General features: G+C 44.4%; 104 protein-coding genes (1 of these 104 running past the window's edge). 57 read left to right on the top strand and 47 right to left on the bottom strand.

Annotation, left to right across the window (positions count from 1 at the left end):
* Positions 1-301 precede the first annotated feature (301 nt).
* On the top strand, positions 302-2,314 hold the full coding sequence (locus OCU46_RS15380; RefSeq protein ID WP_141271896.1) for a hypothetical protein: 2,013 nt from the start codon (positions 302-304) through the stop codon (positions 2,312-2,314).
* Between the two features lie 206 nt (positions 2,315-2,520).
* Here OCU46_RS15380 and OCU46_RS15375 read toward each other — a convergent pair whose 3' ends face one another.
* The 3 genes from OCU46_RS15375 to OCU46_RS15365 form a co-directional block, all read right to left on the bottom strand.
* A complete protein-coding gene (locus OCU46_RS15375; protein WP_141271897.1) occupies positions 2,521-5,358 on the bottom strand; it encodes an FAD-binding and (Fe-S)-binding domain-containing protein in 2,838 nt (945 codons plus the stop codon).
* Positions 5,359-5,391: 33 nt separating this feature from the next.
* On the bottom strand, positions 5,392-6,531 hold the full coding sequence (gene lldD, locus OCU46_RS15370; RefSeq protein WP_141271898.1) for an FMN-dependent L-lactate dehydrogenase LldD: 1,140 nt from the start codon (positions 6,529-6,531) through the stop codon (positions 5,392-5,394).
* A gap of 140 nt (positions 6,532-6,671) precedes the next feature.
* Positions 6,672-8,366 (bottom strand): L-lactate permease, encoded by a 1,695-nt coding sequence (locus tag OCU46_RS15365; protein WP_141271899.1) that lies wholly within the window; start codon positions 8,364-8,366, stop codon positions 6,672-6,674.
* Positions 8,367-8,529: 163 nt separating this feature from the next.
* Here OCU46_RS15365 and OCU46_RS15360 point away from each other — a divergent pair, with 163 nt between their 5' ends.
* The 4 genes from OCU46_RS15360 (at position 8,530) to OCU46_RS15345 (ending at position 13,138) form a co-directional block, all read left to right on the top strand.
* Positions 8,530-9,429: a LysR family transcriptional regulator gene (locus OCU46_RS15360; RefSeq protein WP_141271900.1), complete on the top strand. Its 900-nt coding sequence runs from the start codon at positions 8,530-8,532 to the stop codon at positions 9,427-9,429.
* Between the two features lie 173 nt (positions 9,430-9,602).
* A complete protein-coding gene (locus OCU46_RS15355; protein WP_141271901.1) occupies positions 9,603-11,078 on the top strand; it encodes an FAD-dependent oxidoreductase in 1,476 nt (491 codons plus the stop codon).
* 128 nt (positions 11,079-11,206) lie between these two features.
* Positions 11,207-12,097 carry a PA4780 family RIO1-like protein kinase gene (locus tag OCU46_RS15350; RefSeq protein ID WP_141271902.1) on the top strand — a complete coding sequence of 297 codons (891 nt, stop codon included), beginning with the start codon at positions 11,207-11,209 and terminating at the stop codon, positions 12,095-12,097.
* Positions 12,098-12,190: 93 nt separating this feature from the next.
* Positions 12,191-13,138: a LysR family transcriptional regulator gene (locus tag OCU46_RS15345; RefSeq protein WP_141271903.1), complete on the top strand. Its 948-nt coding sequence runs from the start codon at positions 12,191-12,193 to the stop codon at positions 13,136-13,138.
* A 58-nt stretch (positions 13,139-13,196) separates the two neighbouring features.
* Here OCU46_RS15345 and OCU46_RS15340 read toward each other — a convergent pair whose 3' ends face one another.
* From OCU46_RS15340 to OCU46_RS15330, 3 genes are all read right to left on the bottom strand, one after another.
* A complete protein-coding gene (locus OCU46_RS15340; protein ID WP_141271904.1) occupies positions 13,197-13,430 on the bottom strand; it encodes a hypothetical protein in 234 nt (77 codons plus the stop codon).
* A 514-nt stretch (positions 13,431-13,944) separates the two neighbouring features.
* Positions 13,945-14,535 (bottom strand): pentapeptide repeat-containing protein, encoded by a 591-nt coding sequence (locus OCU46_RS15335; RefSeq protein WP_141271905.1) that lies wholly within the window; start codon positions 14,533-14,535, stop codon positions 13,945-13,947.
* A 32-nt stretch (positions 14,536-14,567) separates the two neighbouring features.
* On the bottom strand, positions 14,568-15,764 hold the full coding sequence (locus OCU46_RS15330) for an MFS transporter (RefSeq protein ID WP_141271906.1): 1,197 nt from the start codon (positions 15,762-15,764) through the stop codon (positions 14,568-14,570).
* 160 nt (positions 15,765-15,924) lie between these two features.
* Here OCU46_RS15330 and OCU46_RS15325 point away from each other — a divergent pair, with 160 nt between their 5' ends.
* From OCU46_RS15325 to OCU46_RS15305, 5 genes are all read left to right on the top strand, one after another.
* Entirely contained in the window at positions 15,925-16,866 is a 942-nt protein-coding gene (locus OCU46_RS15325; RefSeq protein WP_141271907.1) for a LysR family transcriptional regulator, read from the top strand.
* 137 nt (positions 16,867-17,003) lie between these two features.
* Entirely contained in the window at positions 17,004-17,513 is a 510-nt protein-coding gene (locus OCU46_RS15320; protein ID WP_141271908.1) for a hypothetical protein, read from the top strand.
* Between the two features lie 279 nt (positions 17,514-17,792).
* The gene (locus OCU46_RS15315; RefSeq protein ID WP_141271909.1) at positions 17,793-18,788 is read left to right on the top strand and encodes a TRAP transporter substrate-binding protein; all 996 of its coding nucleotides are present in this window, start codon (positions 17,793-17,795) and stop codon (positions 18,786-18,788) included.
* 137 nt (positions 18,789-18,925) lie between these two features.
* Positions 18,926-19,579 carry a TRAP transporter small permease gene (locus OCU46_RS15310; RefSeq protein ID WP_141271910.1) on the top strand — a complete coding sequence of 218 codons (654 nt, stop codon included), beginning with the start codon at positions 18,926-18,928 and terminating at the stop codon, positions 19,577-19,579.
* A gap of 3 nt (positions 19,580-19,582) precedes the next feature.
* On the top strand, positions 19,583-20,944 hold the full coding sequence (locus OCU46_RS15305; protein ID WP_141271911.1) for a TRAP transporter large permease: 1,362 nt from the start codon (positions 19,583-19,585) through the stop codon (positions 20,942-20,944).
* Here OCU46_RS15305 and OCU46_RS15300 read toward each other — a convergent pair.
* The 3 genes from OCU46_RS15300 to OCU46_RS15290 form a co-directional block, all read right to left on the bottom strand.
* Positions 20,941-22,278 carry a sigma-54-dependent transcriptional regulator gene (locus tag OCU46_RS15300; protein WP_141271912.1) on the bottom strand — a complete coding sequence of 446 codons (1,338 nt, stop codon included), beginning with the start codon at positions 22,276-22,278 and terminating at the stop codon, positions 20,941-20,943. The genes OCU46_RS15305 and OCU46_RS15300 overlap by 4 nt on opposite strands.
* A gap of 2 nt (positions 22,279-22,280) precedes the next feature.
* A complete protein-coding gene (locus OCU46_RS15295; RefSeq protein ID WP_141271913.1) occupies positions 22,281-24,050 on the bottom strand; it encodes a sensor histidine kinase in 1,770 nt (589 codons plus the stop codon).
* Positions 24,051-24,211: 161 nt separating this feature from the next.
* A complete protein-coding gene (locus tag OCU46_RS15290; protein ID WP_141271914.1) occupies positions 24,212-24,526 on the bottom strand; it encodes a DUF496 family protein in 315 nt (104 codons plus the stop codon).
* Positions 24,527-24,734: 208 nt separating this feature from the next.
* Between OCU46_RS15290 and OCU46_RS15285 the strand changes: the two genes are divergently transcribed.
* Genes OCU46_RS15285 through OCU46_RS15265 form a run of 5 tightly spaced genes read left to right on the top strand, consistent with a single transcriptional unit; the run spans position 24,735 to position 30,241 of the window.
* Complete coding sequence (locus OCU46_RS15285; RefSeq protein ID WP_141271915.1) at positions 24,735-25,388, top strand: YceH family protein; 654 nt, start codon at positions 24,735-24,737, stop codon at positions 25,386-25,388.
* Between the two features lie 11 nt (positions 25,389-25,399).
* The gene (locus tag OCU46_RS15280) at positions 25,400-25,675 is read left to right on the top strand and encodes a GIY-YIG nuclease family protein (RefSeq protein ID WP_141271916.1); all 276 of its coding nucleotides are present in this window, start codon (positions 25,400-25,402) and stop codon (positions 25,673-25,675) included.
* The gene (locus OCU46_RS15275; RefSeq protein WP_141271917.1) at positions 25,672-26,763 is read left to right on the top strand and encodes a substrate-binding domain-containing protein; all 1,092 of its coding nucleotides are present in this window, start codon (positions 25,672-25,674) and stop codon (positions 26,761-26,763) included. The genes OCU46_RS15280 and OCU46_RS15275 overlap by 4 nt, the downstream gene beginning before the upstream one ends.
* A 5-nt stretch (positions 26,764-26,768) precedes the next feature.
* Positions 26,769-29,282: a LuxQ periplasmic sensor domain-containing protein gene (locus tag OCU46_RS15270; protein WP_371858844.1), complete on the top strand. Its 2,514-nt coding sequence runs from the start codon at positions 26,769-26,771 to the stop codon at positions 29,280-29,282.
* Positions 29,282-30,241 (top strand): hypothetical protein, encoded by a 960-nt coding sequence (locus OCU46_RS15265; RefSeq protein ID WP_141271919.1) that lies wholly within the window; start codon positions 29,282-29,284, stop codon positions 30,239-30,241. Before OCU46_RS15270 ends, OCU46_RS15265 begins: the two co-directional genes overlap by 1 nt.
* 34 nt (positions 30,242-30,275) lie before the next feature.
* Here OCU46_RS15265 and OCU46_RS15260 read toward each other — a convergent pair whose 3' ends face one another.
* The 5 genes from OCU46_RS15260 to OCU46_RS15240 all read right to left on the bottom strand — a co-directional run bounded on the left by OCU46_RS15260 (position 30,276) and on the right by OCU46_RS15240 (position 36,511).
* The gene (locus OCU46_RS15260; protein WP_141271920.1) at positions 30,276-31,103 is read right to left on the bottom strand and encodes an SDR family oxidoreductase; all 828 of its coding nucleotides are present in this window, start codon (positions 31,101-31,103) and stop codon (positions 30,276-30,278) included.
* Between the two features lie 266 nt (positions 31,104-31,369).
* Positions 31,370-32,899, bottom strand: coding sequence for a DHA2 family efflux MFS transporter permease subunit (locus OCU46_RS15255; RefSeq protein WP_208733554.1), 1,530 nt, complete (start codon positions 32,897-32,899; stop codon positions 31,370-31,372).
* A complete protein-coding gene (locus OCU46_RS15250) occupies positions 32,899-33,894 on the bottom strand; it encodes an HlyD family secretion protein (RefSeq protein WP_141271921.1) in 996 nt (331 codons plus the stop codon). Before OCU46_RS15250 ends, OCU46_RS15255 begins: the two co-directional genes overlap by 1 nt.
* 288 nt (positions 33,895-34,182) lie before the next feature.
* Positions 34,183-35,514 carry a serine hydrolase gene (locus OCU46_RS15245; RefSeq protein ID WP_244311426.1) on the bottom strand — a complete coding sequence of 444 codons (1,332 nt, stop codon included), beginning with the start codon at positions 35,512-35,514 and terminating at the stop codon, positions 34,183-34,185.
* Between the two features lie 118 nt (positions 35,515-35,632).
* On the bottom strand, positions 35,633-36,511 hold the full coding sequence (locus OCU46_RS15240) for a LysR family transcriptional regulator (RefSeq protein ID WP_167495403.1): 879 nt from the start codon (positions 36,509-36,511) through the stop codon (positions 35,633-35,635).
* Between the two features lie 129 nt (positions 36,512-36,640).
* On the opposite strand from OCU46_RS15240, the gene OCU46_RS15235 reads away from it, so the two are divergent.
* Positions 36,641-38,173, top strand: a complete 1,533-nt coding sequence (locus OCU46_RS15235; protein WP_141271923.1) for an amidase — start codon at positions 36,641-36,643, stop codon at positions 38,171-38,173.
* 96 nt (positions 38,174-38,269) lie between these two features.
* Here OCU46_RS15235 and glpD read toward each other — a convergent pair whose 3' ends face one another.
* The 3 genes from glpD to yccS form a co-directional block, all read right to left on the bottom strand.
* The gene (gene glpD, locus OCU46_RS15230) at positions 38,270-39,865 is read right to left on the bottom strand and encodes a glycerol-3-phosphate dehydrogenase (RefSeq protein WP_141271924.1); all 1,596 of its coding nucleotides are present in this window, start codon (positions 39,863-39,865) and stop codon (positions 38,270-38,272) included.
* Positions 39,866-40,069: 204 nt separating this feature from the next.
* The gene (locus tag OCU46_RS15225; protein WP_141271925.1) at positions 40,070-40,780 is read right to left on the bottom strand and encodes a DUF2057 family protein; all 711 of its coding nucleotides are present in this window, start codon (positions 40,778-40,780) and stop codon (positions 40,070-40,072) included.
* Between the two features lie 29 nt (positions 40,781-40,809).
* Complete coding sequence (yccS, locus tag OCU46_RS15220; RefSeq protein ID WP_141271926.1) at positions 40,810-42,951, bottom strand: YccS family putative transporter; 2,142 nt, start codon at positions 42,949-42,951, stop codon at positions 40,810-40,812.
* Between the two features lie 240 nt (positions 42,952-43,191).
* Between yccS and helD the strand changes: the two genes are divergently transcribed.
* On the top strand, positions 43,192-45,267 hold the full coding sequence (gene helD, locus OCU46_RS15215; RefSeq protein ID WP_141271927.1) for a DNA helicase IV: 2,076 nt from the start codon (positions 43,192-43,194) through the stop codon (positions 45,265-45,267).
* Between the two features lies 1 nt (position 45,268).
* Here helD and OCU46_RS15210 read toward each other — a convergent pair whose 3' ends face one another.
* Complete coding sequence (locus OCU46_RS15210) at positions 45,269-45,505, bottom strand: hypothetical protein (protein ID WP_141271928.1); 237 nt, start codon at positions 45,503-45,505, stop codon at positions 45,269-45,271.
* A 297-nt stretch (positions 45,506-45,802) separates the two neighbouring features.
* Between OCU46_RS15210 and OCU46_RS15205 the strand changes: the two genes are divergently transcribed.
* Together OCU46_RS15205 and OCU46_RS15200 are read left to right on the top strand one after the other, a co-directional pair.
* Positions 45,803-46,135, top strand: a complete 333-nt coding sequence (locus OCU46_RS15205; RefSeq protein WP_244311427.1) for a hypothetical protein — start codon at positions 45,803-45,805, stop codon at positions 46,133-46,135.
* A 117-nt stretch (positions 46,136-46,252) separates the two neighbouring features.
* A complete protein-coding gene (locus tag OCU46_RS15200) occupies positions 46,253-46,483 on the top strand; it encodes a hypothetical protein (protein WP_119008841.1) in 231 nt (76 codons plus the stop codon).
* Between the two features lie 134 nt (positions 46,484-46,617).
* Here OCU46_RS15200 and OCU46_RS15195 read toward each other — a convergent pair whose 3' ends face one another.
* Entirely contained in the window at positions 46,618-47,073 is a 456-nt protein-coding gene (locus OCU46_RS15195; protein ID WP_141271929.1) for a methylglyoxal synthase, read from the bottom strand.
* 146 nt (positions 47,074-47,219) lie between these two features.
* Here OCU46_RS15195 and queC point away from each other — a divergent pair, with 146 nt between their 5' ends.
* Positions 47,220-47,906 carry a 7-cyano-7-deazaguanine synthase QueC gene (gene queC, locus OCU46_RS15190; RefSeq protein ID WP_244311428.1) on the top strand — a complete coding sequence of 229 codons (687 nt, stop codon included), beginning with the start codon at positions 47,220-47,222 and terminating at the stop codon, positions 47,904-47,906.
* A gap of 63 nt (positions 47,907-47,969) precedes the next feature.
* Here queC and OCU46_RS15185 read toward each other — a convergent pair whose 3' ends face one another.
* Positions 47,970-48,152: a hypothetical protein gene (locus tag OCU46_RS15185; protein ID WP_026012716.1), complete on the bottom strand. Its 183-nt coding sequence runs from the start codon at positions 48,150-48,152 to the stop codon at positions 47,970-47,972.
* 233 nt (positions 48,153-48,385) lie between these two features.
* Here OCU46_RS15185 and OCU46_RS15180 point away from each other — a divergent pair, with 233 nt between their 5' ends.
* The 3 genes from OCU46_RS15180 to OCU46_RS15170 all read left to right on the top strand — a co-directional run bounded on the left by OCU46_RS15180 (position 48,386) and on the right by OCU46_RS15170 (position 50,438).
* The gene (locus OCU46_RS15180; protein ID WP_141271931.1) at positions 48,386-48,787 is read left to right on the top strand and encodes a VOC family protein; all 402 of its coding nucleotides are present in this window, start codon (positions 48,386-48,388) and stop codon (positions 48,785-48,787) included.
* 162 nt (positions 48,788-48,949) lie between these two features.
* Positions 48,950-49,297, top strand: a complete 348-nt coding sequence (locus OCU46_RS15175; RefSeq protein ID WP_102359543.1) for a helix-turn-helix domain-containing protein — start codon at positions 48,950-48,952, stop codon at positions 49,295-49,297.
* Positions 49,298-49,502: 205 nt separating this feature from the next.
* Entirely contained in the window at positions 49,503-50,438 is a 936-nt protein-coding gene (locus tag OCU46_RS15170) for a bile acid:sodium symporter family protein (RefSeq protein WP_420918554.1), read from the top strand.
* Positions 50,439-50,470: 32 nt separating this feature from the next.
* On the opposite strand, the gene OCU46_RS15165 is transcribed toward OCU46_RS15170, so the two are convergent.
* From OCU46_RS15165 to OCU46_RS15140, 6 genes are read right to left on the bottom strand one after another with little or no spacing between them, the layout of a single operon-like run.
* Positions 50,471-51,250, bottom strand: coding sequence for a heme ABC transporter ATP-binding protein (locus OCU46_RS15165; RefSeq protein ID WP_141271933.1), 780 nt, complete (start codon positions 51,248-51,250; stop codon positions 50,471-50,473).
* A complete protein-coding gene (locus tag OCU46_RS15160; RefSeq protein WP_141271934.1) occupies positions 51,250-52,314 on the bottom strand; it encodes a FecCD family ABC transporter permease in 1,065 nt (354 codons plus the stop codon). The genes OCU46_RS15165 and OCU46_RS15160 overlap by 1 nt, the downstream gene beginning before the upstream one ends.
* 2 nt (positions 52,315-52,316) lie before the next feature.
* The gene (locus tag OCU46_RS15155; RefSeq protein ID WP_141271935.1) at positions 52,317-53,162 is read right to left on the bottom strand and encodes a heme/hemin ABC transporter substrate-binding protein; all 846 of its coding nucleotides are present in this window, start codon (positions 53,160-53,162) and stop codon (positions 52,317-52,319) included.
* Positions 53,162-53,581 carry an ExbD/TolR family protein gene (locus OCU46_RS15150; protein ID WP_141271936.1) on the bottom strand — a complete coding sequence of 140 codons (420 nt, stop codon included), beginning with the start codon at positions 53,579-53,581 and terminating at the stop codon, positions 53,162-53,164. Before OCU46_RS15150 ends, OCU46_RS15155 begins: the two co-directional genes overlap by 1 nt.
* Positions 53,578-54,249, bottom strand: a complete 672-nt coding sequence (locus OCU46_RS15145) for a MotA/TolQ/ExbB proton channel family protein (protein WP_141271937.1) — start codon at positions 54,247-54,249, stop codon at positions 53,578-53,580. The genes OCU46_RS15150 and OCU46_RS15145 overlap by 4 nt, the downstream gene beginning before the upstream one ends.
* A gap of 22 nt (positions 54,250-54,271) precedes the next feature.
* On the bottom strand, positions 54,272-55,051 hold the full coding sequence (locus OCU46_RS15140; RefSeq protein WP_141271938.1) for an energy transducer TonB: 780 nt from the start codon (positions 55,049-55,051) through the stop codon (positions 54,272-54,274).
* Between the two features lie 202 nt (positions 55,052-55,253).
* Between OCU46_RS15140 and hutW the strand changes: the two genes are divergently transcribed.
* From hutW to OCU46_RS15115, 5 genes are all read left to right on the top strand, one after another.
* Positions 55,254-56,651, top strand: a complete 1,398-nt coding sequence (hutW, locus tag OCU46_RS15135; protein ID WP_141271939.1) for a heme anaerobic degradation radical SAM methyltransferase ChuW/HutW — start codon at positions 55,254-55,256, stop codon at positions 56,649-56,651.
* Positions 56,652-56,665: 14 nt separating this feature from the next.
* The gene (gene hutX, locus OCU46_RS15130; protein ID WP_141271940.1) at positions 56,666-57,184 is read left to right on the top strand and encodes a heme utilization cystosolic carrier protein HutX; all 519 of its coding nucleotides are present in this window, start codon (positions 56,666-56,668) and stop codon (positions 57,182-57,184) included.
* Positions 57,184-57,765 carry a heme utilization protein HutZ gene (gene hutZ, locus OCU46_RS15125; protein WP_141271941.1) on the top strand — a complete coding sequence of 194 codons (582 nt, stop codon included), beginning with the start codon at positions 57,184-57,186 and terminating at the stop codon, positions 57,763-57,765. Before hutX ends, hutZ begins: the two co-directional genes overlap by 1 nt.
* A 96-nt stretch (positions 57,766-57,861) precedes the next feature.
* The gene (locus tag OCU46_RS15120; RefSeq protein ID WP_141271942.1) at positions 57,862-60,018 is read left to right on the top strand and encodes a TonB-dependent hemoglobin/transferrin/lactoferrin family receptor; all 2,157 of its coding nucleotides are present in this window, start codon (positions 57,862-57,864) and stop codon (positions 60,016-60,018) included.
* Positions 60,019-60,189: 171 nt separating this feature from the next.
* Positions 60,190-61,971, top strand: a complete 1,782-nt coding sequence (locus OCU46_RS15115; protein ID WP_167495407.1) for an ABC transporter ATP-binding protein — start codon at positions 60,190-60,192, stop codon at positions 61,969-61,971.
* A gap of 53 nt (positions 61,972-62,024) precedes the next feature.
* Here OCU46_RS15115 and OCU46_RS15110 read toward each other — a convergent pair whose 3' ends face one another.
* On the bottom strand, positions 62,025-62,582 hold the full coding sequence (locus OCU46_RS15110; RefSeq protein ID WP_141271944.1) for a DUF4136 domain-containing protein: 558 nt from the start codon (positions 62,580-62,582) through the stop codon (positions 62,025-62,027).
* A gap of 155 nt (positions 62,583-62,737) precedes the next feature.
* Between OCU46_RS15110 and OCU46_RS15105 the strand changes: the two genes are divergently transcribed.
* On the top strand, positions 62,738-63,910 hold the full coding sequence (locus OCU46_RS15105) for a BamA/TamA family outer membrane protein (RefSeq protein ID WP_141271945.1): 1,173 nt from the start codon (positions 62,738-62,740) through the stop codon (positions 63,908-63,910).
* Between the two features lie 507 nt (positions 63,911-64,417).
* Here the strand turns inward: OCU46_RS15105 and OCU46_RS15100 are convergent.
* The 6 genes from OCU46_RS15100 to napF all read right to left on the bottom strand — a co-directional run bounded on the left by OCU46_RS15100 (position 64,418) and on the right by napF (position 69,116).
* Positions 64,418-64,558, bottom strand: coding sequence for a TIGR02808 family protein (locus tag OCU46_RS15100; protein ID WP_119008872.1), 141 nt, complete (start codon positions 64,556-64,558; stop codon positions 64,418-64,420).
* A gap of 9 nt (positions 64,559-64,567) precedes the next feature.
* Entirely contained in the window at positions 64,568-65,140 is a 573-nt protein-coding gene (locus tag OCU46_RS15095) for a NapC/NirT family cytochrome c (protein ID WP_141271946.1), read from the bottom strand.
* 32 nt (positions 65,141-65,172) lie between these two features.
* Complete coding sequence (locus OCU46_RS15090) at positions 65,173-65,727, bottom strand: nitrate reductase cytochrome c-type subunit (protein WP_371858845.1); 555 nt, start codon at positions 65,725-65,727, stop codon at positions 65,173-65,175.
* A gap of 68 nt (positions 65,728-65,795) precedes the next feature.
* The gene (napA, locus tag OCU46_RS15085) at positions 65,796-68,285 is read right to left on the bottom strand and encodes a periplasmic nitrate reductase subunit alpha (protein WP_141271947.1); all 2,490 of its coding nucleotides are present in this window, start codon (positions 68,283-68,285) and stop codon (positions 65,796-65,798) included.
* Entirely contained in the window at positions 68,282-68,611 is a 330-nt protein-coding gene (locus tag OCU46_RS15080; protein WP_141271948.1) for a chaperone NapD, read from the bottom strand. Before OCU46_RS15080 ends, napA begins: the two co-directional genes overlap by 4 nt.
* A complete protein-coding gene (napF, locus tag OCU46_RS15075; protein ID WP_141271949.1) occupies positions 68,598-69,116 on the bottom strand; it encodes a ferredoxin-type protein NapF in 519 nt (172 codons plus the stop codon). The genes OCU46_RS15080 and napF overlap by 14 nt, the downstream gene beginning before the upstream one ends.
* Before the next feature lie 177 nt (positions 69,117-69,293).
* Between napF and narQ the strand changes: the two genes are divergently transcribed.
* The 4 genes from narQ to OCU46_RS15055 all read left to right on the top strand — a co-directional run bounded on the left by narQ (position 69,294) and on the right by OCU46_RS15055 (position 75,827).
* Positions 69,294-71,012, top strand: coding sequence for a nitrate/nitrite two-component system sensor histidine kinase NarQ (gene narQ / locus OCU46_RS15070; protein WP_141271950.1), 1,719 nt, complete (start codon positions 69,294-69,296; stop codon positions 71,010-71,012).
* A 13-nt stretch (positions 71,013-71,025) separates the two neighbouring features.
* Positions 71,026-71,631 carry a response regulator gene (locus OCU46_RS15065; protein ID WP_141271984.1) on the top strand — a complete coding sequence of 202 codons (606 nt, stop codon included), beginning with the start codon at positions 71,026-71,028 and terminating at the stop codon, positions 71,629-71,631.
* Between the two features lie 393 nt (positions 71,632-72,024).
* A complete protein-coding gene (locus OCU46_RS15060; RefSeq protein ID WP_141271951.1) occupies positions 72,025-73,788 on the top strand; it encodes a hypothetical protein in 1,764 nt (587 codons plus the stop codon).
* A 353-nt stretch (positions 73,789-74,141) separates the two neighbouring features.
* A complete protein-coding gene (locus OCU46_RS15055; protein ID WP_141271952.1) occupies positions 74,142-75,827 on the top strand; it encodes a hypothetical protein in 1,686 nt (561 codons plus the stop codon).
* A gap of 69 nt (positions 75,828-75,896) precedes the next feature.
* Here OCU46_RS15055 and OCU46_RS15050 read toward each other — a convergent pair whose 3' ends face one another.
* The 4 genes from OCU46_RS15050 to moeA all read right to left on the bottom strand — a co-directional run bounded on the left by OCU46_RS15050 (position 75,897) and on the right by moeA (position 79,357).
* Positions 75,897-76,103 (bottom strand): dodecin, encoded by a 207-nt coding sequence (locus OCU46_RS15050; protein WP_141271953.1) that lies wholly within the window; start codon positions 76,101-76,103, stop codon positions 75,897-75,899.
* Positions 76,104-76,264: 161 nt separating this feature from the next.
* Positions 76,265-77,221: a transaldolase gene (gene tal, locus OCU46_RS15045; protein ID WP_141271954.1), complete on the bottom strand. Its 957-nt coding sequence runs from the start codon at positions 77,219-77,221 to the stop codon at positions 76,265-76,267.
* Positions 77,222-77,357: 136 nt separating this feature from the next.
* Positions 77,358-78,110, bottom strand: a complete 753-nt coding sequence (gene moeB, locus OCU46_RS15040; protein ID WP_141271955.1) for a molybdopterin-synthase adenylyltransferase MoeB — start codon at positions 78,108-78,110, stop codon at positions 77,358-77,360.
* Positions 78,111-78,118: 8 nt separating this feature from the next.
* Complete coding sequence (moeA, locus tag OCU46_RS15035) at positions 78,119-79,357, bottom strand: molybdopterin molybdotransferase MoeA (protein WP_141271985.1); 1,239 nt, start codon at positions 79,355-79,357, stop codon at positions 78,119-78,121.
* Positions 79,358-79,528: 171 nt separating this feature from the next.
* On the opposite strand from moeA, the gene folE reads away from it, so the two are divergent.
* Positions 79,529-80,182 (top strand): GTP cyclohydrolase I FolE, encoded by a 654-nt coding sequence (gene folE, locus OCU46_RS15030; protein ID WP_141271956.1) that lies wholly within the window; start codon positions 79,529-79,531, stop codon positions 80,180-80,182.
* Positions 80,183-80,198: 16 nt separating this feature from the next.
* Here folE and OCU46_RS15025 read toward each other — a convergent pair whose 3' ends face one another.
* Entirely contained in the window at positions 80,199-81,170 is a 972-nt protein-coding gene (locus OCU46_RS15025) for a TDT family transporter (RefSeq protein ID WP_141271957.1), read from the bottom strand.
* Positions 81,171-82,104: 934 nt separating this feature from the next.
* On the opposite strand from OCU46_RS15025, the gene OCU46_RS15020 reads away from it, so the two are divergent.
* Positions 82,105-83,085, top strand: a complete 981-nt coding sequence (locus OCU46_RS15020; protein ID WP_141271958.1) for a CobW family GTP-binding protein — start codon at positions 82,105-82,107, stop codon at positions 83,083-83,085.
* 348 nt (positions 83,086-83,433) lie between these two features.
* On the opposite strand, the gene ylqF is transcribed toward OCU46_RS15020, so the two are convergent.
* Positions 83,434-84,378, bottom strand: coding sequence for a ribosome biogenesis GTPase YlqF (gene ylqF, locus OCU46_RS15015; protein WP_141271959.1), 945 nt, complete (start codon positions 84,376-84,378; stop codon positions 83,434-83,436).
* A gap of 339 nt (positions 84,379-84,717) precedes the next feature.
* On the opposite strand from ylqF, the gene OCU46_RS15010 reads away from it, so the two are divergent.
* The 13 genes from OCU46_RS15010 (at position 84,718) to OCU46_RS14950 (ending at position 96,682) form a co-directional block, all read left to right on the top strand.
* On the top strand, positions 84,718-85,488 hold the full coding sequence (locus OCU46_RS15010) for a glutathione S-transferase family protein (RefSeq protein WP_141271960.1): 771 nt from the start codon (positions 84,718-84,720) through the stop codon (positions 85,486-85,488).
* Between the two features lie 221 nt (positions 85,489-85,709).
* On the top strand, positions 85,710-86,066 hold the full coding sequence (locus OCU46_RS15005; protein WP_141271961.1) for a helix-turn-helix domain-containing protein: 357 nt from the start codon (positions 85,710-85,712) through the stop codon (positions 86,064-86,066).
* Between the two features lie 329 nt (positions 86,067-86,395).
* Entirely contained in the window at positions 86,396-86,710 is a 315-nt protein-coding gene (locus OCU46_RS15000; RefSeq protein WP_141271962.1) for a VOC family protein, read from the top strand.
* Between the two features lie 54 nt (positions 86,711-86,764).
* The gene (locus tag OCU46_RS14995; protein WP_141271963.1) at positions 86,765-87,760 is read left to right on the top strand and encodes a dihydroxyacetone kinase subunit DhaK; all 996 of its coding nucleotides are present in this window, start codon (positions 86,765-86,767) and stop codon (positions 87,758-87,760) included.
* A 120-nt stretch (positions 87,761-87,880) separates the two neighbouring features.
* Entirely contained in the window at positions 87,881-88,516 is a 636-nt protein-coding gene (locus OCU46_RS14990; RefSeq protein ID WP_141271964.1) for a dihydroxyacetone kinase subunit L, read from the top strand.
* A 9-nt stretch (positions 88,517-88,525) separates the two neighbouring features.
* Positions 88,526-89,410, top strand: coding sequence for a 3-hydroxy-5-phosphonooxypentane-2,4-dione thiolase (gene lsrF / locus OCU46_RS14985; protein WP_141271965.1), 885 nt, complete (start codon positions 88,526-88,528; stop codon positions 89,408-89,410).
* Between the two features lie 12 nt (positions 89,411-89,422).
* A complete protein-coding gene (locus tag OCU46_RS14980) occupies positions 89,423-89,968 on the top strand; it encodes a DUF1097 domain-containing protein (protein WP_141271966.1) in 546 nt (181 codons plus the stop codon).
* A gap of 144 nt (positions 89,969-90,112) precedes the next feature.
* Positions 90,113-90,844 (top strand): SDR family NAD(P)-dependent oxidoreductase, encoded by a 732-nt coding sequence (locus OCU46_RS14975; RefSeq protein ID WP_141271967.1) that lies wholly within the window; start codon positions 90,113-90,115, stop codon positions 90,842-90,844.
* 154 nt (positions 90,845-90,998) lie between these two features.
* Complete coding sequence (locus OCU46_RS14970; RefSeq protein WP_141271968.1) at positions 90,999-92,102, top strand: helix-turn-helix domain-containing protein; 1,104 nt, start codon at positions 90,999-91,001, stop codon at positions 92,100-92,102.
* Between the two features lie 147 nt (positions 92,103-92,249).
* Complete coding sequence (locus OCU46_RS14965; RefSeq protein ID WP_141271969.1) at positions 92,250-94,616, top strand: glycoside hydrolase family 3 N-terminal domain-containing protein; 2,367 nt, start codon at positions 92,250-92,252, stop codon at positions 94,614-94,616.
* Positions 94,617-94,749: 133 nt separating this feature from the next.
* Positions 94,750-95,943 (top strand): DEAD/DEAH box helicase, encoded by a 1,194-nt coding sequence (locus OCU46_RS14960; protein WP_141271970.1) that lies wholly within the window; start codon positions 94,750-94,752, stop codon positions 95,941-95,943.
* A gap of 31 nt (positions 95,944-95,974) precedes the next feature.
* Positions 95,975-96,193: a hypothetical protein gene (locus OCU46_RS14955; protein ID WP_141271971.1), complete on the top strand. Its 219-nt coding sequence runs from the start codon at positions 95,975-95,977 to the stop codon at positions 96,191-96,193.
* Between the two features lie 84 nt (positions 96,194-96,277).
* The gene (locus tag OCU46_RS14950; RefSeq protein ID WP_141271972.1) at positions 96,278-96,682 is read left to right on the top strand and encodes a DUF4174 domain-containing protein; all 405 of its coding nucleotides are present in this window, start codon (positions 96,278-96,280) and stop codon (positions 96,680-96,682) included.
* A 56-nt stretch (positions 96,683-96,738) separates the two neighbouring features.
* On the opposite strand, the gene OCU46_RS14945 is transcribed toward OCU46_RS14950, so the two are convergent.
* Positions 96,739-97,290, bottom strand: a complete 552-nt coding sequence (locus tag OCU46_RS14945; protein ID WP_141271973.1) for a hypothetical protein — start codon at positions 97,288-97,290, stop codon at positions 96,739-96,741.
* A 231-nt stretch (positions 97,291-97,521) separates the two neighbouring features.
* Positions 97,522-98,118, bottom strand: a complete 597-nt coding sequence (locus OCU46_RS14940; protein ID WP_141271974.1) for an acetate uptake transporter — start codon at positions 98,116-98,118, stop codon at positions 97,522-97,524.
* A gap of 299 nt (positions 98,119-98,417) precedes the next feature.
* Here OCU46_RS14940 and OCU46_RS14935 point away from each other — a divergent pair, with 299 nt between their 5' ends.
* Positions 98,418-99,767 carry a hypothetical protein gene (locus tag OCU46_RS14935; RefSeq protein ID WP_141271975.1) on the top strand — a complete coding sequence of 450 codons (1,350 nt, stop codon included), beginning with the start codon at positions 98,418-98,420 and terminating at the stop codon, positions 99,765-99,767.
* A gap of 83 nt (positions 99,768-99,850) precedes the next feature.
* Here the strand turns inward: OCU46_RS14935 and OCU46_RS14930 are convergent, their stop codons facing one another.
* The 4 genes from OCU46_RS14930 to nrfA all read right to left on the bottom strand — a co-directional run bounded on the left by OCU46_RS14930 (position 99,851) and on the right by nrfA (position 105,923).
* On the bottom strand, positions 99,851-101,728 hold the full coding sequence (locus tag OCU46_RS14930; RefSeq protein ID WP_337972466.1) for a coiled-coil domain-containing protein: 1,878 nt from the start codon (positions 101,726-101,728) through the stop codon (positions 99,851-99,853).
* Positions 101,729-102,266: 538 nt separating this feature from the next.
* Positions 102,267-103,625 (bottom strand): APC family permease, encoded by a 1,359-nt coding sequence (locus tag OCU46_RS14925; RefSeq protein ID WP_141272816.1) that lies wholly within the window; start codon positions 103,623-103,625, stop codon positions 102,267-102,269.
* 199 nt (positions 103,626-103,824) lie between these two features.
* The gene (locus tag OCU46_RS14920) at positions 103,825-104,460 is read right to left on the bottom strand and encodes a TPR domain-containing protein (protein WP_141272819.1); all 636 of its coding nucleotides are present in this window, start codon (positions 104,458-104,460) and stop codon (positions 103,825-103,827) included.
* A gap of 83 nt (positions 104,461-104,543) precedes the next feature.
* A complete protein-coding gene (gene nrfA / locus OCU46_RS14915) occupies positions 104,544-105,923 on the bottom strand; it encodes an ammonia-forming nitrite reductase cytochrome c552 subunit (RefSeq protein ID WP_371858855.1) in 1,380 nt (459 codons plus the stop codon).
* A gap of 510 nt (positions 105,924-106,433) precedes the next feature.
* Here nrfA and nrfB point away from each other — a divergent pair.
* The 6 genes from nrfB to OCU46_RS14885 all read left to right on the top strand — a co-directional run bounded on the left by nrfB (position 106,434) and on the right by OCU46_RS14885 (position 111,507).
* Positions 106,434-107,018: a cytochrome c nitrite reductase pentaheme subunit gene (gene nrfB, locus OCU46_RS14910; RefSeq protein WP_141272823.1), complete on the top strand. Its 585-nt coding sequence runs from the start codon at positions 106,434-106,436 to the stop codon at positions 107,016-107,018.
* Positions 107,019-107,026: 8 nt separating this feature from the next.
* Complete coding sequence (gene nrfC, locus OCU46_RS14905) at positions 107,027-107,713, top strand: cytochrome c nitrite reductase Fe-S protein (RefSeq protein WP_141272825.1); 687 nt, start codon at positions 107,027-107,029, stop codon at positions 107,711-107,713.
* 1 nt (position 107,714) lies between these two features.
* Entirely contained in the window at positions 107,715-108,662 is a 948-nt protein-coding gene (gene nrfD, locus OCU46_RS14900) for a cytochrome c nitrite reductase subunit NrfD (RefSeq protein ID WP_141272827.1), read from the top strand.
* Positions 108,663-108,734: 72 nt separating this feature from the next.
* The gene (locus OCU46_RS14895) at positions 108,735-110,699 is read left to right on the top strand and encodes a heme lyase CcmF/NrfE family subunit (protein WP_141272829.1); all 1,965 of its coding nucleotides are present in this window, start codon (positions 108,735-108,737) and stop codon (positions 110,697-110,699) included.
* Positions 110,696-111,130: a cytochrome c-type biogenesis protein gene (locus OCU46_RS14890; RefSeq protein WP_141272831.1), complete on the top strand. Its 435-nt coding sequence runs from the start codon at positions 110,696-110,698 to the stop codon at positions 111,128-111,130. The genes OCU46_RS14895 and OCU46_RS14890 overlap by 4 nt, the downstream gene beginning before the upstream one ends.
* 83 nt (positions 111,131-111,213) lie before the next feature.
* Positions 111,214-111,507 carry a hypothetical protein gene (locus OCU46_RS14885; protein WP_244311451.1) on the top strand — a complete coding sequence of 98 codons (294 nt, stop codon included), beginning with the start codon at positions 111,214-111,216 and terminating at the stop codon, positions 111,505-111,507.
* Here the strand turns inward: OCU46_RS14885 and gloA2 are convergent.
* Positions 111,504-111,887 (bottom strand): SMU1112c/YaeR family gloxylase I-like metalloprotein, encoded by a 384-nt coding sequence (gene gloA2 / locus OCU46_RS14880; RefSeq protein ID WP_141272835.1) that lies wholly within the window; start codon positions 111,885-111,887, stop codon positions 111,504-111,506. The two genes, OCU46_RS14885 and gloA2, sit on opposite strands and share 4 nt — an antisense overlap.
* A gap of 108 nt (positions 111,888-111,995) precedes the next feature.
* Positions 111,996-113,567: an arylsulfatase gene (locus OCU46_RS14875; protein WP_141272837.1), complete on the bottom strand. Its 1,572-nt coding sequence runs from the start codon at positions 113,565-113,567 to the stop codon at positions 111,996-111,998.
* 419 nt (positions 113,568-113,986) lie between these two features.
* Between OCU46_RS14875 and OCU46_RS14870 the strand changes: the two genes are divergently transcribed.
* Entirely contained in the window at positions 113,987-115,048 is a 1,062-nt protein-coding gene (locus OCU46_RS14870) for an efflux RND transporter periplasmic adaptor subunit (RefSeq protein WP_141272839.1), read from the top strand.
* Between the two features lie 2 nt (positions 115,049-115,050).
* Positions 115,051-115,343: the 5' end (the start) of an efflux RND transporter permease subunit gene (locus tag OCU46_RS14865; RefSeq protein ID WP_141272841.1), read on the top strand. The gene runs 2,800 nt beyond the window's last position; only the first 293 of its 3,093 coding nucleotides appear in the window; its start codon is at positions 115,051-115,053; its stop codon lies beyond the right edge, outside the window.

The following is a 115,343-nucleotide window of genomic DNA, read 5'->3' as shown; positions in this document are numbered from 1 at the left end:
GTTATTAAGATGAGAACAGCTGAGTGTTATCAATCACTATGCGTCTTACTAACTAAATTGTTGGATTGGCACAAAATGGTAATCAATAGAGCCAATATTCACATAAACTACCAAAACCTTTGCTCGCATCATCAAGCTACATCCATTTGCTGTTAGCCATTATCTCCTCACTTATTTAAGGAGCAATGTGTTCACAGGCTCTCTTTGTGATTGGTTGATGAGTCGTGAGGTATTGTGTGGAAAGTTAATAAATATTCACACTGACTAGAAATCAAAAATATAAACTAAAAGAGACGTTCATATGCGAAACTTTGCCAAAACGGGCTTGTCTGGTTTTTTAGCTTCCATTTTACTATTTGGTTGTGGTGGTAGTGACAATGATAATAATGACAACGAACTTGGAAACGATTTTCAATCTTTTGTTTTGAAGGACTCTTTGGAGTATTCAACTTCGGGTCTGACTAAAGTTATTTCACCTCTAGAAGCAGGCTCTACGTCTGTTCGAATTAAGATTAACCCTGAAGAAACTACACCTAGCTTTATCTTTTTAGAACAGTATGCCGCCTCTAAAGGTTTCCATATTGCTAAAGTAAAAATTACACCGTCCGGTGAAAGCTCAAAATTGTCCTTTGAATACGGCGAAAACTCTAAAGATTCACATATTGTAATTCCTAATGGAGAGTGGGTTGACCTCTCTTTAGCTTGGGATGTGGAAAATAACGATCTAACTCTTGCGGCCCAATCTGGTGATAGCTATTTAGGTGATTATACTGACACTCTAGGCTCTCCTAGAGCGGTACAAGTAGTCCGGCTAGGCCACGGTGAAGAAGGAAGCGTGAGCTCCACTGAGGACCCTTTAAAGATTGATTCCTTTGAGATTTTTAACTCGGAAACAATCGCTGTTTACTCAGAATCTTTTGATAAGACCTCTGATTTCAAGTCTTTCGGCAGTTGGGGGGATAACAAAATATCTTCTGACTCAAGTGGATACACACCAGCTGAGGTGTTAGATAGTGGATCTACTTATCTATCAGGTGCCGAGCTTTCAAGTGCTCTCCCTGATAAGTCTAATTCTGTAAGGCTCGTAAACTTGTCAGGGGGTGATGCCGCCCATGCTAGATTCAACTTGACGCAACCAATGAGTTCAGGAACTTTTTCAGTAGATTTAAATCCTGACTCAATGGATAGCACTGAAATATTTGTTTTCTTAGCTACAAAAAATGGGTCGTATGAAGATTCTGTTTCCTATATAAAATTACGTCCAGAGTACTACGGAACTCGAGTGGAGAATGTTTTATATAACACAAATGGAAAGACAATCCATAACGATACGGGATTTCAAATCCCACATGCTGAGTGGCGAACTCTTCAATTATCTTGGAATGTTGATGAAAATAACCTAGATATTACGTTGTTGGATGAGCAAGGTAATTCTAGTCCTACCTTTAAATCAGAATTAGTAAACCAAGTTCCTGTCGATTTATTTGATATTAAAGTCGGCTTGGAATCGGAAACTACACAAGAAGGTGTTGGGCTTTTAGTTGATAATTATCGAGTAGTAGACTCTAATGGGAATACCATCGTAGACGAAGGTTTCCATAGTGGTTCACCATCTTTGCCACCCTCTCCTCCAGTAAATGATTACGGTGATTGGTCTTTCGAATACGCAGAAATAGACTCACAAGATAGCTCTACTCCGATAGATGTTGAGCCGTTAGACCCTGCGAAGTTAATCGATCTAAATAGTGAGAATCAGCAATATGTCGAAATTACCGACTTTATGACTGATGACGCAGGGGAGATTCGCTCTTCTGTTTATGGAGGTTCTCACTTAGGTACAATATCTTACAAGCTCTTTTACCCAATTGAAGAGACGGGAAGGTATAAACTAGTTTTGGCGAGTTCTACTACAGCTACAGAATATAATGTAAATAGTTTTACCTTTGATGACGGCATAATTAAAGACAGTGAGAATGTAGAATTAGGCTCTTTTGATAAGGGTAAATGGTTGGATATTTCTGTTGAATATGACCGAGAGAAAGCCACAATTTTTATTGATGGTGTAAAAGTAGGTACAGCTAAAAATACAAGCGACAATAAGCTCTATTATGTTCGTATAATCAGTGGCTCCACTGATGGAACAACGGATGTTGGTATTTATGTGGATGACTTAAACATAGTTACGGACGCGGGTCGTTGGATCTTTGACAATTTTGAAAGTTACGAAGTTGGAACAATGCTAACGCCATATAACAGTTCGTTCTTGAAAGATACGATATCAGCTGAAATCTTAGAGGGTGATTTAAAAGAGTAATTACTTGTCTAAATACGTCCCCCTTCCTTAATATACTTTTAGGCAAGGGGGATGGGATATAACAAGCGGATAGAATGGGCTGTATAAAGGGAAACTAAGTTATTTTGCGAACAGAACCGTATCATCAATTTACTTAAATCCCACTGTAGACAGAAATAAAGCCAATGCACTAGATACCAAAACATCCTCAATATAATCGCTACCATTTACCTAGCTACTGATACCTCATCGAGCAAATATAAGATTGACTGGTAAGGAACACCACTGTGGTGTGATAAGCCGATCTCACAGGTTTTGCTATTGCTGAAACCTCTGGTGCAATCACTGGGTACTTGTTCTTTTAGTGAGTGAACGGCAGCTTCATTAAGCTCTGGTGTGGTAAAGCCTTTGTCTCCCGCCCAGCCGCAGCACTGGATGTGTTCAGGCACGATGACTTTTGATGTGCAAGCATTGGCCAGTGCCATCATTGTCGACTCTAGTCCCATGCGTCTTGAGCTGCATGTAACATGTAACATCACCGGCTCATCTAGTGGGGTAATGCTTAAATGTTCCAGTAAGTAGGCTTCGGCAAAGCCTGCAGGCTCAAGTATTTCGATGGGTTTGGTGAAGTTTTCAATACTGCGTTTGGCACAAGGGCTGGTGTCCATTAATACCGGGTATTCCCCTTCGTTGCTTGCTTGCCAAAGAACGGCTTCTAACTGATTAGCTTTTGATTTAGCTAAAGAATTCATTCCTTTACTATCATAAGGCATCCCGCAGCATTGCTCGTTTAAATCCGCTGGAATAATCACTTCAAAGCCCGCTTTTTCTAGCAGAGATAGCGTCACTTCTGTCAATGGTCTTTGGTCGTGTGCATTATTTTGTTGTCCCATGTTGCGGCTCGCGCAAGAGGGCATATAGACGACCTTCTTTTCAGAGGAGGCATGCGTAGAAGCGTGTGATGCTAGATCATAGTTATTGGCTTGAGGGTATTCCTTTAACCAGATAGGGGTGGCTTGCTTGGTGATTTTCCTTAGCCCATTTGTCATCTTGCCAACGGTGTTTTCTCCGATTAGCTTCGAAGCAGTTTGATTGATTGAAAGGCCTGTTTTTGCCAGCTTACTCGTTGTTGCAAAATGCTCGGCTGTCCATTTAGCAATAGAGGTGTATTTTTGATATTTCTCCGTGCGTAATTGCTTTATTAGGTCGCCAGTATTGATGCCAACAGGGCATCGGTCTGCACATAATCCGGTAGCGGCGCACGTATCGATTCCTTGGTAATTAAATATATCTTCCAACTCTGATGCTTGTGTATCTTCTCCAGAACCCCGTCTGCGTTGCAGTTCTCTATACAACACGATTCTTTGGCGTGGTGATAAGGTCAGAGTTCTTGAGGGACAAACCGGCTCACAAAAGCCACATTCTATGCATCGGTCTACGATGGAATCGGCTGCTGGCATTGGTTTTAGGTTTTCAATATGTGAGTGAGGATTATCGTTAATGATCACACCGGGATTGAACAAACCTTCAGGATCGAAAAGAGCTTTAATCTGTTGCATTAGGGCGTAGCCTTCTTTGCCCCATTCAAGCTCTACATAGGGAGCCATGTTTCTTCCTGTGCCGTGCTCTGCCTTCAATGAGCCTTGATACTTAACCGCAACTAGGTCGGCAACGTCATCCATGAACAGACCATAGCGATCAATTTCCGATTGAGAGTCAAAGCCTTGTGTAAACACAAAGTGCAGGTTGCCTTCTAGTGCATGGCCAAAAATAATCGCTTCGCTGTAGTGATATTTATCGAACAAAGCTTGTAGGTCGCGAATTCCGTTGGCTAGATTCTCGACAGGAAAAGCAACATCTTCAATGATGACGGTTGTACCGACTTCGCGGACTGCACCCACTGCAGGGAACATGCCCTTGCGTATACCCCAAAGGGTTGCGACGGTTGCTGACTCACTGGTGAATGGTACTGACTCGATGATGTTATAAGTCTCTAACCCTTGCATGACTTGCGAGCATTGTTTATCAAGGTGCTGTTGATCATGAGCATGAGACTCAATCAAAATAGCCGTAGCATCTAAGTCTAACTTTTCTATGAATTCGGGCATGCCTGGCTTATCAGCCACTGAGCGAAGTGCCCGCCCATCCATTAGCTCAACAGCTGCAACGGGCAGTTTGGATAGAGTCGTAACAGCTAGACTTGCCGACTCAATGGTTGGCAATACAAGCAGTGCTGATGCTTTATACGGGTGTTCTGGAACTGTGTTGTAGGTTATCTCTGATATGAATCCCAGTGTTCCTTCTGACCCGACCATGAGATGCTCAATGACCTCGATGGGGTCTTGATAATCTACCAACGCGTTCAATGCATACCCCGTGGTATTTTTAAGTCGGTACTTGTGTTTGATCTTTTCTGATAGCTCAGGGTTGTTTGATACGTTCTCGCATAAAGTTGTTATTCCTTGAATCAACTCTGGATTTGCCGATTTAAAGGCTGCGATGCTTTGATTGCAGCCAGTATCAAGCTGAGTGCCGTTACTAAACACAAGCTTCATACTAGCGACCGTTTTATAGGAGTTTTGCGCCGTTCCGCAACACATACCACTGGCATTATTTGCAGCGATGCCACCAATCTTGCAGGTGTTGATTGAAGCCGGATCGGGGCCAATCTTACGTTGATAGGGGGCTAAGTACTTATTGGCATCCGCACCAATAACGCCCGGTTGCAGTACGATTTTCTCACCATCATCTATGACTTCATGCTTTCGCCAGTCATCGGTTAATGTAATTAGAACCGAATCTGATAACGCTTGACCCGATAAGCTTGTTCCTGCTGCGCGAAAGGTGCAGTGAATACCAAACTCTCGGCAGCTATTAATGGCAAAAATCACTTCATCTAGGTCTTTAAGCTGCAGCACTATCTTTGGTATCAATCGATAAAAGCTAGCGTCAGTGCCATAGGCAAGGCGTTTGGCCTCTTGAGTGACAATGCGCTTGGGTGCAATTTTTGATGCCAACAAGGCTTCAAGCTGTTGAAAAGAGTTAGAGGAAAGTAACTTGGTCATTGAATGCGTCCTAGTCGAAATGTTTTCTAGTGATTAAACGGTTTTAACTAAAGAGTCTTGAGAGAGATCGTGGACAGTCTTTGCTCCGGTGAGCGTCATGGCAACGCGCATTTCCTTGTCATACAGATCCAATAAGTTTTCGACGCCTTGCCCGCCTTGAGCGGCGAGTGCATATACGAAAGAGCGACCTAGCAAGGTACAGTCAGCGCCGAGCGCCAACATTCGAACCACATCAAGACCAGTACGAATACCGGAATCGGCCAAGATTTTCAGGTCACCTTTGACTGCATCTGCGATTGCAGGTAGTGCCTTGGCGCTCGATAGCACGCCATCGAGTTGCCTACCGCCATGGTTAGACACTACGATCCCATCTGCGCCAAAACGCACGGCATCTTTTGCATCCTCTTCATCAAGAATTCCTTTAATGATCATGGAGCCATCCCAGCTATCGCGGATCCACTCGAGGTCTTTCCATGAAATAGAAGGGTCAAAGTTAGCCCCTAGCCAACCAATGTAATCTTCCAGCTTGGTTGGCTCACCTCGGTAGGTAGAGATGTTACCTAGATCATGGGGCTTACCCAAAAGCCCAACATCAAGAGCCCAGCTAGGATGAAGCATCGACTGTGCGATGCGACGAATATTCGCATTAGGGCCACTCATACCAGAGTGCATATCTCGATAACGTGCGCCAGGCACTGGCATATCAACGGTAAAGACTAACGTCTTAACCCCAGCTGCTTTCGCTCGCTCTAGAACGTTTTTCATAAAACCACGATCTTTTAACACATACAGTTGAAACCACATTGGCCGGTTGATGGCGGGCGCAACTTCTTCGATTGGGCACACAGACACCGTTGAAAGCGTGAAAGGGATGCCTTTTTTTTCCGCAGCTTTTGCGGCTTGGACTTCGCCTCGTCGCGCATACATTCCGGTGAGTCCAACCGGGGCGAGGGCGATTGGCATTGCCAGCTTTTCACCAAACAGTTCTGTTTCGAGGTTGAGCTCAGACATGTTATTGAGTACGCGTTGTCTAAGTGCAACATCGCCTAGATCTCGGGTGTTGTTTCTTAGTGTTCGCTCGCCATATGAGCCACCGTCGATATAATGAAACAAAAAGGGAGGTAGCTTTCTCTTTGCTGCGGCTCGGTAATCTGTAGAGGCGGAAATGATCATATATCAGCTCTTATTTATCTCTATTTTTCCATCTAAAGATGGGATGTCGACGGCTTAAATAAAAACCAGTGATTAAGCCGTAAATTTGCGATTAAGTACTTAACAAGCAAGGTGCTAAGTACTTACTTTAGCTCAGAAAATTAGTTCATGAGTGCATCTGTGAAGTGAAATCCATAAATGAGAACTAGACCAATAATCCCTGTCATTACTAGGTAATAAATGGTGGGAATAATTGTCTTACGCAGCGTCGCACCTTCGCGACCCAATAGGCCAACAGTGGCTGACGCAGCAACTACATTGTGAATCGCAATCATGTTGCCGGCGGCTGCACCAACCGCTTGCAATGCGACCACCACGGCACTTGAGATGGTTAGAGTCTGCGCTACCTCAAACTGGAATTGGCTAAACATCATGTTGGATACCGTGTTGGAACCTGCAATGAAAGCTCCCAGCGCACCAACAGTAGCGCTAAGCATAGGAAAGGCAGAGCCGACAATATCAGCGGCAAAATTTGCGGTCGTAACAGGCATACTAGCTAGGTCCGCGCCATTGATGCCCGAGTTAATAAAGATTCGAACCATAGGGATGGTAAACAACAGAACAAAGCCTGCGCCTATTAGTGTTTTGCTTGACTCTCCAAAAGCACTCGCTAATGGCTTTAAGCTTCTCGACTGAAGAATCACTGCAAGTAGAGCGACTAAGACTAAGATGCCCCCAGGTAGATAAAGCGGCTGAATTGCTGTGCTAATACCGGTTTCACCAAGGATATTACCGAAGGATAGACTGACGCTTTTTAGCATTCCCTTGAATTCTGGGCTAACACGACTAGCCACAAGGATCACTGCTAACATGACGTAAGGTGCCCAAGCCTTTGTTAAGCTCATTGGCTTGCCAGTGGTTTTTTGATTAAGCTCGATTTTTAGAGAGCCTAGCCATTCTGCTGGCCACTTATTTTCACTCTCAAAATCCCATTGTTTCTTTGGTACCAAGAATCCTTTTTTTGCTGCCGTCACTACGATGGCTAGACCTAGCATACCGCCAATCAATGATGGGAATTCTGCCCCTAAAAACACACCTGTTAATGCGTAAGGAATAGTGAATGCAACGCCGGCAAATAAGGCAAACGGTAGAATGTCTAATCCTTCTTTCCAGCTCTTGTTCTTACCAAAGAAGCGCGTCAGCATCATTGCCATCAGCACAGGAATAAGCGTGCCTACTACCGCATGTATCAGAGCCACACTAGAGGTGATTTGCTGCAGGTAAGCATCCCAAGTAGAGCCATGGGCGATAAGGGATTCACCAATATTATGAGTATCTAGCCCTTTGTTGACGCCTACTATGATAGGCGTACCTACCGCGCCAAATGACACGGGTGTCGATTGAATCATCATCCCCATAAGTACCGCTGCTAGGGCTGGAAAACCAATGGCCACTAGAAGAGGCGCAGCAATGGCGGCGGGGGTGCCAAAGCCAGACGCTCCCTCGATGAATGAGCCGAAACACCATGCAATAATAATTGCCTGTATACGGCGGTCGCTGGAGATATCGGTAAAGCCATTGCGAATGACAGTAATGGCTCCGGTGTGCTTTAGGGTGTTTAGTAAGAAGATGGCACCGAAGACAATCCAAAGGACCGATACCGTAATACCTAGACCCTGAAATATGGAAGCGAGCACTCTGTTTGCGGACATATCCCAGAACGCTAGTGCTATCACTACAGTTAAAGTAAATGCCACAGGCATGGCTTTTTTTGCAGGCCAGTTGAGGCCGACTAGTAATATTGCCGCCACAACGATTGGCGAAAAGGCCAACAAGGCCAATAATGTTTCACTCATGGGTACATCCTCGTACTCTGGTTTTATTTTGGCTGTACTGCTTCATCAGCTCAGGAAAGTGTTTTTGTAATGATTTTGTTAAGCGGGTGTGAATTTAGCCCTTTATTTTTTATGGATATAGCGAAATAATGAAAATGATTAATTCCAAAATTGGCATAATAAAATGCGAGCAGATGATCTTATTCTCTTTTCTCAGGTAATAGAGTTGGGCAGTTTTAGTAGGGTTGCGGAAGAAAATAACCTTACAAATTCGGTAGTTAGCAAAAGAATTGCGAGATTGGAAGAGGATGTGGGAGCGCAGCTATTATATCGAACAACGCGTAAATTGAGCCTGACGGAAGCAGGGAAGGCATTGTGGCATAAAGCGAAAAATGTGACTCAAGCCACCCAAGAAGCAAAGGATGCGGTGTCTGGTTTTGGGGAAAGCATTTCTGGGCATCTCAAAATGTCAGTGCCTACAATATCGGGAGATTTGATCTTGGCAGATGCGATTGCTGAGTTCTGTAACCTGCACCCAGGGCTCTCAGTAGACATGTCTTTAGATAACCGATTTGTGGATCTGATCTCTGGCGGATATGACTTGGTGATCCGTACCGGCTATCTTGAAGACTCTAGCTTGATAGCTCGTCATATCATTGATTCTCAATGGGTTGTCTGCGCATCTCCCTCCTACATAGCCAAGCATGGCAAACCCATCAAGCCCATCGATCTTACCCAGCACAACTGTTTGCAATACGCTTATCAAACCACTGGTGCCAGCGAATGGGAGTTTAAAGGGGACAAGGGCAATTACATAGTGAAAGTCTCCGGAAGCTTTTCTACTAACAATGCTACTGCGCTACGTAAGTCTGCATTAGGTGGTCATGGCATTGCCTATGTGCCGAGGTGTTTGGTTTATCATGACTTCAGAAATGGGCAGCTGGTGGATATTTTTCCCGATTTGGTCGGGAAAAAGCTAGGGATTTACGCTGTGTATCCCTTTACTAGGCAACCGCCTAATAAGGTAAAGCTTCTAATTGAGCATATTCGCCAGCGCTATTTGACCATTTCACACTATTTCTAATGAGAATTTGCATAAAACGGCGGAAATTGCGTACAAAAAAGGCTGCAGTTTGGAACAGTTTAAAAATGTAACCCTTTATTGAGTGCTGATCGCTTAGTTTTGTCGGACAAATCTATAATGTTTGATAAAATGGCCGCACTAAATATGGATTTCCAATAAAGGGTAAATAAGTCGTGGCTGAACAAGTCCAAACTCCGCTCCGTGTTGCTGTGATTGGTGGCGGGATCGCTGGCTCTACGACAGCGTTGCATCTGGCAGAACAAGGTATCGATGTAACTTTGATCGAGCAAGGTGATGGTTTAGTTAATGGTCCTCCTATTTGCCACCTTCATGCCGGTGGAAACCTTTATAGAGAGATTTCTCAGCAGCAATGTGTAGAGTTACTCAAACAATCCATCGAGACGGTTCGCTTATTCCCACATGCTGTGAATGTTCGCCCAACGGTCATTGCAACACCACTGACTGACAGTGGTGACCCACAAGCCTTGTTGCCGCGTTTATCGGTTATTCAACAAAGTTACCAAAACTTAGTTGATCAGGATCCTCTAAATGCCGTATTGGGTGATCCTAAGCACTACTACTCTCAGTACAACCGAGCACAATTAGAAGCGCTGCGCGAGCGCAAACAACCTTTGAATCCATCGAGTCATGATGACTGGCTAATCCCTTTCACTCAACATGTGGATCTGGACAATCTAAAGTACCCAGTATTCGTAGTTCAAGAGTTTGGCCTGAGTGTTTTTCGCCTTTCAGCCAGTGTGAGCCTGACGTTGGATCCTCATCCTAACGCAAGCTTGATGATGGGATGTCGTCTTGATCAGGCGAGCTACGTGGATAATCAGTGGCATTTAACATATCAACCTAAAGATCGCGAAAAGCAGCAATTAGTCGTGGATTATTTGGTGAATGCGACAGGGTATAAGACAGGTACTATCGACGACCTGACCAACCAGCCACAAAAGCGTTTAGTGGAATTTAAGTCTGCATTCATTACACATTGGAATAACAATGACATTCACTGGCCTGAGGTGATCTTCCATGGAGAGCGAGGCACACCACAAGGAATGGCGCAGCTAACGCCATACAGTAATGGATATTTTCAAGTGCACGGAATGACAGAGTCCATCACGCTATTTGATAATGGTCTGGTGGCGAGTCAAGCACCTAGCTCACAGCCACGACTACCGTCAGAGCTTGAAGCTAAGATCACGCATGGCTGGCCAGAGTCTGTGACTCAGCAGCGCACTCAAAATGCTATTGCTCACATGAGTCAGCATATCCCTGCGTTTTCACAGGCAACAGTAGGGGGTAAGCCTCTTTTTGGTGCCCAGCAAATTCCTGGAGACGATCCCGCTCTGCGTGCAGTCGATGTGTCGTTCACCGAAAACAACTACGCACGAATTGAGTTAGTAAAAGCCTCTTCAGCTTATCAAGCGGCAACTAAGATCAAATCTCAGCTGCAACGATTGTGTGCTCCAGAGCCAATAACCATTGAGTCTGAGATCAGTATTGAACACTCTCACCCGCATTTGTCTGCTCTATCGTACGAAAGTATCGAAACGCGAGCGAGAACATTGGCACGAGCAAAAGGGTATCCGGAAGATCTCGCCATTCAAACGGGACTTCCCCTCAATAACTCGAAGATTTGATGGATTCCGAGGCATTACGACACCGCCTCGGAAAGGATTCAGGTCACTCTCGAGAAAACTTTTGAATAATTGCGCTTGATTCATTGCTTAAGATTTCATCTGTAAGCCAACTCCTGTATAAAGGCGCCATGAAGATACCTAAAAGAATACAGCCTTTAGTTGACGATGGTTTAGTCGACGAGGTCACGAGCCAATTAATGAGTGGCAAAGAAGCCTCGGTGTACATCGTACGCTGTGGTGAAACGATCCGTTGTGCCAAGGTGTACAAGGAAATTAGCCAACGAAGCTTTAAGAAGGCTGCTGCATATCGAGAAGGCCGTAAAGTTCGCAATAGTCGCCGTGCTAGAGCTATGGAAAAAGGTTCTGGGTTTGGTCGCGATCAACAGGAGAAAGTTTGGCAGAATGCAGAGGTTGATGCCTTGTATAAGCTGGCTGCTGCTGGAGTAAGGGTTCCTAAACCTTTTGGCTGCTTTGATGGTGTCTTACTCATGGAGTTGATTACCGATGACGAAGGCTATGTTGCACCAAGACTGAATGATGTGGTGATTCCACCAGAACAGGCGATTGAAGATCATCAGGTAATGATGGGCTATGTCGTTAAAATGCTATGTGCAGGTTTGATTCATGGCGATCTGTCTGAGTTCAATGTGCTTGTTGACGAATACGGTCCTGTCATTATTGATTTGCCGCAAGCGGTAGATGCCGCTGCGAATAATAATGCGGAATGGATGCTCGCTCGCGATATAAACAATATGCGTGACTACTACGGACAATTTGCTCCTGAACTTCTTACCACTGAATATGCTAAAGAAATTTGGGCTCTATTTGAAAAGGGCGATTTAAAGCCAGATAGTGAGTTGACGGGCGAATTTACTGAAGCTGATACTCTGGCAGATATTGATTCAATCATGCAAGAGATAGACTCTGCTCGAATCGCAGAACTAGAGCGAAGAGAAAGAGCTAAAGAAGCCAGTGACGGGGTGGACGAAAGCAAATTCAACTGGGCTGAACCTCAATAAAATTGGCATCAATCGATTTGTTGGTGAAAGCAGTAGTGTAGGATAAGTTATACTTCTGCTTTCAAATAAGACTTGTATTGATTGGAGCGTTTGATGTCTTTGACCACACAGCTAGCACTGTTTCGCGATGTGGTGCAGCAAGGTTCTTTTTCTAAGGCCGCTGCACTTCATGATATGGATAACTCTTCTTTATCAAAGCAGATCAAAAAGCTAGAAACTACGCTTGGTGTACAGTTACTCAATCGCTCAACCCGCTCATTTTCAATTACCTCGGCTGGGGAAGAAATCCTAGAGCAGACACATACATTGCTCGATACCTTAGCCCACATTCATAGCATTGCAGATACCTATCAGTCGGTCCCCAAAGGCTCTCTTCGTATCACTTCACCTATTTTCTTTGGTCAAGAATACCTGCAACCCGTCGTTACTCGATTTATGAAGCAGTATCCCGATGTTCAAGTGACGCTTTCTTTAGATGACAGACGAGCTGATATTATTGCCGACCACTTTGATCTTGCGTTTCGCATTAGCAAACTTAGAGAGTCAAATTTAATCGCAAAGAAAATCGCCAATACCAATTTTGCCTTGGTGGCCTCTGAACAGTTTGTGGAACAATACGGTGAACCGAAAACACCGCAGCAGTTGTTGGAGTTGCCAGCAGTGGTGTACAGCAATGGGAGCATAACCTTAGATCGGATCCGTATTAGTGAGACCGCGCACTCTACCAATATGATGACACTTAGGATGCAGGGAAACTATAAGATCAGTGATGTTCGCACCATGATGAGTGCGGTGAAGGACGGATTGGGTTATGCGCAGATAGACCTGTTTAATCTAGATCGCCCTATCTCTGAAACAAAATTAGTACCGCTACTCACCGATTATAAGCTCTCGACTATGGATACTGGGATCTACGCCATCTATCCTCACCGCAAACAAACCTTACTTGTCAGTGAGTTTATTCAATATGTGCAACAACATATTGGCAGTCCTGCCCTGTGGGAAAGCTATATTCCAGACTACAAAAACATGTATCAATAAGTAGATACAAATACAAAAAAAGGCGCTAGCGCCTTTTTCTCCATCTTACCTATTTTGTTCAACGAGTTACGCCGCTGTTCCATGATTGTTGTTTAGCGCGGTCATGGTCAGCGTCGTATTTCACAATAGCACCTCGTTGAGCTACAGGTTCGTATTGAGTAGAAACCGATTCATGTTTGACAATAACACCTCGTTGGGCAACGGGTTCATATTGTGTTGGTGTTTCAACCGCAAACACAGAACCCGAAATCATAGAAAAGACAAGAGTAGATAGAGCAATAACTTTCTTCATAACATAACCTTAAATGAAATAATTCGTAATATGCGGAGGAAAGACACATAACCGCATTTGTTCTACATTCCTTGTTTATGACTTGACCAAAAGTTTCTTTGTTAGCACGCCGCCTAGGCGTTGAAATTCAGGCCTAACAGTAAAAATATACCTACAGAAAATTTAGCTAATCTGTATATCCACGGGGTGCCTTAACTGTTCATGGGGTCATGATATCAACAGTGACTCAAACACCCTAGGTAGTACCTATTAACAAAACAAATAGGTATATGTAGGAAAATGGCGATAACTAAATAGGTTGATAAGTAGAAGGGAGATAGAGAGGTAATGGGGAAAGAGGTAATGCGCACAGGCGCAAACGAGTTCGTTGAATACTCGCCAAACCCTGTAAAGGTCACTCCTATATGGACAATGTAAATTAGATTCTTTTTCAAGGGAGTGACGGCGGACTTTAGAAAGCTTGCTCAAATTTTTCGATTCTAAATCGATTGAAAATGCGCATTGGGCATAACACTCAATCTACTAACTCTATGTTAAGGCTTTCGAGTAGGTTAAGTGCTTCAAAGCGGGAGAACTTAGCGCCAGATAAGCGGTTGTTATTCAAGTCGATGCCTAGGTTTGAAGATTCAGTGAAATCGACTTGCTCTAGGTTAGTACGCATAAATAGGCTGTGGCTGAAATCGCAATAGGTCATGCTTGATTGAGAGAAATCCCCTTCTCGGAAGTCCGCATCGTGCAACTTACACTCTGTGATAGAAAGCTCTTGCAGGGTAAGACCAAACCAAGAGCAATCGTTGAGGATACAATGCTTGAAAGAGAGCTCACAATCGGCATGAAAGCTAGGCCAATGCGCCATTGTCCAATCAATACCCACCATTTTACTCTCACTAAATGAGACCTGATACCAGCGACTATTCGGGATCTTGATAAGGCTGAGGTTACAACGAATAAACGAGCAATTGATGAAGCGACAGTTGCAAAGCTTAGCTTCAGAAAAATCGCAATCTACAAACTCACACTCTTCAAATTCAATATTACTGAGCTCTTCATAGGCGAACGTCTCCTTAGAAAACGACTCATCGTAATATTGCTCGTTATTTTTCATACCGCGTAAATACCTGTGATGTGTTCAATTAACTAGCAAGCACTTGAAAGCTGCAAATGCCCTTGGCGAACATAAATTCGTTGCATGAGAAGGCTCGCCAGTATTAAGACTACCGACAATATCATGAACCCAAGGCCAATGGCATTATAGTAGCTGAGTACTGCGATCATGACGTAACTAATACTTTGAGCAAAGGTAGAAAAGAGTTTAAGTCCACCGTCAATGCGCCCACGGTAGTGGTTGTCGACTTCTAAGTTCATCTTATAATTTCGTGCGATTCGATTATAACTGGAGCAAAAGCCGACGAGTAGAGTTAATCCCACTATCATCTGTGGTGATGGCGATAGTGCCATTGCCAATACCAGTAACCCCACGCTAAACAGGCAGATCATCATTGCCTTCTCTGTAGCGAATTTTGTTAATAGAGTTTTGATAATGAAGCCACACAGTAATGCACCGATGCCGTAGCTAAGGCTCCAACTCGCGAACCAAGAAGCAGATACGTGTTGTTCGCTAAAGTGAATGGGGATCAATTTAGAGAGATACGTTAAAGCAGGGTAGCCCAAGCAGGAGAGGGCCAAGAATGCGTAGAACCTTGGTTGCTTGGCAAATACCGTTTTACTTTCGACCAACTCTGATACGAATGACACCGAAGCTTGTGACCTTTGGCGTCGATGATAGGAAGTCATTGCAAAGCTAATCAGCGAGAGTGTGGAAGCGACGGCGGCAAAGGCAGCGAATTGGGTGATTCCCCATAGTTCTAAGAACACTATACCTAGTGACCCAGCACCTAGTGATGTGGCTTGAAATACGATTTCTTGATAACTGGAGTAGGTGGCGTATTCGTGTTTTTGGTAGTTCTCTTGAGTAAAGGCACTGTTGGTACACCAAGCTAAGTCATTTGTTAACCAAAATACCCATTGAGCAAAAGCTAGTACCCATATTGAAACACTCTGCTCCTCCACAAATACAAGCAATATCAGCGCAGTGATGACTTGAATCGCTTGTACCAGCATTAATATTGCTTTGCGTGAATATCGGTCTATGAAAGTGGCAAAGATGGGGGTTAAGACAAATGAAGATAACGTGCAGGTAAGCGTTGTTAGGGCGACAAAAAGGCCCATGTCTCCATGCTGCAATAATAGCCATGGTAGCGCCATCATCACTAGACCCGATGATATTCCATCCCAGAATAACCCGCTCAAATGCGGTAAGAATTTTGTGTTCATTTCTGTCCCTTGAATGTTCATGTAATGTTAATTTTCTTTAAGCTTAATAGTTAAAGTTAACTTTAAGTCAATGCATTAATTTCAAGTTTTTGGTGGACGGAAAGTACGCCATTATTGTGTTATTCTAGATAAGGGTTACTTATTAGATATTGGTAGGCAAATGGCAAAAGACTTAGTGGCGAATTTAGACCTTAATTTATTGCGTGTGTTTACCGTTTTGTTTCAAGAGAAGAATATGCGCCGAGCCTCTGAGAGGCTAAACGTAACTCAGCCTGCGGTGAGCCAATCACTGAAAAAATTGCGCCAACATTTTGATGAACCTCTGTTTGTCAAAGTGACAGGGGGACTGGCGGCTACAGGCTTCGCGGAGCGGCTTTATGATGTTGTTTCTCCAAATCTACAAGCGCTGTTTAGTGGGCTATCACATTTAACGCACTTCGCACCATCTGAGCTAAAGCAATCAATTACTATCGCGCTTTCCCCTCCTGCAATGATGACACTGTCAGGAGCCTTGATTCTAAAGTTCAAACAGTTGGCCCCGAATGTTCAATTATCTATTGTCGCGTGGTCAGGACAAACGTTAGCAGACCTAGGCAACGGAGATACTTTGATTGGGGTTCACTATGGAGACATCGATTACCCGAAGAGTATTTATCGTCACCAGGTTGCGTTATTGACGGCAGGAGTAGCGGTAAGGAAAGGTCACCCTTTGCTGAAAGAAGAAAAAGTCTTTGATCAACTGTCTGATTACCCCATTGCATCCCAATTGATCCCCGAATGGAATGAAAGAAAGGTGGTTGCAGCCGAAGTAATGAAGCGTTATGGCATGGAGTTAGAGATAGGCTTTCGTGCTGAAGACAGCGCCGCATTAGTGGATGTGACCAGTCAAACAGATATGTTTATGCCAATCACCAATCTGTTTCCAAAACATAGATACAAGGATATTGCCTATCCAAATGTGGAAATTCCAGAGCAGGATCGCTACCACCCTTTGTATTGCTACCATCATTTGCGCCAGCGAAATAGCCCACTTATTGAATGGCTGATTCAAGTGATCCAGCAAACCGTAGAGGAGCAGATCGAGCTAAATTCTGATAAGTAACGCTTATCAATGCTATCACTGCTGCTACTTAGTGTGTATTTGTTGGGCTTATTATCATAGCGCGTATATTTTTGAGCTATTGGCTCAATTCAATTATGCGTTACAAGGATGTTTCGCTTACATAGAGTCGTTGAACTATGAAGCATTTTATCCCTTTTCTATTTACTCCCTTTTTAACTTTTGCCAATGAATTGCATTTTTCTCCGCATATCATGGCCGGCCCGCTGGTTGGCGCTGGTATCAGTGGTTATGGTGGCCAACTTGGCATCACAGAGGTCATGGGGGGAAACACGCTCTACGCTAGTTTTGAGCAAGTTGACTATACATACCTAACCGACAATGAAGAGTGGAAAACTTACCGGCTAGGTATTCAACACACTTTAGATAAAGAGCCACGAATTGCTTTTCAGTTTGAAATTGGTGGCATTGACTATCAAGGAGAGCGTACCCTGATTTGGAGTAAAGAATCTCGTTCAGGAACCGGTGTCTCTACCTCGGGCTCGGTTGTGCTTAAGGTGAATGATTATCTAGGTGTCAGGGGTGGACTGAGTTTAAATTATATTGACCGTGATAAAACCTTTCTCTCTTACTCAACGTTTACCACCGTACATCTTGGCGTGGTTCTCAATACCAACTTTAATGGCTAATTGATGCTGTTATTTTGTTCGATATAGCTCTAAATAACGCATAGTTCAGGACGTTTTTAGAGCTTATAAATGGGTGGATAAGTAAACTTTTTCATTTTCTAGTGTGTCATTTTCCACCCATTTCAATCACTACACGTTAGCAAAGAAAAACAAGGCTCTAGCGTAAGAGATTGAATTTCATTGATTTAACAGAAAAGTAACATTTCTGGCACGATGTTTGCTCCTTAGTCGCAAACTGCACCCATAGAAGGGGCAGATTGGCCATCAAGGAGATACAACATGTTTAAACCCCTCACTCTACTATCTGTTTCTGCTCTCGCTTTACTGAGCTTCAACGCCAGCGCCAACTGTGACGATGGTGAGATCGTTATTAAGTTTAGTCATGTAACCAATACTGATAAGCACCCTAAAGGCATTGCCGCATCATTGCTTGAAGAAAGGGTAAATACTGAGATGAATGGTAAGGCATGTATGCAGGTCTTCCCAAACTCAACACTTTACGATGATGACAAAGTGCTTGAGGCGCTTCTAAACGGTGACGTGCAACTAGCCGCACCATCACTATCTAAGTTTGAAAAATTCACTAAAAAATACCGCATCTTCGATTTACCTTTCTTGTTTGAAGACGTAGCGGCGGTTGATAAATTCCAGAACTCAGAGGCAGGCGACAAGCTGAAAAACGCGATGAAACGTCGAGGTTTGATTGGCTTGGAGTTTTGGCACAACGGTATGAAGCAAATGTCGGCTAACAAACCACTGCTGATGCCAGAAGATGCGAAGGGGCTTAAGTTCCGCGTACAAGCATCAGATGTGTTAGTGGCACAGTTTGAGCAGTTAGGTGCTAACCCGCAAAAGATGTCGTTTAAGGAAGTATACGGCGGTCTGCAAACTAAGGTTATCGATGGTCAAGAGAACACTTGGTCAAATATCTACGGTAAAAAATTCTTCGAGGTTCAAGATGGCGTAACGGAAACTAACCACGGCATCCTAGATTACCTTGTGGTGACTTCAAATGACTTTTGGACTGAGCTACCAGATGATGTGCGCACTCAGTTAGACACTATTTTGATGGAAGTCACTCAAACACGTAACTCAGAGTCGTTCAAGGTTAACCAATCGAACAAAGAAAACGTGATCGCGGCTGGTGGCACAGTGAGAACATTGACTCCAGAGCAACGTCAAGCTTGGGTTAATGCTCTTCAACCGGTATGGAAAAAGTTTGAAAAAGATATCGGTTCAGATTTGATTGAAGCGGCATTGGCTTCTAATCAATAACCGGGCAAGGCTTCTGCGGAAGCCTTTATTTCAACCTGAGTGAATCGCTGTTTTTATAAGAAATTAAGTTCTAACTAATAAATGGCCTTCGCTTAGGTTGTGATTACCTCTCGTGAAACGGATGTGAGTACTACACGATGAACGATAATCATCAAACTGAATCTACGTGGGATCGAATTGGTCGGGCTACTGATCAAATTGAAGAAACCTTAGTCGCCTTTTTTCTTGGCACAATGACACTACTGACCTTTGCCAATGTGGTTATGCGTTACGTATTCAATGACAACATTTTATGGGCATTGGAACTAACCGTATTTTTATTTGCTTGGCTAGTGTTGGTTGGCGCTTCCTATGGCGTAAAAAAACACTTTCATATTGGTGTGGATGCTTTCATCAATATCTTGCCGGATAGAGCAAGACAAGTCTGCGCAATGCTTTCCGTACTTTGTTGCCTCGCTTTTGCGTTGCTATTGCTTATTGGCTCTTGGAATTATTGGTATCCATTTGCCACCGATAGAGCATGGTACGAAACCGATGATATCCCTATGCCAGAGATCTTCCAGTTTATGTCTGACTGGCTTAATGAGGGAGAGCGTTATGAGAAGCTACCTAGACTTATCCCTTACATGGCGCTTCCTATCGGGATGGCTTTATTGACGTTTCGATTTGTTCAAGTTGCTGTGCGCATCTTTACCGGAAAAGCTGATCGTTTGATTGCCGGTCATGAAGCTGAAGAAGAACTAGAACAATTAAAGCATGACAGCGCTAATATCGCTGGCAAGGGAGATTAGACAATGGCTGTTTTGGGACTGTTTGTAATGGTTATCCTATTCATGTTGATTGGCGTGCCAATCGCCGTGTCGCTAGGACTGGCCAGTATTCTTTTCTTGATGATTCACTCTGATGCGTCTTTAGCATCCGTAGCACAAACCTTGTTCAATGCCTTTGAAGGGCATTATACGCTGCTGGCGATTCCCTTCTTTATCTTAGCGTCTAGCTTTATGTCTACTGGTGGCGTGGCTCGTCGTATTATTCGTTTTGCTATAGCCTTAGTAGGGTGGTTCAGAGGCGGACTGGCGATGGCATCGGTGGTCGCCTGTATGATGTTTGCGGCTCTATCTGGATCATCACCTGCAACCGTAGTTGCCATTGGTAGTCTGGTCATTGTGGGTATGGTGAAAAACGGATACACCAAAGAATTTGCTGCTGGGGTTATCTGTAATGCTGGTACGCTCGGTATTCTTATTCCGCCTTCTATTGTAATGGTGGTGTATGCTGCTGCGACTGATGTATCGGTTGGACGCATGTTCCTAGGTGGCGTGATTCCTGGTCTTTTGGCCGGTGTGATGCTGATGATTGCTATCTACATTGCAGCAAGAATTAAGAACCTTCCTGCTCAGCCGTTCGCAGGCTGGAAGGAGATTGGCGCTGCCGCAAGAGATGCAAGCTGGGGCTTATTGCTGATTGTGATTATTCTTGGTGGTATCTATGGTGGTGTGTTTACTCCAACCGAGGCGGCGGCGGTCGCGGCTGTTTATGCGTTTTTGATTGCTAATTTTGTCTACAAAGACATGGGTCCATTTGCTGATAAGTCGAATAAAAAACCAATACTACTTAAAGTGGTTCAAACCTTTGTCCACAAAGACACTAAAGATACCTTGTATGAAGCGGGTAAATTGACCATCATGCTGCTGTTTATCATTGCTAACGCATTGATACTTAAGCATGTATTAACAGAAGAACGTATTCCTCAGCTCATTACTGAGTCAATGTTATCTGCAGGTCTTGGCCCAATTACCTTCTTGATTGTCGTGAACATCTTATTGTTGATTGGCGGTCAGTTTATGGAACCATCGGGGCTACTCATCATTGTCGCACCTTTGGTATTCCCTATTGCTATCGCTTTGGGGATTGACCCCATTCACCTAGGGATCATGATGGTAGTGAACATGGAGATCGGTATGATAACGCCGCCGGTGGGGCTCAACTTGTTTGTGACCGCTGGGGTTGCCAAGATGTCGATGCTAGGGGTAGTGAAAGCCGCCTTACCATGGGTCGGCGTGATGTTCTTATTCCTCATCATCGTAACTTATGTGCCTTGGGTATCCACTTGGTTACCGACCCTACTAATGGGGCCGGAGATCGTGACTCGCTAGTCGGCTTTATAGTTGTCTTTATCGAGTTGATAACGCTGCATCTTGTCGTAAAGGGTTTTACGTGCAAGCTGCAGCGTTTCCATTGTTTGCTTAATGCTGCCGTGATTGTCGGTCAGCACTTGCTCTAGCGTATATTTCTCAAATTCTGCCACTTGCTCTGCTAGGCTCAGTTCTGATTTTTCACTTTGTATCGTATTTTCAAGTGTTAGCCGCCCTAAAAGTACAAAGCGTTCGGCTATGTTTCTTAGCTCACGGACGTTACCTGGCCAATTATGATTAAGTAGCATGCTAAGATCTTGAGAACTAAGAGCATGAGAGGTTTTTCCGTAGCGTGATGCGGCAACCAGTAAGAAGTGATGGAATAGCGTTGCTATATCTTCTTTACGTTCTCTCAAGGGCGGGAGTTCTAAGGTGACAACATTTAAACGGTAGTAAAGATCTTCTCGGAAGCTACCTTGCTGCGCCGCCTGTTTGAGATCCACTTTTGTTGCTGCAATAACGCGGATATCAATCGGAATAAGGGAGTTGGAGCCAACCCGCTCAATGGCACGCTCTTGCAAGACTCGCAACAACCTTATCTGCGCTTGCATTGGCATAGACTCAATTTCATCAAGAAATAGCGTACCGTTTTGTGCATGTTCAAGCTTTCCTATACGCCGAGATTCCGCTCCAGTGAAGGCTCCTTTCTCATGCCCATACAGTTCGCTTTCTATAAGGTTTTCTGGAATAGCGCCACAGTTTACGGCGACAAAGTTGTTGTCTCGGCGGCCACTTTGCTCATGCAACGAGCGCGCAACTAACTCTTTACCGGTACCCGTTTCACCAAAGATCAAGATATCCGCTGAAGTGTCTGCAATATGAGTAATCGTCTCTTTTAGCTGCTGTATTGCGAAGGTGTCACCAATGATTCGTGGGCCGAGAGTTTGGCTTGCTTTTAAAGAGTTTCGAAGACGTTGATTTTCTATGGTGAGCTGGCGTTTTTCTATGGCTCGCTTGGTGGTATCAAGCAGTCTGTCTGTGGCAAAGGGTTTTTCTATGAAATCGTAGGCCCCTTTATGCATTGCCTCAACGGCCATGGAAATATCGCCATGACCTGTTATTAGGATGACTGGCAATTCAGGGTATTGCTTGTTTAGGTTATCCAATAACTGTAAGCCAGATAAGCCGGGTAGACGAATATCTGAGATGATCACGTGAGGTAAGGTGGAATCTAGTGCTTCTACCGCTAATTCAGCATTTTCATAAAACTGGGCATCAATACCTTCGAGTTCGAAGCTCTGTTTTAATGCTGAGCGGATCTCTGGCTCGTCGTCGATAATGAAAGCGTGGCACATAATCAGTCCTTAGCCGTAAGTAGTGAAATAGTGAATCGAGCGCCGCCTAAAGGGCTTGAGTCATACTCTAGGTGACCATCAAAGCTATCAATGATCTGGCGGGAGATGGAGAGCCCCAGTCCTAGTCCATTGTCTTTGGTGGTAAAAAAAGGTTCGAACAGGCGCGCTATTTTTTGCTCTTCAACACCTGCGCCATTGTCATCTATATGTATGAATAGCCATCCGTCTGAACTCGCTTGTAGAGAGAGGCTCAGTTTGGGCTCTTCTAGGTCTTTGATCTCTTGCATTGCATTGGTAAGAAGGTTCACCAGTACCTGCTCTAGTTGGATCGGGTTTGCCAACACTAAATATGAGGAAGGCTCAGCTTCGATAAGATGGATATTCAAAGATTTTAGCTGTGGATTGAGTAGTGCTTTGGTAGAGAACAGCACAGGATCTAATGCAATATAAGTGAGGTCGGTGTTATCAGATTTCTTAGCAAACGAGCGTAACTGTTGACTGATATTCGCCATTCGTTGGGTGAGTTGGGTGATCTTTGAGAAGTTCTCGGACGCTTGCTCACTATTGCCTTTGATTAGGTAACGAGCGCCGTTATCGGCATAGCTTCGAATCGCTGCAAGAGGGTTATTGAGTTCGTGGCTAATGCTGGTGGATAACTCCCCCAATAGTGCCAGCTTTGCAGCTTGTATGAGCTCACCTTGGGTTTTTATTAATTGCTGCTCAGCCTCTGTACGCTGGCGAATCTCTACCTGCAGTTCTGCGGTGCGCTCCAGTACCTGAAATTCAAGCTTTTGCTTCGCTTCTGCCTGAATACGGTCGATTTGTTGGTGTTTGAGGCGTCTGTGTCGAGCCAGTAATAGTAGCAAGGACAAGACGCCAAATATCAACGCAACAATGACAATGAAATTGACCAAAGACCAGTACAGATGCTTGGTTGACACTAAACTTCTGAGATTCAATTTTGCTCTTGGAAACCGCTCAACTAGGCTAAGAAATTCGCCATGGGTGTGGTTGTCTTTTAGGTTAAGTATGCTGGGAGACACTGTAAGATCGCCGGTAGCATTTAAGGGTTCGATATCCGCGTTTAGGTATTGTCTACTTTGTCTGATTTGAGTGAGGGTGTCTTCGGGAAGGTTTGTCAGACTTTTAAAAAGCCATGAAGGCTCACTGGACATGAATATTATATTGTTATCATCGGTAGCAATAAAGGCCCCTTGGCTTTGCTGCCATGTAGATTCAATCGCGGATAACTCCATTTTTACGACGACGACACCGATAATTTCAGCGGCATACACCACAGGGAAACCATAATAGTAGCCTCTTAAACCAGAGGTTAAACCTAGCGCGAAATACTCACTTTCTCTGCCTTGAATAGCCTCTTTAAAGTAGGGGCGAAAAGCAAAGTTTTTACCAATAAAGGAGCGGTCTAAAAACCAATTGCTCGCGGCAATGGTCGTACCGTAGGAGTCGAGTAAATAGGTATCTGCGGCAGAGACGACTTCATTGACATGGTCAAGATAACGGTTAGTGATCTCTATTTGAGCACTGTTGTTTGGAGTGAGAAGAGCATTAATGAGTTCTTTATCTTTGGAGATTAACTCGGGGATGTGGCTGAATTTATCAAGTTCACTGGTGATGTATTGAGTCAGTTTTTCAATCTGCGCCTTTTGCTGATTAATGAGCTCATCTTGCTTCTTGTTCCACACCCAATGGCCACCCAAGATTAGAGTGCAGAGCAATAAAACCAATATCAGTGAGAATTGACGATACATCGCAGTAAATCAAAGAGATCCAAGAAGTTAGCTTGTAAAAATTATATGTTAATTTTATGTAACTGCGATCGCGAGGGGGAGTTATTGAGAGGTAGGTATCTAAATAAAAAACGCGAGCTCAATCATGAGCTCGCGTCTGTCATTCTATTTAGCAACAATGGTTACTTTTTGCCGTGTACTTGCTTGTCTTCTTCAGTCAGTTCACGAATCTTACGGCTGATTTCACGACGAGTTTTTGAGATCTCTGCGCTTGTGATGATGTGGTCATCAACGCGATCTTCGTAGTCTGCTTTCATGTTTTTCACGATCATAATGATTTCATCGTGAGTCATGTCTGGCTTGATGTAATCCATTAGGTTGTCTAGCAGGTCTGCACGCTTGCGGTTATCACGAATTTTCTTTTCGTGGTCGAGGATTTCGCGCTTAAGCTTATTTTTGCGACGAGCTAAATTAACAATTTCATATACGTTGTTCATTTTCTATCCTTTAGAACCAATATTAAACTTGGGAAATTAAACCACAAGCTTTGGCAAACATACAGTGTGCAGATCAAGCTCTGAGGACTGCTGCCTGCTTTTTCTGCGTTGAGAACAAAACAAGCATAAATTCATATGCTTGCTATCGCAACCTAGTCAATACTTGCATACAATCTTATGAAATGAAACATGAAGATGGATCCTGAGAATGTTATTGCAATTATCTCCTCTAGAAGCTCGTATTATTGGCTGCCTTATCGAAAAAGAAGTCACTACCCCAGACTACTATCCTTTGAGCCTCAACAGCTTGACCACCGCTTGTAATCAAAAAAGTAATCGAGATCCCGTCATGGAACTCAGTGATGCAGAGGTGTTAGATGGCATCAATGCCTTAACTGACCGTCGACTAGTGAATGATGAAAGTAGCTTTAATAGTCGCACAGCGAAATATCGCCATCGATTCTGTAATACAGAATTTGGCGACCTGCAGTTTACTGCTCAAGAAAAAGCGATCGTTTGTGTGATGCTTTTGCGAGGCGCGCAGACGCCGGGTGAGATTCGTACTCGAACAAATCGCTTAGCTCAATTTGCGGATGTAAAAGAAGTAGAAGCAACCTTGGACAAACTGGCTAACTTAGATACTCCTATCGTGGTCAAACTGCCAAGAGAGCCTGGTAAACGTGAGTCACGCTATCAGCACCTATTTTGTGGTGAAGTAGACATTGAAGCATTGGCGACGGCAGCTCCTGTTGCTTCGGTAAAAACACCTACAGCCGAAAAGCTAGAAGCGTTGGAGCAAGAGGTGGCTTCTTTAAAATCGGAAGTGGCAGAACTCAGAGCTTTGATTGAGTCTGTACTCTGAGTAATAAAGCCGTGAGTGAGTGGTTTGTTTATTTGATTCGAACTCGTCACAACGCGCTTTATTGCGGTGTGACGAATAATCTACAGCGTCGATTTAAGCAACATACCGATGGAACTGGCGCGAAAGCCCTTAAAGGTAAAGGGCCATTGACTCTCGAGTGGTCAATTCACGCCGAGAATAAATCCCAAGCCCTTAAGTTGGAATACAAGATCAAACAGTTGAGTAAACAGCGCAAAGAACGTTTAGTAGCAGGTGAAGATATCAAACTTGAAGGACTGACACGATGAGGTGGCTGCTAGTGAGTGCACTGCTGGCTACTACGCACTGCTTTGCGGATAACATGATATTACGTGAGTACTGGGAGTATGACCTGTTCTTAGAGGAATATCCGGTGCAGCGACAGCTGACCCAAGATATGCAATCTAGAATCTATCAAGCACCAGTGCCACTCAATATCGAACAAAAAAGACCTGTTAAGATTGATATTGTCTATCCTGGCTCCCAACTTTCAGACTATTGGTGGAGAAACATTAGGGCGATAGAGATTAGATTGCAGGAGCTGGGAATTGAGTTTGAACTTAACAAATATTCTTCGCGCCCCAATCTTGATTATCGTCAAGAAAGTGAAAGCCTCCAGCAAGCCATTAGTAATGATTCTGATTATCTAATATTCACGTTAGACACCAGTCGTCATAGGAAATTTGCTGAGAGTGTTCTTAGTAAAAACCAAACCAAGCTGATCCTCCTTAATATCACCACACCTATTAAAGCTTGGGAAAGAAAGCAGCCTTTAATGTATGTGGGCTTTGATCATGTGCGTGGTACAGAGTTGTTAGCAAAGGAGTACAAGAAGGCTTTTCCTGATTCAGCCGATTACGGCTTAGTGTATTTCTCTCCTGGCTACATTAGTGAGGCTCGCGGCGATACCTTTATAAAGTTTTTGAAGGACAGTGGAGACTATTCGTTAAAACGTGCTTACTTTACCAAAGCAAATCGAGAAACCGGTTATCAAGCGACGTTATCAATGCTCAAGCAAGAACCAAATCTCGACTTTATTTACGCTTCTTCGACGGATCTAGCCTTTGGCGTGACTGATGCTTTGTCTGATTTAGGTAGAGAAGATATCGCTGTAAACGGTTGGGGAGGGGGCTCAGAAATCGCGGCTATTCAGGCTGGATTACTGGATTTTACGGTTGTGAGGATGAATGATGACACGGGTCTAGCGATTGCTGAGGCTATCAAGCTTGATCTACAGAACGAGCCTGTTCCTCAAGTGTACTCTGGGAAGTTTGAGGTCCTTACCAAATACGATGATGTCAAGCGGGCTGATGCTTTGAAACTTAAAGCCTTCCGGTATTCGGACAGAAAAGAATGAACTTAGTGAGCAAGAAAACGTCACTGACAGCACAGATCATCAGGGTGGCCTGGGTATCTTGGTTTTTGGTGATTTTGGGGTTTTTCTTTTACAACTATCAACTCAGTACCACAACCTATGAAGCAGAGCGAGAGCGTAACTTTAGTCAAACCGCCCGAATCGTTAAACAGCTGATTGAAAGTCGCCTGCAGACCATACAAGTAACGCAAGACATCAGTTCTAAATCTCGTACCCTCATTGATCTCTTCAGTGATGAAAATTACAGCGCCGTGGATAATTACATGCTTGATCTAGAAGAGCTTGATCCTGAGGGCGTTGCTGACTTTAGATTTATGTATCAATATGGAAAGGTCGCTTGGGAAGATGGTAACGCCGCTTTCTATGGTTTTAGCCCCGAGCACTTAGAGGCACTGGGAGAGGCGGTTGATTTTAGTAATAGTTGGTACTTTATCACTCCTGCAACAGAGCTGGGTAACAAGCACATAATAATCCGTCGTTCTGCTCTGATTCAACCCAACAGTGGTGAATTGGTGGGGTATTACTATGTAGTGTTTGTCATGGATAATAACCTTAGGCTACTACGAAACGTCGTTATTGATAGCATTGTTACCGATATAGTTTTGGTTGAAGGTGGTGAGATCATCGCTGCTTCATCATCAGAAATAACGGAGATATTAAAGCAAGGCGCACCGCTAAAATTTTCCGATCAACCCTATTTAAGCTCGCAGATGGTCAGTGAAGTCGATGTGGTCATTGAGGGCATAATGACGCCAGTGAAGGCGGTATTTCTGCAAAATACAAGCAAGCTTGATAGGGTCGAAATCAACTTTGCTGCTTCGTTAATGCTGGCATTGTTTGCTATTACCGCCTCTGCTGTGATCATTACCAAGATGGTACAGAGAAGGGTTGAACGAGAGATTAAAGGGGTTATGTATATTGCTGACAGCTTTGATAGTGCAAAGAAAAGCATCTCGTTTAAAGGATCAAATATTGTCGAATTTGACCGCTTAGGGAAAACCCTACAAGCCAGTATTCGACGTGAAAAACAAAAAGAAACCTCTTTTAAAAACTTGTTTGAGTTTTCGTTATTGCCTACAGCACTGCTAAACAGTGAGAAGCAAGTATTGGAGCTTAATCAAGCCGCGATTGATGCCTTTTCTCATGATAAAGGCGCGGCTGCTTTAAAAAGAGAGCTTGATACACATTTTGACCATGTATTGAAAAATCAGCAAAATGCCGAAGTAGATACCCATGTGGGTGAACAGATCTATCGTTGGAGTATCGCTCCGATTTTGGTAGACGGTGCTTCTCCTACATTGGTTGTCCAAGGCAAAAATATTACGCAATTTATTGAAGCTGAACAACAAAGTGAGCGCGCAAGAAAAGAAGCAGAACAAACTGCAGTGGCTCGTGCCGAATTTTTGGCCAAGGTGAGTCATGAGATTAGAACGCCTCTCAACGGAATATTGGGTATGGCGCAGCTCCTTAAGCAAGGGGCGATCTCGGATGAGCAAAAGCACCAAACTAGCGTGTTGCATCAAAGTAGTGAACACTTGTTGAACTTGCTCAATGATATTTTAGATTTCTCAAGGATAGACAAAGGAGGAGTCGTTCTTGAGTATTCAGAGTTTTCCCTGAATCAAGCTTTAGAGACCATGGAGTCCTTCGCCGAGCCGAGTTGTTTGCAGAAGGGGTTGAAGTTTGTAGTCAACAAGCATTTTGATGATGATGTCACGGTGCGAAGCGACCAGATGAGGTTGATGCAGATCTTCCTTAACCTACTGACCAATGCAATCAAGTTCACCTCTAAGGGAGCAGTCGTTGTTGATGTTGAGTTACGTAACCGTTTAGCAGACCGAGCTGAGCTTTACTTCTCGGTGACGGATACCGGTATTGGCATCGCCAAAGATAATCTAGATACCATTTTCTCATCATTTACTCAGGCTGATACCCATATTAGCCGTGAATATGGTGGTAGTGGGCTTGGTTTAAGTATCGTTAAAAGCTTAGTTATTTTTCTTGAAGGCAAAATCAACGTTGAAAGTCAGTTAGGAAATGGAAGTCGCTTCTCTGTAACTCTGCCTATTCTCACCATAGAACGAAAACAACCGTTGACTGAGATAGAAGACGAGAAACCTTTTGTATTTGAAGGTGAGTTGCAGGTTCTTTTAGTAGAGGACAACAAAACCAACGCCTTTGTTATCCAAGCCTTGGGCAAAAAGCATGGCCTAGTTTTTGATTGGGTAACCGATGGTGTTCAAGCCATCGAAAAAGCCCAGAACAATCACTACGACCTTATCCTAATGGATAATCAAATGCCCAACATGGATGGTATAGAGGCGACCGATAAGCTGCGTAACGAGTTATGTTTATCGACTCCAATTGTCGCCTGTACAGCAGATGGCTATCAGTCAACAGCAGACGCATTCATGGCTGTTGGTGCTAATGCTGTATTGGTGAAACCTATTTTAGAACAGAGCCTTGTGCTGACACTACGCAAGGTTATGGATAACGCATAATGTTGAATTACGAACCTATTGATGTTCCCTTTAATCATCGCCATTGCTGTTGGTTTTGCGCTGAGCCAAGCAATGACAACGTACAGTTTCCTAAGGTTGCTTCCCCCTATCTTGCGCATGTTCCACTGCAACTTCCTGCATGTCGAGAGTGCAAGGTTATTGCTGCGTCTTGTATTACCGATTCTATTTGGGATCTGCAGCTTCAGGTCAATAATGCACTGATGAAGCGATACGCGAAGCACCTAGGTATTGGTGTGAATTGGACAAAACAAGAACTGGAAGAAACCACACTAGAAGGAACATCGTTCAAAGGCTTTACCGATAGCGCTTGGATGATGTATGAGATCGCGAAAGGGCGAGTGGACTTCTCGGGTTGGCCTCTTGCCATTAATGGGCTGCCACTGGATATCATCGATGACAGCTACGGCTATGATTTTGACGGAACTCGGTTTATTAACTTTCAAGCCGCAGTAGAGTTTTATCAAAAAGCGGAGTCCTTGAATAAATACCTTGTTGATGGGTTAGTGTCTCTACTAGGGCAGGGTCGATTTGCTTATGTACTGAGGGTAGCGCGACTGCATCCATCTATCAGCAAGCGAATGGCCGATGAAGTGCTTGCAGAGATCACCGCGCAAGAGTTTGATCGCGCAGAAATACAGCAGCAACCCGTACACTCATCTGGGCGAAAGAATATAGCTATCGAGAGTATTTCTACTGTCACTGTTGGTGGTGAGAAGGTAGAGCCAGAGTCGATTGCTTGGGCTATGAGCCGAGACATTCGCGATCTTCTAGGGTTGCAGCAATGTGAAGACGCTTTTTTTGATGAACATGAACACCTAGGAGGCGTTGTAGCCTTTCAGCTATATCATGGTTTACAACTCTATTTAGAGGCGCGTCGAGATGAGCATTGGAGTGAGCAACATGATCCCAACCATTCGTTGTGGCTGCCAGGGCTATAGCATCGTGAATAGTTAGGATCGTTATGCATACTGGTTAGTCGCTTTTTACTAGCAGACGGTCCAGTAGACTAGTTGGCAGGATACGGCGAAGAAATCCAAAAAGATGCGTTGGTGTCGTGACATAGTAACGCGCCTTAGGTTTTCGGCTACTGAGTATCTTTTTAACAGGTACAAGCACCGCTTCGGCAGGCAAGGTAAATCGGTTACTAGAGGTATCTTTGCCTAAACGCTCAATCGTATTTTGATAGTTTTTGCTGTGCCTCGAGTTGTCGGTATCTATTGTTTGTTCAAATGCCTTAAGGGCATTTTCTCGAAACTTACTCACTATCGGCCCTGGCTCAATTAAGCTCACTGAGATTGGGGTGTCCATGAGTTCAAGTCGCAAGGTATCGGTATACCCCTCCAACGCAAACTTGCTGGTGTTGTAGGCGCCACGATATTTCATTGCCACTAACCCCAAAACTGAGCTGTTTTGAATGATCTTGCCATTGCCTTGTTTCAACATGATAGGAATGACGGTTTTAGTGAGCTCATGCCAGCCTATCAAGTTAGTTTCCAATTGTGCTCGAAGTACTTCCGTAGGTAAGTCCTCTAGGGCGCCACACTGTCCATAAGCTGCGTTATTAAATAGGGCATCGAGTTTTCCGCCTGTAATCTCTAACGCCTCCACTAAGCCAGAATGTATCGACTCGGTACTTGTCACATCTAGCTGAACGCAATTGAGCCCTTCATTTTTAAGGCGCTCCACATCCTCAATGCTTCGGCAGCTGGCAACAACTGTATACCCTAAGAGATGTAATTGCTTAGCGCAGTGATAGCCAATGCCAGTGCTACAGCCGGTGATTAAGATTGATTCCTTCATGTGTGTCCTAAAAAGCGATTGATAACGATTAAATTCGTAAATTTAATTCCTACGACTACTCATTTAACGAGTCGACTTGCCTGTTAAGACGATAAGGTTATCACCAATTGCTTGGGAGATGGTCTTATGTGCGAGGTTTTGGCATCAAATCTGTATCAATTACTCGATGTAGGGTTTATGACAGAAGGACAGATTTGATGTTTGCTCTCTTTTGGAGAATATCAATCTCATCATTAACTGTCCGTCTGCCTAAAAAACAGTATATCCTAGTGCCCAGACGCTGGCTGTGCCTGCTTGCTTGGGTTGTGTTTAGGGATTTTAAGCAAGAACAAAAATGGAATAATCAATACAAACATCAGAGTGATGAAAGAGAAGGTATGCACGAATGCAACAATCTCTGATTGCTTATGAACCTGCTCCTGGAGTATCGCTTGAGTAGTTGGATCGCTTAGCGATGAGCCTGTGTCACTGAGCCAGTGTTGAAGATTTGGGTTATATGGATTGATAGACTGACTCAGAGAGTTCCATTGCTCTTGAGCACTTCTAAATTGGTAAGTGGTAGCGATAGAGATACCAAATGAGCTGCCTATGGTTCTAAATAAGTTGAAGATACTCGCCCCTGCAACACCCTCTTCAGGTTTCAGCGTAGTATATGCGATAGAGGACAGGCTAGAGAATACTAGACCCATTCCACAGCCTTGAATGACACTTGGCAAAATCAACCAATAGAAATCAATGTTCTCTGAATACTGCGACATTATGATGCCTGCAACACCGCACAGCAAAGCGCCTATAGCGACCATCCATCTTAGACGGTCATTATTTAAGAACTTGGCGGTGGCAATTAGCGTAATGGCAGCAGCAATCCCTCTTGGTGCCATCAATAGCCCTGTGGTATCTACCGGATAATTTAATGCACCCTCGAGCATCATAGGGAGCTGAGCGGTGAGACCAAACAAAGCACTGGCGAAAATTGCCATCATGATTGAACCAAAGGCAAGATTTCGGTTGCTGATCATCCAGATAGGCGCAACAGGACTGCGCGTTTTGAAGCTGCGATGAACAAAGTAGACTAGCCCTACGAACGCAATAATGATACTCACTTGAATCAAACGTGATTCGAACCAATCTAGCTGATTCCCTTGATCAAGCACCATTTGCAGCATGCCAATGCCCACGGCCATAGAAATCATGGTAGGCCAATCAATCGTGGCTTCACGTTTGTTGGAGGTTTTTACAAACAGGGTGATCATGGTAAGACAGAACAAGCCAACTGGTACGTTGACATAGAATACCCATCTCCAGTCCATATTCTGGGTAATTAAGCCACCCAATGTTGGACCTAATATAGGGCCGAGCAAAATTCCGATACTGAAGATAGACATGGCTTTGCCGCGCTCTTCTGGTGGAAATACGGCAATGAGTAGTGATTGGGATAGGGGAATCACCACAGCGCCAAACATGCCTTGGATGATTCGAAATAACACCATAGCTTCAATGGATTGGGCTTGGCCACACAGTATTGAAGACACCATAAACCCAGAAACTGCCACCAAAAGTAAGCGGCGTTCGCCTAGCTTACTAGAGAAGAAACTGGTTAAAGGGATGAATATGGCTTCTGCCATTGTATAGGCGGTCAGTACCCATGTGATCGTATCTGATGTCGCGCCGAGTGCTCCTTGCATTTGTGGAAGGGCCACGTTGGCGATAGTCATGTCCAGCAGAACCATGATTGCAGAGGTCATCACTGCAATCACAATCATCCATCGTTTCATCGGGGTTATGGTTTCCACCATTACTCTCCAGTTGTTGTATCAACAGTGACCTGAGTACTTGCGCCAATGCGCAATAGTGGTTTTGATGAAAGATCATCTGTAATCGCTATTTTCACCGGAAAGCGTTGACCTATCTTCACCCAGTTGCCGGTAGCGTTTTCCGGAGGAAGTAGTGAAAAGCTAGTGCCACTTGCTGGTGAGATCTTCGCGAGCTTACCGTGCCAGATTTCATCGGGATACATATCTACCTTGATATCGACCGATTGCCCTTCTGCCAGTCTTGGCATTTGTGACTCTTTGAAGTTTGCTTGCACCCATTGACCATATTGTTTAACCACAGGAAACAGAGGCTGTCCGGTTGCAACAAAAGTACCGAGGTGGATCTTAATGTCACCAACGTAACCATCAAACGGAGCGCTTATTTCTGTATAGCTAAGGTCTAGCTCAGCCTTGGCTAAGCGAGCAGCGGCTTGCTGCACAGCAGCAGAAGCATCCCCTTTACCACCTTGAGCGTCGATAGCTTGCTGAAGAGAGGCTTGAGCGGCATGCAGACGGGCTTGAGCATCGGCAAGGTTGGTACGGTCGGTATCGGCTTGCTGAATTGGAACGAGCTTTTTATCTACTAGCACTTGGGTACGTTTGTAAGTTTTTTGTGCATTTAGCAGGTTCGCTTTAGCTTCATTAAGTTGAGCTATTGCAGCGTTAACACCAGATTCTTGGGATTTGTTTTGTTGTAGTGCGGCTTGATAAGCAGCTTGCGCTTCATTTACTGCGATTTGATAAGGTTGAGAGTCGACAGATATTAGGTGATCGCCCATATTGACGAACTGAAAGTCATCAACAGACACTTGGGTAATTCGCCCTTGAACTAAAGGGGCGATAGAGACTGTTTTACCATGCACATAGGCATTGTCGGTAGAGGGGTGAAGATCACTGTAATGCCAGTAGTATGCAACCCCACCGCAGACTGCAAGCAGTATGATTGCAGCAATGTACCCTCTAATGTATTTCTTCATAGTCCAGCCCAAGTATGACATTGAAAATCGAATGTTTGAGGGACTAGACTATATGCTCTAATTTGAGGGTTTTATATGCCAAAAAGTGCACACTTACTTTCAGTTTCTGTAGTGCGCTCAGTTGGCTTTTATTACTTTACTGTCTAATTATCAGTTGTTTAATGGTTCAGAAGAGGTTTGCTTATTGAATTGGAACCTGAATAAACTGTAAGACCTGACCACAAGATCGGGTCAGCCCCTACTTAACCTATTAAAGTAGGGGCTACTGTTTATTTCACTTGCTGTGGGTTATTTAGAAACGTGTTCTATAACTGCATCAAAGGCATTCAAGTTGTACCCATCGAAGTAGTCGTTTGATGACACAGGTTGAGACGATTGCTTGATGATTGCGATATCGCGGTCTCTATCAATGTAAATCCACTGACCATGTACACCGATAGCATTGAATGATTCTTTGCCTTCTGCGTGACGAACCCACCACTGTGCACGGTAGCTCCATGCTTCTTCGCCCATCACGCCGTGTGATTCAGTACCATTTGCAAAGGCTTCTTGATCACCACCAGCAGCGAGTTTATCAATAATATTTTTAGAAACGACTTGTTCACCATTATAAAGACCGTCATTTAGCATCATCATCGCAAAGCGAGAAAGATCATTTGGGGTTGCGTTTAAGCCGCCACCAGCAAACAGAGTACCGTTTTTATCAAGCAGTACATAAGTCTCGCCATTGGTCCCCAGTTTCTTCCATAGATTTTCGCTAAGATTGTCTTGGAACGAGGTGCCAGTAGCAACGTTGGTGTACCAGTTTACGACGTCTGTTTTCGGTGTTTGGTAGTGGAAAATTTCGCCGTGTTTGTATTGAGAATCTTTTTCCAAAGTCGGCAAGAAATCATAAATATTGTTAGCTACTTTCTCTGAATCACTGGCTTCAATTAAGCCGAGAACCTTACCGTATTGCACAATGCCAGAATTCGGGTCAGCGTAGTCTTCCGAGAAGTCGATGGAGTTGGTCATATCAAGGACTTGGCCGAATGTTGCGTCTTTGAAACCATTAGACTTAGACAGAGTTGGCAGTTTTTCAGCTACTTTATCACTTTCGCTTGCCTTGCCATCTTCCACTGCCATCAAACCAAATAAGCCAGCAAATGATTTGGTTACTGACATCATTTGGTGTGGGTGGTTTGCATTCATTCCATTGTCATAGTGCTCATAGATAACCTTGTTACCCTTCACGACCACAAATGCGTCTGTGAAGGTCTCTTTGAAGTAGGTTTTCATATCAACGGTTTGATCGGTTGCTAATCCATCTACTCCTGCTTTTACTACTGATAATCCATCGATAGACGAGTCGATATCTTTAAGTATTTTTACTGCTTGTTCTGCATTTTCGATACCTGCACTTGGGTAAACTGAGCGCATATTTAGATACGACCAGCGGTTGAACGGTGGTGTAAACAGTGCGTTCGACTTATCTACTACTTTTTCTGCTGCTGGTGGGAAGCCTTGCATTAAGCCAAGCTCCTCGGCAGTAGCAAATTCGTTGGCGACTGCGCCTAATGACGCGACTGCCAGGGATGAACCGATGGCTAGGGAGACTAAGTGTTTTTTCAAGTTTCTCATGATTGTTTACTCGTAGGCTGTATTTATTCGATGCAACAATCGTATTTCTTTGAGTATGGAAACTCGAATTACCACCTTTAAGTTTAACTTATAGGAATGAATATCTTAGAGTGTTGAGTCAGCAGTTAGGTATTACTATTACGTTATCGATAAAGACCTGCATTGCTTCGTTGATGGGTTTTTCTGAACGCCAGAAAAGTTCAGTGTGCCAATTTGCGGAATGATGACCTTCTAAGCTAAATGTTTTTAATCGTCCTTGTTCCAACTTATCTTGCACAAGATACTTGGGGGCTGCTGCCCAGCACTCACATCCTTCTACGATTGAGATGATTTCATGCATATTGCTACAGTGCGTGACTCGATAGCTCATTTCATGGACATCTGACAGCCCGAGCTCCTTAAAGTAATGAAGAGAGACTTGCGGTATGCGGCGCAATTCTTTGGTCGGCATATTGGCAAGTAGAGAGGAAAGCTTGGGATTGCCAATCAAAGCCACCTCAAAAGAAAAGCCGTCTATGTACGACAACTCAGTAGGCAACCCTAGCGTTGCCATGCTAAATCCCAAGTCGGCTTGCCCGGTAAGAACCCAGTTTCTTACTAGTAAGGGATCGCCGTTCAAAATTCTTATATCTAGGGTTGGAAAGTCAGTCAGTAGCTTATTGTAGACATTCACTAGGGCTTTATTGGTCACAGATGGGTCTATCGCTAGTGTTAAACGACTGGGCTTACCCTCCAGCAGGCTATCAGCTTTTGCATCAAAGTATTCCAACTCATGCAAAGCTGACTTTGCATAGCTATACAGTTCCTCTCCTTTCTCAGTAAGCTCTAAAGAGCGAGGTTTTCTAATAAATAGATCAAAGCCTAATTCTGCTTCAAGGTTTGCCACTAAGCCACTGATGGTGACAGCATGTTTACCGATACGGCGACTGGCCGCCTTAAAGCCCCCAGTTTCGACTGACTCTACAAATGCTGTTAATTGTTCTACGGATTTTGCCACTTTCATCTCCAATTAAAAACTTTAAGGATAGGTTAGACCTATCCTTGGTCGCATGGCAAGTTAAGTTCACTCTGGTCAAAATACACCTAACAAGTAACCCAACACTTAATTTTTCTACTGGAGATTCTTATGAAACTGGCATCAACATTTAAAGTTGCACCTATTGCTATCGCACTTTTGACAAGTAGCGCGTTTGCTGCTGACTTTTCACAAAAAGAGTTGGCTTATATGCCCGCCAATACACAAATTGAACTGTTTAAGAGTGGCATGATTACACCTCTAGATGTACTGCACGCTCAAAAAGCTCAGTATGAACAAACTAATGATGTGGTGAATGCTGTTACTTATGATCACTGGGAAACAGCGGAAAAAGCAGCGAAAGAAGCAACAGAGCGTTATCAAAATGGTACTTATCGCTCAATGGAAGGTGTGACATTTGCGGTAAAAGATGAACACCATGACAAGGGCTGGAAAGTCACCTTCGGTTCGAAGCTTCATATGAATGATGAGCCAACGACTCATGCCGATCCAATGGTTTCTAAACTGAAAAGTGTTGGTGCAATCCCTGTTATTCAGACTACTGTGCCAGAGCTTTACTTCAACTGGGTAACAAGCACTGATGCTTGGGGTACATCACGAAACCCGTGGAATACTGAGTTCGCAGTTGGCGGTTCATCGGGTGGTTCTGGCGCTGCACTTGCAGCAGGCTATGCGACTATTGCTACAGGCTCAGATATGGGAGGCTCTATTCGAATCCCTTCTTCATTCAATGGTTTATATGGTTTAAAACCGGCAGCTAATACTACACCGAATGCTGCACTATATTCATACTTCTCTGGTAGTGGCCCGATTGCTCGTAGCTTTGAGGATATGGTCATGATGTACAATGTGATGGCGGGTCCTGATGCACAATGGTCTGTGCCAAACGTGGGAGAACAAGAGAAGTTAAGCAAAGAAACTCAATCTCTTGAAGGTATGAAGATTGCTTACATCGGCGATATGGGTACGAGTCCAATGGCGAACTATGTTGCGGATGGAATGGAAGATGCGATGGCAGTGTTACGCAAGCAAGGCGCAACGGTTGATACGGTGAGCTTCGATTTTGATATGCAGATGGGCCTTCTTGAAGGCGTATCAAATCTTGCATTCTCTGGCGCTATGGGTGCACCTATGATGGACGCTTATGCTGGACATACTGATGAGATGACGACATATACTGGTGGTTTGATTAAGAAAGCGATTAGTCACCGTGAGGATTATGACGGAAGAGCTCAAGCTAAAACTGAAGCTGAAGTTCTGCGTATGTGGACGAAACTGTCTTCAGAAATTTATGCTAAAGGTTATGATTTGGTTATCGCACCAACAATGCCAACGGTGAGTGTACCAGCAGACTACAACTTCATTACTGATAAGCCTCTAAAAGAAGATGGCCATACTTATGACAAGGCAGTAGGCATGATGTATACCCTACCATTCAACCTATTAGGTTGGTTGCCAGCAGCAAGTGTACCGGCTGGCCTAAGCCCTGACGGTGTACCATTTGGCCTGCAAATCATCGGTAAGCCAGCTGACACTAAAACAGTTGTAAAAGTAGCGGGAGCATACAGTAAAGGCGCACCTAAATTCTTTACCGGTGACAACCTACCTAAAGGCGTTAAATAACGGCGAGTGAGCATCAACAAACACTAAGATAAAAGAAAGCCAAAGGAGTTTTACTTCCTTTGGCTTTTTCTCTTATGTGTCTTTTGCATATGCGTTCTATGTAAGATTCAATCGCGATGAAACTATCTCTTCGTTGTTTCTTTTTTGAGGGTTAGCTTGCTTTATCTCTTGTGCTTTAATTAATAAATACCGCTCTAGGGCGTTCACTTCAAACTGTGACATTTCCAAGTACAACTTGGTGCGTCGATAGATGATATCTTCAGCAGAATGCACAAACTCATGCTCAAATAAATAATCTACCTCGGCTGCATATAATTGGGCTGAAAAGCGCTCACCGAGGTTTTGTTCTTCTCGCAATGAATGAGCAATGATCAGGGCACGACTGCCATAAATACTCACCCAACGTCCGATAATCTCTTGGTCTACAAATGGGGCAAGCTCACGCAATTGTGCAAGTAGACCTTGCTTATCAAACTGCTCGGCACCGGGTAAAAGAGTGGATTCAGTGGAACAAGGGTGCATTTCAGTAAAGAAGCGTTCTAGCTTACCGAGCGCTGCATTTGCTAACTTTCTATAGGTAGTGAGCTTTCCACCAAACACCGATAGTAACGGCGCGGTTTCGAGAGAGTGTTGCAGGGTAAGGGTGTAATCTCGAGTGATGGCTTGCGGAGAGTCAGATTCATCATCACAAAGAGGTCGTACGCCACTAAAACTGGATATGATGTCATCCTTAAAAGTGGTGTGTTTGAAGTGTTGATTCACCACATCCAATAGATAGTCTATTTCTTTATTAGAAATTGCTACTTTACGGGGATCTCCTGTGTATTCAACATCAGTGGTGCCTATTAGCGAGTACTTATCTAAATAAGGAATCACAAAAACAATTCGCCCATCTTGGTTCTGAAGGATATAAGCAAATTCCTGAGAATAGATTTTAGGCACTATGATGTGCGAACCCTTGATAAGGCGAATGCCCATGGGGGACTTGGTTTGTACTGTGTCGGTAATAAATTGTTTTACCCAAGGCCCAGTGGCATTGACTACGCAACGTGACTGGCGCGTTAGGCGATCTCCGGTTCGGTGATCGAGAAGCTCAACCGTCCATATTTTATCTTGCTGGGTAACAGAAACCACCTCACAATAGTTTCGCACTTCGGCGCCGTTTTCTTTGGCTTGCATCGCATTAAGTACCACTAATCTTGCATCATCGACCCAGCAGTCAGAGTACTCAAAGCCAACCTTGAATTCGTCATACATGATGCCGTCGTCACTGAGTGAAACCTTACAAGAAGCAGGCAGTGAGTTGCGTGTGCTGAGGTAATCGTACAAGTACATTCCGGTACGAATCATCCAAGCAGGGCGAAGAAATGGGCGGTGAGGCAGACGAAATCGCATTGGTCTTGCAATATGCGGGGCTTTCTTAAGAATCACTTCACGCTCAGCCAGAGCCTCTGAGACCAAGCGAAACTCGTAGTGCTCTAGATAACGCAAACCGCCATGAATCAATTTAGAGCTGGCTGATGAGGTCGCACTCGCAAAGTCTTTGGCTTCAAATAGCGCGGTAGACAGTCCTCGAGAGACTGAGTCGGCTGCAATACCGACACCGTTGATGCCACCACCAACCACAATAATATCTAGAATCTGAGATTGCTTGCGGTCGTGCTGTAATCGCTCTGATCTTGCTTGGTTCATTCGCTAACTACCCTGTAAGAACGTTTACACTTTTAACTCGAAAAGTGAATGATGCTAGTTTGGGTTTATACGTATAGCTTAAGACATTGCGATTAAGGAAGTGGAGAAGCTAGGGTGATTTTTGCAACTTCGTATAAAAATCACCCAGAATTGAGAGAGGAGTCTCTATTTTGAGACTCAAACTCGTGACTGAGGTAGTCGGTATTACTGGCTGTTTACGTAGGCTTTAAAACGCGCTTTAGTTGCATCATCAGCCTTACTGTACCAGAACATCAACATCTCTTCTTCTGTCGTACCTGCAGTAGTTTCAGGAAGTTGAGTTGGCGTTGCATTCGTAGCCGCTGCTGTTTCGGCAACCGGTACTACGGTAACTTTCTGTCCAGATGCTTGCGCTGCCGTTACAGCCGCATACGCCGCGCTGTTAGTTGTTGCAATGGCTGCTGCACCGCCGGCGGCATTAAATTTGATCATCTCAGCTTCATAGTCACGACCTATCTGCATACCTTCATAGACCAATTTGTCTTGAGTGATGTCTATTGCTTGATTTGATTCGTTTACAAGTTTCCAATCAGGGTTGTTGTTGAATCGCTGTGCGTCACGGATGTTGCGGTACTTAGGAAACTCAAACTCTAGCTTTTCGTTTTCAGCTGTAAACTTCGCAACGATAACGTCAGAATTCATTTTCTCGAACTCTTGGCCTTGCTTAAAGCTAGGGACGTAGCGGAATACGATCTGGTTTTCGCCGTCAGGTAAAATAGCGGTAGAACTTGATGAGAAGAACCCTCCGTCAATCTCAGGTTCTGTGCCGTTGACAAGTAATAGATTAACGTCTTCAGGAAGACCGATAGTGACCTCTGCAAATGCAGGTACGGCCATTGAAAGTGCTAGTCCGGTTAGCAAAATTTTCTTGTACATAAAGCTTCTCTAAAGTTTTGGTCTAAGACCTATTTTGATTTTGAAAACGTTTGGCTGAGTGTTTTTATCTCTGGCAACATTCTGTGGATCAAGTGCAATTGTTGCAAGATCATCTGTGCAGATGTGCCATCACTCTCACGCCATTGTGATAATTTGTGTTGAATATGGTTGGTATCGAACACTTTTTCATCGAAAGACTCATCACGTAAAGCCTTCTCAATAGCTTCGAGCTTAACATGAATTTCCTGATATGCATCAATAACTAGTTTATGCGTCGTCGCATCATTGAGCTGTGTCCTATGTGCGCCTAGTGCGGAAACGTAACTGAGTAGGGCATGATTTAGAGTCAAGAAGCGGAAACTCTCATTGACCGCATGCTGATATTTTCCAGGTTCGGCCAGCATATTGCTAATGGCAGCGCTTAGGTTTGCATCATGGCTATGGGCGGCGCGACGAGCTATGCGGTAGTTGAGGTCGTCAGCTTTTCCTAGCCGATATTGAGCGATGATCTGAGCGAGATAATTTCCGTTCGCTTTGATGGCTTGTGCCATAAGCGAGGGTAATTTCTTTGCTTGCCAGTCAGGAAGAATGAAATACACCGCCCCAGCAGCAAGCAGGCTTCCAATCAGGGTATCAATCAATCTTGGGACAATAACAGCGTATCCTGCCCCAAGTTGAGAGAATAAAAACAGCACTAATACAGTAATTACTGCGGTCGCATAGGCGTAGTTATGCAGTCTAAAAGCGAAGAAGAGTACACTGGAAATTACGATAACGAACAGTTGACCTTCCACTCCAGGTATCAGAGACAACATCACGACGCCAACAATCAGGCCTGCAAAGGTACCACTGATCCTATGAAATAGCTTTTGCTTGGTGGAACTAAAGTTGCGCTGACAGACAAACAGGGTGGTGAGTAATATCCAAAACCCATGCTCAATTGAGAATAATTGAATGATGCCATAGCCAACGGTAAGTGCCGTTGCGAGTCTTATCGCGTGACGAAATAGTACCGAGGAAGGTGAGAGACTGTCGCTGATTCGCTGCCACATCTGTTTGGCAGTGTGTGCGGTTCTATCATCTAGTACATGATCGACCGATTGTGCATCCGGGTTGTTAATGTTGTTCAGCAATCTATCGACCGTACACAAGTTATTAAATAGGTACTGCAACTGAGCCAAAGATTGTTGCCACTCAGGGTTACGTTGCTCAATTAAGTGAGTCATAGCACCTTGCAATTCGTCCAAGGCAATAACCGATTCTTGACTGCGCTTATAAGGCTGATTCAGCCTCAGGGATTCAGCAATATCTTGGCACTCTTTCGCGTAGGACTGAATGAGATGTTTGAACCGAAATAGCACATCTGAGCGCTCAAAATGCTGCGCAAGGTCTTGATAGCGATAGTGACTGGAACTGAGCCTTTCATGCATATCTTGAGCAAGAAAATAGATCCGCAAGAATCGGTCACTTGGGCCATCGACATGTCCTTTCTTTGAGCGCTTTATCAGGGTGTCACGGCAAAGCTCTAATGCTTCTACAGTATTTGCGTTAAGCTGCGCTTCCTCGATGCGCATCGGCTGTGGTTTTAACCCTGTTGTAGGGTGAAAAAGGCGGCTCTTAGATTCTAAATAGCGCGATAGCTGATGGAACGTTTGTGACAGGCTCAGTTGAACCGGTTGCATTGGCCATAGGCTTTGCCATATTAAAGACAGCAAATAGTACCAAGCTGCACCTATTAGCAGCAGAATTGGTTGACTCCAAATATCGGTACTTTCGCTCGCCCCTAACATGGTATAGATAGCAATTAGCAAAGAGCCAAAAGCAATGCTTGCGTAGCGTGGACCAATTGCGCCAAGCATAATAAAAGTGAAGGTTGAAACGAAAAGCCCTACGGCAAAAGCAAGGGGATAAGGGTAGAGTACTTCTATGGAAACACTCGCTATCGCAAAACATACAAAGGTTAAGGTGAGAGCCTTTAAGCGACCCCAGAAATTGTCGTCTGTTTCCGCAAGAGCAGCCGCGATGACACCGAGAACCAGTGGAGTAATGAGAGTATATTGCCCCAGATACCAACATGGAATCACTACGCCTAGCATGGTAACTAGGATGAGAAGGCTGTAGTTAATGGTTTTATTCGCCCAATATTGGCGAAGTGTGGCAGAAGTGTTCACTGAGTTTTAGGCTAGCCTTTTTAAGTACCCTGTCATCCGCAACAGAGTGTTCCATTAAACAGAGTGTTACTTTACACAGGGTTAACGTGATTTGCACTCTATAGAGTAGCGTCTGTGGGCGCGATCTTACTGAACTTTAAAGAAAAACCTAAAATTTACATACCGCTTAATGCGTTCACTGGATTAATCATAGTAAACTGAAGCGGTTCAACCCAAAATCTTAAGGACAAGTACGCTAACATGCAGTTGCAAGCCACCCCGTCAGCTCGTTTTTTCTTACAAGACGAATATTTTGATATCAAGCTAGAGAAGGATCAGCTGGTTCTTACCTCTCGAGAGAATCAAACCTCGATTCCTTTTTCGGAGTGGAGCGGTAAAACCTCGATTGAGCGTGGCTTAGTATGGGGAAGCATTACCTTCTATGGTTACCAACAGCAGCAAGCTGGCGAAGCGGTGCAAAACGCCTGGCAGATCCAGGGGCTTTCTTGGGGCAAGGCCAAGTCATTTGGCCGAACTGCGGTTCAGTATTATGAGAAATGGCATCGCCTTCAATGCCGTCAGTTGAATCTCTACCTGCCGAAATGGCAACAAAAGCTGCAATTACTGCGTCAGCAGCCCGCCTACCTCGCACATTCTGAGTGGCACTCTTGGCAAGAAATGGTACATACCGATCTTGAAGAGATGAACATTAGCTTGAACGACGCCAATCAGCGCATGCCTGAAAACATGCAAGAGGTGAATCAATGGCTATGTCCTAAGGGAGATGTGGTTAAAGAGCGTAATGAGCTTTGGCTAACCAATGAAACTCAGAACTGGCAAGTTTTGTTTGCTCAGATTGAAAGCTCCCCTCTGAATCAATCTCAGCAAAAGTCAGTCTTATTGAATAACGATCATAACTTGATCTTAGCAGGAGCGGGCACCGGTAAAACCAGTGTATTGATGGCTCGAGTGGCGTATCTGCTACAAAGCCATCAGGCTCAAGCTGAAGAAATTGCTTTGTTAGCGTTTGGTAGAGACGCAGCAACGGAGATGTCACAGCGTTTGTCTAATAAAATAGGCGTGACCTCACAAAAGGTGAATGTGAGTACCTTCCATAAGATGGCACTGCATATTATTCAACATGTGGATGGCAGCCCAGCGAAGGTAAGTTCACTAGCTTCTGAGCCAAAACAGAAGCAGCAATGGTGTGCACAGTGGTTAAAAGAACATTGGACTAATGCCACCAACTTTAAGCGTTGGCAAAAACATCTATCACAATGGTCGATTGCTTATTTGAAGGGCGATGTGGATCTTGGTAGCCAGTTTGAAAACCCGAAACTGATCGCTTGGCTTGATCAACAATTGGATCAACTGTGCTCTATGAATGTCACTAAGAAGTCCATTCAACAGCAAATTATTGAGCATCCTGAGTATTCGCGCCTTAATAGTGAACTTCAATTAGTGTGGCCTTGTTATCAAGCGTGGAAACAGTACTTGAAAGAGCAAGGGGAGCTAGATTTCCATTCAATGATAGAAAAAGCCACGCAGTATGTGACTAAGAATCGATTCAAGGCTCCATGGCGCTACCTAATGGTGGATGAATATCAAGATATCTCCCCAGCTCGTTTAGGGTTAGTAGAAGCCATTGTGAATCAACCTAGCGAGCAAGGAAGACGCTCGCTATTTGCTGTCGGTGACGATTGGCAGTCGATTTATCAATTTGCCGGCTCTGATGTAAATCTGACGACAGGCTTTCTTGAGCGTTTTCCTGATGCGGCGACTCATCATCTAGATACCACTTATCGATTCAACTCTCAGATTGCAGATGTGGCGGGAGAGTTTATATTGCAGAACCCTATGCAACTGACTAAAACCCTCACCGCACACAAACAGCAGAAGCAAAAAGCGGTCTCGGTAGTCGCAGAAGCTAAGCTAGAGAAAACATTGCAACGAGTGAACAACTCTCATAAGTCTTTGTCTGTTTTAGTGCTTGGACGCACTCATAAAGACAAACCGAGTAAGCTAAAACAGTGGCAATCAGAGTACAGTAATCTTGAGTTTAACTTTATGACCTGTCACTCGAGCAAGGGGAAAGAGGCAGATGTTGTACTACTGATGAGAGTGAACGAGCACAACTTCCCGCAAAAAGAACGTGCACCGCATCTTGATGTTGCTCTTAAATCGAGCAATGAATCTTTCCCGTTTGCAGAGGAACGTCGTTTATTTTATGTAGCGCTAACGCGAGCGAAACAAGAGGCGATTGTGTGTTATGACCTGCAACCATCCCCATTTATCACAGAGCTACTTGAAGGCTCTTATGCGGTTAAAAAGAAGTAGGTCACTTTTTGCTGCTGAAGAATGAGGTTAATGAGCGGGCGGTGGTTTTTTTACCGTCCTGATAAGCTTCAATGGGACCGGAATCTCGACCTGATAGCCACAGTCCACCATGCACGATCGCAGTAAACAGAGAGATAACGGCAATTCCCATTGGAATAAGCCCAAGAACGTCGAAGTAAACCAAAACTAAGGAAAAGGCGCATAGAAGTAGGGATATCAGTGATATTTTTTTACTCATGCTGACCTCAATCGTCGATAATAAAGGCTCAGTGTAACAGTGAGTTTTTGAGTGTATTTTGAGCAGCATCAAGAGTGTTGATATAATGCTTTTTCCCTTTTAAACAAACATTTAAAGACTGGTGAGCCTATTCGAAAATCTAGTGTTTACTTTGTTTCCGGCCTTTGCATGTTCGTTCTTGCGACCGTGTTTTCATTCGCATCCAATCAGACATTACCTCCAGCATCCGAGCTAATATTTCGTTCAGGACAACTTACTTCGCTTAAATACCTTACCCCTGTGAGAGGGAGTAAATCGGTGCGCCTACAATTGATTGACGGCAGTTGGTTTCAATACTCTTCTAAAGCGGGTGATGTTGAGGCTGTTTATCAGGCATTAGAAAAGAACAGTGGAGAATCGTTACGAGTGGGGTATGCCCCCGGATTTAGTGGTTCTCCGCTTGGGGATGAACGTCATTTTCACAATGTACTCTCTTTGCAGATTGGCTCTCAAACAGTAAGAAGTTATCAACAAATTGAAGATGCATGGAACAGTGATAATCAGCTTGCGGTGATTATGAGTAAAGGACTTCTCGTCGGCAGCGCCTTGCTTTTGTTATTCTCTGGTGCACTTCGTTTTCGAGGACAATAACGCCACGTGCTCTATAGTCTGTACAATTAATCTATAAATGGAACAGGAACAATTGAAAGTTGTAACTACAATATAGGGGCGCACACAGCTTAAACAGTGTTTAAGAAGGAGGTTCCAATGAACCTAAAAGTCATCGTTATATTGTCCTTGTTACTGGCCGTTATTTATCTGGGATTTAATAGCAATATTCCACAGCTGAATGCTTTCAAAAACTTTATTATGGGGACCTTTACCACAGAGGTTGCAGAGAACCGCGCTGGCACCAGCAACGATAACCGACGCAAGCGTCCTGCCCCTGAGCCGTATGAAGAAGATACAGAAGTGGATGCTAATATTTACGTTGAGTAGAAATCGTTTATTGATTAGTAAATATGATTAAGCCACCTTTCACTAGAATGACTAATTTAGGTGGCTTAATTGATAGTATTGCTCAAAGATAGTGAGGGCTGATCTTTGGTCGCTATTCCTCGAGGTACGGTCTGCTAGGTGCGCTTCGCTAGGTAAGATTCATAATCTGGAATTGCTATTTCTACTTCCTCGTCAATTAACGAAGAGTCAAACAGGAATTTTGCAGTTGCACGGTTGGTGGCAACAGGGATATTCCATACACTAGCAATGCGAAGCAATGCTTTTACGTCAGGATCATGGGGAGCTGCATTAAGCGGATCCCAGAAAAAGATCATCACATCAATCTTTCCTTCTGCAATCATCGCTCCTAATTGCTGATCGCCTCCCATAGGGCCACTGATCAGGCTTTTAATTTCAAGGCCTGTTTCTTTGCTAAGAAGGTGACCGGTTGTGCCAGTTGCATACAAAGTATGCTTTTCTAACTTCTGCTGGTTTTCTTTGGTCCAGTTGAGAAGCTCTTTTTTGTAGTGGTCGTGAGCGACTAAGGCTACGTGCTTACGAGCCTGCATAGTACGGGTAGTTTTTTCCATGGTTCGTTTTACCTAATTTTTGTTGTCGTTTTATCTGATATTACCATTACTCTTATTGGCTGTGGGGACAGATTTAAAAATTTGTTTTCCCTGATAAATTTGGTAGATTGTGCGCGATTAATTCAATGTCAGTGAAAGGAATAAGTATGAACAAAGCGGTCGTTATTTTCAGTGGAGGTCAAGACTCTACAACGTGCCTAGTGCAAGCTCTCACACAGTTTGATGAGGTGCATGCGATTACTTATGACTATGGTCAGCGCCACCGCCAAGAGATTGAGATTGCCCAGCAGTTGGCCAAGAAGCTAGGTGCAAAAGCACACAAAGTAATGGATGTGACATTACTTAATGAATTGGCAGTGAGCTCTTTGACTAGAGACGACATCCCTGTTTCTCATGACTTGGGTGAGAATGGACTGCCAAATTCGTTTGTACCGGGACGCAATATCTTATTTCTTACTTTAGCGGGTATCTACGCCTACCAAGTGGGAGCAAAGACGCTGATTACTGGTGTGTGTGAAACAGACTTCTCAGGTTATCCTGATTGCAGGGATGAGTTTGTGAAGGCGATGAACTCAGCGCTTTCACTCGGAATGGATTACCAGTTAGACATTAAAACTCCGCTAATGTGGCTAAACAAGGCTGAAACTTGGGCAATGGCTGATCACTATCGTGCACTCGAGATGGTAAGGGATGAAACCCTAACCTGTTACAACGGGATCGTTGGCAGCGGTTGTGGAGATTGTCCTGCTTGTGATCTAAGAGCGAAGGGTCTTGCTGATTACCAAGATAATGCCGATGAAGTCATGGCATCTTATAAGCAGAAATCGCTGTAAAAAATGAAAGGCTCCGACGGTTCGACGTTGGAGCCATTATTTGTGTGTGTCATTCATAACTTCTTAATAGTCATCCTCCGTTAGACGGCCTTCTATTGCATAAGGGTCGTCTTCGAATACATGATTTGCTCTTCCTCTAAGAGTCTCTAGTTGTTGCTCCAACATGTCCATCGTTTCAAAATTTCCCTCTGAGCAGGCAATGTAAATTTGTTGCTCGAGGTCTTCTATTCTGTCGCGTACGGTCATCATAATCGCCTCCCTAGGTATGCAGTGTTTATGCTTACGAGCGGCTTACTCAATTGGCTCAGCATGAAGAAGATTAATCTTCACTTTCAACAAACGAGTCATACTCTGACTTTCAACGGAATTATAGTTCATAAAATAACCACTATTGTTAGGCGGGAAGAGGACGGTATTGAGATCTAACGCTAAGCTTTTGACTCTACTAAAAAAGAAAATTATTAAATTTTAGTGAGACAATGATGATAGAGATTCAAGGTATTGATCACGTGGTTTTGCGCTCTACGCAAGTAAACAAGATGCTCTCATTCTACTGTGACGTTTTGGGCTGTTTTGTTGAGCGGCGTCTTGTTGACGAGGGATTAACGCAGCTTCGGGCGGGCAATGCACTGATTGACATCATTGACGTTGAGAGCCCTTTAGGAAAGCTTGGGGGTCGGCCTCCGGTACAAAACGGGCGCAACATGGACCATTTTTGTTTGCAAATTCAATCTCTTAATCAAGAAGAGTTAATCACCTACCTTCGCGACCATCAAGTGGATATCTTGCCGGATGCAATCCGTTACGGAGCGACAGGATTGGGCTGGTCATTATACGTACACGATCCTGAGAGTAATGTTGTTGAGCTTAAACCCGTTTAGGCGATGGCTCTGAAAGGTATTCAGGGGAGAAATTAATACCAAGCTAATAGATAAGTGTGTGCAATCTGTCACTGTGCAAACAGTAAGCTTACGCATTATTGACATAACAGCAGGTGGCAAAAGAGACACTATCTCTATGAGAAATTTACCCTGTTAAGCCCGATGGAATTTACTGAACAAGACAGAGCTGCCCTATACGAAACATGGATGTCCCAAAAAGCCAAAATGCGTCTAACGCAAATGGAGATCTCCCGAAAACTAGGAGTATCTCAGGCTGAATTTGGACAATTACTTCGTGGTCGTGCCCCTTTAACATACCCATTTGTTACTCGCTTTTGTGAGTACCTAAAGGTGGATCCCGCTTATGCGATCCCATCACTGCGTGTGAACGTTACCGTTGAAAACAGCGTAGTGACCCTATGCTCGAGAATGTCTGTCGATGGAGACATAAGAAACGTATACGTTGATGGCAATCAAGTCGTCGTAGAATATGAACACCGTATTTGTTAAGGCACTATCAAGGCAGGCTAATGAGTCTGCCTTTTTCTTTTCTCTATCTCTTCAACTGAGTTTTATCTACCTATTTTAATAGCTTAAGCGTATCAAAATCGTTAGGATCGGACTGTCCAATTTCGCCTTTCTAGGCTGCATTCAAACGATAAAAGCGTATATGAGCATTATAAATAAGTTTAAAAAAGAATGGTTCCTTGTGGGAATGGTCGTGGCCATTGTCTTGGCGGTGTTTACTCCAGATCTCGGGAAAAGTGGAGGGGTACTGCACCTAGATACGATTACTGTATTAGGTATCGCCTTGGTTTTTTTCCTACATGGGTTAGGTCTGTCGCCAAAAGCTATTGTTGAGGGACTTTCAAACTGGAAGCTGCATCTGTATGTGCAGGGGGCTACGTTTTTTGCTTATCCTCTATTGTGGGTGGTTTTTGGCCAGGGGTTTATGGCCTACATGCCAGCAGCTCTGGCCTTTGGTTTCTGCTATCTATTTGTTTTACCGAGTACAATCTCTTCTTCTGTAGCGATGACTGCAATAGGCAAGGGGAACCTTCCTGGTGCGATCTTTAACGCCTCGCTGTCCAGTATCCTTGGTGTGTTTATTACTCCACTACTCATTCAAGTATTTATGGGGATGGAAGGCGCCGATCTAAACCTGATGGATTCAGTTATATCCATATCTAAGATGCTGTTATTGCCGATGATACTGGGGCAAGTGTTGCGACCATGGCTTCTTGAATGGACCCAGAAGCATAAAGCCATAGTGAACAAGTTAGATAAGTATGTGATTCTACTGATTGTTTACAGTGCATTTTGTGACTCTATTGACCATGGGATCTGGAGTGACTTCTCGCCGATGCTATTGCTTGTTTCAGCGTTGATTTGCTTGGCAGTGCTGATGGTGATGGTACACGGCATCCAATGGGGCGCACGTAAGGTTGGTTTTACTCACCAAGATGAGGTAGCTGCTGTATTCTGCGGTACTAAAAAAACCTTAGCCGCGGGTATTCCAATGGCTAAGGTTATCTTTGCTCACGATCCTAATTTGGGGATGATACTGCTTCCAATCATGCTGTATCACCCAATCCAAATCTTCTACTGCGCCGTACTAGCCAACCGCTACGCCAAAGTTGAATTAGCATAGTGCTAGGGGGAGGGATTTTTCCCACCCCTCACTCAAGCAGCAGACAGTATCACTGGATGCTGCTGCGTGGGATGCGGGACGATCTGCGTTTTCCAGCGATAAACTTCTTCGATGGTTTGTGAGTTCAATACCTCCCAAGGTGTGCCGTCAGCGACGATACCGCCTTGGTTTAACACTACGATTCTATCGGCATATTGCGCCGCAAGGTTAAGGTCATGCAACACAGCGACGACGCACGCGCCTGAATCTGCTTGCTCTTTGGCAAGCTTGAGGGTGTTGTGCTGGTGGCTCAAGTCTAGTGCAGAGGTTGGCTCATCAAGAAACAATACCTTGTTGTGTTTAACCGAGTCTAACTGGGTAAGTACACGCGCAAAATGAACTCGCTGCTTTTCTCCTCCAGATAAGCTCGGATACAAGCGCTCAGCAAGGGGGAGAACCCCGGTTAGATTCATTTTCTCTCTGGCAATACGGCTTATCTCTTTTTGTCCGCCGGGTAGGGTCAAACCGCCTAATTCTACGACTTCTTGCGCAGTGAAATTGAAGGTAAGCGAGCTAGATTGAGGTAATACGCCAAATTGCTTGGCTAGTAATTTCTTATCCCAATCTTGAGTCGGCTTTCCAAATAGAAAGTGTTCCCCGGTATAGGACATCTCATTGCTGAGTGTCTTCAGCAGTGTACTCTTACCTGTACCATTTGGTCCCAAGAATACAGTGAACTCATTAGGATAAAATTCAATGTTCACCTTATCCAGTATTGTTCTGTTGCCTATGCTTACCGAAATATCCGAGCATTGAACTGATGGTGTGCGCATTAGATTCGCCCTTTTTGTGAGATAAGTAGCCATAGGAAGAAAGGCGCTCCAAGTACTGCGGTAATAATACCCACAGGGATTTCCAAGGGAGCGACTAGAATTCGCGATAGCATGTCAGAGATGAGCAGTAGCAATGCTCCAAGCACGGTTGCTAGAGGGATCAATATCTTATGATTTGGACCAGCGATCATTCTCCCAAGGTGGGGCACGATGAGACCGATAAAGCCTATCATCCCTGCAAGGGACACCGTCACGCCAACGCCGGCAGCGGTAAGTAAAATCAAGCGACGTTTAAGTCTTTGTACGTCGATACCTAGATGACCGGCTTCAGCCTCCCCCAGTAATAAAGCGTTTAGGTTTGCAGACTCTCGATAGAACAAAATGCCAAGGATTAGCAATACGATGCCTCCAAAAGTCACCCCTGCAAAATTAGCTCCAGCTAGTGATCCCATTGTCCACAAAGACAAGTCACGCAAGGCTTGATCGTCGGCATAATAGTTAAGTAGCCCTAACATCGCACCAGAGAGTGCGCCAATGGCGACACCTGCTAGCAACATCATAGTCACAGAAGTGCCGTTAGGGGATGTTCCTAACTGATACACCACTAGGGTAGTAATCGCCCCTCCCAAAAAAGAGAAGATAGGTACAGTGCCGAACATCAAAAGGGCAGGGTAGGTCTGAGCAAGAGAGCCAAACACGACGATAGCCAAAGCAGCACCTAAGGCCGCTCCTGCAGAGACGCCGATAATCCCAGGGTCGGCCAATGGGTTGCGAAACAGTCCCTGCATAACGGTGCCGCAGATAGCCAATATCCCGCCGATGGCTATAGCGAGCAGAGTGCGCGGCAATCTTACTTGCTGCACTATCATGTTAACGTGAGCGGGCAATTCGGCGCTCGGCAAACCTGGCATAGTGAAGTCAGGCAATAGGGCACTCATGCTTTGAGTAAAGCTGATATCCATCGGGCCAACACTTATTGAGAGTATGCTAGCGAGGTAGACCCCAAGCAGAGCGATACCCAGTAGTGCTGGTGTTGGCAGTTTTAGTGATGATGCGAAGTTCATAATCAGTTGCGCTCAAACGTTTGATACAGTGATTGGCTTAACTCAACACTTTCAATACCAAAACCGCCAATAATGGCACTGCTTGGTATAGGAATGATTTTGTTGTCAGCCGCCGCTGGTGTAGCCGCTAAAAGAGGAAACTTCTCGATAATGCCTTGCTGTCCGCCTAATGCATCCCAAGTGCGTTGAGCAACCAAAATATAGTCTGGTTGAACGCCGACGATTGCTTCAAATGACATCGACTTATAAGAACTAAAATTACTGTTAATTGGGTTGGTTGCACCTGCAAGCTGGATGATCTTGTCTATCGTCGTTTCAGAGCCTGCGACCGTTGCCGGTCTTCCTTCGCTGAGCATGGCAAAGATAGCTTTAGGCTGGTGCGCTGAATCAAGGCTCTCCAAGGTCTCAATCTGTTGATGAAGCTGTTGCTTTAGCTCGCGAGCTTGCTGCTGTTTGCCAGTTATCTTGGCAATGGCATCGATTCGGCCAGCAAGATCAGATTCACTATCACCAGATGGCACGGTAATAACCTCGATGCCTGCAGATTTTAGTAACTTTAATGTCGAATCAGGCCCCATTTCATGAGAGCCAATCACATGAGTGGGATTTTGAGCCATTAGACCTTCAGCCGAGAGTTGGCGATGGTAGCCCACCTGTGGCAATGAACCAGACTTATCAAAGTGGCGACTCGTTACATCAATGGCAACAAGTTGGTCTTTTGCATCTAGCGCGTACATAAGCTCGGTAATGCTTGAGCCAACACTGATGATTCTGTTCTGCTCATCAGTTGAGTTGGCAAAAGCGGGTAGCGCGAACAAAAGGCTAAGTATTAAGAGGAATGGTTTCATTATTTACTCTCTTCCATGACGATATTGGTAGCGTCGATATTATTGTTTTGAAGCCACGCGAGCACCTTAAGCATGGACTCAACGTCGGCGGATTTATCGGGTGAGATAATCAAATCTCGTTTTGGTGATGCCTGCACCTGAAGTCGCAATTCATCAGTAAACTCTTCCCAACTTTGGAAGCTAACGCCATCGATGGCCCATTTTGGCTCGGAGGCAAGAATATTCACTGCAATGACTTCTTTGTCTTGATCGTTCAAGACTTGAGCATCGTCGGTTTGCGGTATTGATACATCCATGGTTTTTATGGTGATGTTTGCAGTCAATAGAAGAAACACCATGACAATGAAGATGATGTCCAGCAAAGGAGTGAGGTCAGGAGTGAATTCCTCATCAAACAAACTGGATTGCGACTTGATCATGCAATGACCTCTTCACATGACTTAGCATTGTCTTGGCAGTCAATATAAATGCCTTCTATATGCAGATTACTGTGGTTTAGGGTGTATTCGATCTTGGCCAAGGTTTTCTCTACCCACATGCTAAGAAGTTGTGCACCAGTAATCGCTGGTAGAGCGATAAGTAAGCCAACTGCAGTAGTCGACATCGCCAAACCCAGGCCATCTGCTAGGACTGCAGGGGAGATTGCACCAGAGGTGTGAGCAAGCCCCTTAAACATGTCAATCAAACCAAGCACTGTGCCGAGCAAGCCTATTAGAGGGCTAATAACGCCGATAATGGACAAGATACGTATGCCGGATTTATATTGCTGGCGCTTTTTAAACAACCAAATACTTACCGCTTCTTCGCGCAGTTCTTTGGTGAAACTGCGGTGGCCAAGGAGCATGCGCATCGCTTGGTAAATGATGGTTTTACCCTGTAAATCTTGCTCAATAAACTGTTCAACTTGCGCAGAATTAGAAAAGTTTATGTGGTGTACCTTGGAAAGAATCTGCGTGGTATGAGTTCGTCCATTCACCAACATGAACAGGGTGCGTTCAATAATGAGCATCAGTGTAAGGGCTGAAAGTATTGTCAGCGGTATGGTCATCATTCCAAGTTGGCCATGAAGCGTTATCAAGATTTGCATAGTTTGCTCTAGTTAAGTTTATTTAATTAAGTTGAAAGTTGATTGGAACCTGCACTCGATAAGCGATGCGTTGTCCTTGTTCATTTCTGCGTTGAAACTGCCACTCTGAAACCGCATTCAGTGCTGCTTCGTCTAACAGTTTGTGTCCGGATGAATTCACCACGGTTTGCTTGATCTGGTTGCCTTCTTCATTGACCCAAATCTCTACCAATGTGCTTCCTTGCCATCCGCGTTTTTGCGCCAGTCTTGGATAGCTTACTGGGGTTGGCTTGGCTGAAAATGTGGGTTTTTCGACCATTTTAGGCTTACTAGAACTTGCGGCATTCGTAGAAGCGGTTTGCGGTTGTACCGCTTCTTGTTCGCGTTTTTGCTCTACAGGTTTGTCTTTCGGCGTTTCTTTCGATTTAGTTTCGACAGGTTCAGGTAATGTCGGCTTTGGTTCACTCTTCGCTGTTTTAGCCGGCTGAGGTTTTACAGGCTTCGCTACTGGCGATTTCTTATCAACCTGCTTTTTCGGCTTTTCTACGGACTTAGCAACTGGCTTTGGCTCTGCTTTTTTTGGCTGTTCCTTTGTTGCACTTTCCTTCGGTGTACTTTTTTCTGGTAGTGGTGGCTGAGGTTCTACTGCTTTCTTTTCCGCCTGTTTTTCAGGCTGAGCGAGAGAAACAAACTTGATGCTAACTGCATGTCCTTCATTGCTACTTGCAAGGCTTATCTCCTGCTTTGGTGCAGAGAAAGAGAGAGCAACCCCATGAATTAAAAGGGAAACAATGCCAGCAAGTAGATATCTGTATTTCTTCACAGTGGTTGGAAACCATTACCAATTTAGTTCTAATAAAGGGCATTATGCAGATAATGCGAATAATATCAATTATCATTTGCATTATTTATCAAGATCAATATAGTAGTCACAAATTCGAGCGAATGAGATTTGTTCTCATTTAATTATGTGGCACAAATAATAGCAACTCGCCACGCAGAACATTGAAAAGCAAGAAGAAATAATGAATCTTGAATTAAACAACCCAGTTCTTCTGGACCCAGAGATTGTGGGCAACCATACACCTGACCCATTGCGCTTCGCCTTTGCCAAGAAGAAAGGTCCGCATGCAGGTGGGATGGCAAAGCCAGTCCCTACTGAACTCACGCAATCAGCACTAACAAGTGCTTTCTCTGAGCAAGGGGATAAGGGACCTCGCTGTCTTTATATCCATATTCCCTTTTGCCGTGTGCGCTGCACCTACTGCAACTTCTTTCAATACGCCTCAAGCACTAAGCTCATCGACGAGTACTTCGAAGCCTTAAAGAAAGAATTATTGTGGAAGGCCGCAATGCCTTGGACGCAAGCATTTCCGTTTCAAGCGGTATATATCGGTGGAGGCACACCAACAGACTTGAGTGCTAAGCAGATGAAACAACTGGGTGAGATGATTCGGAGCCATTTCCCTTTAACGCCAGATTGTGAAATCACCTTAGAAGGGCGCATCAACCGCTTTGATGATCAGAAGTTTGAATCTGCACTTGAAGGTGGCATTAACCGTTTCTCATTCGGTGTACAGAGCTTTGATACTAAGGTTCGCCGCAGTGCTAAGCGATTAAATGATGGTGAAGAAGTACTAGAGCGTCTTCAGCATTTTGTTAGCTATGACAGCGCTCCTATTGTTATCGACCTTTTATACGGTCTGCCTCATCAGACTTTAGATACTTGGGCTTCGGATTTGGAGTTGTACCTAGAGAGCGGTGCACACGGCGTTGACTTGTACCAGCTGATAGAAATGCAAAATCTGCCGATGGGACGTCTGGTAGAGCAGGGTAAATTACCTGAGCCTGCCAATACCCAAGTTAAGGCGAGCATGTATCAAATGGGCGTTGAGTTTATGGCTAAACACCATCAAAGACGTCTTAGTGTCAATCATTGGAGCTCCGACAACCGAGAGCGCTCTATATACAACAGCTTAGCGAAAACATCGGCGCAGGTAATGCCACTTGGCGCAGGCGCTGGGGGCAATGTGAATGGTATTAGCTCAATGCAGTATCGTGACATGGAAAAATACATTGAAGCAGGCAAAGCTGATGAGTTTGCCGCCGGTATGGCCTTTTACAGTGCGCCAAATGCTAGCTTAGTGAATACCATCAAGGCAGCCTTTGACCGAGGAGTTCTCAGCGAAAGAGTACTACCTCAAGGTATGTTTACGGCGCTTAAACCATTGTTTGATGCATGGCAGAAAAACGGATTAGTGAACCTAAGCAGAGGCTATCTCTCACTGACTCTAGCGGGGCAGTTTTGGTCCGTAACACTGGCGCAAAATTTAATACAGGTTGTTTCTAGTGGACAAAAACAAAACAACCTTATGAAACCACATAACAAAAATATCGACAAAAAAAGCATCAAAGCAGCTTAATTTAGGGGAAGAAGATGTACACATCATTAACGAAGCAACAAGTATTGGAAGCAGTTGCAACCATGATGGAAAATGACGATGCAGTTCCTGTGTCGCAAATGGCCAGTGAACTGAACGTGACAGAGGGCGAGATCACTTTTGTGTTGCCTTCTAGCATGGTGACATCAGTGCCAGGTGAGAAGGCTCAAGAGCTATTAGAGGCTTTACCTGCTTGGGGAAAAGTGACGACTATCGTTCATTCGTTCGGTTCTATTTTTGAGTATAAAGCGCCGTTCCCTAAAGGAAAGGTTGCACATGGCTACTACAACTTAATGGGGCGTGAAGGCGAACTACACGGTCATTTAAGATTGGATCTGGTTAAACATATTGCTTTGGTGTCCAAGCCTTTCCGTAAGATGGCAAGCCACTACATGGGCTTTTACGATGAAGCAGGCGAGTGTGTATTTAAGGTGTATCTTGGCCGTGACAAGAAGCGTCAACTTTTCCCAGAGCAACTTGAAAAGCTAGAGCAGCTTAAAAAGGAATTTGCATAATGAGTACTCAGAACGCAGAAGAGCGCGCGGAGATCAGACAGCAACGCCTACAAGGTCGTTTAGGTCCTGAGGTTCAAGAGTTTCGTAATGCTTGCCAAAGCCTACAGCTAGCGACAATTACCAAAGATGGTCTGCCACACGTTAGCTACTCACCCTTTGCGTTTGATCAAGCGGGCTATTATATCCTAGTGAGCGATCTAGCCGCTCATGGGCAGAACCTTAAAGCCAATAAAAATGTATCTATCATGATGGTTCAAGACGAAGCATCTGCAAAGAGCGTACACGCAAGAAAGCGCCTTACTTTTGATACTACAGCCGAACATATCGATAAAAATTCTGAGCAGGGTAAAGCTGGAATTGAAGCATTGATTGAACGATTCGGCGAAATGGCTCAAAACCTAGCTCAACTTGGTGATTTTAACCTCTACAAACTGACACCTAGCAGTGGTCGCTACGTTAAGGGCTTCGGTCAAGCATTTAACGTCTCAGGTAATGATCTTGTAGATTTCCTTCACTTGAATGAAGGGCATGTCGAAAAAGAGAAGCAAAAAATCGCAGAACTGACTGCCGAACAAGACTAGCTCTCACTTTTCATAATCAAACAATAACTCTAGCCGACTGATATTTTCAGTCGGCCGGGCACTTACATTTTTATAAAACGGATTTTGGGTCAAACCATGTATAAAAAAACAAGTCTGGCATTAGCCATCAGCGCAGTGTGTGCATCATCAACTGTATTCGCAGAAGAAACTTTCACCTTTGATGAAGTCGTTGTTTCGGCAACGAGAACTGAACAGAATAAGAGCGATGTGTCTTCCTCGGTTGCAACCGTGAGTCGCGATGATCTCGACGCGGAAATGAACAGCAATCTTAAAGATACCTTGAAATATACACCGGGTGTTCAAGCTCAAGGCAGTGGTCGCTTTGGCGTATCGGGTTTTAATATTCGAGGTATGGAAGACAGTCGCGTTAAGGTGATGGTCGATGGGGTTCAGCAACCCGTGCCGTATAACCCAGGTGCAAGCCAGCAACGCAAATATCAGAATACCATTGAGACAGATACGCTAGCAGGTATTGAAGTAAACAAAGGCCCATCTTCTAGTTTATACGGTTCTGACGCGCTAGGCGGCGTGGTACTTATGCGTACTAAAAACCCTGATGATGTATTGGTTACTGACGGTGATGAGCATCGCTTTGGTATCAAGTCGGGGTATTCTTCAGTTAATAGTGAATTTAAGAATACGGCGACGTGGGCAATGCGCCAAGGCAAGTGGGAAACCATTGCTATGTTCACCTACGCAGATGGTAGTGAATATCAGACACACGGTGATGGTGCGGATATCTTAGGCCCTGATCGCGGTGCAGCCGACCCTGCCGATACGAAGCTTTACAACGGTTTAGCTAAGGTATTTTACCAAGCGAATGACAATCATCGCTTGGGTGTGACCTTTGAGTATTTCGATTATCAGTATGATTCGTTCCTAGCTTCTGAAGAGGGCTATGAGATCATGCCTGGCTTTGTCTATACCGATTCTTTTGTTGAAGACAACAACAATCGAATGCGTATTGGTTTTGAACATGAATGGGCGATGAACAGCCTAATTGCTGATGATTTGGCGTGGAAAATCTCGTATCAAACCACAGAAAGTGAATCGAATAACTACGACACGACGAATTGGGTTTCCGGAGGAATCCCTATTTACACAGACCGCATTCGTAACCGCCAACGTATTGCACAAGATGATTCTTACCAGTTTGATATGCAGTTCAATAAGCTGATTATGGCTGATGGCCATTATCATGAGCTGACTTATGGTGGTAGCTTCTTGTACAACGACTTCTCTTTGGAAAACACGGATCACTTTATTCAAAGTGGTACTGGTGCGCCGCCGAGTTCGTCTCCGGGTAGCACAGGTCTGCCTAACGCAACGGTACAGCAATGGGGTATCTTCGTTCAGGATCAAGCTTTCTTAATGGAAGAAAAACTGGTTCTTTCTGCTGGCCTTCGTTATGACTCTTTCTCAACAGATCCTGATACCACAGACGGTTATGGCGTTGAGCACGAAAGCAATGACAACGATGCATTTACCGGACGTGTCGGTGCGGTTTATCACGTAGCAAATTGGTTTAGCCCTTATGCGCAAATCAGCCAGGGCTTTAAAGCACCTACCGTGTATGATCTTTACTACTCGTACAGTGAAGGTGCAATCTTCATGGGTAATCCAAATCTAGAAGCAGAAACCAGTTTGTCTTATGAAGTGGGCTTCCGTGGTACAGGTAAGATCTACCAATATGAAGTGAGTGCTTTCTACAACCAATACGATGACTTTATTACAAGCCAAGTGATTGGGCAGGCAGGTGATAAAGACATCATTACCATGGTTAACATCGATGAGGCGAAGATCTACGGTGCTGAAGCCGCAGGTACCATCCTTGGTCCTAAAGGCATGTATACCAAGTTGAGCATTGCTTATGCCTATGGTGAAGATGTAAATACTGGGCGTGAGCTAGATTCAGTCGCGCCACTGACTGGTGTCATCGGACTTGGATATGACAATGAGAACAAGACTCTAGGTGCTTTAGTTAACTACACCATGGTAGCAAGCAAAGATAGCTGGACAGAAGAAGATAACATCGATGCTCCTTCTTATAGCTTGCTAGATGTGACAGCATACTACCGCCCAGTACAAGACTTAACATTGCGTGCTGGTCTGTTTAACGCCTTTGATGAAAAATACTGGCTATACGAAGACCTAAGCGGCAGCACTGAGCGCACGGACTTTGATACTCAAGCTGGTCGTAACTGGGGTGTGAGCGCAGAATACTTCTTCTAATCTCATTCCAATTGATAGCCGAGCTCCTATTAGGTGCTCGGCTTGTTGTGTTTTAGAGCATTTAAAACACAACAAGCAATCAATTATTAAACAAGACTCCAATTCAATGCGTACAATTAACACAAGCAACCGTAGAAAGGATTTTGTGTGACCGAACAACAAGCTGGCGAGATGCCAAAGCTCAATAAACAATGGTTATATCAACAGGCAATGAAGCATAAAAAGATGCTTATCTACGCCAACTTCATCGCATTTGTTGCGACTCTAATGAGTGTACCAATCCCTTTGCTTTTGCCTCTCATGGTAGATGAAGTCTTACTTGATAAACCTGCCAATGGTTTGGCATTTCTCAATTCATTCTTGCCTCAAGGGTTACAAACCGCCACCGGCTATATCGTCACGGTTCTTATTCTGATCATCGTGATGCGGGTAGGAAGTCAGGCGCTTAATATTTTACAAACCCGACAGTTTACTCTGGTTTCTAAGCAGTTAACCTGCCAATTGCGTCAATGGATCTTGGATAAGCTAGGCCGTGTTTCCATGCAGCAATATGAGGAAAAGGGTAGCGGGGGACTCACATCTCATCTGGTGACCGATATAGAGACCATTGATAAGTTCATTGGCAATACGCTGAGTCGTTTTGTAATTAGCGTACTCACGGTCATTGGCACAGGTGGCATTCTTCTTTGGCTTAATTGGCAGCTAGGTTTATTTATTATCCTAATGAACCCTGTTGTTATCTACCTTTCTCGCAAGCTTGGGCAAAGAGTTAAGCACCTTAAGAAGAAAGAAAATCAATCTTTTGAGCGTTTTCAGCAAAGGCTTGTAGAAACTCTAGATGGTATCTATCAGCTTCGTGCCGCTAACAGAGAGCAGGAATATCTAGGTAGGCTGAAGCAAGATGCTGAGTCTATACGAGTCGATGCAGATAAGTATGCATGGCAATCAGATGCTGCGAATCGCTTATCGTTCTTAATGTTCCTTATTGGCTTTGAGATCTTTCGCGCAGCAGCAATGTTGATGGTTCTATTTAGTGACCTCACTATAGGGCAGATCTTCGCAGTATTTGGTTATTTGTGGTTTATGCTGTCGCCGGTTCAAGAGCTGTTGAGCATTCAATACTCTTGGTATAGCGCATCGGCTGCCATGAAACGCTTGAATGGGATATTGGATATGCCAGAAGAGAACCGTCCTATTGCCTCTGTGAATCCTTTTCAAAAGGGCGAGCCTATAGAAGTTGAATTTAAGAACGTGGGCTTCTCTTATGATGCGGAACGAAAGGTGCTTGATGACTTCTCGTTAAAGATCCCTAAAGGCAAGCGTGTGGCTTTGGTTGGTGCGTCCGGTGGAGGTAAGTCAACCTTGATTCAGCTTCTGCTTGGGATCTATCAGAAAGATAGCGGTGACATTCTGGTCAATGGGCATACTATTGAAACCGTCAGCTACGAGGCATTGCGAAAAGAGCTTGCAGTAGTGCTGCAACAACCGATGATCTTCAACGATACGCTTCGTCAAAACCTGACCCTTGGACAAGAATACAGTGACAATGAGCTATGGGATGCTCTTGAGGTTGCCCAGCTTCTTAGCCTAAGAGATACCCTGCCTAAAGGACTCGACTCTCATATCGGTCGTCAAGGTGTTCGCCTATCCGGAGGACAGAGGCAAAGGCTAGCTATCGCGCGAATGGTGTTGAGCAACCCTGAGTTAGTGATCCTAGATGAGGCAACCTCGGCGCTTGATACCTCCACGGAGGCAGAGCTGCACCTTGCGCTAAATCGCTTCTTGAAGAATCGTACTACGTTAATTGTTGCTCATAGATTATCAGCAGTTAAACAAGCTGACCTTATCTATGTGTTGGAAGATGGGAAGGTGATTCAATCAGGTACACATATAGATTTGATTGAAAAAGATGGGCTATACCAAACGCTCTATGGCAGCCTGCAGGCTGGTTAAGAGGCACAATAAAGCCGGCAATGAGCCGGCTTTTTACTGACTGGTTGAGAGGATTACTGCGCCATTGGCATCTCTTTTAACATGGTATCAACGTAGCTTTTGATCCTATCTTCGCTTTTCTCTGGTTCCAACTCAGGAGCGGATGCACCTTGTGCTAAAGCTCTCCATTTTAGCTCCATAAGCGGATAGTTATACATTGCTATGAAGATAGTACCTTTCTGCTCAGTATCGCTAAAATCAGAGGCTGGTATACCGGTCGCTAGCTGCGTTTTATCGAACAGTTCATCGTCATTTAATTCAGATTCAACCGCTACGCCGTAACCAACAATGAAATTAGGCTGCTGTTGAAGTGACACTCTTTGATAGCCCTTTTCTTCTAGGCTTTTGCTGATGGCTTCATTAAATACATGTTTAATCGTTTTCTTACTGACTCCAGAGTCAACATACGCCACACCGGACTTAGGGTGCCAAGCGTAGGTTTTCGCTCCTGGTCGAACAAACTGGAAGTCACCGCTAGAAACGATTCCGATGCCAAAATTATTGGCAGGCTTAGTTGTTGTGGTACAGGCGGATAAAACTAGGGCAAAAGCTACAGCGAAAAGCCACTTCATGATCACCTCAAAACAATAGGGTAAGTAATGTTAAATATATGTTTAATTGAATGGTTCATGAGCTAGAATAGACGAGTAGACAATTAAAAGTCCAGTTAAAACGGTAACATAGAGTTGTTACACTCATACCCAAGCTCATAAGAAAAGGATTTCATGTGGTAAAAGGAATTTGCTACTCGTGGTTAGTGAGCAGTCTCGCTCTATTCAGTTTCCCATCTTTCGCGGTAGAACCACTCTTTCCAACACCTGCTGATGCAGAACCTACCTTCGTCGATAAAGCGTTTGATTTCGTTGGTGCAGATGGTGGATTTGACCCTGAGAAAGGGGTTGATATGAGCTACATTCCGTCGGTGTTTTATAACCCTGAGCAAGAATTCGGCGCAGGAGTATTGGTTATTGGTTTGTACCAGACTGATTCTGCTATTAACTATGAACAGCCGTCTTCTTTTGTGATTAACACCTATGTCTCAACCAACCTTTCTCTCGGACTTAGCATCGATAATACTACTTTCCTTAATGAAGGCCGGAATCGCTTTGAAATAGTGGCTGAGGCGTATGATGAGCCGGTTGTGTATTACGGTAAGGGGTATGAGTCGGCGAGTAACGATGAAAACAAGGTACTGTACACTCAAACTCTTCTTCAGGTGACGCCTCGTTGGTACCATAAGATTGCTGATAACTGGTTTTTGGGTATAGGCGGTAACATAAACTACACAGGCACACGAGACCCTGAATTGGGTGACGAGGTGTTAGTAGGCAACGAGATGTTATTTGACGATCTAGAATCCAATACCTCAGTCGGTGTGCTAGGCACCCTGTTATATGACTCTCGTAATTTCGTTGAGAACACCGAATCAGGCACTCTGTTGCAGGCGGATTTTGGCGCTTACTACAGCGACTTAAATTCGGACTCTTTTGGTCGCTATGATATAGAGCTAGCTCATTTTATCGACCTAGAGCCCGTTCCGGGAGTGCTTGCGTTACAAGGCCAAGGTAACTTTACTTCCGGGGAAGTACCATGGAATAGACTGCCTGATCTTGGCGGTGCATATGCGATGCGTGGTTATATCGTAGGGCGTTATAGAGACGAGCAAATGGCGATGATGCAGGCGGAATATCGACTACCTATCTATCGTCGCTGGGGAAGTGTCTTCTGGGCTGGTGTAGGTTCTATCGGTGAAGATGTTGATCAACTAAGTGATGACATACTTACCTCGTATGGTTTAGGACTACGGTATCGCCTGAAAGGGCGCATTAACCTAAGAGCTGATCTTGGGTTTGGCGAAGACGAAACCTTATTCTACTTTAATGTGAACGAAGTATTCTAACTTCTCCCTTCATAAAAAAGCGACAGTACCATTCTTCATAACTAGAGGAGAGGGACTGTCGCTTTTTTCTAGGTGTAAGCAAAATAGAGATTAAAAGAAGTGGCCTAACCCGTGTAGTGAAGATATTAGACTTGGTAAAGCAATTAAGCCGATTTTTACCACAACAATAATCGCTATAAGGCGACCAATTTTGTGGGTAGTAGCTTTATTTAGCTCATCTGCATGTTGACTGTATATCATGCGAATACCTCATGAGTGAATGAATACAGGAACAACTTACTCTTAATTGTGGTCAAAAAAAGCGCACGTCATGAAAAATTTGAAGTGCATCTAGGGTGTGATTATGTTCTATGATGTCGGCCACATAATGAAATATGAGCACAATTTCATGCATTATGAACGTGGTTTCACTACTTTTAGTTTAAAGCAATCACATATAGCAGCACGCAAAAAAAAGCTCGACACCTTCAGTATCGAGCTTCATCAGTAACCGAATATGACGTCGGCTTAGTTTGTTTCTTCTTTATCGGCTGTGATTGAAAGTAGCCAGATACAGATAGCGGCAACAGCTGCAAAACCACCTATGATAATCACTGGCATAGCGCTATAACCCAATACGTGCCAGATGATGGATTCTAATTGACTCATAACTCTCCCTTACCAACCTTCAACGCCGTGCATGTCTGGCAGTTTGTGTGCAATACCTTTGTGACAATCTACACAGGTTTTGTCACCCGAAGCGAGTGCTGTTGAGTGTTGTTTAACACTACGGTCGCCCTGCTCAGAGAAGTCCATATAATCAAACTCGTGACAGTTACGACACTCTAGAGAGTCGTTAGCTTTCAGACGAGCCCACTCACGTTCTGCCAAGTGGCCACGACGCGCTTTGAATTTCTCTTCTGTATCGATAGTACCAATGATGTGTGCAAACACCTCTTTGGATGCCTGAACTTTACGAATTATCTTATCAGTCCACTCGTGTGGTACGTGACAGTCTGAACAGATTGCTCGTACACCGGAGCGGTTTGAGTAGTGGATAGTCTCTTGTATCTCTTGCACGATAGGCTCGTGACATCCAGCACAAAACTCTTCGGTGTTGGTGTATTCCATCCCGGTATTGAATGCGCCCCAGAATAGAAGACCACCAGCAAACCCCATGAAAAGAACGATGCCTGCGGCAGCCTTACTTGGAGTTGTTAGTCTCTTCCAAAACGCTAGTAAAAATTTCATAAATAGCCTCTTTTGTTAACGACTAGTAAAGGTTATTGAAGTGAATCAACAGGTTTAAATTCGTTCTCTACCAGTGGTTTTGCATTTGCTTGCGGTACGTGACATTGCAAGCAGAAGTAACGTCGTGGAGATACGTCGGCCAATACAGCATCTTCACGGTTTACGTAGTGAGTAACACTCACTTTTGTTGCGCCCATTTCGCCAGCATTTTTCCAGCTATGACATGCAAGGCACTTGTTTGCATTCAATGAAACTTCATATCCGCGGATGTTATGAGGGATCAATGGTGGTTGGTAAACATAGTCACTTGTAATCACTTGCTCACGAGGGTATTTCTTGAAGCTATCCGCAGGGCGAGTTGCTTCGAGTTCACTGACACCGCGCAGTGATTCAACACCACCAATACCGCCAGGATTCATCAGTTCAGCTTGCTCAACGCCAGCGTTTTCTGCCTTTTCCATATCGGTTTGCTCTAGCATTGCATCATCCATATCAGGTTTTGCATTGCTAACACCTTCAACGTCCGCCTGAACAATACCTGCGGCAATAGCACTTATTGATAACAGAGCAATCAACAGCTTTTTCATTATTATTTCTCCGCCTAATGGCTAAATTTTGGGGGCTAGAGAACTAGCCCCGAATATTTGACAAAGGCCTAAGCCACTTTGGTGATCTTGACTGGACACTTCTTAAAGTCAGTCTGTTTAGACAGTGGATCAGTTGCATCCAAAATCAGCTTGTTGATCAGAATTCGAGCATCAAAGAATGGCACGAAAACTAAGCCTTTTGGTGGGCGGTTACGACCACGAGTTTCGACACGAACCCGAATCTCGCCACGCTTATTAGAAACCAATACCTCATCACCACGACGTAGACCTTTTTCTGTAGCATCTGCTGGATGGATATAACAGACAGCATCAGGAACGGCCTTGTAAAGTTCCGGTACACGACGAGTCATAGTACCTGTGTGCCAGTGCTCTAGAACACGACCGGTACATAGCCACATGTCGAACTCTGCATCAGGCACTTCAGGTGGCGCCTCGTATGGTGCGGAGATAATCCATGCTTTGCCATCTGGCTTGCCATAGAAGTCCCAGTCCGAGCCTTTCTTAGCGTATGGATCAGAGCCTTCTTTAAAGCGCCATAGTGTTTCTTTACCATCAACAACAGGCCAACGTAAGCCACGCACTTGGTGGTAAACATCGTACGGTGCTAAATCGTGTCCATGACCACGTCCAAAGGTCGCATATTCTTCGAAAAGACCTTTTTGCACATAGAAACCTTGTGCTTTTGCATCGTCGTTAAGTTCTTGTGCCTCTGAAAGAGGATACTTGTCGATATGACCGTTTTTAAACAGCATGTCATACATAGTTTTGCCGCGATATTCTGGCGCTTTAGCTAACAAGTCTTCTGGCCAAACTTCTTCCATCTTGAAGCGTTTAGAGAATTCCATCAGCTGCCATAAGTCAGACTTAGCTTCGCCCACGGTTTCAACTTGTTGGTACCATGCCTGAGTACGGCGTTCTGCGTTGCCGTAAGCCCCTTCTTTTTCGATCCACATTGCGGTTGGAAGAATAAGGTCAGCGGCTTGCGCTGTTGCTGTTGGGTAAGGGTCTGAACACACGATGAAGTTTTCAGGGTTACGATAACCAGGAAGACGTTCAGTATTGATATTTGGACCCGCTTGCAGGTTGTTGTTACACATCACCCAGTAAGCGTTGAGTTTGCCATCGTTAAGCATACGGTCTTGCACAACCGCGTGATAACCAGGCTTCGGCGGAATTGTGCCTTCAGGTAGCTTCCAGATATCTTCTGCAATTGCACGGTGTTTAGGGTTTGCAACGACCATGTCTGCTGGCAGACGGTGAGCAAATGTACCTACTTCACGAGCAGTACCACATGCTGACGGTTGGCCCGTTAGTGAGAATGGAGAGTTACCTGGAGTAGAAATCTTACCTGTTAACAAGTGAATGTTGTAAATCAGGTTGTTCATCCAAACACCACGAGTGTGCTGGTTAACACCCATAGTCCAAAGTGACATTACTTTGGTGTTTGGATCCGCGTATTGCTCTGCCAGTTGAACAAGGTGTTCTTCTGATACGCCAGAGATTTCACTCGCTTTTTCTGCCGTGTATGGCGCAACAGATTTAGCATACTCGTCGAAACTGATGCCCGTCATGTTGCCTGAGTTTGGATTCTCGGCCGCTTGTTGTAGTGGATCATCATCACGCAAGCCGTAACCGATGTCGGTATCTGCTTGTTTAAAGTGAGTGTGCTTATTAACAAAGTCTTGGTTTACTTTGTTATTTTGAATGATGTAGTTAGCGATGAAGTTAGCGATCGCAAGGTCAGACTGAGGTTGGAAAATGTAGCCGTGATCTGCCAGTTCAAAAGAACGGTGATAATAGGTCGACAGAACGTTCACTTTTACGTGAGGGTGGCTTAGGCGGCGGTCAGCAATACGAGTCCATAAAACAGGGTGCATCTCAGCCATGTTTGAACCCCAAAGCACAAAGGCGTCGGCGTTTTCAAAGTCGTCGTAACAACCCATTGGCTCATCGATGCCGAAGGCACGCATGAAGCCTACTACCGCAGATGCCATACAGTGGCGTGCGTTAGGATCAATGTTGTTTGAACGGAAGCCTGCTTTCATCATTTTAGCGGCGGCATAACCTTCCATAACGGTCCATTGACCAGAACCAAACATACCAACGCTAGTCGGGCCGCTTTTCTTCAGTGCCTCTTTCCATTTGTCTGCCATGGTATCCATAGCAACGTCCCAAGACACTGGAGTAAATTCACCGTTTTTATCGTACTTGCCATCAGTCATACGCAGTAGAGGCTGAGTCAAGCGATCTTGGCCATACATGATCTTAGATAGGAAGTAACCCTTGATACAGTTTAAGCCCTTGTTTACCGGTGCCTCAGGGTCACCCTGAGTTGCAACAACCTTACCGTTTTGAGTCCCGACTAGTACTGAACAGCCAGTACCACAAAAACGGCAGGGAGCTTTATCCCATTTGATTTTGGTTTGGTCTGAGCTTGCGATGAGATTAGCAGCAGAAGCGGGAAGTGAAATTCCGGCTACCGCTGCGGCTGATGCAGCAGCGTTTGCTTTCACAAACTCGCGTCGTGTCATTTTCATAATGTGTCCTCTTGCGGGGTCGGTGTACCGATGCTGGCATCGGTCGTAGCCGTTGCATGGATGTCGGTGTCAAGGTTGTCAATATCGGTTTCGATTTGGTGATAAACCAAAGCCGTACTAATTACTTCTGGTAGGTCGTTGATTTCATCGATAGTAGTGGTGATATAACCTTCGTTTTCCGTTTCCATTACCACGACAAACTTGCCTGAATCTTCGGCAAAGATTTCGGTGGCGGAAAAACTATTCACCTTGCTTCGAACTGTCTCCATTGCTTCAGGAGCACAGTAAACGACAAAACTTGAGATATGAACTTCACTGGCTGGCATTGCTATCCTCGTTGCAGTCAGTCATAGATATAGCCGACACAGGACAAGCGCTAATACAGGCTCCGCATCCAGTGCACAACTGAGAGTCTAGTTTAGGTTGGGGTACGTGCCCAACGCCAAAAGAAAATTGTATTGCTGTTGGTTCGCATTCGTCACCGCAGGTGCGACATTCAACGTTTTTGTAGGCGAGACACGTATCATTAATTTTAGCCGCTATTTCCCAAGCTGCCTCTTTTGTTGACCTGAATATCGGTTCAGGGCAACTTGTCGCACAACCCTCGCAGAAGGTGCACTCGCCTTTTTCAAAGTCCACGGTGGGAAATCCACCGCTACCTTTGATAATAATGTTCGTTTCACACGCGTCTATGCACATGCCACATTGGGTGCAGCCATCGACAAATACTGAGTCAGTTTTAGCCCATGGTAGGCGTTGGCCCGTTTCGTAAACCAGCTGAGATTTCGAGGCTCTTCGGGTGAATAATTTTCGTTTTGATAGATCGACCAATTTCGTCCCTGAGCAATTGAGCTTAAACTAAGAATAGAGCGCTAATGTAAATACCCACTAATTTTAGGTGAATAAAATGTATTCGATATACCTCAAAAGGGTTAAACTTATGCTTAAATTGTTTTAGATCAAATAGTTAATGTTGGCCAGATCACGAAACTACGAATGGGATTTTAAGTGAAAAAACGAACAACACAGTCGGTGTCTTTTACCATTGGTGGCGCAGTTTCCTTGATGGTGATTCTGTCGGCGCTGACTATCATCGTAGCGGTCGCAACGGTCTACTCTAGCTTTGATGATGCTGAGGCAGTGAATGTCTCAGGCTCTATGAGAATGCAAAGCTATAGGCTTGCTTACGATATAGAGACTCAATCCCCAGAAACGATTGAGCATATAGAGCAATTCGAGACATCCTTGTTCTCACCGTCTATGCAAAATCTTATTCGCTGGAGTGTGCCAACGGATATTCAACAAGATTATCAGGCCATTGTTGATCGCTGGTATGTCATGAAAGAACTACTGCTTTCTGGAAACTACCCCGAATATCAGCAACACGTTCCCGTATTTGTGTCTCGCATCGATAAGTTTGTATTTAAATTGCAGCTAAATACAGAGCAAAAATTGCTTAATATGGTGGTATTTAGTGGGTTTGGTTTGACTTGCATTATTCTGATCTCACTGGTCATCATGCGTTTTGTGCGACTCAAGGTTCTCCATCCACTGCAGTCTTTGGTCAATGCAAGTCGAGAGGTTGAATCTCAAAATTTTAATGTGGTGCTCAATGAATCGGTGAACAATGAGCTGGGTGCGGTGGCCTCTACGTTTAATGGTATGACTCAAAACTTGAAGAATCATTACCAGAGATTGGAAGCGACAGTGGAGAGTAAGACCGAAGAGTTGCGTCATGCAAACCGCTCGCTGAAGGTGCTGTATAAAAGTACCCAACAGCTTTCTGCATCAAGGCTAGCTCCTGCACATTTCCAACAAATCATCAGTAACATGTCTACGGTAGAGAACGTCAATGCTGTCAAGCTGATTATCGATGATAGTGCAGGACAACCAACCGAATTAATAGCCGGTAACGTCGTTGGAGAGGCTTGGCAAGAGACCCCTTTGATTCTTGATGAGGTGAGATTGGGCAGTCTGTGTTTACAAACGACACCGCAGTTTGTTGAGCAAGAGCTCATCGACAATATGTCTTATATTTTGGCTAGGGGTATCTATTACAATCAGGCTCAAAAGAAGTTTGAACAGCTTTTAATTTATGCTGAGCGAAGTGCTATTGCGCGTGAACTGCACGACTCTTTGGCTCAATCCTTGTCGTTTTTGAAGATTCAAATGAGCTTATTGAAGCGCTCGATGAAAAAAGAGGGCTCTATTGCAGAGATGCCTAAGTCTTCGGCCATCGTTCAAGAAATCGATGATGGCTTGCGAGAGGCATACACCCAGCTTCGCGAATTACTCGGTACCTTCCGATTTAGTATTGATGAAGCGAATTTTGGCGATGCGTTGAATGTGTTGATTGATAAGCTGCAAACCACTACCGATGCCGAGATACATGTAGAGAATAATCTTTCTTCTATACAGTTGCAGGCCTCACAGCAGGTTCATTTACTGCAAATTATTCGCGAAGCAACCAACAACGCCATCAAACATGCAGAGGCAAGCCGTTTGCGTGTGCAATGTTTGCAAGAAGGGGATCAAATTACTGTCGCTATCATAGATAACGGACAAGGATTTGACACCGAGATTGAGAAAGCAGACCATTACGGTCTATCTATTCTTAATGAGCGAAGTCAGTACCTCAATGGCAAGCTAACCATCACCAGTGAGCCCAATGTTGGGAGCACAGTACAAATAACCTTTACCTGTAAGGATGAATCTGACAGTGAGTAATACCTACCGCATTATGATTGTGGATGACCATCCATTGATTCGACGTGGCATCAAGCAATTGCTTTCGTTTGAGGATGATTTTGATATTGTGTGTGAGGCAACCAACGGTACCGAGGCACTGGCGTTGGCTCATCAACATGAGCTTGATCTAATCTTACTGGATTTAAATATGAAGGGGCTGTCAGGCCTAAATACCCTGCAGGCTCTGCGCTCTGAAGGCATTACTGCAAAAATCGTGATCCTGACGGTGTCGGACTCTCCAGCGGACATCGATGCAATCGTAAAAGCAGGCGCAGATGGCTACCTATTGAAAGATAGTGAGCCAGATGAATTGATTGAGCATCTTCACTCAGCCCTTGATGGTGACAAGGTATACAGTGATATTGTCGCTCAGCACATTCGTGACCGCGCCGAGAATCCGAGTTTGCTAGACAGTCTTACTGAGCGTGAGTTAGAGATCCTTTCTAAGGTGGCTCTTGGCCACCGCAACAAGCAGATAGCAGACGTTTTATTTATCTCTGAGTCGACGGTAAAGGTTCACATGAAAAGCCTTTTGAAAAAGCTACAAGTGAAATCACGCACCGCCGCGACTATTTTGTATTTGGAGCACTACGGCTAGTTTCTCGAACAATTGGAGCACCTATCACCGATATGGTGCTCTACAGCCTTTAAACCTCTGCTCAAATGCCTGTTTCTAATCCTGTTATGTCCCCTAAGTGTTTAGTATCTATAGAGATTTACTTCATTGTATAGTAACGCCATAAATGACACCTGATGCATAATTGTACCGATCTTGATTGCTGTCCAAACATTCATTTCATCCATCAAATTTAATTAGATTAATTTACAAGATTTTACTTATTTCTAAGTGTCTGATTTATAATTGTTTTGTTGTGATTTACTGGCCGTTTTCCTGTTATGGCAAGTTAATCCAATTGCTCCTGCGGTTACATTTACTTACATTTCTGGCGCTCAGTCGAGCGGAAAACTATTCAATAAAAACAGGGATACTATGCAGTTTAAAAAAGCAACGTTGGCGGCAACAATTATTTTAACTTTGGCTTTAAGTGGTTGTGATGATGACTCTAACTCGAGTCAAACTCCAGAAGTACCCGAAGTACCCGAAGTACCCGAAGTGCCGGAAGTACCAGAAGTACCAGAAGTGCCATCTCAAGGGATATTTGTTGATGCGGTCGTAGAAGGCCTATATTACGAAGCTATGCCAAGTGGAAAGCAAGGTTTCACCAACGCTGAAGGTCATTTCAACTTTGAGTCTGATGATCTAGTCACTTTCTATCTTGGTGGTGTTGATGGGCTGAGAATTGGTCAAATGAGTGCTCGTGCAGTTATTTCACCTTTTGAGGCTACGGGCACATACCAAAAAGCAATGAATCTTGCTCGTATTTTGCAATCCGCAGGCACTACCAATTCTGAATCAATCACTTTGCCTGATAGTCTGATAGCACCTAGTGCGGATATGATTGCAGCTCTCAACAACGTATCTCTTCATGATCTTGACTCGGCTGATGATTTGAAGCAACAGCTAAACTTGACAGGTTGGATATCAGAAGAAGAGGCCTTAGAGCACTTGACTGACTCACTAGTCGGTTTAGAAAGAGGTAGTGAGATAATATTGGAAGATTGGGCCAGAGGCTCGAACAAATATTTACGTGAAGTATATACAGACTTTTCTGCAACTTACCCTAGCTATGATGCTCAAATAGATCCTGCCAGCTTAATCTTTGTTCATGCTGATACGCAATTATCTGAAGAGCTTTTTGAAGCTACCATGGGTATGAAAGCTATGACTTATCACCTAGGTCAATCAGACCTTACAGTGGTAGCAGGTTCCAATGACTCTGGATTTAATAGTCAGCATGCCTCTGATTATCTTACATGTATTGACTCGAATGGTTTAGATGCCGTTTTTGTTATCGGTTATAGCAAAAATTCCTGTGATGGAGTAGCGATAGAGACTAGTAGTAAGTTTAAGTTTGTTGGTCCTTATACTTATTCGATTCTAAATCATGAAAAAGCGTTAGAAGAAGATGAATCAGTTGCTTGGAGCGAAGTTGAAGGGTTCGGTGGTATCTGGTCTTGCATTGGCTCTGGTGAATGTTCTGAAAGCAGCTTAACGAACTTTTCTATTGTTAAGTTCAATGATGCCGATGATGGAGATGAGCCAGATTGGCGTGAAGATGCGCTTTCGGGTAGCTACGACAGCATTACAGGTATCTATACTGAGGTAAAAAACAGAGCTCTTCTCGAAGATGATTCTGAGGATGCATTGGTGACGAGATTGTCCGATAGCATCAGTTTCACATATTTGATCGACAGTGTTGAGTCAGAGCGTTACGTAGACTTCATTGGTACTTGGCATGCAACAGCTACACGAGAGGGATGTGAGGTTGTTGCCGTATCGACCTATATCTTTGATGAGAAAGGGTTAACTGTTAGCGGTAACGAATTTTCCAGTAACTGTGAGATAGATGAGATCGATGAAGAAGTCACATATGCTGACCTTGCAGCAATGGATTTCTGGTGGTTTACAACTAATGGATCAGGTGACAGCAAGGCGACTCTTGCTCAGCTAAACAGCACGGTCCGTTGGTGTGACTCTAATGATGTAGAAGATGTATGTCCAACGAATGCAGGAAAAATCAACCGCTGGGAATATGTACCGGCAGGTGTTAACTGGGATCAGGGTACACTGAACCGTCGTACTTTAGATAGTATTGGCAACGTAATATCTACGACGTCAATGTACAAGAAATAGTACTTAGTCATTTAAAAGCACTGCTATTCGTTTGGATAACGGTGCTTTTTATTTTTGAGCTTTACACGTTATAGGCAAAGCGAGCGGGCTTTGTGTGTTTTCTGCATTGATTCAGAGTTATAACCATACAATATTGCTGTAAAGTCAAATCGATAGCCAGTAGTTATGTGTTGTCGTAATTCCTTACAATTGTTTTTCATTGTCTCAACATAGAAGTGCAAAGGGTTTATCGTTATGTGGACGGTAAAATACTATGTATCAAAAATATTCCTTATTGAACAGTTAGTTAGCTAGTAATAGTATTTTTTTGCTCTTTTGGGGCTGAAAATATAATTCATATAATAGGGAATAGTATGCAATTTAAGAAAACGTCATTGGCTACGGCTGTAATAGTTTCTATCGCACTTGCAGGTTGTGGAAGTGATTCAAACTCGGGTAATGAACCAACCGATCCACCAAATCCGCCAGAGGCTTCGCAAGGTGTCTTTATCGATGCTGCAGTAGAAGGTTTATATTACGTCTCTGAACCAAGTGGCAAGAGTGGTTTTACCGATGCACAAGGCTTTTTCGAACATCAAGATGGTGACTTAGTAACTTTCTTCTTAGGTGGTGAAGAAGGCCTGAGAATAGGTAAAGTGAGCGCTCGTGGAGTGGTGTCTCCTTTTGAGGCTACGGGAAATTACCAGAAGGCATTAAATCTTGCTCGTATCTTGCAGAGTGCGGGCAGTACGACACAGGAAGCGATCACACTACCTGATAGCCTAATTGCACCAGATTCGAAAATGCTTGCAGCTCTGCATAATGTACTACTTCACGATATGGGTTCAGCTAACGATCTACAACTAGCACTAGAAGTTGAGGAGTGGGTTACAGAAGATGATGCTCTTGAGCATCTAAATAACTCACTAGATGCTTGGGAGCGTGGTAGTAAAGAAGTGCTGAAAGATTGGAGCAGGGGCTCTAATAAGATTTTACGTGAAGTTGGCTCTAGCTTATCAGCTAGTAATCCTAGTGACGTACTATTCGTCCATGCGGATAAACTGTTAGACGAAGAGTTGTTCAATGCCACTCTTGGCATGAAAACAATGACTTACCAACTAGGCGAATCTGAGCTGACAATTTTGTCTGGATCAAATGACACCACCATTAGTGGAGATCGCGCTGCAAGTTATTTGGCGTGTATTGATGCCGAAGGTATTGATGCTGAGTTTGATGGTGGTCAGGTTCCAGCTCTTTGTAATGGTCAGGTTGTAACTAATACCAAGTTCGTTTTAGGTAGTGCTTTTGAATATTCAATTCTTGACCCAAATGAGACTGAAGAAAATGGGGACGAATCATGGGATGAAGTCACTAACTTTGGTGGTATGTGGGCATGTCTAGCTGCAGGTACATGTTCGGAAAATACCTTAACGCAACTTGATATTGTTCAGTATGACGATAGTGATGACCAGGACGGTTCTCATATGCAACGAGATATTTTATCTGGTAGCTATGATAGTGTGACTGGTATCTATACGGAAGTTAAAAACCGAGAAATATTGTCAGGACAATACGAAGGCCGTCAATCAGAAAGCATTAGTTTCACCTACTTAATCGATAGCGCTGATTCAGAACGTTACGTAGATTTTATTGGTACTTGGCACGCTAGTGCAACAAGAGATGGATGCGACGGTATCGCAGTTTCAACTTATGTCTTTGACAAGCAAGGTCTGACTGTAACGGGCAATGAGTTCACAGGTGATTGTGAAATAGAAGAAATCAATGAAGAAGAAACTTATGCTGAATTAGCTGAGATGGATTATTGGTGGTTCACGACTAATGAGTCAGGTAATAGCAAAGCGACCCTTGCTCAGCTAAACAGTACAGTACGCTGGTGTGATTCTGAAAATGTGGGAGATGTGTGCGCCGTGCAAGAACAAAAGATCAACCGTTGGGAGTACGTACCTGCAGGTGCTAACTGGGATCAAGGGACGCTGAACCGCCGTACCTTAGATAGCAATGGTGCAGTTACCTCTACTGTCTCTATGTACAAAAAGTAATTGCTAAAATCTAATTAAAGCCATCACTTGTTGGTCAAAGTGGTGGCTTTTTTGTAAATTCACATTTGTTCAATCCAAGGTAAATCCAATCTTCACCGTCACCTGCCAATGGGCGACTTTTCCTTCTTCAATATGACCACGGACTTCTTGCATCTCGAACCAGCGTAAGTTGTGAACACTCTCACTGGCTTTTGCGACTGCATTATTGATAGCGTCGTCGATACCAACGCTTGATGATCCAACAATTTCCATTTTCTTGTAGGTATGGTGTGGCATCTAGGCTCTCCTTGAGTGATTGGATACTCAATAAACCTAGTTGTGCATAAGGAGTGTGGCAAGATCAAACAGCTGAAAGCTGTTAGAGATAAGTTGTTCGTTGAAAAGAAAAAAGGCCCCTACTGTGTAGGAGCCTAGATACTAGCGAGTGGAGCTTGAATTTAAGCTGTCAGTTTCGCGGTAAGCATTTCTTCTAGCTTAACTTGATCCACTGCGAACAAGCGGATGCCTTCAGCAAGTTTCTCTACTGCCATTGGGTCTTGGTTATGACCCCAGAAGAACTCAGCTTCTGTAAGAGGAGTAGGGCGCTCTTTAGTTGCACCATTATCAACAAGCTTTTGTTCAACAGCACCTTCTGCGTTCTCTAGATCTTCAAGAAGAGCAGGGCTAATGGTTAGACGATCACAGCCTGCTAGTTCAAGGATTTCACCTGTATTACGGAAGCTTGCTCCCATCACTACAGTGTTGTAACCATGTTCTTTGAAGTAGTCGTAGATTGCCGTTACGGATTGAACACCAGGATCTTCGCTAGCAGCAAAGTCACGACCTTCTTTCGCTTTGTACCAATCCATGATGCGACCAACGAATGGCGAGATCAGGAATACACCTGCTTCAGCACAAGCTTGCGCCTGAGCAAATGAGAACAATAGAGTAAGGTTACAGTTGATGCCTTCCTTCTCAAGTTGCTCTGCAGCGCGGATACCTTGCCATGTAGAAGCTAATTTAATCAGAACGCGGTCTTTTGAAATACCCGCTTCTTCATACATCTTGATTAAGCCACGAGCGCGGGCGATGCTACCTTCAGTATCGTAAGATAGACGAGCATCAACCTCAGTTGAGATGCGACCCGGAATAATACCTAGGATCTCTTTACCAATATTTACCGCAAGCAAGTCACCGGCATAAATTAGCTGTTGTTCTAGATCATCAAACTTCTGCTTGGTTTGGGCAATGACGCTATCAATTAGAGATGCGTAGTGCTCAAGTTGAGAGGCTTTCAGAATAAGTGAAGGGTTAGTTGTAGCGTCTTGAGGTTTATATTTAGCAATTGCTTCAATATCACCAGTGTCAGCGACCACTACAGTCATAGAGCGAAGTTGTTCTAGTTTATTGCTCATGTCTTGTTCATCCTATACAAGAAAAACAGGGTGGAGGGGAGTGCCACCCTTAAAGAATAGGATTAATCTAAGGTATTGAAGCGAGTTTGTGAATCATTTTCATTGGTAGATTGTGATAAAAATCTTACGCAAACGTTTACTGGATTTTACAAACCGGACATGACGACTGTTTTGGCAGAGTAAACTCTTGCCATTTCATGCTCAGAGCATCAAACATCATTAATTTTCCTGGCTTGTGCGAGCCTAAATTTGACAGCAAACGGATAGCTTCCAATGCTTGCATGCTTCCGATAACGCCAACCACAGGTGCCAAGATTCCCGCTTCAACGCAGCTCAATTCATTAGTGCCAAACAGCGCGCTTAAACACTCATAACAAGGTTCATCATTTTTATAGGTAAAACTGATCACTTGTCCTTCAAGACGAATTGCTGCGCCGGAAACCAAAGGCGTTTTGTGTTTGTGACACAGTCGATTTAACTGATTTCGAGTAGTGAGGTTGTCACTCGCATCAATCACTAATGAATGATTAGCTACAGCAGTATCAAGCTCGTTGTCGTCTAAACGACGCCCTATTGCGGTTATCTCACAATTTGAATTGAGCTGTGAAAGGCTCGCTTTTGCGGAGTCGACCTTTAGAGCGTTGATATCAGACTCCGTATGAAGAATCTGCCTTTGTAAATTGGAGAGCTCTACAACATCATCGTCGACGATGGTTAGCTTGCCAATGCCCCCTGAGACAAGATAGGGCGTTGCCGCACAACCCAAGCCTCCAGCACCAATAATAAGTACAGAGGCTTGTTTGAGGGCCTCTTGGCCCTCAAAATCAAAGGAGCGTAAGATGATCTGACGATTGTAGCGAAGCATCTCTTTGTCGCTCAAGATTTCCATATCAACCTCTAATATAAGGTGGAGTTAAATAATTGTATTTGAACGGTTTCCCCTGCTTCCACTCGGCCGCGTTCGCGCTCGAGAATGACGAAGCAATTTGCTAGGCTCATTGAGCGGAAGGCCCCAGAGCTTTGGTTTCCGGTTGTCTCCACTTCAAACTCACCGTGCTCGTTTATCGCATAGATGCCACGCTGATAATCGGTACGACCTGGATTCTTCTTGAATGACGATAATGTCTTTGCTGGTAGTGTTGGCGCTGGCTTCCATTCACTCTCGCCACCAAGTTTAGCTAATAGTGGCTGAACTAAGATGTAAGCGGTCATAAAGGCTGATACAGGGTTTCCTGGTAGGCCACAAAATAGAGCATCGTCGAGTTTGCCAAATGCAAAGGGTTTACCTGGCTTAATTGCTAGTTTCCAAAAGCCAATCTCACCTTTTTGCTCTAGAATGTCCTTGGTGAAATCGGCTTCACCGACACTTACACCACCAGAGGTAACAACGACGTCAGCCTCTGTCTTGGCTTTTTCAAACGCTTGCGCTAGAAGTTCGACATCATCAGGAATAACGCCTAGGTCGATAACATCACAACCAAATTTTTCAAATAGAGGTATGGTTCCGTAGCGGTTGCTGTCGTAGATCTCGCCTGCGCCAAGAGGCACTCCTACAGGCTTTAATTCATCACCTGTGGAAAAAGTGGCTACGATGGGCTTGCGATATACTTCAACGTGCGCGACGCCCAGTGACGCGAGCATAGGTAGGTCACGAGCAGTAAGTCGCTTACCTTTTTCAAGTACCAGTTGTCCAACTTGGATGTCGTCACCAAGTGGGCGGATATTTTGATTGGTTTTGACGTTCGAAGGGTCAAACACGATACCTTCATCAGCGACAGTGACATTCTCTTGCATTATTACAGCATCACACCCTTCGGGGATTTGTGCACCCGTCATAATGCGAATACACGTCGCTTTAGGCCACTCTCCTTGCAAAGGAGCACCAGCAAAAGATTGCCCTGCCAGTGGAAGCGTTGATTGAGTGTTTAGGTCCGCAATTCTTACCGCATATCCATCCATCGCTGAATTATCAAAAGGAGGGACATGAATAGGGGATAATATTTCACTGGCGAGTACTCGGCCAATAGCTTTGTCGAGAGCCAATGATTCAGTCTCATGGACGGTATGAGTGTTTTCGAGAATTTTGGCCATTGCCTCTTCAATCGGCATCAAGCCCGGAGCATCACAGCAACCCATCATAATTCCTTGTTTGTACAGCGATAAAAAACAAACTGTAACACGATGCAAAGAGCGAGACACTTAAGTGATTAAATTAGATGATGTAATTTTGATGAAATCCAAGTATTCTCTTTCGCCATCGCGCAAATGTTGGTCGTGCGATGCAAAGATGTACAGATGGAGAGTTAAATGTCAGGTTTAAGCGAATCAGCTCTGCTGGTAAAAGAAGCACTTGCTAATCGTGGGCTAGAAACCCCAATGGTTGCCAGTGACCTTACTGCGGAAGATAAAAAGCAGCAGATTGAATATCACATGCGTGAGATCTTAGGCTTATTGCAACTAGATCTAACCGATGACTCTTTGCAAGACACACCAAAACGCATCGCTAAAATGTATGTGGACGAGGTGTTTTCTGGTTTAGATTACGCTCGTTTTCCTAAGATCACGGTTATTGAGAACAAGATGGATGTGAGTGAAATGGTGCGAGTGAAAGACATCACTTTAACCAGTACCTGTGAGCATCACCTAGTGACTATCGATGGTCGTGCTGCAGTGGCTTACATTCCTCGTACCAAAATTATTGGCTTGTCGAAAATTAACCGCATTGTGCGCTTTTTTGCCCAGCGCCCTCAAGTACAAGAGCGTATGACTCAGCAGATCCTTGTGGCACTGCAAACCTTGCTTGAGAGTGAAGATGTCGCGGTCACCATTGATGCGACCCACTATTGCGTTAAATCTCGTGGCGTAATGGACGCAACCAGCGAAACTACTACTACTGCACTAGGCGGTATCTTCAAATCTAACGCCGCAACTCGTCACGAGTTTCTGCACGGCCTTCGTTAATCGCCTAGCTTGCCCTCTATTGCGGTTTAATCTTCTTATGCTGAGGTTTAAACCGCTCAGGCCAGTACATGGCCACATATCCCGCTGATACCCACAACACCAATAGCGTTGCTATTGTCAGTTCGAACATTCCAAATTTATGTAGCCAATACCAATCCTCGTGCGCCAACTCAAACCATGTTGTCAGTCTCGACATGGCAATAGCACTGATCACCGATGGAAAGGTAACCGCAGCGATAGAAGGCTGAAATTTTAGCCTTAACAGATTGATGTAGCATAGGTAGATGAGCAGGGTCATTGTAATGGCGATACCGGCTAATGCGCCCGTTAAAATAGGGTCCGGATCGGGAAAGTTCACCAAATAAGCCGCTAGCGTTAGATTGATCGGTGCAGCCATAATGGCCAGCGTTGGACGTGCTCGGCGAGGTAGTTTGCCAAAGAACACCAAACGATAGAGCACTAACGGAAGCATAAGGAAATAGATGCTAATACACAGCATAGCCATGTTTTGCGAAAACACGGTATGGCCCAACTCTGATCCTGCCAAAGTACTACTGATAACACCCACAGGGTAAAGAAACCAACTAGGAACCACATTGACCATCTTGAAGTTGGCGAACTGAAATCCAAAGAAGAGTACCATCATGGTGATATGCAGGCCTAATGAAGCAAACCACAACATTGATGCGATATGAGGGATCTCGGTGGCGAGATAGTCACACAGTACCAGTAGTGCCATGCTCATCGGCGCCATTAAACTGCCGCTAAGAGGGTGCTTAATGTCAGCAAAAAATAGGCGCGGATTAAGGCTGTACTTAAGGAGTACGGGGATAAGTATCAGAGTACCTACTAACGCTAAATAAGGACGAATTACATTGCCAATATCAGGGATATACAATGCCCATGCCTGTCCTAAACCTATCAGTCCCAGTGCAAGTGCGGCTTGCGAAGGCGGAATGTGATGGAACCGATGAAATTTGCGTAACAAGTCTCTTATTCTCCGAGGGTAAAATGGCTAATCTGGAATGGTGCATATTAAACAGCAACCGAGCGCTTATTGCCATGATCAAAAAGGTAATAAACAATTCATTATCTGGTAATACTTGCAGTTTTTAAAATATGCGCCATAGTTAAATTGTGAGGTAAAAATCGAATCTTACAGGGAGGAAAAGGTTACCTCACTTCGGTTAACATAAGTGTAATCGCAACACAGCTGAAGAGCCGTAAATACTTTAACGCTCGTTAATAGTTCTCCGGTCAACAACCCGCGAGATTCGCAAACTCACGATTGAGTAACGAGACCATAAGGCGCATGCAAAGTGCGCCTTTGTGCTTTCTGGCGTTTGTGAAAATGATGCAAAAAAGCCCCATTTAGGCGTTGATGGCAGTAAATTCCCTTGTTGGTTACAATTTGTTTCATTTCTTTGTTTTTCTAGAGGAACCTAACTATCTGAATAATATAGTTAAATTAACGTTCTAATTATGGAAACTTAGTTTGCGTATTTCGAAAATAACGCCTCTGTTTATTATTTGTACGACAAATGTATAATCCCCCATCTTTCAAGTTATCGCATATCAAGCATTCGAGAGTATTTATTGCTTAGTTTGGTATGTTTTCCAAAGAGGTGGTTGATGAAGGTTGTAGAGTACGCATTAATGTCTGCGTTTGCTGTTGTTATTCTTATTGCTCTTTTTAGCACGTTTATGGCACACGCTGGTGGTATCTGGGATACGATTTTGACCATTAAATAGTTATCTCTTATAAAACTGCAGGGGTCCTGATTACGGACAATGTTGTGCCCCTTTGTCTCCCTTCTTATGGCTAGCTTTATCTTCTTTGCTGCATCTTAGTTTTTGACCTTTCTCCCTATAATTGAATCTTGTAGACTCTAAGCACAATTCATCTGCTCAGAACGGCGTCTATGTCTCGTAAAACTCCTACTAACATCATTACTGGTTTCTTAGGTACAGGCAAAACCACAACTATTTTAGAACTATTAAAGGCTAAACCTGAGAATGAAAATTGGGCAGTATTAGTCAATGAATTTGGTGAGATAGGTATTGATGGAGCCATCATGTCTGACAGTGGTGCTCTTATTAAAGAAGTACCTGGAGGGTGTATTTGCTGTACTGCTGGTGTTCCTACTAGTGTGGCGATAACGGCGCTACTTCGTGGCAAACCAGACAGGCTGATCATTGAACCTACAGGTCTGGGTCATCCAAAGCAGATCATGGCTACGCTTTCTTCAGCTCAGTTCAGTCCATATATTGAATTACGCTCAACATTGACCCTTACCGATGCTCGATACTTTGATAATGACAAGTACACGACAAACTCAAACTTCAAACAACAGTTGGAAGTTGCCGATATCATCATCGCAAATAAGAGTGAACTAGCGGCTAAAGCGCAGGTTCAGGCAATGTATGATTGGTTACAATCTCACGGTATTCACACTAACGTTATTAGCACGACAAGAGGTGATATAGAGCTGTCTCTACTGGATATGTTTGTGAAGCCTAGTGAAGAGATGGAAATTGAAGAAGAGCACCATCATCATGCCTCGATGGAACCGCAATTCCAGTTGCCGCCTAATCAAACCCATATTAGAAAAGAGAATAAAGGACAGGGCTATTTCTCCTGCGGTTGGTTGTTTGGCGCTGAGATCACCTTTGACTTTGATTCTCTGTTTTCTATGTTAAACGATCTGACCGCCGATCGCGTTAAAGCGGTGATGAATACTGACAAAGGTTGCTATGCCTTCAACAAGGCAGATGGAGTGCTGTCAGTGAATGACTTGTCTTTGGAAGGATTTGAGTCGCGCATTGAGGTGATTGACTCTGAATTGATGCCGTGGGATCAGCTTGAAGAAATTTTGTTGAATCTTGCTGGTGGTAATACCTAACGTCTATAGAAATAGACTGTTCAGATGGGGAACTAACATTCTTTGTTAGCGGTTTGCCTATTACTAGCCACTTATGAACCGGTTGAAAGCTCTCATGATACCCTGCGCCCAGTCTTGAACATCGCGGACAGGATCACCGGTGATGAATTTCCACATGTCTTCTCCAAAGAAAAGAAAGGCAATAATGAATAAGCCAATAGCGGGATAAAGTAAGCGTCGTAGCATATTTCTTCCTCCATGAAGAAAGGGTGCTTGCGACTAAATATAGAACAATTATTCTATAAATGAAAAACCCCAGTTCAAAAATTGAGCTGGGATTTTTGCTTCTTACGGGATTTTAGCTGCAGTTTAGCGCTTGTTTCGAAGGTATCGCTTACGACGTTCTTCTTTTTTCTTCGCTTTCGCTTCTTCCTTGCGAACGGCTTCTTTCTCTACTTCGATTAGCTCTTCGGTGATCATTTCAGGAAGCTCGAGAGTGATTTGACCTAGCACGCCCTGTCGAAGTTCGTGTAGCAAGATTTCTGACGCCTTGTGCAGATCTACACGTCCTCCAGAGCGCAGAGCACCACGTTTGCGACCAATGGCTTCCATTAACTCAATTTCAGTCTCTGGCAATTCGTCTAGTTGGTAACGCTCAATTAAACGCTCAGGATATTGCTGTGCTAGGTATTCAACTGTGTAAAAAGCCACTTCGTCGTATTCCATCGCCGTATCTTTGATAGCGCCTGTTGCGGCGAGACGGAATCCACTGTGTGGGTTTTCTACCTTAGGCCATAGAATTCCCGGAGTATCAGAAAGTACAACCCCGTTTTGTAGGTTGATACGTTGCTGACGGCGAGTTACCGCAGGTTGGTTACCAGTTTGAGCAATTGTACGACCCGCTAAGGTGTTGATGATCGTGGATTTTCCGACGTTTGGAATGCCCATGATCATGGTGCGAATGTTCTTGCCCATCGCCTCACGATGCGGGGCCATTTTGCGACACAGTTCCATAATTTTATGGATCTCTTGAGGGTTTTCGGTAGTCACAGCCATCGCTTTAACACCCTCTTGAAGCTCAAAATGCTCAATCCACATTTGTGTTAGCTCAGGATCGGAGAGATCCCTTTTATTGAGTACTTTGATACAAGGCTTATCACCACGCAATTCAGAGATCATAGGATTCTCTGACGAGTAGGGAATACGTGCATCTAGCACCTCGATAATGACATCAATCTGAGGAACCACCTCTTCGATCTCTTTACGAGCTTTGTGCATGTGACCCGGAAACCACTGAATTGTGTTGTTAACCATTGAATTTATTGCCTTATTAATTTGTCTTTTACGTCACGAAGTAAAGTGGAGCACATGAAGGTATGTGTGACACAAGGTAACGCTATCTCAAAGCATAGATGTGAAAAATACGCGTCAATGAGAATGTCAGACTAGAAAGAGATACTTTTGCCCAAGTATAACAAACTTGAGTGCCTATGAAAGCAAGGTACTGCGAGACTTCCCTATATGGCTAAGAGACGTTTAAACAATACCTTAGCTCGGCCAGTGCAACCAAAGTGCAATTATGGTTGACTTAATCAACCTTATGGTTATTATAGTGGATATAGTCAACTATTAATCAATAGACAGAGGTGTCCTATGCCAATCATCAAACCCACCAATAAATCGGTAGAGAGCTTAGAAGGTCTGCACCTTTACCACACAGGTTTTTCGAACTGTGCAATGCGTGTACGAATTGCTCTGGAAGAGAAGGAGCTGGCATGGGAAAGCCATCTCATTGATTTACAAAAAGGGGAAAACCGAACGGCTGAGTATTTCGGCATCAATCCCAATGGTGTAGTACCAACGCTTATTGACGATGGCGTGGTGATCATCGACTCTGCAGACATTATTGATTACATTGATCGAAAGTTTGTTTCTGGATCATTGCGTCCAAGTAGTCAGGTCGAGCTGGCAGAAATGTATGAGTGGATGTATTTGGCTCGAGATAACCACCTTTCGATTAAAACCTACATGTACAGCAATGTGAAAAACTCACAAGGTATGAAACGAAGTGATGAAGAAATGGCCGATTATCGAGATAAGCAAACCTTTGATGCAGCGTTGCTTGCCTTTCATGAACGTTTCAATTCCAGCAACGGCTTTTCTGAACAAGAAAAGGCACAAGCTACAGCCGTCATTGATGAATGTTTTGCCAAGATGGACAATCGCCTGAAAGATCATCAATGGTTGGTTGGAGAAGCTTTCTCTCTAGCTGACATTACTTGGATACCGCAACTTGTCGTATTGAAGGCAGCCAACTATCCATTTGAAAAGTATCCAAACCTTGAGCAGTGGAAAAATGCAATTGTTCAGCGACCAAGCTTTAAGCGAGGAGTGAAGCAATGGTTGGTTGGGATGGGGGAATAATCTCGCTTTTCACCAGAGCCTCATGTACTGAGGCTCTGCTAAGTCATATGATTGATGGAGATACAGAGTCCTATTTCAGATTCCGTTGATCTTGGGCAAACTAGCCCTTGTAATCCCCGCCTATTCACAGAATTATTTTCATAGATTGCTCATAATAAGTACTGGCTTTTGAGATGCTCTGCTGAGCGTCAAGCCTTGTTTATTTTTTCAGGAGGTGAGCAATGTATCGGCAACTTGATGAAGGACGAAGAATACAGATATGGGCTTTGCGCAAAGAGGGCAAGAGCCAAACTGAGATTGCTCAACATCTAGATATTCACCGCTCGACGGTTAGCCGAGAGCTTAATCGCAACTCTGGCCCCTATGGCTACGAACCTAAGCTTGCACAAAGTATGGCTTCATATCGCAAAAAGTATCATCAAGATATTATTGGTAAAGAGTATGAAGAGTTGCTGATTGAACTAAATAAGCAAGGTTTCAACTTTGAAAAAAGCCAAGCATTTATTCTACACCACCACCCAGAACTCCCTGTTGAGGACGTCGATTTACTCTTAAAAAAGAGTGGCCTCTTTATTTGACCTCTTTTTTCAATAAATGTGATGCGAATCACTTGTTGCACTTGCTTAGAGTTAGGGGGAATTGACTAAATCGCTGTTGTTGCACTTGCTCTAATCATCTCTTTTAGGCTCTTATCGTATGCCATTTTTCTTGTTGCACTTGCCTTGGAAAGAGAGAAAATTAGCCTTGTTGCACTTGCTCTTACCTATTTCTTGATGTGGTTTAAGTTGTTGTTTTTATTGGGTTAAATATCTCGTCTTGATGTGTTGATATGACACGGTCAGCACGTATATAGTTGTTTTGAAGCTTCGTAAGTATTGACAACGACACGTAATCAAGGAGCACGACCATGAGAAAATTCAGTCATATAGGAATCCCCACTCAAACCAAGCATGATGGTGAAAACTTTATGCAGGATATCGGCCTTTATGCCACTGACTATGCGAAGAGTGATAATCAAATAGAGTGGTTACGCTTTTTAGATAGCAGTCCTATGCCTGAAGAGCTCAAACAGACCGCACATGTGGCCTATGAAGTCGATGATCTAGATGAGGCACTTAAAGGCCAGAAGATATTAATAGAGCCATTTAGCCCAAATGAATCAGTAAAAATTGCGTTTATATTGGAAGATGAAGCCCCAGTGGAATTAATGCAACAGATTTAAAATATCGCCTTTTCTTGATAGCTAGCATCAAAATTAAATATAGGAAGTAAGGATATGAAAAAGTTTATTAATAATGCTGAAAATATCACAGTTGAACTTCTTCAAGGTTATGCAATGACATTCCCTTCCAAGATAAAAGTGGTATCAGAAAAAATCGTCTCTCGAGTGACTCCGAAAGACCCTAATAAAGTGGCAATTGTAACGCTTGGTGGTGCTGGACATGAACCTGCATTGAGCGGCTATGTTGGAGAGGGTTTACTCGATTTTTCTGTTGTTGGGGATATCTTTGCCGCACCAGGCGCTCCCAAAGTGTTTGAAGCTCTAAAAATGGCAGACCGTCCTGCTGGCGTACTTCTCGTGGTGCTTAACCATGAAGGTGATGTTATGGCAGCTAACATGGCAATGGAAATGGCTAAGAGAGAAGGCATCAACGTTAAAATGCTACTGACCCATGAAGACATTAGCGCAGGGTTAAATGCGGACGTTAAAGATCGCCGAGGATTAGCGGGTTGCGTACCAGTATACAAGCTAGTAGGCGCTGCCGCTGAAGAAGGATTAAGTCTTGATGATGTTCATCGCATAGGTGAGAAGTTTGGCCAAAGTATGGCGACCTTAGCTGTTGCTATGAGCAACGCCACCCATCCACAGTCAGGTATGGCAATCGGCGATTTAGCTAGTGATGAAATGGAAATCGGTATGGGCCAGCACGGAGAAGGCGGCGGTGGTCGAATGAAGATCCAAACAGCTGACGATACAGCTCATATTATGGTTGACCAACTATGCAAGGCCATTGATGTTAAGCCAGGTGATGATCTAATGCTGATGATCAATGGCTCTGGTGCGACAACGCTTATGGAAATGTTCATTGTTGCGCGTGCGTGTCACCTATCGTTGCAAGAAAAACAAGCGAGCGTTGCCCGTTCTAAAGTTGAAGAGATACTGACAGTGCAAGAAATGGCTGGCTTCCAAATGTGTATTGGTAAGTTTGATAGTGAAACTTTGCGCTATTGGGACAAACCTTGTAACGCACCGTATTGGATTCAGCAGTAATCATTGCGTAGGCGCACAAGGTTGCGCCTAGTTTAAGAAATTAGCCCTTCAAGTATGAATTAGTGCGTGTTTTAAATAATTCACGTAGGGCTAACTGTTGCCAAAATATTGGGGGCAATTATGACGGTACTCGACTCAAAGCTGTTATTTAATATGTTCGAACATGCAGCGGAGAATATTCAACAAAATATTGAGTTACTCAATGAATTAGATGGGAAAACAGGCGATGGAGACCATGGAACGACCATGCTTCGAGTGTGCCACTGCATTGTAGATTCACTGAACAGAGAAGAACAAGATTGGAGCAAAAAAGTTGATAACCTCGGCTGGGAAATCTTGAGTCAGGACGGTGGCTCAGCAGGAATGCTCGTGGGCAATTTGTTTATGGGAATTGGTTCTGGTCTTGTCGATGACGAACTTGGCCCTGTAGGAACCGCTCAAGCATTTAAAAATGGTATCGACTTGGTGGTTAAATTCAGTGGCGCTCACCAAGGTGATAAAACCATGCTTGATGCTTTGATTCCTGCAATGCAAACCATGCAAGAAGATGCGATCAGTGGAGTGGCACTTGAAGATATGTTCGAGCATGCTGCCGTAGCCGCAAGGCAAGGGGCAGAAGCAACCAAGGAGATGGTGCCAAAACGAGGCCGAGCCAAAAACATGGGAGCGCGAGCTGTTGGTCATATAGATCCTGGCGCGGTAAGCATGGCAATTCTATTCGAGTCATTTGATGAAGCAATTCACCAAGTGCATTAGGAGCAAATCATGGCAGATAAAGATGGTAACTCGTTGGCAAAAAGCTACGGTTTCGAGACTCCAGCAAGTAACCAACCTTTCTATGTGAAAGGCATGGAAAATGTAGATTGGGGAATGAAGGATAGGCTCAGCCGTATTTTCAGACCTAGCAGTGGCAAAACGGTGATGCTGGCTTTCGACCACGGCTACATAATGGGAGCGACGGCTGGTTTAGAGCGCTTGGATTTGGCGATAGAACCTTTAGCTGAGCATGCAGATGCATTAATGGCGACTCGTGGTGCAATGCGTTCTTGTATTCAACCCACTCATAACAAGCCAGTCATTCTGCGAGCAAGTGCGGGCAGTACGGTGTTGCAAGAGGATATGAGCCACGAGGTAATGGGGGTTGATATTGATGATGCCATTCGAATCAATGCATCCTGCTTAGCAATTCAGGTATTTGTTGGGGCGAAAGGGGAGTGCTCAAGTTTAAATAACTTAGTCAAAGCAATTGATGCAGGGGCGCGATATGGCATACCTACATTGGGTGTCACCGCGGTGGGTAAGGAAATGGAACGAACCAATCGATACTTTATGTTAGCAACGAGGGTGTTGGCAGAGTTAGGCGCACACATAGTGAAGACCTATTACTGCGAAGATTTTGAAAAAGTCGTTGCAGCCTGTCCTGTGCCAATTGTTGTGGCGGGTGGAAAGAAAGTACCGGAGTTAGAAGCGTTGACCATGGCATACAACGCAATTCAAGCTGGCGCCGCAGGTGTTGATATGGGTAGAAATGTATTCCAAGCACAAGATCCGGTGGCCATGATCAAAGCGATCTCTGGTGTTGTTCATGATCAGTTGAGCCCAAATCAAGCTCTAGATTTGTATCACACCGAATTACATATGACGCAATAAGGAAGGTTAAAGATGAAATTTTCACAGTTTATATTTATCCCTGTTATCGTCGCTTTTTTGGCGTTTACGATTCAAATTGTCGATCAGCTATTTTCTCCTATGATGCCTGTAGCAGGAAATGTCGGTTTTGGTTGGATCGCCTTTATAGCTTGGGCCATGTACTTTATGGCAGGCTGCAATATTGATGGGGGCATAAAAACCTTCTGTGGTTATTTGTCCGGTATCGTAGCTTCTATTGCTATCATGGAGCTCGGTGGCGCATTTATCGCGCTTGGTTTTTTTGCCTTTCCTGTCGCTATCTTCTTTGTTGTGATCCCGTGTATTTGTTTAGAAAGGTTTCCTCCATTTGATTTTGTTCCTGCGTTATTTGTGGGTGCAGGAACCTTCTTTGGGTTTATGTCTTATGTATCAGGTGCGACCTACCTTACCGCGACCATCACCGAACTAGTTTATTGCCTGATTGGTTTAGGTTATGGCTGGGTAACCGTGGCTCTGCGTACTCGATACGAGCAGCACGTGGAAGATCAAGTTAAAGAGGGTGAGCATCTACCTCACTGATGACAGCCTCTTCAATATTTCAAAGCTCGGGGTCTCTCGAGCTTTATTTTTTACTAATTCATCGCGTCTGCGTGCGGAGGCATTGCCTAAAGTACAAAAATCACACTAGTCTTAATTGTGGATAGCAATAATCTAGGAGGGATAATGGGATACGTTCTAATCACAGGCGCGAGTGAAGGAATAGGCAGGGCGATTGCCTATAAATTTGCAAGACAGCATCACCCACTTATTTTGGTATCACGCCAAGTAGATAAACTTAATGTTGTTAAAGACGATATTGAAGAGCGCTATGGGGTTGAAGTGATTATTTGCCCTGCGGATCTCGCTGTGCCGCTAGCCGTGGATGAAATGTACGATCGAGCGATGAAGCATGAAATCGAAATTTTCGTCAATAATGCGGGCTTTGGTGATTACAATAGGGCGTGGGACGCGGATGTCGATCAAGTAGCGAGAATGATTGATGTCAATGTTAAAGCGCTCACCCGACTTTCCCTGCGATTCATTCAAGATCATAAAAATAAACCTGCAACCCTGATCAATGTGTCTTCTGCAATGGGCTATGCCATTTACTCAGATGCGGTGGCGTATTCTGCAACTAAATTCTATGTATCAGCGTTTACCGAAGGCATTGCCCAAAACCTCAAGGAAGGCGCTTTTCCACTTAGGGTCAAGTTACTTGCCCCAGGCCCTGTTACTACAGAGTTTGAAAAAAATGCCATCACAAAATCCAGCATGAGCGAGAATGAGTGGGAAGGGCCACACACGGCAGAAGAGATGGCCGATTTTGCGTATCGTTTGTATGCCAGTGATCAGATCGTTTCTCTACGAGAAGGTGAAACTATGCGAATTCAAGACCCATTGTTTGGATACGAATAGAGCAAATTGATTGGTGCTTGTCGCTATTTGTGATGAGTGACTGACAAAGGAGCATCACAAGTACTTTCACCATGATCGGGTTTCGATATAATTCTCAGTCTATTTACAGTTCGCACTGATGTGCAGATGAGTTGAACATGCTTGAGAATCTAACGTGAAAAAGCTGTTGTTGTTGCTAGATAGTATGATCTACTTTGATCGTCAGGTACTCAAAGGTATCCAGGCTAAGGTCGAAGAACTGAGTCTCAAGGTTGAGCTACATCTCGAGTCCTACACGGATAACGAGTATCTGCGCTCCCAGAAGTGGGACTACGTTATCGCTGATCTTAATAAGCCCAACGTCATCGATGCCCTTCAAGAGCTTAGCCCCCATACTTTAGTATTTAGAAATCATGACGGTGGAGAAATACCTGCAGGCTATTCTTCTGTAACCGTAGATAACTTTGGCCTCGCTGATACGGCTCTGCAAAGCTTTAAAAACAGTGGCTATCAAGCTGTCGGTTACTACACCAGCCAACAAGATAAAAATGCACAATGGTGTTTAGAGCGCCATGCCGGTTTTATTCAGTCTGCTCATACCGGTGGCTTTGCCATCATAGATGATATTGAACAAGCCATTGCTAATAAGCAATTCCCTTTAGGGGTGTATTGCTCTTCAGATCGCTCGGCAAGAAAGCTCGTCAATTTTTGTTATCGTCAGTCAGTCAGTGTCCCAGAGCAGGTCTCTATTATCGGCACAGACTATGATGATACCGAACGGATGCTGTCTTCTATTCCTCTCAGCTCCGTTGCCCTAAATCCTGTTGAGCTTGGTAAGCTTTGCATTGAAACACTATTTAAAGCGGTCAGATACAAGAGAGCCTATCAAGAGGTATTCTCTTCTTATGAACTGATCCATGGTCGTACAACGTTATCCGCACTTAAGCTTGATACTATTTTGGTCAAGGCTGAAAGCTTCATTCGAAATAACTTTCATCGAAACATTAAGATAAAGCAGGTGACTGATTATTGCCGAGTGTCTCGAAAAACCTTAGACAGTCGCTTTATAGAGAGCTACGGCGAAACGGCACATCAGTTCATTACTAGGCAAAGACTCGATAAAGCCAAACAATTGCTCGTCTCTACCGAAGACAGTATTGATGCCATCGCCAAGCAGTGTGGCTATCCAAATCAGAGCTATCTTTCTCAGGTATTTTTGAAGCAGTTAAGCATTACACCAAATCGATATCGTCAGCAAAGTGAGCAAGCAAAGCTCTAAAAGATGTGTTAGTTATTTAGCAAGACAACCTTTAAATTTTATATATTTGGTAAGTTGAATTATCAATTTTATAACTGCGTTTCACTGAGCAGAATTTCCCACCATTAATCACGATAATCCATTGCATTGATTAAACGGAGTATCGTGATGACCCTATACAAAGATGCATCATTCTCAACCCAAGAAAGGGTTGCCGACCTAATGGCGAGAATGACGATAGAAGAAAAAATTGCACAACTTGGCGCTCAATGGCTAATTCTAGATCCACAAGGTGAGCACAAAGAGCGAGAGCTCGAAATGAGTGACAGTGAGTCTGGGCGCACTTTAAGCGACAAATTAAAACTTGGTATCGGCCAGATCACTCGCCCGCTAGGTACTCACACCGTTTCGCCAGTCGATGGCGTTAAAGCACTCAATGAGCTTCAAAAATTCTTAGTAGAGGAGACTCGTCTTGGCATTCCAGCTATCTCACATGAAGAATGCCTTGTTGGTTTAATGAGCTCAGAAGCGACCCTATATCCGTCTTCCCTTAACTATGGGCATACTTGGAACCCAGAGCTGATCTACCACGCGGCTAGTGATATTGGCCGTCAGGTGCGAGCGGTTGGCGCAAAGCAAGGGCTTGCTCCGGTGCTAGATGTATCGAGAGATGTTCGCTGGGGACGCACTGAAGAAACGCTAGGTGAAGACCCATACTTGGTTGGGGTTATGGCAACTGAGTACGTCAAGGGCTTGCAAGGGGAAAACAGAGACCTTTATGCAACCCTAAAGCATTACGTTGGTCACTCCGCAAGTGAAGGCGCACGTAACCACGCTCCCGTTAACCTAGGCTTTAAAGAACTCAACGATACCTTCATGTTGCCATTTGAAATGGCAGTAAAACTAGGCAATGCGGGTTCGGTTATGCCGGCTTATCATGATATCGACGGTGAGCCATGCCATGCTTCCCATTACCTACTCACCGAAGTATTGCGTGAGCAATGGGGTTTTGATGGATTGATTGTGGCCGACTATGGCGGTATTGATTTACTTGCGGCTCACCATGCTGTGGCTGCGGACAGCACTGAAGCAGCAGCACTTGCTTTTAATGCTGGTCTGGATGTTGAACTCCCAGATGATGCTTGCTCCAATCGCTTGACCAAGGCGCTACAAGCAGGACTTATCACGGAAGAAACCATCAATACAATCGTCGAGCGCATCTTGAAGACCAAATTTGAGTTTGGTTTATTTGAGAACCCTTACACTGAGATCCCAAGGGAGCCTTTGCACAACGAAAAGAGCACTGAGCTTAGCTACAAAATTGCCAGTGAATCTACAGTGCTGCTAAAGAATGACGGCACTCTACCTCTGTCTAAGCAAACACCTATCGCAGTTGTGGGCGCAACAGCAGATGATCCATTAGCTTTACTGGGTGGCTATAGCTTCCCTGTGCACCTTATCCTCAGTGATACCGACAGTGGTGAGCTGAACTCAAATACCCTTTTGCAGAGCCTAAAACAATCCTTTGCAACAGTGGACTATGCAAAAGGCTGTGACATCCTGACCGAACGTCGAGCTAATGCGCCAGTATTCCCTGGCGATGTCAGTATGGCTATTGCCCAAGACCAGACTTCACCGGTGAGCAAAGATACTTCATTCATTCAGCAGGCTGTGGATGTGGCACAACAAAGCGAAGTTATTGTGGCATGTGTGGGTGATTTGGCGGGCTTGTTCCAGACAGGCACTATTGGGGAAGGCTCTGATACAGATAGCTTAGAGCTTCCAGGTGTGCAACGTGAAATGCTTGATTCGCTGTTAGATACAGGAAAACCTGTCGTTGTGCTAGTTACAGGCGGTCGCCCATATCAGTTGGGTAGAGCGGAGGATGAAGCGAGCGCTATTTTATATGGATGGGCACCGGGCCAAGAGGGGGCAAACGCGATTGCCGATATCCTTAGTGGCGAGGTGAACCCAAGTGGTAAGTTAACGCTATCGATCCCAAAAAATGTTGGTGCTGTACCTTATTTCTACAATCACAAACTGAAGAGCGCAGGTACTCCAATTGCCTATCACTTTGGTTCTGCGTACAACTTCGGATTTGGATTAAGCTACACCCAGTTCGATTATAAGGATGTCGATCTAGCGAGTAATTGCGTGGAACTTGATGGCAGTATCGAGGCATCAGTAACCATTACTAACACCGGTGACCGAGCAGGTGCAGAAGTGGTGCAGCTCTATACTAGAGACAAGCTGTGCTCAGTGGTGCGTCCAGTGAAAGAGTTAAAAGGTTTCCACAAAGTATGGCTAGAAGCAGGCGAAAGCAAGCGCATCACCTTCAGCCTGCCAGTAGATATGCTTAACTTTACCAACGCCAAGCATCAACGCGTTGTTGAAGGTGGTGAATTTGAAATTATGATTGGCCGATCATCTAGCGAGATTGAACACAGCGCTATCGTTAACGTTAATGGCAAGGTGAAAACCTTACCTAAACATTGGCGCATGATCTGTGAAACAAAAGAAGTTCAGTCGGCGTAAGCCTCTAAACACAACAGGCCTTAATTCAAGCCACTCTTGCGAGTGGCTTTTTTGTTTGTGCGTGATACCATTCCGCAAGTTTTCGAGCCATAGCCTATGCTATTGCTGTCCATCCGTTTTTAATGAGTAATCTATGCCATTTTCCAAGCTTGGTTTAAGCACCCCTATCCTCAATGCCATCAATAAAGTTGGTTACGACAAGCCGACTTCTATTCAAGAAAAAGCGATACCAATTGTTTTAGAAGGTAAGAACCTGATTGCCGCTGCGCAAACAGGCACGGGAAAGACGGCGAGCTTTGTATTGCCAATCTTAGAGATGTTGAGCAAGGGTGAAACTCAGCGTAAGAAACGTATTCGCGCTTTGATCGTGGTGCCAACGCGTGAGTTGGCGATTCAGGTGGATGAAAAGATCAAGCAGTACGCCGAGGAGACTAAGCTAACCTCTATGGCAATGTATGGCGGAGTAGAGTATCAACCGCAGAAACAAGGCCTTATCGATGGTGTGGATGTGCTGGTTTCAACACCGGGACGCTTGATTGATCTTTATGGTCAAAAAGCAGTGTACTTTGAAGAGGTTGAGGTACTGGTACTTGATGAAGCTGATCGCATGTTGGATATGGGCTTTATTGAAGACATCAACAAGATCATTGCTCGCCTGCCGCAAGATATTCAAAACCTGTTGTTCTCTGCGACTCTATCTAACCCAGTTCGCGATCTCGCAAAGAGTGCAATTAACGAAGCGGTAGAGATCTCTATTGCTAAGCACAGTGCATCAAAATCAAATATTGAGCAGTGGTTAGTAACGGTAGATAAAGACAAGAAATCTTCTTTGCTCGCTCACATGATTAACGAGTATCAGTGGGATCAAGCCCTTATCTTCATTGAAACCAAACATGGCGCAGCTAAGCTTGTCGCTCAACTTGAAAAGCGTGGCATTTCTGCTGAACCATTCCATAGTGGCCGCAACCAAAAGGTTCGTGCTCAGTTACTTGAAGACTTTAAAGCGGGCAAGATCCAGTACATGATTGCCACCGGAATTGGCGCTCGTGGTATTGATATTGACGGCCTTCCGCGAGTGATTAACTATGATTTGCCTTATCCTGCGGATGAATACGTGCATCGCATTGGGCGTACTGGTCGAGCAGATAAGAGTGGTGAGGCGATCTCTTTTGTATCCAAGGATAACTTTAAGAACCTGTGCATGATCGAAAGCCGTTTAGGCCACTTGATTGAAAGACGTGAGGTAGAAGGTTTTGCACCTCGTAAAGAAGTGCCAATTTCGATTCTAAATTATGTGCCAAAACATAAAAGAGAACCTAAAGATTAGGTCTAGTTAATCCTACTGATGGGGAGAAATCATGGCTAACGCAGACAAACAGAAGGTAAAAGATCTATTAGTAGCAACGCGTTATGGTATCTCCGCATCTGAGATGAAAACCGTTATTGATGTTGAGCAAGAAGCCGCGTTAAGAATTATTGCGGAACTGAAGAGTGATGGCGAGGATATTCAAAGTCTCGGGGAAGGGATGAACCCTGAACACTTGGTGCTCTACTCTATCGGAGACATAGAACCTTAATTAACATCAATCTTAGAGTGATCGTCTTGTTCATACAAAGCGTAATCAGTGAACAGTCTACGTTAATTAGGTAGGGAGAGCGTAATGAAAGGAATGTTCCTTCTGCCGTTGGTGGCGACGTTTAGTGTTTTTGCTTCAAGTCATGATGGGAATCAGATGAATCAACTTTCTGAGATGAAATGGCAATACCGTGTGTTACTGATTCAGTCCTCCGTGAGTGTTTCTTCAGAGTTGCGTGATGCCACTAATGGGATCATAGAGAGAGATCTTGCCTGGTTTGTTATTTCGCCGGATAACATTCATTCAAATATCGAAAAGCCTTTGTCACAAAACCTACAAGACGAGCTTCGCCATGAAAGTAGTAGAGCAAACGTGGTCTTGATTGGCAAAGACGGTGGGGTGAAAAAGGTAGACGACGAACTCAATCTACCTGATGTCTTTTCTACTATTGATGAAATGCCAATGCGGCAAGCTGAAATGAGGCAGTAAACCTAGAGGTGACAGCACTTTTTGAGTCCCTTCACATCGTCAAAGAACATCTCAAATTAGTACTGCTGAGACTGTTCAGCGTGTACTCTATTACAAATCTCACGAAACTCCACCCAAGCTTCGTCAAAGCCATTTAATGAAGCTTGTTGGTGATATTCAGCACCAAAATAGCCATCAGTTTTGAATTCGACTCGCTCGGCGTTTCGTAGAGCGACAAGTAGCTTTTTCACTTTATCAGTATCTGTGTGAGTAAGCTCGCTGTATAAACTGACCTCAGACTTTTCTCTATTGTCATCAATATCTTTTAGGGTAATCCAAGAATCAAGGTTGTGCTCATTCATATCCAAGATTCCGTGCTCATTTCCCGTAGTCCAAAGCACTGTGCCTAGTCCTTCTCTTCTTAGGTATCCGGGAAACTCAATAGTTAAACGCAAAGAGTTAGCACTATGGCAATCTAGCCAGATACTTTTCGAAGAATAGTTCGTCATTCGAGCGACATTTTCACCCGTATATTTGTTCACGGATTGCTCTACTTGCCAAGAGGCACTTGCGTGCGTAGATAGCACTAAGCTTGATGCAGTAAGTATATGTTTTAGTTGAATCTTCATTGATATCCGTATGCTTGATGATTAGAAAGCGAGAGTTATAGGAATACATTTTACGCGCTCAAAACGAATCCGTTTCTCATATTCGTCATATTAACAAGATTTTAATACTTTTTGATGTGCGAATGAGTGCAAAAAGGGGATATAAGTGAGTGTTTAGATGAGAGATAAAAAGTGAAGCCCAGTAATCACCATGGTTCAGCCTTGATGATTACCGGGTTAAATCTAATTAACTTATGCAGTAACCGCTTCTTGAGGCGCGCTTGCTGCTAGTGCTGGTTTACCAACAGGTAAGATAGTGCGGCCATACTCGGCGTTTAGCACTTGAGCCATTGCAAAGTAGATTGCAGATGCGCCACAGAAAATACCTTCGATACCAGCGATGAAGCCGATAGTACTATTGCCCGTGAAATCGTGAGCGGCAAGTAGGAAGAATAGAACGGTAAGCGAACCGAATACTACTTGCTTAGCGCGTGGGTAACGAAGTGAACCAATGAACATGAAGCCTGTGAAAATGCCCCATAAAACAAGGAACCAAGCCATAAATCCTGCAGGGCTTGCTGGCAGACCCATGTACGGCATAACAATAATGCCGACTAGTGTTAGCCAGAATAGGCCGTAAGAGGTAAACGCTGTGGTACCGAAAGTATCACCACGTTTAAAGCACATAATACCAACAATAACTTGGCTCAAACCACCGTAGAAGATACCCATAGCTAGGATCATAGAATCCATCGGGAAGAATCCCGCATTGTGGATGTTCAGTAGAATGGTAGTCATACCAAAACCCATTAGCCCTAGTGGGGCTGGATTAGCCAGTTTGTTTGACATCTAGTTACCTTATTCAAAAATGTGCGTAAAAAATCAACGGTGAGTTTAATTGCTTATGTCACAAATAGGAAAAGATCTAACTGCAATCTAAGATTTTGATTTTGGATGTATAGATTTTCATATAAAAATATCAAGTGCTTAGCTCATTAACTCCCCAACTATCAACTATGTGCAAAGCCAATGCGACACAGAGAAAGGAAAGCCTAGCCTCCTGTAAATAAGGGCCTGTTATTCATATCGCACTATACTTTCCTCGAACCTCAGAGGTTAAGCAGTACTCTGATTAACAACGGAGGCGAGTGAAGAATATGAAAAAAGGCTCTTCAATCATCCGCTTAGCTTCTCTAGTTCTTGTCACATCCGTACCCGTGACTTGGGCTCACCTTCCTTCTTATGAAGGGGAGCGTGTGAGAAACAGTGGTCACTTCGAGACCGAAGGGTTTTCGCAACCTGTTCGAGGTGAATGTTTACCTTATGCAAATGGCCCTACCGACCCTAATGCAGGCTCTGCCAATATTTACTTAGGGGATGCCAACGATCCACCAAACTTCTTTTGTGCTTTTACCAATCAAGATGACTGGAGCTTTGAGTATCCAGTAGACATCATAGAACGCTCCCGCACCCCAATGCCCGATTATGCCGAGGCAATCAGTTTCCTTCCTGCAGTTGATAGACGATCCTATCTAGAAGAGGGATACATACCGTGCGATCCTGATGGGGGGTATGATCAGTGCCCTCGAACCTTCGTTAATCCAATGTCGGGTGAGACAACGTCAGTCCCGGGGATTTGTATAGATGTTCCCAAACCAGATGATCCTAAGGATTGGGAAGCGCGAGAATATGCTGAAGAAAAGGGTATGGAGTATATCGCAGTGCCAGATGGCAATTATCACTGTGCTATTGAATCGGGTTCACCAAGGCCGCGTACTAGCTCAGTGCTGATGTCGACCTTGACCGGTATCGATGATGTGGATTGGGCTGTGTATGACTATAAAGCCTACTACAAACAGCAACCAATAGTGGCCGCGCCACAGGTTCCTGCTTGTGAGGAGAATCTTACTCAGTTTGTCACCTTTGCGTATGCGGGTCCACTTGGAATGAAGGACGCTCGCTCCCCTAATACAAAGCTTTTTATACCACTAGAGGACGCGGGCAACCTTCCTGATGAAGTGATGGATAAGTTGCCAGGCAACTATGGCATTAGGGTCATTCGTCCAGATACATTCAGGCCCAATCGTAACAACCCACGTATCGGTTATGCCTCTGGATATGCCCAGAATGCTTGGCTACTTGCGCCACACTCCATTAAGGAGTGCATAGATAGCTTCGAGAAGTGCTTGGAAGTGCCGGAGCTCAACAGCCACTATGTAGGCAATGACATCTTCTTCATCGAGGAAGAGCAGAATGTGCGGCTCTATCTCATGTGGTGGATTGACAGCAACTCTCGTTCTCGCTGGGAAAAATTTAGGAATCAGTACCGACTGTATGATGTTTCTATCACTACGGGTGTGATCGACCAGTTTTTACTGGGTGATTTCATCAGTATCAGTCAAAGCGGGCCGTTTACAGGTAATGGTCGTTATGTGCATGGCAAATGTAGCGACCCACGTAGACGTGGTCAGGTGGATATGACCATAGAGACGAATTAGTACAGTTAACGAACCTATAGAATAATTAAAGGCCTAGTTTCGCTGGAATGTCGAAATTAGGCCTTTAGAAATTTTATACGACACTATGCGTTGACCGGTGCCCTCATCCTCAGATTAACTATGTGTTGACCAATGATTAAATGCAGCTGTCCATCTTGCCCAATCAAGTCATCAAAGCAAGTAAGGGTAAAACTCAGCTCATTTGAATTTAATGAAACCAAGCCCGCTTGGTCCACATTTAAGCTCACCTTATCTTGTGACTCATCTAACTCTACAAAGCGACTCACATCAAGGCTCTCTCCATCAACCAAGATAGTGGCACTACCTTGGTACTCTTCACTAGGTACCTGCGAAAAATACAGGCTTAAGAAGCTTAGTTTTTCGCTGTTTTGAATAACAAGATCTAGAGTACGACCATCATTGGTAAATCCTTCAATTTTATTTAACCCTCCTAAATTTTCATTTGTTGTAGGGTAAATAACCTCGGCTTGTTCACTCTCTAGTCGAGCATACAGTGTCTTTAGCTCCTCTGTATCGGCGGGTAGATTGGTTCTATCCACTCCGAATGTGCTGACAATGCTCTCTATCAACTGTTGCGCTTCCTGATATTGAATATCTTGAAAGGTCTCATAGGCCTCGCTTTGAGTTTTACTCCATGCTGCCCCGTCGCGCTCGGCTTGTTCGAAGGCTTTTTCCATCTCCGCCTGCTGGATATCTGCAAGCTCTTGTTCTGATTGGGCATAGAGTTTGTTTTGTTCGGTTTCGTGCTCTAAGGTTGCGGCGCGATCTGCAAGGTTTTGACCTGGCTGATTCGCTATGGCATCGTGCTCTGACTGTGCGATTTGCTCACTGATACGCTCATGCTCATTCCACGCATTTGCTTCTCGTTCTGCTTTGGCAAAGGCTTCATCCGCCTGAGTTTTCTTCACCTGAGCATCTATCTGTGCGAACTCTGCATCAGATTGAGCCGTGGCTTGATTACGTTGCGCTTCAAGTGCAAGGGTTGCTCCGCGCTCTGCAACACTCTGACCTGGTTGATTCGCTATGGCATCGTGCTCTGACTGTGCAATTTGCTCACTGATACGCTCATGCTCATTCCACGCATTTGCTTCTCGTTCTGCTTTGGCAAAGGCTTCATCCGCCTGAGTTTTCTTCACCTGAGCATCTATCTGTGCGAACTCTGCATCAGACTGAGCTGTCGCCTGATTACGCTGGGCTTCAAGGGTTAAGGTCGCTCCGCGCTCTGCAACACTCTGACCCGGTTGGTTCGCTATGGCATCGTGCTCTGACTGTGCTATTTGCTCACTGATACGCTCATGCTCATTCCACGCATTTGCTTCTCGTTCTGCTTTGGCAAAGGCTTCATCCGCCTGAGTTTTCTTCACCTGAGCATCTATCTGTGCGAACTCTGCTTCAGACTGAGCTGTCGCCTGATTACGCTGGGCTTCAAGGGTTAAGGTCGCTCCGCGATCTGCAACGCTTTGACCTGGCTGACGCGCAATTGCTTCATGTTCACTTTGAGCTAGTGAACGAGCCGCTACTCTGTGAGCATGGCTCAATTTTTTAGTCTCAATTCCTTTAGAAACTGTCCTTTTTACTTGATGTTGTTGTACTGCTTGTTGAGCTGAGTGTGCGTTTGACTGAGCCTCTCTAGCCAAGGTTGCACCATGCTCCGAAATTGTTGCTCCATGGTCATCACGTGATCCAGACGCCAGCACAAATGGATTAGTACTGTCTTTAGGTATGCTTGGATATTTTACTATATTCGTTTGTTCACTGGCCTTATTGGTTATTTGGACTAGTCCATTTTTTTCCTCAGGTCGAGGAGCAGTGCTGTCGACGTTATCGATAGGTACACCAACTTCATGGGCGCCCCCATCTTTGGGTTTTGTATCGGCATTTTCCCCACCACAACCGACAAGTGAAGCGGTAATAATCATCGGAATCAATAACTTGTACATATATCTCTCCATCCATTGTTCAAAATACTTACTAAGTTACGAAGAACTTTTCGGTTCTTAGTTACCTTTAACTTGGATGAATAATGCTCGATTTATGATCATATAAATAGAGTTACATAATTACTTTTCATTTTTGGTGTATACCAAATTTCGAGGTAACTGCTGAATAGAACCTTGTTGTTCAAATCAGAATGTGGAGTTTTATGATGATTATGCATTTGGCGTGGTAGTTTGCTAAAGCAGGGAGAGCTATGAGATTAACTCTGAGCCAGTTATGCAGTATGACGATTTCATGATGGCTCGCATCATGGCCTTGAATGGCTATGGGGTGGGTCTATTACTTACCTCTCTGTATCGAGAGCACTGATTCCAAGACTTGAAGATATTGCTATCCGAATGGATAGTACAGGGGAAAAGTTTTTGTATGGTGTATCAGGAAAGGGTAAATCTGCTACAAAAATTCAAGCTGATTATTGAGTTTATTAAAGAGAGGCAAGGCTGGGTTGAAATCATACCTAGCCCCTCTAAATAGTGCTAATTAGTCGCGCGCCTCAGAGCGAGAGTAAACGATCAGGCCAATGGTGGCCACCACACAAGAGAGTGCGAAAGAGGTGATGTTCGCTGGCACAAAACCATACAGTGCATAACCGGTTCCGGCGATAGCTAGTAGTACAAAAACAGGTAACGCAGGTACGCGGATCAGACGCTTGGCATCGGGCTGTGTTTTACGCAAACGCCATACGCCCAAGAACAGCACAGCGTAGATGATCCACATGAGCGCGATAGGTAAGTCGCCGTATAGATCAAAGATACCTGCATGGATACCTGTACCAGCAAGTGTGAAACCTGCCGTCATGTAAAGCGCCAACAATGCCAACATAGTTAACCCTGAACGCACAGGTAGGTTAGTACGAGTAGATACCGTTAGTAATGCTTGTGAACCGATAAAGTTACGACGCATAGCCAAAGAATAAGGCATACGCATACCCAGTAACATCAATCCGTTAAACCCACCTAAAGCGGAGATAACGATAAAGAATGAAAGCGTTCTACCTAGGCTTTCACCAAATAGCAGGTTAGCAACCTCTGATACACCCATCTCACCGTTTGCATAAGACGCGCCTTCAGCCACAGAGAGTAAGCCCAATGTAAACATCACGTATACCAAGCCAATGATGGCAAGACCGCCAACCATAGCAAGAGGCAAGTTACGTTGTGGGTTCTTGATTTCGTGAGCAATAGTGGTGACGAAGATCCAACCATCAAATGCAAATAGTACTGGAATCATCGCTGCAGCAATTGCGGCAGCAAAGCTCACCTCTGAAACCGAAGCAATGGCATCAGCAGAGGCGGTTACGGCCTCTCCTTGGTAGAAAAAGCCAAACAGTGCAATACCAAGAAGTGGAATGAGCTTAATTAGAGTAGCGATACGTTGCAGTAGGCCGCCTAAAGATTCAGCTAAAAGGTTAGCCGCCGCAAAGGTAACAAAATACAGCGCAGAAAGACCAGCCAGTACAGGTAATGTCGGTTCAATCTGCAAAAATGCGCAAGTAAATACCGCTGAGTAATAAAGGATAACAGCAAGAATGAGCGGTATATAAAGAACGGTTTGTACCCAACCAACGAAGAATCCAAAGCGCTCGCCCCATGCAGTTTCACTGAACGACATCAGTCCGCCAGTTTTAGAGCCCATTGATGCAATCTCTGAGATTACAATCGCTGCAACTGTGGTCAATAATGCAGCCAAAACCCAAGCGATAACAGCATAGGTACCATTACCACCAGTGGCTTGCAGGACAGGACCTGCTTTAAAGAAAATGCCAATACCGACTACGATACCAACAACCAGTGACACTGCCGTACCTAAACCGTATTTAGGTTGTAACTTCTCGTGCACTTTCACTACCTCAATTAACTTCTAGCAAAAATCTTGAGTGTTAAAACTCAAGCAATATATTCAAAGGCGAGCAGTTTAGACTAACTGAAAAAAAATGCGACCATAGTTATATAAGATAGTTAGTGATTGCCGTTGTTGTAGATAGATCTGGTTAGTTTTTAACAAGAACAGAACAGGAAGGAACCATTTAAGAAGTTTTCTATCGAATAAAAGACTGAGCCTGATTGATGCTACTGATGACTTTAGCCCTATCAACGCCCAAACGGTCAGAATCTAAGATCATTGTCCAATGGACTATAGCTTGCTCATATCTCGCACTCATAAAATGATCTGAAGCTATCAGTTGCAGTGCTGTTTCGTTGAATGGATCCATCTCTAGAGTTATGTCTAATAAACGGCGTACATCAGCTGTGATAGTTTGTGAGTGTTGATAATACTGGGCGGTGGCTAGAGCGGAAAATTGCCCTGCATAAGGGACTTTAGAAAGCCTTATTGCATAATCAAAGCAGGTCGTTGCGGAGTCAAATTCATATTGACTCATATAAAGCTGACCCAGTTCGAACCATGCGTCCGCATCGTTAGGGTTGTCAGTGAGATGTTGCTGTTTGTCCTCCATCACTTGTTCAATGGTGAGAGGCGCTTTAGCAAAAGCAGGGGAAGGTAACTCATTTTTTAGGACAAGCCAAACACCAGATGCCAAAGTAAAAACAGTCACAGTTGCCAAACTAGAAAAGGTAAGACTGGCAGTATTTGACAGCTGTTTTCGCAGCGCTGCATAGAGTATGCCCGCTGTGATTAAGACCAAGCTGAATAATATAGCCGCCGTACTTTGCATTGATTCTCCTGTGACAATGAGGCTCCGGAATTATCGGAGCCTCGGTTAGGTTGTTATAGTAGCCAGCCTATTTCAAGTGAAGTTTAATAACTGGCTTCACGTGCTTGCGCTTCTTCTTCCCATTTTGGTACGACAGTCTTCAAGAAGTGTTCTTTCTCTGCATTCATCGCATCCATATCCATACCAAGAGCCGCTTGTGCTTTCTCTTTGGTGGAAATATCAGGGATTTGTACTGGGTCTGTAACACCTTTCTTCGCAAGAAGTCGAATAGTCTTCGTTCTTGCGTCTGCTGCTCTATCAACAGCCGTACCTAGAACTTCTAGTGCAATCTCAGGAGCGTGCATGTGTACGCCATGTGATGCGATAGCGTAATCCCAGCGCCATTGAGCGTGACGAATATCTTGTAGGATAGGTGCCATCTCTTGCTCTGTCGCCCCTGCATCCCAAGCTGCTTTGGCCTCAAAGTGAGCGGCAACAATCTGCTTCTCAGCGGTCAATTTCATGTTCAGCACTTGCGCTTTACGTGTTGAAACTATGCCCTGAAGCTGATCTTTGCTCTGAGTGTGACAATTTGCACACGTATCTTCGAAGCGATCGAATGGGTTACCAATCTTATGATCGGTATAAACCGTGCCATCTTCTTTTTCGACTTTAGGCATATGACAGTCAACACATACGACGTTGTTCTTGCCATGAATACCATCACGCCAAGTCTCGTAGCCTGGGTGCTGAGCTTTTAGCATTGGGGCTTTAGACACGCCATGGGTCCAATCTGCAAAGCCAAGAGCATCGTAGTAAAGTTCCATTTCACCGACACTGGTGCCCATATCCCAAGGGAATTTAACGGCATTTTTAGCGTCTTTCACGAAGTAGTACTCAACGTGGCATTGCGCACAAACGCTAGCTTGTTGGTCTAAACGAGATTGCTCTTCGAAAGGCTTGCCGATGGCTTGCATAGCGCGATCGACATACGGACGGGTAATGGCTAGCTCAGGCTCACCATTTTTGAATTTTTCACTACCAGTATCGTGACAGTCAGAACAGCCTATAGGGTTAACAATTTCGCCACCAAGACGAGCCCATTTACCTTCAAAGTATCCATCTTCTCCGCGCTCATCGATTACTCGAGCAACATCAGGACTTTTACAGCTCCAGCATGCCATCGGCATAGGCCCTGATTCTGCATCAGTAGGTCCACCAGTACGCAAGGTTTGTCTTACGTCATCAACCGCATAGAAGTGGCCACGTGCTTTGTTGTAATCTTTGGCAAAGCCGTAACCTGCCCATAGGATGACCATATTAGGGTCGCCAGCAAGCGCGTCGTCTATTTCTTCACTTTCGCTGGTGGCTTTCCAGCTATGGTATTGATCGGGATGTGCTTCTTCGAATGCTTGATTACGCGGATCAATGCGCACTCCATCCTCGGCAGTCGCAAAAGCACTGCAGGTCAAAAGACCTAACAAAGCTAAAGGCGCGAAAAACCCTAGTTTCCACTGTTTGTTCACAATGCTATCTCCATATTCTCATTTTATGAATTGCGTTGTGGGGCAGCTTCCTAAAAGAATTGGAGGTGGAGCCTATACGGTGGATCAATATAGACAACGGGGTAAGTGTAAGTGAAAAATAAAGGCCCACATGAGCCAATAGGATTTAAATTGATCTAGATCAATTTACACTATAGGTGTAGATCACAAAGATGAACTTATATGTAAATAATAGTTAATGAGATTTATTATCACTTGAAAATCAATGACTTACATACTTGCGGTCTGAAGATATTAGTCGATCTGTGTCACTAATATGTATCAAATTGTTCGTTATGTAGCACATTAGTTACTATTATTATGGCGTAAAGCGTTGTGGCTTATCCTAATTAAGAATTGATTGCACTTGGCTTCAATAATATTGAGCTGAGAGTTGTTAATTAGTGGTCGAAATAAATTGATTCTATTTCGATTTAAGGAAAGGATACGATGGGCAATATTAAATTGACCATAGCCACAATGCTTCAAGCCTTATTAGCGCTGTGTCTATTTGGTTATTCTATTAATGCTTTGGCCAATGATGGTGTCCCTAGTGATTCAGCGACATCAGAGCGCTTTAAAGTAGAGTTGATACGAGACAAAGATTACAAATGTACTCAATGTCATAAAGACTCTAAACACACTTTAGCTGGATCTCATGGACAAAATGTCATCGATGCTATCGGCAAAGAAGCCAACTGCACCGACTGTCATAGCAACATCGGGCCAGATCACCGCGACGGCGGATCAACCGTCATCAAATACTCTGATGCTCAGTCTCAAGTAGGGACAGATAAGCAACAGCTATCCCCTGAAATGATACTTAAGGCAAACAGCACTTGTATGGATTGCCATACTCCTGAAAGCCTACGAGAATCAAGCTGGACACATGATGTACACGCCAAGAACTTAACTTGTTCTAACTGCCACACGGTTCATGGAACCGATGCCAAGGTCTTGTCTTATGACCATAAGGCCATCGTTGGTATGTGTGTAGATTGTCATTCAGACTTCAACCACAAGCGTGAAGAGTAGGAGATGATATGAGTTGTTCTAGAAGAAACTTCATAGCAGGCGCAGGCGCCGTCATCTTTACTACGGGCGTTGGCACGACGACAGCTTTATCTAGTCGGAACTCGTTTGCCAGTGGCGAAGAAGAGGCGAAGATCAAATACGGCATGCTACATGATGAAAATGCCTGTATTGGCTGTACTGCGTGTACTGAGGCATGCCGAGAGGTGAATAATGTTCCCGAGGGAGTCAGTCGTTTAGAGATTGAGCGCTCTGATCCTATAGGTGAATTTCCTAACGTAGAGTATCGATTTACTCGAGATTCTTGCCAACATTGTGAAAACCCTCCTTGTGTGTATGTTTGCCCGACAGGCGCAGCCTACAAAGATGAAAAAACAGGGATCGTTGATGTCCACAAAGAGAAATGCGTAGGTTGTGGCTACTGCTTAGCAGCATGTCCATATCAAGTGCGGTTCTTTCATCCTGAAAATAAATCAGCTGATAAATGTAACTTCTGTCGTGATACCAATCTTGCTGAAGGTAAGCAACCTGCTTGTGTTGAAAGTTGCCCAACCAGCGCATTGGTATTCGGTGATCTGAACGATCCTAGTAGTAATATCAACCAAGCAATTCAGGCCAAGCCAGTTTATCGTGACAAGGTCACTTTGGGCACCAAGCCTCAACTGTATAAAGTGCCGTTTGATAAGGGGGAGGTGTAACATGAACAGTGCATTTCATTTCGACTCTTTGGTGTGGGATTGGATCATTGCCATCTATCTTTTCCTCGCAGGGATGTCCGCAGGTGCGGTAATTGTTGGTTTATACCTTAAACGCAAGGTCATCACGGGTGACGCATCGGAAAATGGCATCATGAAAGCCATCGCTTGGCTCGCGCCATTTGGCATTATTGTGGGCCTATTGATATTGGTATTCCACTTAACTAAACCTCTAGATTTCTGGAAGATCATGATCTATTACAACCCGACGTCGGTGATGTCGATGGGTGTGATTTTATTCCAGGTCTACATGGCGGTATTGTTTGTCTGGATAGGCATCATCTTTAGAACCACCATCATGAACTTCTTAGGGGGCAAGTTTCAGTTTGTTGATGGCTTGCTTGTTAAGTTCAAAACCTTCGAGAATGGCATCGAGTTGTTTCTTGGATTTTTAGCAATTGCTCTAGCAGCCTACACTGGATTCTTACTGTCGGCGCTGCAAACCTATCCAATGCTCAACAATCCTGTACTACCGATCCTTTTCTTGTTTTCTAGTTTGTCATCAGGCGCAGCGGCGTGTTTGTTATTTGGCATACTGGTGTTTAAAGAGGATGCACATAGCTCCAGTGTGGCTTGGATTCATAGCTTTGAACGTCCAGTGGTGCTGTTTGAGCTGTTTGTTCTTGTGACATTTTTCACCGGCCTTATCTTTACCGGTGGACAGCACGAAGCGGCGGCTTGGAATGCCATAGGTGGTGGATTCTGGTCTAATTGGTTCTGGTTTGGCGTGGTGGGCATTGGTATGTTGTTGCCATTGGCCATGAACTACTTTAGCCCTTCTAGCACCAAGCATAATCATGGTTTTATTTTGACGGTCACTAGTCTGAGCTTGATTGGTGTATTGATGCTACGTACATTTGTGTTGTATGCAGGACAAATGACGGTTATTTAGATTCCGTCTGAACAAACCCCAGGTAATTTGAATTCGTTCGAGTTACTTGGGTTTATTTTTATAGGGAATGAGATGCTAGCGAATCTAGGGTTGTTTTGCTTGATCCTAACGGCAGTCATCAGCAGTTGCGGTGCCGCAGTAGGGCTTTATAGCCTTTCGCAGAGCAAGCAAATTGCTGTGCTTGCGGTTCTCTCTCGTTCTTTTTCCAATATAGTCTTCCTTTTTGCTGGCTTGTCACTGTTATTATTGAGTTATGCGTTTGCCACTGATGACTTCTCACTGTCTTATGTCTCTGATAACTCTAACAGCGCATTAGCTTTGCCATTTAAGATCGCAGCAACCTGGGGTGGCCACCAAGGTTCAATGTTGTTTTGGGTTGCCATAATTGCAGGCTGGGCTGTATTGGTTTCCAGAAAAAATAATAGTGTGAGTGACTTTCATGCTAGTTGGCTGATGCTGGTTCTGGTGTCTATTTTTAGCTGGTTTACTCTGCTTGCTTCTAATCCTTTTACTATGAATGAGGTCCTGCCACTTGAGGGGAGAGACCTCAATCCTATGCTACAAGATATAGGGCTTATCATTCATCCTCCCTTACTGTATGTCGGTTATGTTGGATTTGCTTCTGTGCTGGCGCTAACCTGCGGCTACTTGATAGAGGCAAAGGCTGAAGGCGAGCTTTTTGAGCGATTAACGCGGCATACCTTATTAGCATGGGTCTTCTTAAGTGCAGGCATTATCCTTGGTGCGGGATGGGCTTATTACGAGCTAGGATGGGGCGGTTGGTGGTTCTGGGATCCGGTTGAAAACGCTTCCCTTTTGCCTTGGTTAACGGCGACGGCGTTAGTGCATTCGGTAATTGCGAGTCGAAAGCAAGGGCAGCTAAAACTGTGGACGTTTTCGCTAGCGATAGTGACTTTTTGTCTTAGTATATTGGGTACTTTTATTGTTCGCTCCGGTGTATTGACCTCAGTGCATGCATTTGCAGTTGATCCCAGTAAAGGGCTGACATTGCTGGGGATTTTGAGCTTGGTATTTATAAGCGCCTATGTTTTGCTTATCAATCGAGCCGCGTCAATTAAGTCCAATACTATCTCGGGGTTTTCTAGTAAAAATACCTTTATCTTGTGGGCACTCAATCTTTTTGTATTAGCAACGGCGATTGTCCTTCTCGGTACATTTTATCCCATGCTGTACCAATTATTTGGTTTAGGTAACATCTCTGTCGGCGCGCCTTACTTCAACTTATTGTTTGCGCCATTGACCATTATTGCGCTAACAGCAATGGCATTAAGCCCACTACTCAAATGGCAGGCAAAGTCGGGTGATTTCCCTAGAAAGCTGGCATCAATTACGGTGTCAGTGAGTGGCTTTCTGTCTCTAGTGTTTATCCATTACTACACCAACCAAGACAGTGAGGTCGCAGCCACATGGTCTACCTATGCGTTTATCACTACCTGGGTTGCGACTTGGCTAATTGTGACTCACGTTCTTCGCTGCTTGCGAGTGCGAAAAAAAGAATATAGGTACAAGATTTATCTCGTTTCAATTGCTCATATTGGTGTAGCGTTACTGGCTTTTGGAGCCAGTATGAATAGCTACTATTCTTACGAACTGACCGCCAAGCTCGGTCCAAAAAGTAGCGTGCAGTTTGGCGACTACAACATCAATTATCAGCAAACCGAACTCTACGTTGCGCCGAATTTCACCGCTGAGCAAGCTGTCATTGAGATTACTGATAACTCGGGGAATAGCCTGATAGCAAGACCTGAGAAGCGACATTATCCGGTTCGCGTCATGAACATGACTGAGCCCTCTTTGACGCCATATTGGAATGGCGATGTTTATATCACCCTCGGAGAAAAGCTAGATCCTCAACATTACGCTGTGCGAATTCAATTTAAGGCCTTTATTCGCTGGATTGGTATGGGAGGTCTGTTGGTGGTCTTCGCCGGTATTGGGTTACTTGTCCGCGGAGTATTGGTTAAGCAATTTAATCCGCGCAGCAAAAGAGCAATAACGCGGAGATATCAAACATGAGATTATTTGGGCGTTTAATGGTGTTGCTGACATTGAGCCTTTGCTATGCATCATCTGTTTTTGCTGCGGGTTATCAAACGATTTCTCATCCTGTCGATCTGTTTGAGTTTGATTCTGTGGCGCAGCAAAAGCAGGCGATTTATCTGGCTAAAACTTTGCGATGCCCCATGTGTCAGAATCAAAATTTAATCGAATCTAATTCGGCGGTGGCTAAGGACATTCGACTTAGAGTGTTTGAATTGATTAAGGCAGGAAAATCCGAAGATGAGGTCAAAGAGTATATGGTGGAGAGATACGGTGAGCATGTACTCTATCAGCCCTCATTTAGTATCAAGAATGCCATGCTGTGGGGGATCCCTATCGTACTAGGACTATTTATGATTGGTTTTAGTGTTGGGCATATCAAACGAACGATACGAGGCATAGATTGAGGCAGCAGTACCATTTTAGGCGCTCTATTGATGGCAAGCTTTTGATCTGGGATGTGATTAAACTTGTTAAGATGGCGCAAGGGATGCCAGTAGTTAGCGTGCCCCTAGATACAATTCAAGAGTTAGATGAGGCCTTTTGGTATGATCTTGGCGGTGCTAAACCAACCTGTCGCAATATTGCGGAACATGCCAAACTCATTCAGCAAACAGACCTAAAATATCCCATTATCTTGTGCCATGAAGGGCGGGTAATGGATGGTATGCATAGGGTTTGTAAGGCCTTGATGCAAGGCGCGACTCATATTATGGCAGTGCAGTTTGCGAAACCTATCCCGCCTCATTTCATTGACGTTGACCCAGAGACACTCACTTACTAACCCTCGTATAACTCTAGAGGTAAATCATCAGGGTCTTTAAAAAAGGTAAAGAGTTTACCTGTAAACTCATCCACGCGTACCGCTTCTACTTCAATCTTATTTTCTTCTAGATGTTTGATACAACTATCTAAATCATCGACTTTAAAAGCCAAGTGTCTCAACCCCTGAGCTTCAGGTGTGCTTGGGCGTTTTGGTGGCGAAGGGAAAGAAAACAGCTCAATTTGCGTTCCATCAGGCAAGGCTAGATCAAGCTTGTAAGAGTCTCTATGCGCTCGATAGTTCTCAGCGATGATATTTAACCCAAGAATATGCGTGTAGAAGTGTTTTGATGTTTGATAATCGCTACAGATGATGGCGACGTGGTGGGTACCCTTTAGCATGGCGAACTCTAAGTCGTTGTTATGACTTCATTCTAACACGAATAAAAAAGCTCAGCCGCAAGGGCTGAGCAAAGTCTCTAACAAGCAGAGAGGAATAACGTGGAATGATTATTTCTTGTTCATCTCATCAATTTGCTTTTGAAGCTGGTCGATTTGATTTAGTTTTGCCTTCACACCCAATGACGTTTGGCTGATTGCCGCAGGGTTTAGTACTTGACCTTCTTGACGAGGGTACTGTCCTAGCGTTGCAAAGAACTTACCAAGTTCATCTTGAACAGGTACGAATAACCACATGTTGTCCGCCATCCAGCGTAAGTACATACCTGATTCGTGTGGCGCCTTCTCAAATGGGTCAGCACGCAGGTGAATGATCTTCGGCCAGTTAGACTCAAAGCGCACCGCATCGGTGATGTTGCCTTCTAGGGTTGCGAAGTGCAGTTTCCAATCATTCCAACGGATAGCGTTTAGCTCGCCATTAGCGGTGAAGTAAAGTAGTGACTCACGAGGACCTTTTTCTTGCTTACCTTCAAAGTAAGGCATGAAGTTGTAGCCATCGATATGTACGCGCCACTCTTTGCCGTTAGACGTGTAACCTTCAGCAAGCTTCTCTTTCACATCTGGAACACCAGCTGCCGCCATGATAGTTGGCAACCAATCTTGGTGCGCCATCATGTCGTTGTAGCGAGAACCTGGTTCAATCACGCCAGGCCAGCGCACAAGTTGAGGAACACGCATACCGCCTTCCCAAGTAGTACCTTTCTCGCCGTAGAATGGTGTAGCACCACCATCTGGCCAAGACACTGTTTCTGCACCGTTATCGGTTGAGTAGATAACGATGGTGTTGTCAGCAATACCTAAATCGTCAAGCTTATCCAGCAGAATACCAACGTGATCATCGTGCTCTAGCATGCCATCGGCATAGATGCTGATGCCTGACTTACCTTGGTATTTCTCTTGAAGGCGAGTCCAAACGTGCATACGTGTGGTGTTGTGCCAGATAAAGAAAGGCTTGTCCGCTTTTACTGCTTTTTCCATGAAGGCGAGTGAAGAATCAAGGAATTCTTCATCAGCGGTTTCCATGCGCTTACGCGTCATTGGGCCGGTATCTTCAATGCGACCATCAGCGTAAGACTTAATTACACCACGCGGGCCATAATTTTTGCGAAACTCAGGGTCTTTAGGGTAGTAGTAAGTCTCAGGCTCTTCTTCCGCATTCAAGTGGTATAGATTGCCAAAGAACTCGTCGAAGCCATGTTTTGTCGGTAGATGTTGGTCTTGGTCACCAAGGTGGTTTTTACCAAACTGAGCGGTCATGTAACCTTGGTCTTTCAATAGATCAGCAATGGTTGGTGCCCAGTCAGGAATGCCGTGAGTAGAACCCGGCATACCGATAGTCAATAAACCAGTACGGAATGGTTCTTGGCCAGTAATAAACGAGGCACGACCCGCTGTACATGATTGCTGACCGTAGTGGTCGGTAAACAGTGCACCTTCACTGGCAATACGGTCGATGTTAGGGGTTTCATAGCCCATCATGCCTTGGTTGTATGCGCCGATATTCCATAGGCCAATATCATCACCAAAGATGGCAAGGATATTTGGCTTGTCAGCGGCTACAGCTGACGCTGATGCTGCCAACATTCCTGCTGAAATAGCTAGTTTGCTGAATTGATTAGTCATTGAGACTCCATCACGTTTAGTAGGGAAAAGGATTGCGACAGTTCAGCGAAGCGGAATTGGGCTTTAGGTTGCAAGTGACTAACACTAACAAGCTGAAAAGGTTACTTATCTGAACTGTTGTTGGCACATAATGTAATTTTCAAGATGAAGGTTGTCGCTTTATAGACTGTATAACCTTTGGTAATAAGCTAAGGGTCGGCTTTGTCAATGCAGTGAGAGCGTAACGAGAAATGCCTTGTATACGAGGGTCTCAGAAGACTGAGTAATAAGAAGTGGCTGAATTAGTATCATTTTGTAGCAATATTTACTGTCACAAATTTTGAGATAAGCATCAAATAATGACATCAACATTATCTAGCCTCATACACAACAAGTAGAATAGCGCCACATTCCTACACCACTAAGCCTTTCCAAGCACAATGAAAAAATACCTACTGATTGCAGTTATCACCGCCACCGCCGGGATCTCAGCATTTTCCCTTCATACCTCAGAAAAAGAAGCGCCGACACAGTCACATGCTCTAACAGTGGATACCACATTTGCAGGTCAGGACACCCTAGAGCGCAGCGTTCATATGTTGGGCAATACGTTTGCTCACCAATCGGTAGAGATAAAGCCAGAAGAGAAAGGAAAGGTCTCAAAGGTTTTAGTGAAGTCTGGAGATGAAGTTAAGAAAGGGCAATTGCTATTTCTGCTTGATGATAGGCATCAGCGCGCTGTTGTGCAGCGAGAAGCAGCAAACTTGAAAGAGCTTCAACGCCAACATAGTAACTTACTTCGGCTGTTACCTAACGGCGCCGTTCCACAAGGGGATGTCGACGCCGCACTTGCTAATGTTGAAATGCAAAAGGCAGAGCTAGAGCTGGCCAAAGCGACGCTGCAAGACAAGCGAGTGAGCGCTCCATTTTCAGGAACATTGGGCTTAGTGGATATTACTGTTGGGCAAAATGTTGAGAGTGAAACGGTACTGACCACACTTGATGATTCTAGCTATCTTAGATTGAATGTCGCCCTTCCTGCTAAATATTTGCGTCAACTTAATATTGGGCAAACCACTCATCTTTCAAGCATCGAAGGGGCTAAGTCTGTAAAGGCTACCTTGACCAGTTTGGACAGTCGCGTAAACAGTCAAACGCAAAATATCCAAGTGCAGTTTCGCATCGATAATGATGAAGCCGGCCTAACGCCAGGCAGTCTTGTGCTTGGTGAATTGCCACTGCCGACTCAGGCCGAAGTCACTGTTCCATTACAATCTGTGGTGTATCGAGGGCATGAACGCTTTGTGTATGTGGTGCAAGATAGCAAGGTAGAAAAACGTATCGTGACACTTGGTGAGCGCACAGGCGAGAAAGTACAAGTCCTAGAGGGGCTGACTGTTGGGGAGGAAATTGTTTATCGTGGGACAGTGAAGCTGCGAGAAAATGCACAAGTGGAAGTTATTGAAACGATAAACACACACCTGCCAAGTGGTGACGTTTAGCCATGAAACTGTCTGATTTTGCAATGTATCGCCCAACCTCGGCGATAGTGTTAAACATCCTATTTATTGTGTTTGGCTTGGTTGGCGCTAGCATGCTCGCTGTTCGAGAAATGCCTGATGTAGAAAGCAGCGTGGTTTCGGTCGGTACACCCTATGGCGGTAGTGCATCATCCATTGTTGAGAGTCAAATAACCAAGCCTATCGAGGACCAACTTAGCGGCATTGATGGCATTGACTACATTTGGTCATCTTCGTGGGATGGATGGTCAGGTATTAACATTACGTTTAAGTCAGG

Source organism: Vibrio comitans, from assembly GCA_024346835.1.
Classification (GTDB): domain Bacteria; phylum Pseudomonadota; class Gammaproteobacteria; order Enterobacterales; family Vibrionaceae; genus Vibrio; species Vibrio comitans.
This window is presented reverse-complemented; position numbering and strand designations above follow the sequence as displayed.

Coding starts and splice junctions, on each gene's coding strand:
- OCU46_RS15380 (WP_141271896.1), top strand. CDS start 302: ATGCGAAACTTTGCCAAAACGGGCTTGTCTGGTTTTTTAGCTTCCATT.
- OCU46_RS15375 (WP_141271897.1), bottom strand. CDS start 5,358: ATGACCAAGTTACTTTCCTCTAACTCTTTTCAACAGCTTGAAGCCTTG.
- lldD (WP_141271898.1), bottom strand. CDS start 6,531: ATGATCATTTCCGCCTCTACAGATTACCGAGCCGCAGCAAAGAGAAAG.
- OCU46_RS15365 (WP_141271899.1), bottom strand. CDS start 8,366: ATGAGTGAAACATTATTGGCCTTGTTGGCCTTTTCGCCAATCGTTGTG.
- OCU46_RS15360 (WP_141271900.1), top strand. CDS start 8,530: ATGCGAGCAGATGATCTTATTCTCTTTTCTCAGGTAATAGAGTTGGGC.
- OCU46_RS15350 (WP_141271902.1), top strand. CDS start 11,207: ATGAAGATACCTAAAAGAATACAGCCTTTAGTTGACGATGGTTTAGTC.
- OCU46_RS15345 (WP_141271903.1), top strand. CDS start 12,191: ATGTCTTTGACCACACAGCTAGCACTGTTTCGCGATGTGGTGCAGCAA.
- OCU46_RS15340 (WP_141271904.1), bottom strand. CDS start 13,430: ATGAAGAAAGTTATTGCTCTATCTACTCTTGTCTTTTCTATGATTTCG.
- OCU46_RS15335 (WP_141271905.1), bottom strand. CDS start 14,535: ATGAAAAATAACGAGCAATATTACGATGAGTCGTTTTCTAAGGAGACG.
- OCU46_RS15330 (WP_141271906.1), bottom strand. CDS start 15,764: ATGAACACAAAATTCTTACCGCATTTGAGCGGGTTATTCTGGGATGGA.
- OCU46_RS15325 (WP_141271907.1), top strand. CDS start 15,925: ATGGCAAAAGACTTAGTGGCGAATTTAGACCTTAATTTATTGCGTGTG.
- OCU46_RS15320 (WP_141271908.1), top strand. CDS start 17,004: ATGAAGCATTTTATCCCTTTTCTATTTACTCCCTTTTTAACTTTTGCC.
- OCU46_RS15315 (WP_141271909.1), top strand. CDS start 17,793: ATGTTTAAACCCCTCACTCTACTATCTGTTTCTGCTCTCGCTTTACTG.
- OCU46_RS15310 (WP_141271910.1), top strand. CDS start 18,926: ATGAACGATAATCATCAAACTGAATCTACGTGGGATCGAATTGGTCGG.
- OCU46_RS15305 (WP_141271911.1), top strand. CDS start 19,583: ATGGCTGTTTTGGGACTGTTTGTAATGGTTATCCTATTCATGTTGATT.
- OCU46_RS15300 (WP_141271912.1), bottom strand. CDS start 22,278: ATGTGCCACGCTTTCATTATCGACGACGAGCCAGAGATCCGCTCAGCA.
- OCU46_RS15295 (WP_141271913.1), bottom strand. CDS start 24,050: ATGTATCGTCAATTCTCACTGATATTGGTTTTATTGCTCTGCACTCTA.
- OCU46_RS15290 (WP_141271914.1), bottom strand. CDS start 24,526: ATGAACAACGTATATGAAATTGTTAATTTAGCTCGTCGCAAAAATAAG.
- OCU46_RS15285 (WP_141271915.1), top strand. CDS start 24,735: ATGTTATTGCAATTATCTCCTCTAGAAGCTCGTATTATTGGCTGCCTT.
- OCU46_RS15275 (WP_141271917.1), top strand. CDS start 25,672: ATGAGGTGGCTGCTAGTGAGTGCACTGCTGGCTACTACGCACTGCTTT.
- OCU46_RS15265 (WP_141271919.1), top strand. CDS start 29,282: ATGTTGAATTACGAACCTATTGATGTTCCCTTTAATCATCGCCATTGC.
- OCU46_RS15260 (WP_141271920.1), bottom strand. CDS start 31,103: ATGAAGGAATCAATCTTAATCACCGGCTGTAGCACTGGCATTGGCTAT.
- OCU46_RS15255 (WP_208733554.1), bottom strand. CDS start 32,899: ATGGTGGAAACCATAACCCCGATGAAACGATGGATGATTGTGATTGCA.
- OCU46_RS15250 (WP_141271921.1), bottom strand. CDS start 33,894: ATGAAGAAATACATTAGAGGGTACATTGCTGCAATCATACTGCTTGCA.
- OCU46_RS15245 (WP_244311426.1), bottom strand. CDS start 35,514: ATGAGAAACTTGAAAAAACACTTAGTCTCCCTAGCCATCGGTTCATCC.
- OCU46_RS15235 (WP_141271923.1), top strand. CDS start 36,641: ATGAAACTGGCATCAACATTTAAAGTTGCACCTATTGCTATCGCACTT.
- glpD (WP_141271924.1), bottom strand. CDS start 39,865: ATGAACCAAGCAAGATCAGAGCGATTACAGCACGACCGCAAGCAATCT.
- OCU46_RS15225 (WP_141271925.1), bottom strand. CDS start 40,780: ATGTACAAGAAAATTTTGCTAACCGGACTAGCACTTTCAATGGCCGTA.
- helD (WP_141271927.1), top strand. CDS start 43,192: ATGCAGTTGCAAGCCACCCCGTCAGCTCGTTTTTTCTTACAAGACGAA.
- OCU46_RS15210 (WP_141271928.1), bottom strand. CDS start 45,505: ATGAGTAAAAAAATATCACTGATATCCCTACTTCTATGCGCCTTTTCC.
- OCU46_RS15200 (WP_119008841.1), top strand. CDS start 46,253: ATGAACCTAAAAGTCATCGTTATATTGTCCTTGTTACTGGCCGTTATT.
- OCU46_RS15195 (WP_141271929.1), bottom strand. CDS start 47,073: ATGGAAAAAACTACCCGTACTATGCAGGCTCGTAAGCACGTAGCCTTA.
- queC (WP_244311428.1), top strand. CDS start 47,220: ATGAACAAAGCGGTCGTTATTTTCAGTGGAGGTCAAGACTCTACAACG.
- OCU46_RS15185 (WP_026012716.1), bottom strand. CDS start 48,152: ATGACCGTACGCGACAGAATAGAAGACCTCGAGCAACAAATTTACATT.
- OCU46_RS15180 (WP_141271931.1), top strand. CDS start 48,386: ATGATGATAGAGATTCAAGGTATTGATCACGTGGTTTTGCGCTCTACG.
- OCU46_RS15175 (WP_102359543.1), top strand. CDS start 48,950: ATGGAATTTACTGAACAAGACAGAGCTGCCCTATACGAAACATGGATG.
- OCU46_RS15170 (WP_420918554.1), top strand. CDS start 49,503: ATGGTCGTGGCCATTGTCTTGGCGGTGTTTACTCCAGATCTCGGGAAA.
- OCU46_RS15165 (WP_141271933.1), bottom strand. CDS start 51,250: ATGCGCACACCATCAGTTCAATGCTCGGATATTTCGGTAAGCATAGGC.
- OCU46_RS15160 (WP_141271934.1), bottom strand. CDS start 52,314: ATGAACTTCGCATCATCACTAAAACTGCCAACACCAGCACTACTGGGT.
- OCU46_RS15155 (WP_141271935.1), bottom strand. CDS start 53,162: ATGAAACCATTCCTCTTAATACTTAGCCTTTTGTTCGCGCTACCCGCT.
- OCU46_RS15150 (WP_141271936.1), bottom strand. CDS start 53,581: ATGATCAAGTCGCAATCCAGTTTGTTTGATGAGGAATTCACTCCTGAC.
- OCU46_RS15145 (WP_141271937.1), bottom strand. CDS start 54,249: ATGCAAATCTTGATAACGCTTCATGGCCAACTTGGAATGATGACCATA.
- hutW (WP_141271939.1), top strand. CDS start 55,254: ATGAATCTTGAATTAAACAACCCAGTTCTTCTGGACCCAGAGATTGTG.
- hutX (WP_141271940.1), top strand. CDS start 56,666: ATGTACACATCATTAACGAAGCAACAAGTATTGGAAGCAGTTGCAACC.
- hutZ (WP_141271941.1), top strand. CDS start 57,184: ATGAGTACTCAGAACGCAGAAGAGCGCGCGGAGATCAGACAGCAACGC.
- OCU46_RS15120 (WP_141271942.1), top strand. CDS start 57,862: ATGTATAAAAAAACAAGTCTGGCATTAGCCATCAGCGCAGTGTGTGCA.
- OCU46_RS15115 (WP_167495407.1), top strand. CDS start 60,190: ATGCCAAAGCTCAATAAACAATGGTTATATCAACAGGCAATGAAGCAT.
- OCU46_RS15110 (WP_141271944.1), bottom strand. CDS start 62,582: ATGAAGTGGCTTTTCGCTGTAGCTTTTGCCCTAGTTTTATCCGCCTGT.
- OCU46_RS15100 (WP_119008872.1), bottom strand. CDS start 64,558: ATGAGTCAATTAGAATCCATCATCTGGCACGTATTGGGTTATAGCGCT.
- OCU46_RS15095 (WP_141271946.1), bottom strand. CDS start 65,140: ATGAAATTTTTACTAGCGTTTTGGAAGAGACTAACAACTCCAAGTAAG.
- OCU46_RS15090 (WP_371858845.1), bottom strand. CDS start 65,727: ATGAAAAAGCTGTTGATTGCTCTGTTATCAATAAGTGCTATTGCCGCA.
- napA (WP_141271947.1), bottom strand. CDS start 68,285: ATGAAAATGACACGACGCGAGTTTGTGAAAGCAAACGCTGCTGCATCA.
- OCU46_RS15080 (WP_141271948.1), bottom strand. CDS start 68,611: ATGCCAGCCAGTGAAGTTCATATCTCAAGTTTTGTCGTTTACTGTGCT.
- OCU46_RS15065 (WP_141271984.1), top strand. CDS start 71,026: ATGATTGTGGATGACCATCCATTGATTCGACGTGGCATCAAGCAATTG.
- OCU46_RS15060 (WP_141271951.1), top strand. CDS start 72,025: ATGCAGTTTAAAAAAGCAACGTTGGCGGCAACAATTATTTTAACTTTG.
- OCU46_RS15055 (WP_141271952.1), top strand. CDS start 74,142: ATGCAATTTAAGAAAACGTCATTGGCTACGGCTGTAATAGTTTCTATC.
- OCU46_RS15050 (WP_141271953.1), bottom strand. CDS start 76,103: ATGCCACACCATACCTACAAGAAAATGGAAATTGTTGGATCATCAAGC.
- tal (WP_141271954.1), bottom strand. CDS start 77,221: ATGAGCAATAAACTAGAACAACTTCGCTCTATGACTGTAGTGGTCGCT.
- moeB (WP_141271955.1), bottom strand. CDS start 78,110: ATGGAAATCTTGAGCGACAAAGAGATGCTTCGCTACAATCGTCAGATC.
- moeA (WP_141271985.1), bottom strand. CDS start 79,357: ATGGGTTGCTGTGATGCTCCGGGCTTGATGCCGATTGAAGAGGCAATG.
- folE (WP_141271956.1), top strand. CDS start 79,529: ATGTCAGGTTTAAGCGAATCAGCTCTGCTGGTAAAAGAAGCACTTGCT.
- OCU46_RS15020 (WP_141271958.1), top strand. CDS start 82,105: ATGTCTCGTAAAACTCCTACTAACATCATTACTGGTTTCTTAGGTACA.
- ylqF (WP_141271959.1), bottom strand. CDS start 84,378: ATGGTTAACAACACAATTCAGTGGTTTCCGGGTCACATGCACAAAGCT.
- OCU46_RS15010 (WP_141271960.1), top strand. CDS start 84,718: ATGCCAATCATCAAACCCACCAATAAATCGGTAGAGAGCTTAGAAGGT.
- OCU46_RS15005 (WP_141271961.1), top strand. CDS start 85,710: ATGTATCGGCAACTTGATGAAGGACGAAGAATACAGATATGGGCTTTG.
- OCU46_RS15000 (WP_141271962.1), top strand. CDS start 86,396: ATGAGAAAATTCAGTCATATAGGAATCCCCACTCAAACCAAGCATGAT.
- OCU46_RS14995 (WP_141271963.1), top strand. CDS start 86,765: ATGAAAAAGTTTATTAATAATGCTGAAAATATCACAGTTGAACTTCTT.
- OCU46_RS14990 (WP_141271964.1), top strand. CDS start 87,881: ATGACGGTACTCGACTCAAAGCTGTTATTTAATATGTTCGAACATGCA.
- lsrF (WP_141271965.1), top strand. CDS start 88,526: ATGGCAGATAAAGATGGTAACTCGTTGGCAAAAAGCTACGGTTTCGAG.
- OCU46_RS14980 (WP_141271966.1), top strand. CDS start 89,423: ATGAAATTTTCACAGTTTATATTTATCCCTGTTATCGTCGCTTTTTTG.
- OCU46_RS14975 (WP_141271967.1), top strand. CDS start 90,113: ATGGGATACGTTCTAATCACAGGCGCGAGTGAAGGAATAGGCAGGGCG.
- OCU46_RS14965 (WP_141271969.1), top strand. CDS start 92,250: ATGACCCTATACAAAGATGCATCATTCTCAACCCAAGAAAGGGTTGCC.
- OCU46_RS14960 (WP_141271970.1), top strand. CDS start 94,750: ATGCCATTTTCCAAGCTTGGTTTAAGCACCCCTATCCTCAATGCCATC.
- OCU46_RS14955 (WP_141271971.1), top strand. CDS start 95,975: ATGGCTAACGCAGACAAACAGAAGGTAAAAGATCTATTAGTAGCAACG.
- OCU46_RS14950 (WP_141271972.1), top strand. CDS start 96,278: ATGAAAGGAATGTTCCTTCTGCCGTTGGTGGCGACGTTTAGTGTTTTT.
- OCU46_RS14945 (WP_141271973.1), bottom strand. CDS start 97,290: ATGAAGATTCAACTAAAACATATACTTACTGCATCAAGCTTAGTGCTA.
- OCU46_RS14940 (WP_141271974.1), bottom strand. CDS start 98,118: ATGTCAAACAAACTGGCTAATCCAGCCCCACTAGGGCTAATGGGTTTT.
- OCU46_RS14930 (WP_337972466.1), bottom strand. CDS start 101,728: ATGTACAAGTTATTGATTCCGATGATTATTACCGCTTCACTTGTCGGT.
- OCU46_RS14920 (WP_141272819.1), bottom strand. CDS start 104,460: ATGCAAAGTACGGCGGCTATATTATTCAGCTTGGTCTTAATCACAGCG.
- nrfB (WP_141272823.1), top strand. CDS start 106,434: ATGGGCAATATTAAATTGACCATAGCCACAATGCTTCAAGCCTTATTA.
- nrfC (WP_141272825.1), top strand. CDS start 107,027: ATGAGTTGTTCTAGAAGAAACTTCATAGCAGGCGCAGGCGCCGTCATC.
- nrfD (WP_141272827.1), top strand. CDS start 107,715: ATGAACAGTGCATTTCATTTCGACTCTTTGGTGTGGGATTGGATCATT.
- OCU46_RS14895 (WP_141272829.1), top strand. CDS start 108,735: ATGCTAGCGAATCTAGGGTTGTTTTGCTTGATCCTAACGGCAGTCATC.
- OCU46_RS14890 (WP_141272831.1), top strand. CDS start 110,696: ATGAGATTATTTGGGCGTTTAATGGTGTTGCTGACATTGAGCCTTTGC.
- OCU46_RS14885 (WP_244311451.1), top strand. CDS start 111,214: ATGCCAGTAGTTAGCGTGCCCCTAGATACAATTCAAGAGTTAGATGAG.
- gloA2 (WP_141272835.1), bottom strand. CDS start 111,887: ATGCTAAAGGGTACCCACCACGTCGCCATCATCTGTAGCGATTATCAA.
- OCU46_RS14875 (WP_141272837.1), bottom strand. CDS start 113,567: ATGACTAATCAATTCAGCAAACTAGCTATTTCAGCAGGAATGTTGGCA.
- OCU46_RS14870 (WP_141272839.1), top strand. CDS start 113,987: ATGAAAAAATACCTACTGATTGCAGTTATCACCGCCACCGCCGGGATC.